At 38.3% G+C, this 115,343-nt stretch carries 124 protein-coding genes and 1 riboswitch (2 of these 125 only partly in view); of the genes, 81 read left to right on the top strand and 43 right to left on the bottom strand.

Annotated features, from left to right (window positions below; genetic code table 11):
- Together ACFX40_RS02345 and ACFX40_RS02340 are read right to left on the bottom strand one after the other, a co-directional pair.
- Positions 1-34, bottom strand: the 5' portion of a protein-coding gene (locus tag ACFX40_RS02345) for a CidA/LrgA family holin-like protein (protein ID WP_013082263.1). 335 nt of this gene lie to the left of the window's left edge; only the first 34 of its 369 coding nucleotides appear in the window; its start codon is at positions 32-34; the stop codon falls past the left edge of the window.
- Positions 35-531: 497 nt separating this feature from the next.
- Entirely contained in the window at positions 532-1,407 is an 876-nt protein-coding gene (locus ACFX40_RS02340) for a LysR family transcriptional regulator (protein WP_028407921.1), read from the bottom strand.
- A gap of 241 nt (positions 1,408-1,648) precedes the next feature.
- Between ACFX40_RS02340 and ACFX40_RS02335 the strand changes: the two genes are divergently transcribed.
- A complete protein-coding gene (locus ACFX40_RS02335; protein ID WP_034275587.1) occupies positions 1,649-2,425 on the top strand; it encodes a hypothetical protein in 777 nt (258 codons plus the stop codon).
- Between the two features lie 169 nt (positions 2,426-2,594).
- On the opposite strand, the gene ACFX40_RS02330 is transcribed toward ACFX40_RS02335, so the two are convergent.
- Positions 2,595-3,293, bottom strand: a complete 699-nt coding sequence (locus ACFX40_RS02330; protein WP_377253976.1) for a GNAT family N-acetyltransferase — start codon at positions 3,291-3,293, stop codon at positions 2,595-2,597.
- 144 nt (positions 3,294-3,437) lie between these two features.
- Here ACFX40_RS02330 and ACFX40_RS02325 point away from each other — a divergent pair, with 144 nt between their 5' ends.
- On the top strand, positions 3,438-4,223 hold the full coding sequence (locus ACFX40_RS02325) for an SDR family oxidoreductase (RefSeq protein ID WP_028407924.1): 786 nt from the start codon (positions 3,438-3,440) through the stop codon (positions 4,221-4,223).
- A gap of 36 nt (positions 4,224-4,259) precedes the next feature.
- On the opposite strand, the gene ACFX40_RS02320 is transcribed toward ACFX40_RS02325, so the two are convergent.
- From ACFX40_RS02320 to ACFX40_RS02300, 5 genes are all read right to left on the bottom strand, one after another.
- On the bottom strand, positions 4,260-4,871 hold the full coding sequence (locus ACFX40_RS02320) for a nitroreductase family protein (protein ID WP_025749407.1): 612 nt from the start codon (positions 4,869-4,871) through the stop codon (positions 4,260-4,262).
- Positions 4,872-5,023: 152 nt separating this feature from the next.
- Positions 5,024-6,187, bottom strand: coding sequence for an aminotransferase A (locus tag ACFX40_RS02315; protein ID WP_028407925.1), 1,164 nt, complete (start codon positions 6,185-6,187; stop codon positions 5,024-5,026).
- Positions 6,188-6,283: 96 nt separating this feature from the next.
- The gene (locus ACFX40_RS02310) at positions 6,284-6,505 is read right to left on the bottom strand and encodes an IDEAL domain-containing protein (RefSeq protein ID WP_028407926.1); all 222 of its coding nucleotides are present in this window, start codon (positions 6,503-6,505) and stop codon (positions 6,284-6,286) included.
- A 203-nt stretch (positions 6,506-6,708) separates the two neighbouring features.
- Positions 6,709-6,903, bottom strand: coding sequence for a hypothetical protein (locus tag ACFX40_RS02305; RefSeq protein WP_013056022.1), 195 nt, complete (start codon positions 6,901-6,903; stop codon positions 6,709-6,711).
- Between the two features lie 113 nt (positions 6,904-7,016).
- Positions 7,017-7,616, bottom strand: a complete 600-nt coding sequence (locus ACFX40_RS02300) for a TetR/AcrR family transcriptional regulator (RefSeq protein ID WP_013082269.1) — start codon at positions 7,614-7,616, stop codon at positions 7,017-7,019.
- A gap of 296 nt (positions 7,617-7,912) precedes the next feature.
- Between ACFX40_RS02300 and ACFX40_RS02295 the strand changes: the two genes are divergently transcribed.
- The gene (locus ACFX40_RS02295; protein WP_098248373.1) at positions 7,913-8,818 is read left to right on the top strand and encodes a chemotaxis protein; all 906 of its coding nucleotides are present in this window, start codon (positions 7,913-7,915) and stop codon (positions 8,816-8,818) included.
- A 50-nt stretch (positions 8,819-8,868) separates the two neighbouring features.
- Here ACFX40_RS02295 and ACFX40_RS02290 read toward each other — a convergent pair whose 3' ends face one another.
- Both ACFX40_RS02290 and ACFX40_RS02285 read right to left on the bottom strand, forming a co-directional pair.
- Complete coding sequence (locus ACFX40_RS02290) at positions 8,869-9,336, bottom strand: YkyB family protein (protein WP_013056025.1); 468 nt, start codon at positions 9,334-9,336, stop codon at positions 8,869-8,871.
- Between the two features lie 255 nt (positions 9,337-9,591).
- Positions 9,592-10,104, bottom strand: coding sequence for a L,D-transpeptidase family protein (locus ACFX40_RS02285; protein ID WP_050689400.1), 513 nt, complete (start codon positions 10,102-10,104; stop codon positions 9,592-9,594).
- 109 nt (positions 10,105-10,213) lie between these two features.
- On the opposite strand from ACFX40_RS02285, the gene ACFX40_RS02280 reads away from it, so the two are divergent.
- Together ACFX40_RS02280 and ACFX40_RS02275 are read left to right on the top strand one after the other, a co-directional pair.
- Positions 10,214-11,740, top strand: coding sequence for a Ppx/GppA family phosphatase (locus ACFX40_RS02280; protein ID WP_098333601.1), 1,527 nt, complete (start codon positions 10,214-10,216; stop codon positions 11,738-11,740).
- A 73-nt stretch (positions 11,741-11,813) separates the two neighbouring features.
- On the top strand, positions 11,814-13,937 hold the full coding sequence (locus tag ACFX40_RS02275) for an RNA degradosome polyphosphate kinase (protein WP_098248371.1): 2,124 nt from the start codon (positions 11,814-11,816) through the stop codon (positions 13,935-13,937).
- A 39-nt stretch (positions 13,938-13,976) separates the two neighbouring features.
- On the opposite strand, the gene ACFX40_RS02270 is transcribed toward ACFX40_RS02275, so the two are convergent.
- Positions 13,977-14,270, bottom strand: coding sequence for a hypothetical protein (locus ACFX40_RS02270; RefSeq protein WP_013082274.1), 294 nt, complete (start codon positions 14,268-14,270; stop codon positions 13,977-13,979).
- 145 nt (positions 14,271-14,415) lie between these two features.
- Positions 14,416-15,282 (bottom strand): metallophosphoesterase, encoded by an 867-nt coding sequence (locus ACFX40_RS02265; RefSeq protein WP_013082275.1) that lies wholly within the window; start codon positions 15,280-15,282, stop codon positions 14,416-14,418.
- Between the two features lie 171 nt (positions 15,283-15,453).
- Here ACFX40_RS02265 and fadH point away from each other — a divergent pair, with 171 nt between their 5' ends.
- From fadH to ACFX40_RS02250, 3 genes are all read left to right on the top strand, one after another.
- Complete coding sequence (fadH, locus tag ACFX40_RS02260) at positions 15,454-16,218, top strand: 2,4-dienoyl-CoA reductase (RefSeq protein ID WP_028407931.1); 765 nt, start codon at positions 15,454-15,456, stop codon at positions 16,216-16,218.
- A 105-nt stretch (positions 16,219-16,323) separates the two neighbouring features.
- Positions 16,324-17,535, top strand: coding sequence for an EAL domain-containing protein (locus ACFX40_RS02255; protein WP_013056032.1), 1,212 nt, complete (start codon positions 16,324-16,326; stop codon positions 17,533-17,535).
- 156 nt (positions 17,536-17,691) lie between these two features.
- Positions 17,692-18,162, top strand: a complete 471-nt coding sequence (locus ACFX40_RS02250; RefSeq protein ID WP_060746737.1) for a DUF3993 domain-containing protein — start codon at positions 17,692-17,694, stop codon at positions 18,160-18,162.
- Between the two features lie 41 nt (positions 18,163-18,203).
- Here the strand turns inward: ACFX40_RS02250 and ACFX40_RS02245 are convergent, their stop codons facing one another.
- Positions 18,204-18,440, bottom strand: a complete 237-nt coding sequence (locus ACFX40_RS02245) for a glutaredoxin domain-containing protein (protein ID WP_013056034.1) — start codon at positions 18,438-18,440, stop codon at positions 18,204-18,206.
- A 280-nt stretch (positions 18,441-18,720) separates the two neighbouring features.
- On the opposite strand from ACFX40_RS02245, the gene ACFX40_RS02240 reads away from it, so the two are divergent.
- The 6 genes from ACFX40_RS02240 (at position 18,721) to ACFX40_RS02215 (ending at position 23,195) form a co-directional block, all read left to right on the top strand.
- Positions 18,721-18,957 carry a YkuJ family protein gene (locus tag ACFX40_RS02240; RefSeq protein WP_013056035.1) on the top strand — a complete coding sequence of 79 codons (237 nt, stop codon included), beginning with the start codon at positions 18,721-18,723 and terminating at the stop codon, positions 18,955-18,957.
- A 381-nt stretch (positions 18,958-19,338) separates the two neighbouring features.
- On the top strand, positions 19,339-19,794 hold the full coding sequence (cbpB, locus tag ACFX40_RS02235) for a cyclic-di-AMP-binding protein CbpB (protein WP_013056036.1): 456 nt from the start codon (positions 19,339-19,341) through the stop codon (positions 19,792-19,794).
- Between the two features lie 99 nt (positions 19,795-19,893).
- Positions 19,894-20,772 carry a transcriptional regulator CcpC gene (locus tag ACFX40_RS02230; RefSeq protein WP_013056037.1) on the top strand — a complete coding sequence of 293 codons (879 nt, stop codon included), beginning with the start codon at positions 19,894-19,896 and terminating at the stop codon, positions 20,770-20,772.
- A gap of 129 nt (positions 20,773-20,901) precedes the next feature.
- Positions 20,902-21,621 (top strand): 2,3,4,5-tetrahydropyridine-2,6-dicarboxylate N-acetyltransferase, encoded by a 720-nt coding sequence (dapD, locus tag ACFX40_RS02225; RefSeq protein WP_013082280.1) that lies wholly within the window; start codon positions 20,902-20,904, stop codon positions 21,619-21,621.
- 144 nt (positions 21,622-21,765) lie between these two features.
- Entirely contained in the window at positions 21,766-22,893 is a 1,128-nt protein-coding gene (locus ACFX40_RS02220; RefSeq protein WP_263034404.1) for an N-acetyldiaminopimelate deacetylase, read from the top strand.
- A 56-nt stretch (positions 22,894-22,949) separates the two neighbouring features.
- The gene (locus ACFX40_RS02215) at positions 22,950-23,195 is read left to right on the top strand and encodes a YkuS family protein (RefSeq protein WP_013056040.1); all 246 of its coding nucleotides are present in this window, start codon (positions 22,950-22,952) and stop codon (positions 23,193-23,195) included.
- Between the two features lie 35 nt (positions 23,196-23,230).
- Here ACFX40_RS02215 and ACFX40_RS02210 read toward each other — a convergent pair whose 3' ends face one another.
- A complete protein-coding gene (locus tag ACFX40_RS02210; protein ID WP_098332286.1) occupies positions 23,231-24,094 on the bottom strand; it encodes a mechanosensitive ion channel family protein in 864 nt (287 codons plus the stop codon).
- Between the two features lie 356 nt (positions 24,095-24,450).
- Between ACFX40_RS02210 and ACFX40_RS02205 the strand changes: the two genes are divergently transcribed.
- The 6 genes from ACFX40_RS02205 (at position 24,451) to ACFX40_RS02180 (ending at position 31,387) form a co-directional block, all read left to right on the top strand.
- Entirely contained in the window at positions 24,451-24,999 is a 549-nt protein-coding gene (locus tag ACFX40_RS02205) for a peroxiredoxin (RefSeq protein WP_014461006.1), read from the top strand.
- Positions 25,000-25,101: 102 nt separating this feature from the next.
- Positions 25,102-25,548: a redoxin domain-containing protein gene (locus tag ACFX40_RS02200; RefSeq protein ID WP_013056043.1), complete on the top strand. Its 447-nt coding sequence runs from the start codon at positions 25,102-25,104 to the stop codon at positions 25,546-25,548.
- A gap of 187 nt (positions 25,549-25,735) precedes the next feature.
- Complete coding sequence (gene gnd, locus ACFX40_RS02195) at positions 25,736-26,632, top strand: phosphogluconate dehydrogenase (NAD(+)-dependent, decarboxylating) (RefSeq protein WP_263034403.1); 897 nt, start codon at positions 25,736-25,738, stop codon at positions 26,630-26,632.
- Between the two features lie 380 nt (positions 26,633-27,012).
- Entirely contained in the window at positions 27,013-28,749 is a 1,737-nt protein-coding gene (locus ACFX40_RS02190; RefSeq protein WP_028407937.1) for an ABC transporter ATP-binding protein, read from the top strand.
- Positions 28,750-28,764: 15 nt separating this feature from the next.
- Positions 28,765-30,570, top strand: coding sequence for an ABC transporter ATP-binding protein (locus ACFX40_RS02185; RefSeq protein WP_028407938.1), 1,806 nt, complete (start codon positions 28,765-28,767; stop codon positions 30,568-30,570).
- 154 nt (positions 30,571-30,724) lie between these two features.
- Positions 30,725-31,387, top strand: a complete 663-nt coding sequence (locus ACFX40_RS02180) for a potassium channel family protein (RefSeq protein WP_013056047.1) — start codon at positions 30,725-30,727, stop codon at positions 31,385-31,387.
- 42 nt (positions 31,388-31,429) lie between these two features.
- Here ACFX40_RS02180 and rnjA read toward each other — a convergent pair whose 3' ends face one another.
- Both rnjA and ACFX40_RS02170 read right to left on the bottom strand, forming a co-directional pair.
- Positions 31,430-33,097, bottom strand: coding sequence for a ribonuclease J1 (gene rnjA, locus ACFX40_RS02175; RefSeq protein WP_013056048.1), 1,668 nt, complete (start codon positions 33,095-33,097; stop codon positions 31,430-31,432).
- Between the two features lie 5 nt (positions 33,098-33,102).
- Complete coding sequence (locus tag ACFX40_RS02170; RefSeq protein ID WP_013056049.1) at positions 33,103-33,312, bottom strand: DNA-dependent RNA polymerase subunit epsilon; 210 nt, start codon at positions 33,310-33,312, stop codon at positions 33,103-33,105.
- A gap of 550 nt (positions 33,313-33,862) precedes the next feature.
- On the opposite strand from ACFX40_RS02170, the gene ACFX40_RS02165 reads away from it, so the two are divergent.
- Positions 33,863-34,645 (top strand): Cof-type HAD-IIB family hydrolase, encoded by a 783-nt coding sequence (locus ACFX40_RS02165; protein ID WP_377237677.1) that lies wholly within the window; start codon positions 33,863-33,865, stop codon positions 34,643-34,645.
- 28 nt (positions 34,646-34,673) lie between these two features.
- Here ACFX40_RS02165 and def read toward each other — a convergent pair whose 3' ends face one another.
- Together def and ACFX40_RS02155 are read right to left on the bottom strand one after the other, a co-directional pair.
- A complete protein-coding gene (gene def, locus ACFX40_RS02160; RefSeq protein ID WP_098248365.1) occupies positions 34,674-35,228 on the bottom strand; it encodes a peptide deformylase in 555 nt (184 codons plus the stop codon).
- A 174-nt stretch (positions 35,229-35,402) separates the two neighbouring features.
- A complete protein-coding gene (locus tag ACFX40_RS02155; RefSeq protein ID WP_016763434.1) occupies positions 35,403-35,513 on the bottom strand; it encodes a YjcZ family sporulation protein in 111 nt (36 codons plus the stop codon).
- Between the two features lie 169 nt (positions 35,514-35,682).
- On the opposite strand from ACFX40_RS02155, the gene ACFX40_RS02150 reads away from it, so the two are divergent.
- From ACFX40_RS02150 to ACFX40_RS02125, 6 genes are all read left to right on the top strand, one after another.
- The gene (locus ACFX40_RS02150; protein ID WP_028407940.1) at positions 35,683-36,348 is read left to right on the top strand and encodes a YkyA family protein; all 666 of its coding nucleotides are present in this window, start codon (positions 35,683-35,685) and stop codon (positions 36,346-36,348) included.
- 581 nt (positions 36,349-36,929) lie between these two features.
- Positions 36,930-38,045 (top strand): pyruvate dehydrogenase (acetyl-transferring) E1 component subunit alpha, encoded by a 1,116-nt coding sequence (pdhA, locus tag ACFX40_RS02145; RefSeq protein ID WP_013056054.1) that lies wholly within the window; start codon positions 36,930-36,932, stop codon positions 38,043-38,045.
- Positions 38,046-38,048: 3 nt separating this feature from the next.
- Positions 38,049-39,026 (top strand): alpha-ketoacid dehydrogenase subunit beta, encoded by a 978-nt coding sequence (locus ACFX40_RS02140; RefSeq protein WP_013056055.1) that lies wholly within the window; start codon positions 38,049-38,051, stop codon positions 39,024-39,026.
- Positions 39,027-39,128: 102 nt separating this feature from the next.
- Entirely contained in the window at positions 39,129-40,430 is a 1,302-nt protein-coding gene (locus tag ACFX40_RS02135; protein WP_028407941.1) for a dihydrolipoamide acetyltransferase family protein, read from the top strand.
- A gap of 3 nt (positions 40,431-40,433) precedes the next feature.
- On the top strand, positions 40,434-41,846 hold the full coding sequence (gene lpdA, locus ACFX40_RS02130; RefSeq protein WP_028407942.1) for a dihydrolipoyl dehydrogenase: 1,413 nt from the start codon (positions 40,434-40,436) through the stop codon (positions 41,844-41,846).
- A gap of 249 nt (positions 41,847-42,095) precedes the next feature.
- Positions 42,096-42,338: a hypothetical protein gene (locus ACFX40_RS02125; RefSeq protein ID WP_028407943.1), complete on the top strand. Its 243-nt coding sequence runs from the start codon at positions 42,096-42,098 to the stop codon at positions 42,336-42,338.
- A 49-nt stretch (positions 42,339-42,387) separates the two neighbouring features.
- Here the strand turns inward: ACFX40_RS02125 and ACFX40_RS02120 are convergent, their stop codons facing one another.
- Entirely contained in the window at positions 42,388-43,908 is a 1,521-nt protein-coding gene (locus tag ACFX40_RS02120) for a glycine betaine uptake BCCT transporter (protein WP_028407944.1), read from the bottom strand.
- Between the two features lie 393 nt (positions 43,909-44,301).
- On the opposite strand from ACFX40_RS02120, the gene ACFX40_RS02115 reads away from it, so the two are divergent.
- Positions 44,302-44,427: a GapA-binding peptide SR1P gene (locus ACFX40_RS02115; protein ID WP_013056059.1), complete on the top strand. Its 126-nt coding sequence runs from the start codon at positions 44,302-44,304 to the stop codon at positions 44,425-44,427.
- Positions 44,428-44,465: 38 nt separating this feature from the next.
- On the opposite strand, the gene ACFX40_RS02110 is transcribed toward ACFX40_RS02115, so the two are convergent.
- Positions 44,466-45,941: an aminotransferase class I/II-fold pyridoxal phosphate-dependent enzyme gene (locus ACFX40_RS02110; RefSeq protein WP_028407945.1), complete on the bottom strand. Its 1,476-nt coding sequence runs from the start codon at positions 45,939-45,941 to the stop codon at positions 44,466-44,468.
- Between the two features lie 531 nt (positions 45,942-46,472).
- Between ACFX40_RS02110 and ACFX40_RS02105 the strand changes: the two genes are divergently transcribed.
- Positions 46,473-46,742 (top strand): UPF0223 family protein, encoded by a 270-nt coding sequence (locus ACFX40_RS02105; RefSeq protein ID WP_263034401.1) that lies wholly within the window; start codon positions 46,473-46,475, stop codon positions 46,740-46,742.
- Positions 46,743-46,791: 49 nt separating this feature from the next.
- Here ACFX40_RS02105 and ACFX40_RS02100 read toward each other — a convergent pair whose 3' ends face one another.
- Complete coding sequence (locus ACFX40_RS02100) at positions 46,792-47,427, bottom strand: YktB family protein (protein WP_050689384.1); 636 nt, start codon at positions 47,425-47,427, stop codon at positions 46,792-46,794.
- 267 nt (positions 47,428-47,694) lie between these two features.
- Here ACFX40_RS02100 and ACFX40_RS02095 point away from each other — a divergent pair, with 267 nt between their 5' ends.
- Entirely contained in the window at positions 47,695-47,880 is a 186-nt protein-coding gene (locus ACFX40_RS02095; protein WP_013056063.1) for a hypothetical protein, read from the top strand.
- 195 nt (positions 47,881-48,075) lie between these two features.
- The gene (locus tag ACFX40_RS02090) at positions 48,076-48,882 is read left to right on the top strand and encodes an inositol monophosphatase family protein (RefSeq protein WP_016763440.1); all 807 of its coding nucleotides are present in this window, start codon (positions 48,076-48,078) and stop codon (positions 48,880-48,882) included.
- A gap of 108 nt (positions 48,883-48,990) precedes the next feature.
- On the opposite strand, the gene ACFX40_RS02085 is transcribed toward ACFX40_RS02090, so the two are convergent.
- A complete protein-coding gene (locus tag ACFX40_RS02085; protein ID WP_016763441.1) occupies positions 48,991-49,176 on the bottom strand; it encodes a YlaF family protein in 186 nt (61 codons plus the stop codon).
- A 113-nt stretch (positions 49,177-49,289) separates the two neighbouring features.
- On the opposite strand from ACFX40_RS02085, the gene typA reads away from it, so the two are divergent.
- Both typA and ACFX40_RS02075 read left to right on the top strand, forming a co-directional pair.
- Positions 49,290-51,128, top strand: a complete 1,839-nt coding sequence (gene typA / locus ACFX40_RS02080) for a translational GTPase TypA (RefSeq protein ID WP_377253973.1) — start codon at positions 49,290-49,292, stop codon at positions 51,126-51,128.
- 160 nt (positions 51,129-51,288) lie between these two features.
- On the top strand, positions 51,289-51,606 hold the full coding sequence (locus tag ACFX40_RS02075; protein WP_013056067.1) for a YlaH-like family protein: 318 nt from the start codon (positions 51,289-51,291) through the stop codon (positions 51,604-51,606).
- 24 nt (positions 51,607-51,630) lie between these two features.
- On the opposite strand, the gene ACFX40_RS02070 is transcribed toward ACFX40_RS02075, so the two are convergent.
- Positions 51,631-52,065, bottom strand: coding sequence for a hypothetical protein (locus tag ACFX40_RS02070; protein WP_028407948.1), 435 nt, complete (start codon positions 52,063-52,065; stop codon positions 51,631-51,633).
- Position 52,066: 1 nt separating this feature from the next.
- Entirely contained in the window at positions 52,067-52,267 is a 201-nt protein-coding gene (locus ACFX40_RS02065) for a YlaI family protein (RefSeq protein ID WP_013056069.1), read from the bottom strand.
- Between the two features lie 185 nt (positions 52,268-52,452).
- Between ACFX40_RS02065 and ACFX40_RS02060 the strand changes: the two genes are divergently transcribed.
- A complete protein-coding gene (locus ACFX40_RS02060; RefSeq protein WP_028407949.1) occupies positions 52,453-52,908 on the top strand; it encodes a pyridoxamine 5'-phosphate oxidase family protein in 456 nt (151 codons plus the stop codon).
- Between the two features lie 26 nt (positions 52,909-52,934).
- On the opposite strand, the gene ACFX40_RS02055 is transcribed toward ACFX40_RS02060, so the two are convergent.
- Positions 52,935-53,534 carry a YhcN/YlaJ family sporulation lipoprotein gene (locus ACFX40_RS02055; protein ID WP_013056071.1) on the bottom strand — a complete coding sequence of 200 codons (600 nt, stop codon included), beginning with the start codon at positions 53,532-53,534 and terminating at the stop codon, positions 52,935-52,937.
- 216 nt (positions 53,535-53,750) lie between these two features.
- Between ACFX40_RS02055 and ACFX40_RS02050 the strand changes: the two genes are divergently transcribed.
- Positions 53,751-55,079 carry a PhoH family protein gene (locus tag ACFX40_RS02050; protein WP_013056072.1) on the top strand — a complete coding sequence of 443 codons (1,329 nt, stop codon included), beginning with the start codon at positions 53,751-53,753 and terminating at the stop codon, positions 55,077-55,079.
- 37 nt (positions 55,080-55,116) lie between these two features.
- Here ACFX40_RS02050 and ACFX40_RS02045 read toward each other — a convergent pair whose 3' ends face one another.
- Entirely contained in the window at positions 55,117-55,614 is a 498-nt protein-coding gene (locus ACFX40_RS02045) for a hypothetical protein (protein WP_028407950.1), read from the bottom strand.
- Between the two features lie 284 nt (positions 55,615-55,898).
- On the opposite strand from ACFX40_RS02045, the gene ACFX40_RS02040 reads away from it, so the two are divergent.
- The 3 genes from ACFX40_RS02040 to pyc all read left to right on the top strand — a co-directional run bounded on the left by ACFX40_RS02040 (position 55,899) and on the right by pyc (position 61,082).
- Complete coding sequence (locus ACFX40_RS02040) at positions 55,899-56,165, top strand: Fpa/YlaN family protein (protein ID WP_370506486.1); 267 nt, start codon at positions 55,899-55,901, stop codon at positions 56,163-56,165.
- A 143-nt stretch (positions 56,166-56,308) separates the two neighbouring features.
- Complete coding sequence (locus tag ACFX40_RS02035; RefSeq protein WP_028407951.1) at positions 56,309-57,499, top strand: FtsW/RodA/SpoVE family cell cycle protein; 1,191 nt, start codon at positions 56,309-56,311, stop codon at positions 57,497-57,499.
- 133 nt (positions 57,500-57,632) lie between these two features.
- Entirely contained in the window at positions 57,633-61,082 is a 3,450-nt protein-coding gene (gene pyc, locus ACFX40_RS02030) for a pyruvate carboxylase (protein WP_377253971.1), read from the top strand.
- A 39-nt stretch (positions 61,083-61,121) separates the two neighbouring features.
- On the opposite strand, the gene ACFX40_RS02025 is transcribed toward pyc, so the two are convergent.
- A complete protein-coding gene (locus tag ACFX40_RS02025) occupies positions 61,122-62,024 on the bottom strand; it encodes a COX15/CtaA family protein (protein ID WP_263034400.1) in 903 nt (300 codons plus the stop codon).
- Between the two features lie 504 nt (positions 62,025-62,528).
- Here ACFX40_RS02025 and cyoE point away from each other — a divergent pair.
- From cyoE to ctaG, 6 genes are all read left to right on the top strand, one after another.
- A complete protein-coding gene (cyoE, locus tag ACFX40_RS02020; protein WP_060745783.1) occupies positions 62,529-63,467 on the top strand; it encodes a heme o synthase in 939 nt (312 codons plus the stop codon).
- Between the two features lie 137 nt (positions 63,468-63,604).
- Positions 63,605-64,660 (top strand): cytochrome c oxidase subunit II, encoded by a 1,056-nt coding sequence (coxB, locus tag ACFX40_RS02015; protein ID WP_028407955.1) that lies wholly within the window; start codon positions 63,605-63,607, stop codon positions 64,658-64,660.
- 34 nt (positions 64,661-64,694) lie between these two features.
- Complete coding sequence (gene ctaD, locus ACFX40_RS02010) at positions 64,695-66,560, top strand: cytochrome c oxidase subunit I (RefSeq protein ID WP_013082312.1); 1,866 nt, start codon at positions 64,695-64,697, stop codon at positions 66,558-66,560.
- Positions 66,560-67,180, top strand: a complete 621-nt coding sequence (gene ctaE / locus ACFX40_RS02005; protein WP_013056081.1) for a cytochrome c oxidase subunit III — start codon at positions 66,560-66,562, stop codon at positions 67,178-67,180. The genes ctaD and ctaE overlap by 1 nt, the downstream gene beginning before the upstream one ends.
- Positions 67,181-67,184: 4 nt before the next feature.
- Positions 67,185-67,517: a cytochrome c oxidase subunit IVB gene (ctaF, locus tag ACFX40_RS02000; RefSeq protein WP_028407956.1), complete on the top strand. Its 333-nt coding sequence runs from the start codon at positions 67,185-67,187 to the stop codon at positions 67,515-67,517.
- Between the two features lie 57 nt (positions 67,518-67,574).
- Positions 67,575-68,513: a cytochrome c oxidase assembly factor CtaG gene (ctaG, locus tag ACFX40_RS01995; protein ID WP_028407957.1), complete on the top strand. Its 939-nt coding sequence runs from the start codon at positions 67,575-67,577 to the stop codon at positions 68,511-68,513.
- A gap of 36 nt (positions 68,514-68,549) precedes the next feature.
- Here ctaG and ACFX40_RS01990 read toward each other — a convergent pair whose 3' ends face one another.
- Complete coding sequence (locus ACFX40_RS01990) at positions 68,550-68,909, bottom strand: YugN family protein (RefSeq protein WP_013056084.1); 360 nt, start codon at positions 68,907-68,909, stop codon at positions 68,550-68,552.
- Between the two features lie 185 nt (positions 68,910-69,094).
- On the opposite strand from ACFX40_RS01990, the gene ACFX40_RS01985 reads away from it, so the two are divergent.
- The 4 genes from ACFX40_RS01985 (at position 69,095) to ACFX40_RS01970 (ending at position 72,324) form a co-directional block, all read left to right on the top strand.
- Positions 69,095-69,514: a CBS domain-containing protein gene (locus ACFX40_RS01985; RefSeq protein WP_013056085.1), complete on the top strand. Its 420-nt coding sequence runs from the start codon at positions 69,095-69,097 to the stop codon at positions 69,512-69,514.
- Between the two features lie 190 nt (positions 69,515-69,704).
- Positions 69,705-70,721 (top strand): CAP domain-containing protein, encoded by a 1,017-nt coding sequence (locus ACFX40_RS01980; RefSeq protein WP_263034399.1) that lies wholly within the window; start codon positions 69,705-69,707, stop codon positions 70,719-70,721.
- A gap of 84 nt (positions 70,722-70,805) precedes the next feature.
- Positions 70,806-71,582, top strand: a complete 777-nt coding sequence (locus ACFX40_RS01975) for a sporulation protein YpjB (protein ID WP_377253969.1) — start codon at positions 70,806-70,808, stop codon at positions 71,580-71,582.
- Positions 71,583-71,646: 64 nt separating this feature from the next.
- Complete coding sequence (locus ACFX40_RS01970) at positions 71,647-72,324, top strand: zinc metallopeptidase (RefSeq protein WP_013056088.1); 678 nt, start codon at positions 71,647-71,649, stop codon at positions 72,322-72,324.
- Positions 72,325-72,353: 29 nt separating this feature from the next.
- Here the strand turns inward: ACFX40_RS01970 and ACFX40_RS01965 are convergent, their stop codons facing one another.
- Positions 72,354-73,220, bottom strand: coding sequence for a YitT family protein (locus ACFX40_RS01965; protein WP_263034398.1), 867 nt, complete (start codon positions 73,218-73,220; stop codon positions 72,354-72,356).
- Positions 73,221-73,532: 312 nt separating this feature from the next.
- Here ACFX40_RS01965 and ACFX40_RS01960 point away from each other — a divergent pair, with 312 nt between their 5' ends.
- The 19 genes from ACFX40_RS01960 to ACFX40_RS01870 all read left to right on the top strand — a co-directional run bounded on the left by ACFX40_RS01960 (position 73,533) and on the right by ACFX40_RS01870 (position 91,327).
- Positions 73,533-73,862 (top strand): nucleotide pyrophosphohydrolase, encoded by a 330-nt coding sequence (locus ACFX40_RS01960; RefSeq protein WP_013056090.1) that lies wholly within the window; start codon positions 73,533-73,535, stop codon positions 73,860-73,862.
- A 13-nt stretch (positions 73,863-73,875) separates the two neighbouring features.
- A complete protein-coding gene (gene dapB, locus ACFX40_RS01955) occupies positions 73,876-74,676 on the top strand; it encodes a 4-hydroxy-tetrahydrodipicolinate reductase (RefSeq protein WP_028407959.1) in 801 nt (266 codons plus the stop codon).
- 12 nt (positions 74,677-74,688) lie between these two features.
- Positions 74,689-75,087, top strand: a complete 399-nt coding sequence (gene mgsA, locus ACFX40_RS01950; RefSeq protein WP_013056092.1) for a methylglyoxal synthase — start codon at positions 74,689-74,691, stop codon at positions 75,085-75,087.
- Between the two features lie 10 nt (positions 75,088-75,097).
- The gene (gene bshB1 / locus ACFX40_RS01945) at positions 75,098-75,808 is read left to right on the top strand and encodes a bacillithiol biosynthesis deacetylase BshB1 (RefSeq protein ID WP_098333593.1); all 711 of its coding nucleotides are present in this window, start codon (positions 75,098-75,100) and stop codon (positions 75,806-75,808) included.
- Complete coding sequence (gene bshA, locus ACFX40_RS01940; RefSeq protein ID WP_028407960.1) at positions 75,809-76,936, top strand: N-acetyl-alpha-D-glucosaminyl L-malate synthase BshA; 1,128 nt, start codon at positions 75,809-75,811, stop codon at positions 76,934-76,936. It begins immediately after the preceding gene.
- Positions 76,937-76,951: 15 nt separating this feature from the next.
- Entirely contained in the window at positions 76,952-78,145 is a 1,194-nt protein-coding gene (locus tag ACFX40_RS01935; RefSeq protein WP_028407961.1) for a CCA tRNA nucleotidyltransferase, read from the top strand.
- Positions 78,130-79,119, top strand: a complete 990-nt coding sequence (locus ACFX40_RS01930; protein WP_028407962.1) for a bifunctional biotin--[acetyl-CoA-carboxylase] synthetase/biotin operon repressor — start codon at positions 78,130-78,132, stop codon at positions 79,117-79,119. Before ACFX40_RS01935 ends, ACFX40_RS01930 begins: the two co-directional genes overlap by 16 nt.
- A gap of 271 nt (positions 79,120-79,390) precedes the next feature.
- Positions 79,391-80,224, top strand: a complete 834-nt coding sequence (gene panB, locus ACFX40_RS01925; protein WP_028407963.1) for a 3-methyl-2-oxobutanoate hydroxymethyltransferase — start codon at positions 79,391-79,393, stop codon at positions 80,222-80,224.
- A gap of 1 nt (position 80,225) precedes the next feature.
- Positions 80,226-81,083, top strand: a complete 858-nt coding sequence (panC, locus tag ACFX40_RS01920) for a pantoate--beta-alanine ligase (protein WP_098248352.1) — start codon at positions 80,226-80,228, stop codon at positions 81,081-81,083.
- On the top strand, positions 81,084-81,467 hold the full coding sequence (gene panD / locus ACFX40_RS01915; RefSeq protein ID WP_050690683.1) for an aspartate 1-decarboxylase: 384 nt from the start codon (positions 81,084-81,086) through the stop codon (positions 81,465-81,467).
- A gap of 202 nt (positions 81,468-81,669) precedes the next feature.
- Entirely contained in the window at positions 81,670-84,471 is a 2,802-nt protein-coding gene (gene dinG / locus ACFX40_RS01910; RefSeq protein ID WP_217599216.1) for an ATP-dependent DNA helicase DinG, read from the top strand.
- Between the two features lie 88 nt (positions 84,472-84,559).
- Positions 84,560-85,357 carry a ComEC/Rec2 family competence protein gene (locus tag ACFX40_RS01905; RefSeq protein ID WP_060745789.1) on the top strand — a complete coding sequence of 266 codons (798 nt, stop codon included), beginning with the start codon at positions 84,560-84,562 and terminating at the stop codon, positions 85,355-85,357.
- 188 nt (positions 85,358-85,545) lie between these two features.
- Positions 85,546-85,716, top strand: a complete 171-nt coding sequence (locus ACFX40_RS01900) for a YpmA family protein (protein WP_013056102.1) — start codon at positions 85,546-85,548, stop codon at positions 85,714-85,716.
- An 11-nt stretch (positions 85,717-85,727) separates the two neighbouring features.
- Entirely contained in the window at positions 85,728-86,216 is a 489-nt protein-coding gene (locus ACFX40_RS01895; RefSeq protein WP_025749368.1) for a cell wall elongation regulator TseB-like domain-containing protein, read from the top strand.
- 133 nt (positions 86,217-86,349) lie between these two features.
- Positions 86,350-87,534 carry a pyridoxal phosphate-dependent aminotransferase gene (locus ACFX40_RS01890; RefSeq protein WP_013082327.1) on the top strand — a complete coding sequence of 395 codons (1,185 nt, stop codon included), beginning with the start codon at positions 86,350-86,352 and terminating at the stop codon, positions 87,532-87,534.
- A gap of 157 nt (positions 87,535-87,691) precedes the next feature.
- Positions 87,692-88,984 (top strand): asparagine--tRNA ligase, encoded by a 1,293-nt coding sequence (asnS, locus tag ACFX40_RS01885; RefSeq protein ID WP_028407969.1) that lies wholly within the window; start codon positions 87,692-87,694, stop codon positions 88,982-88,984.
- 336 nt (positions 88,985-89,320) lie between these two features.
- Positions 89,321-90,028: a DnaD domain-containing protein gene (locus ACFX40_RS01880; RefSeq protein ID WP_028407970.1), complete on the top strand. Its 708-nt coding sequence runs from the start codon at positions 89,321-89,323 to the stop codon at positions 90,026-90,028.
- Between the two features lie 140 nt (positions 90,029-90,168).
- Positions 90,169-90,840, top strand: coding sequence for an endonuclease III (gene nth / locus ACFX40_RS01875; protein ID WP_028414079.1), 672 nt, complete (start codon positions 90,169-90,171; stop codon positions 90,838-90,840).
- Positions 90,827-91,327 carry a YpoC family protein gene (locus ACFX40_RS01870; protein WP_377253965.1) on the top strand — a complete coding sequence of 167 codons (501 nt, stop codon included), beginning with the start codon at positions 90,827-90,829 and terminating at the stop codon, positions 91,325-91,327. The genes nth and ACFX40_RS01870 overlap by 14 nt, the downstream gene beginning before the upstream one ends.
- 35 nt (positions 91,328-91,362) lie before the next feature.
- On the opposite strand, the gene ACFX40_RS01865 is transcribed toward ACFX40_RS01870, so the two are convergent.
- Positions 91,363-94,206, bottom strand: coding sequence for a transglycosylase domain-containing protein (locus ACFX40_RS01865; RefSeq protein ID WP_377253963.1), 2,844 nt, complete (start codon positions 94,204-94,206; stop codon positions 91,363-91,365).
- A gap of 63 nt (positions 94,207-94,269) precedes the next feature.
- On the bottom strand, positions 94,270-94,869 hold the full coding sequence (gene recU, locus ACFX40_RS01860; RefSeq protein WP_014460963.1) for a Holliday junction resolvase RecU: 600 nt from the start codon (positions 94,867-94,869) through the stop codon (positions 94,270-94,272).
- A gap of 73 nt (positions 94,870-94,942) precedes the next feature.
- Here recU and ACFX40_RS01855 point away from each other — a divergent pair, with 73 nt between their 5' ends.
- A complete protein-coding gene (locus tag ACFX40_RS01855; RefSeq protein ID WP_098333588.1) occupies positions 94,943-95,938 on the top strand; it encodes a DUF2515 family protein in 996 nt (331 codons plus the stop codon).
- 11 nt (positions 95,939-95,949) lie between these two features.
- Here the strand turns inward: ACFX40_RS01855 and ACFX40_RS01850 are convergent, their stop codons facing one another.
- A complete protein-coding gene (locus tag ACFX40_RS01850) occupies positions 95,950-96,051 on the bottom strand; it encodes a hypothetical protein (protein ID WP_016763465.1) in 102 nt (33 codons plus the stop codon).
- A 227-nt stretch (positions 96,052-96,278) separates the two neighbouring features.
- Between ACFX40_RS01850 and ACFX40_RS01845 the strand changes: the two genes are divergently transcribed.
- The gene (locus ACFX40_RS01845) at positions 96,279-96,533 is read left to right on the top strand and encodes a hypothetical protein (RefSeq protein WP_013056112.1); all 255 of its coding nucleotides are present in this window, start codon (positions 96,279-96,281) and stop codon (positions 96,531-96,533) included.
- 45 nt (positions 96,534-96,578) lie between these two features.
- The gene (locus ACFX40_RS01840) at positions 96,579-96,929 is read left to right on the top strand and encodes a YppE family protein (RefSeq protein WP_013056113.1); all 351 of its coding nucleotides are present in this window, start codon (positions 96,579-96,581) and stop codon (positions 96,927-96,929) included.
- A gap of 396 nt (positions 96,930-97,325) precedes the next feature.
- Here ACFX40_RS01840 and ACFX40_RS01835 read toward each other — a convergent pair whose 3' ends face one another.
- Both ACFX40_RS01835 and ACFX40_RS01830 read right to left on the bottom strand, forming a co-directional pair.
- Complete coding sequence (locus ACFX40_RS01835) at positions 97,326-97,496, bottom strand: hypothetical protein (RefSeq protein ID WP_013056114.1); 171 nt, start codon at positions 97,494-97,496, stop codon at positions 97,326-97,328.
- 125 nt (positions 97,497-97,621) lie between these two features.
- Positions 97,622-97,816: a YppF family protein gene (locus ACFX40_RS01830; protein WP_013056115.1), complete on the bottom strand. Its 195-nt coding sequence runs from the start codon at positions 97,814-97,816 to the stop codon at positions 97,622-97,624.
- A gap of 229 nt (positions 97,817-98,045) precedes the next feature.
- Here ACFX40_RS01830 and ACFX40_RS01825 point away from each other — a divergent pair, with 229 nt between their 5' ends.
- Positions 98,046-98,459 carry a YppG family protein gene (locus ACFX40_RS01825; protein WP_013056116.1) on the top strand — a complete coding sequence of 138 codons (414 nt, stop codon included), beginning with the start codon at positions 98,046-98,048 and terminating at the stop codon, positions 98,457-98,459.
- A gap of 31 nt (positions 98,460-98,490) precedes the next feature.
- Here the strand turns inward: ACFX40_RS01825 and ACFX40_RS01820 are convergent, their stop codons facing one another.
- Together ACFX40_RS01820 and ACFX40_RS01815 are read right to left on the bottom strand one after the other, a co-directional pair.
- Positions 98,491-98,637, bottom strand: coding sequence for a hypothetical protein (locus ACFX40_RS01820; protein ID WP_165802490.1), 147 nt, complete (start codon positions 98,635-98,637; stop codon positions 98,491-98,493).
- Between the two features lie 144 nt (positions 98,638-98,781).
- Entirely contained in the window at positions 98,782-99,225 is a 444-nt protein-coding gene (locus tag ACFX40_RS01815) for a CotG/ExsB N-terminal domain-containing protein (RefSeq protein ID WP_377253961.1), read from the bottom strand.
- A 171-nt stretch (positions 99,226-99,396) separates the two neighbouring features.
- On the opposite strand from ACFX40_RS01815, the gene ACFX40_RS01810 reads away from it, so the two are divergent.
- From ACFX40_RS01810 to ACFX40_RS01790, 5 genes are all read left to right on the top strand, one after another.
- A complete protein-coding gene (locus ACFX40_RS01810) occupies positions 99,397-100,482 on the top strand; it encodes a CotH kinase family protein (protein WP_263034392.1) in 1,086 nt (361 codons plus the stop codon).
- Between the two features lie 229 nt (positions 100,483-100,711).
- Positions 100,712-101,815 (top strand): spore coat protein, encoded by a 1,104-nt coding sequence (locus tag ACFX40_RS01805; RefSeq protein WP_405105570.1) that lies wholly within the window; start codon positions 100,712-100,714, stop codon positions 101,813-101,815.
- Positions 101,816-101,884: 69 nt separating this feature from the next.
- Positions 101,885-102,547 carry a hypothetical protein gene (locus ACFX40_RS01800; RefSeq protein WP_028407978.1) on the top strand — a complete coding sequence of 221 codons (663 nt, stop codon included), beginning with the start codon at positions 101,885-101,887 and terminating at the stop codon, positions 102,545-102,547.
- A gap of 167 nt (positions 102,548-102,714) precedes the next feature.
- Positions 102,715-102,832, top strand: a riboswitch (SAM riboswitch).
- A gap of 71 nt (positions 102,833-102,903) precedes the next feature.
- Positions 102,904-104,049, top strand: coding sequence for a trans-sulfuration enzyme family protein (locus tag ACFX40_RS01795; RefSeq protein ID WP_028407979.1), 1,146 nt, complete (start codon positions 102,904-102,906; stop codon positions 104,047-104,049).
- Positions 104,033-105,214 carry a trans-sulfuration enzyme family protein gene (locus ACFX40_RS01790; RefSeq protein ID WP_028407980.1) on the top strand — a complete coding sequence of 394 codons (1,182 nt, stop codon included), beginning with the start codon at positions 104,033-104,035 and terminating at the stop codon, positions 105,212-105,214. The genes ACFX40_RS01795 and ACFX40_RS01790 overlap by 17 nt, the downstream gene beginning before the upstream one ends.
- Before the next feature lie 37 nt (positions 105,215-105,251).
- Here ACFX40_RS01790 and ACFX40_RS01785 read toward each other — a convergent pair whose 3' ends face one another.
- The 4 genes from ACFX40_RS01785 to ACFX40_RS01770 all read right to left on the bottom strand — a co-directional run bounded on the left by ACFX40_RS01785 (position 105,252) and on the right by ACFX40_RS01770 (position 108,785).
- Positions 105,252-105,518, bottom strand: a complete 267-nt coding sequence (locus ACFX40_RS01785) for a hypothetical protein (RefSeq protein ID WP_060746058.1) — start codon at positions 105,516-105,518, stop codon at positions 105,252-105,254.
- 62 nt (positions 105,519-105,580) lie between these two features.
- On the bottom strand, positions 105,581-106,240 hold the full coding sequence (locus tag ACFX40_RS01780; protein ID WP_028407982.1) for an SIMPL domain-containing protein: 660 nt from the start codon (positions 106,238-106,240) through the stop codon (positions 105,581-105,583).
- 228 nt (positions 106,241-106,468) lie between these two features.
- A complete protein-coding gene (putP, locus tag ACFX40_RS01775) occupies positions 106,469-107,947 on the bottom strand; it encodes a sodium/proline symporter PutP (protein ID WP_028407983.1) in 1,479 nt (492 codons plus the stop codon).
- 292 nt (positions 107,948-108,239) lie between these two features.
- Positions 108,240-108,785 (bottom strand): YhcN/YlaJ family sporulation lipoprotein, encoded by a 546-nt coding sequence (locus tag ACFX40_RS01770; RefSeq protein WP_016763474.1) that lies wholly within the window; start codon positions 108,783-108,785, stop codon positions 108,240-108,242.
- 111 nt (positions 108,786-108,896) lie between these two features.
- On the opposite strand from ACFX40_RS01770, the gene ACFX40_RS01765 reads away from it, so the two are divergent.
- The 3 genes from ACFX40_RS01765 (at position 108,897) to ACFX40_RS01755 (ending at position 109,836) form a co-directional block, all read left to right on the top strand.
- Entirely contained in the window at positions 108,897-109,064 is a 168-nt protein-coding gene (locus tag ACFX40_RS01765) for a hypothetical protein (RefSeq protein WP_013056129.1), read from the top strand.
- Between the two features lie 287 nt (positions 109,065-109,351).
- The gene (locus ACFX40_RS01760) at positions 109,352-109,555 is read left to right on the top strand and encodes a cold-shock protein (RefSeq protein WP_013056130.1); all 204 of its coding nucleotides are present in this window, start codon (positions 109,352-109,354) and stop codon (positions 109,553-109,555) included.
- A 104-nt stretch (positions 109,556-109,659) separates the two neighbouring features.
- Positions 109,660-109,836 carry a hypothetical protein gene (locus ACFX40_RS01755; protein ID WP_165918628.1) on the top strand — a complete coding sequence of 59 codons (177 nt, stop codon included), beginning with the start codon at positions 109,660-109,662 and terminating at the stop codon, positions 109,834-109,836.
- 215 nt (positions 109,837-110,051) lie between these two features.
- On the opposite strand, the gene ACFX40_RS01750 is transcribed toward ACFX40_RS01755, so the two are convergent.
- From ACFX40_RS01750 to ACFX40_RS01740, 3 genes are all read right to left on the bottom strand, one after another.
- Positions 110,052-110,363, bottom strand: coding sequence for a DUF6509 family protein (locus tag ACFX40_RS01750; RefSeq protein ID WP_025749354.1), 312 nt, complete (start codon positions 110,361-110,363; stop codon positions 110,052-110,054).
- Positions 110,364-110,523: 160 nt separating this feature from the next.
- Positions 110,524-112,035, bottom strand: a complete 1,512-nt coding sequence (locus tag ACFX40_RS01745) for a sensor domain-containing diguanylate cyclase (protein WP_377253958.1) — start codon at positions 112,033-112,035, stop codon at positions 110,524-110,526.
- 149 nt (positions 112,036-112,184) lie between these two features.
- Positions 112,185-112,436, bottom strand: coding sequence for a hypothetical protein (locus tag ACFX40_RS01740; RefSeq protein WP_013056134.1), 252 nt, complete (start codon positions 112,434-112,436; stop codon positions 112,185-112,187).
- A 121-nt stretch (positions 112,437-112,557) separates the two neighbouring features.
- Between ACFX40_RS01740 and ACFX40_RS01735 the strand changes: the two genes are divergently transcribed.
- Both ACFX40_RS01735 and ACFX40_RS01730 read left to right on the top strand, forming a co-directional pair.
- Positions 112,558-114,828 carry a DEAD/DEAH box helicase gene (locus ACFX40_RS01735; RefSeq protein WP_028407986.1) on the top strand — a complete coding sequence of 757 codons (2,271 nt, stop codon included), beginning with the start codon at positions 112,558-112,560 and terminating at the stop codon, positions 114,826-114,828.
- 4 nt (positions 114,829-114,832) lie between these two features.
- Positions 114,833-115,343, top strand: the 5' portion of a protein-coding gene (locus ACFX40_RS01730) for a ribonuclease H-like domain-containing protein (protein ID WP_028407987.1). The gene runs 740 nt beyond the window's last position; 511 of the gene's 1,251 nt are visible here — the first part of the coding sequence; it begins with the start codon at positions 114,833-114,835; its stop codon lies beyond the right edge, outside the window.

Below are 115,343 nucleotides of genomic sequence, written 5' to 3'. Positions count from 1 at the left end.
ATAAAATCTGTAAAATCACCATAATCAGTTTCATGATTAGCCTCCTTTATTTATGTTTTTATTCATTCATTCCTAGTTTGTTGAGACAATAATGGAGTCGTCTATGCTGAAAAGACGACTCCATCATGGGAAAAGAGAAACTATTTGGATTTTGCAAATGGGGATACAACTTGAGTAAATGAATGCTACACACTTATCTTACAAAAAAACGACTATAATATGAAATATATAATAACTATGATAACTATTCTTTTTAGTTATAGTTGAAAGAAATCTCTTTACAAATGCGTTGGTAACCTTTTCAAAAAAGAGTTTGTGAAATATAAGGTCTAATTATTTAATAAAAGGCAATAAAAAAAAGAGATGGAGACATGCTTAAATCAATTCAATCTAAAGACGAACCAATGGGATAAATGATTTAGTATGAATGACTTGTCACACCGCCATGAAAAAAATCCGAACGAGTTTGATTTTCTATCAAGAATGAAACTCATTCGGATTTTTAATTAAACTACTTTTGTCTCAGCTTTGTTAAACTGTACTTTTAATATAATCAATAAAAGCCTGTGTAGCATAAGAGATATATCGATCTTTTTTAACGATTAAAGCAATTTCCCATGGAATAGCATTCTCGAGATTAATTACTTTCACATGCTCCAAATCAAGCTTTTCACATAGTGAATAAGGGAAAAGAGCAATGCCGAGATTAGCAGCTACCAGCTCTCCAATGAAGTCCCACTGAGAGCTTTTAAAAGCAATATTAGGTGTAAATCCATTTTTTAAACATTCGTTATAGACCATTTCATGCATGGTGAAGTCTTCATGAAAGGAAATAAGCGTTTCGTCTTTTAACTCTTTTAATGAAATCGTAGAATGCTGAGCCAACGGATGAGATTTATGAACAACAAGCTGCAGTGTTTCTCGGGCTAAAGGAGTCGTAAAAAACATGTGTTCATCAACGGGAAGTAAAACTACGCCCACATCCACTTCTCCTTGTTCCACAAATTTTTGCATTCTTTTAGCGCCATATTCCACTAATTGAATATGAATCTCAGGGTATTGCTCTCGAAATGCTTTAATAATAGTAGGAAAAAACAATGTACCAATAATAGGGGGAATGCCTATTTTGATGGTTCCTCTTTTTAAATGCATTAAATCATACAGGGAATCCGATAAATCTCGGAGAGAAGATAAAATGCTTTCAGCCTGCTCGTACACGATTATTCCTGCATCGGTAAGCTGAACTTGTTTGCCAGCGCGATCAAACAAAGGGGTGCCCAGCTCTTCTTCTAATGATTTAACCATTTTACTGAGAGAAGGTTGAGAAATATGCAGCGCTTCAGAAGCTCTTGTGAAATTTTTATGTTTAGCCACTTCTGTTAAGTAATGCAAATGGCGAACATCCATTTTGTATACCTCCGTGTTCATACATGCTAATTAATAAGATACACACATTCTACCACATTCACAATCAGCTCTATACCTTTCTTTCCTATCAAATAAAATGATCAGTAGAAGAGGCAGTGAATACAAAAGAAATTGCCAACAATATATATTTACACATTGTTTATTTTAGAAGTATAATATATAAATCAGTAGAACGGTTACATATCGATCACAGAATCAATCAATAAGGTGGTTAGAACGGTTGAGTAAAGCAGATGAAATAAGAGATATCGTTTATATTAATGGCCATGTAAATAAAAAATGCTTTATTACATATGGAATTGAATTTAAAGAGTTTTATCATTCCCTTCCTACGCCGCTTGCAAATATATTATTGTTAAAGCACGGTTTTGAAGACAGTGATTACCATTACCAAACCCATATGGACTACGTAGAAGAAGAACAAATTCATCTTTTAGCAGAAGATGATGTTTATAATTATGGTGACTTTTGTTGGATTGATTTTGAGGATATATCTTCGTTGGATTTGTTAGAACCTCAAGATATTGCAGCGCTGCTGTATTTAGGTCATTTAAAAAAACCGCTCAATTCGCCATTTAATAATAAACTCGGTAATCAATTTGTTTATTTAGCTCATGATGATGGATTTTATAACAAAATCTATTTTCGAGACGTATATGATATGAAGCATATTTTAAGCCGAATCATTCCGTTAAAAATGTCAGCAATTAAGCAAAAAAGATTTGTATTTAGAAGGAAGAAGTTAGAATATCCAATACTGCCGCTCGTGTTAGCAAATACGCTTCTTACTTTAACGAATGACGGTTTGTTTATTGATTTTGAACACATGGTGCAATCCCGTAGAGATATTAAAATTCCGTTGTATACAATCGGTGACTTTGACGACATGAATGAAATGTATAATGATCGGTTTGAGCACAAAGAGATGAGTAAATTGCAGGCGCATCTAGTTCTCACTCATAAAGAGCTAGAGTGGAGCATTGAAGAAGTTCAATAATCTAAAAAGAGGTTGAGACATAACTAAATGAATTCAACTTAAAGACGAACACATGAGATAGATGAGCTGGACTGCTAGAAGGAACGAAACAGATAAAACTATATTCACCATCACAAAAAAACGAACCGTTAATCAAATATGTTGATTAACGGTTCGTTTTTCACTTGGGCTAAAATACCTTTGTTCCAGCCTCTTTTTGAATAGCCGTATAAAATGGATTTTTCCATTCCATTAGTACGGCGTAGTTGTGTGAATCTTCATCTTCAATATAGTTTGCTGCGAGACCAATAGGCGTTCTGCCACAGCGCATTAAAAAGGTCATAACCGGATCGTAGAGAGTTCCGGCTGATACAACAAGGTTCATGTATTCAACAGGCGTGTACAAGGAAGACACTGATGCGTATCCAGGGATGCGGCACCCGCCGAGCAGCCTTTCTAACTTGTAATGAATCACGACTTCATATAAAGACTGCAAAAGCAGCTTCCCAAGCCCCATCGATCGATGCGAAGGAGTGACGCATACGTCCACTACATAAAGCGTATTACCAGAAGGATCGTGCGTATGAATATATCCGCTTCCTGTTACTTCATCCCATGTGTGAGCCTCATTTCCTTCCACTGAAACAATCGCGCTTGTGATAGATCCGCATATTGTCCCGTCTATCTCCACGCATAGCGCTCCATCCGGAAATAGGGAAACATGGTTATTTAACTGAGCTTTGCTCCATAATAATTCAAAAGGGAAAGGAGGGGGAAAACTTTCTTCTTGAATCCGAATCAGCTCATCGAAGTCATTTGATGTATATGATCGTACCGTACATGTTACAGGCTTATTTTGATGAAAGACAAAGCATTGCTTTTTATACACTGCTTTTTTGCCTCCTTTAAGAAATAATTTTCAGATAATTAAGTATACCATACGAAAAAAAGAAATTATTTCATATTTATTGAAGAATTTGACGAGAACGTGATAAAGTTAAAAAGATTCGAACTATTAGACGAGGTGAGAGAAATGGATGTTGAATTAAAAGGAAAAACAGCGCTTGTATTTGCGGCCAGCCAAGGGCTCGGTAAAGCGATTGCGGCCAGGCTCGCAGAAGAAGGCGCAAACGTTATGATTGCAAGTCGTTCAGAAGAGAAACTAATCCAAGTAGCGGAAGAGATTTCATATCTTGGAAGCGGACAAGTGTTACATAAAACGGCAGATGTCACGAAAACTCAAGACATTCAAGATGTTATTCAATATACAGTGGATACGTTTGGAACCATTGATATTTTAATTAATAATACAGGAGGTCCTAAAGCTGGGAACTTCCTTTCTTTAACAGATGATGATTGGAAGCATGCATTTGAGTTAAATCTCCTCAGCTATATTCGTATTATTCGTGAGGTAGTGCCCGTTATGAAAAAGAGCGGAGGGCGTATTGTCAATATTGCTTCTTCTTCCATTAAAGAGCCAATTGCTGGACTTATTCTGTCAAACACCTTCCGTACAGGAATCGTGGGGCTTACCAAAACACTTGCTTCAGAACTAGCAGAGGACGGTATCTTAATTAACACGGTTGCGCCAGGAAGAATTGCAACAGACCGAGTGAAAGAGCTAGATACCATTCGTGCTGAAAAAATGGGAGTAGATGTTTCAGAAATTGAAGAAGAGATGAGAAACCAAATTCCTCTTAAACGCTACGGTCAGCCTGAAGAGTTTGCTAAAGCCGTTGCTTTCTTTGTTTCGGGAGCGAATTCATATATGACAGGCCAGTCGTTTCTAATCGACGGAGGTATGGTAAAATCTATTTAGTTACATAGAAAAACCCTGCAGCTGCAGGGTTTTTTGTTAAATCCAAGTTGTAACTTGATCTAATGGTAAGCGATCGCTAGCGTGAGCTTCTTTAGCCGCTTTTCCAACTGAGATAAGCATAACCGGAATGTATCGATCCTCAATTTTAAATTCTTCTACAAATTTTTGAGCGTTAAATCCGCCCATTGAGCAAGTGTCTAATCCTTTTGCTTTTGCTGCAAGCATGAATGTCATAGATGCAAGAGAAGCATTCGTAAACGCTGCATCGCGGGCAAAAGCACCGTTTTTATAAGCACCGTTAATCTGTCCTGACAAAATATTTTTTACGTCTTCTGTCATGTGACCTGCTTCGACTAGTGGATTGTACACGTCATCTACATTTTTATTGGCTTCTAAATCACCTAAGACAGCTACTACAGCGCCTGCTTCTGTAATTTGTTTTTGGTTGTAAGCAATTGGAAGTAGACGTTCTTTCGCATCTTGGTCTGTAATAACAACGAAATGCCAGTGCTGTAAGTTCCAAGCTGATGGTGACTTCACTGTTGCTTCTAAAAGTTCCGTTAATTCTTCTTTGCTTAATTTAGCTGAAGAGTCATATTCTCGAATCGATGTACGTTCATTTACCACATCAAAAAAATCTTTTGTCATAATAAAAACCTCCGTTAAAAGTATGTATTTCTTTAGTGAATCGATGCACATTTTATAATGATACACTATTGAAGTCAATTTATATGCTTCTAGTATACCCGCTCTTATGTGCTGTCACTCACAAAAAAATGCATACACTTCTCACCATCGGCTTAACGTGATTGACGAGATGTAAGATAAGCTTCAATTCGATCACAGGCTTCACGCAGTGTGTTCATGGAATACGCATACGACAGGCGTACATATCCTTCACCGTGGGAAGAAAAAGCGCTGCCGGGTACTAGTGCAACACCTGCTTCTTTTACTAACTCCAGGGCAAAATCAAATGAATTGCTGTGGAAGTTCTGAATAGAAGGGAAGATATAAAAAGCACCAGTCGGCTTTTCTACGTCAAATCCCATGTTTACTAATCGGTCATACACATAATTCAGTCTTTGTTCGTATTCTTTTTTCATATCCACCGCATCGTTTTTACCTGCTGTCAGTGCCTCGAGTGCAGCTGCTTGAGAGACAGAAGAAGCACAGCTCACGTTGTATTGATGAACTTTTAAAATATGTTTGGCTAAATAAGAAGGAGCAAATAAAAGGCCAATTCGCCAGCCCGTCATGGAATGAGACTTTGATACTCCGTTAATAACAATTGTTTTCTCTCTCATAGAGGAAATGGAGGCAATGGACTGATGTTTTTTATCAAAAACGAGCTCACTGTATATTTCATCAGATAGTACAAAAATATTTTTATCGCTTAAAAGAGCGGCAATTTCTTCTAATTCTTCCTGTGACAACGTCACGCCTGTAGGATTAGACGGATAAGGTAAGATGACGCATCTTGTTTTAGACGTCAAATGTTGTTGAATTAAATCCGCTGTTAGTCGAAATCCTGTTTCGGTTGTATCAATATGTACAGGTTTAGCGCCGTTTAACCGGATAAGCGGTTCGTATCCTGGGTAAACAGGTCCAGGTAAAATAACTTCAGAATCTTCTTCTAAAATGGTGCGAAGAGCAATATCAATTGCTTGACTAGCTCCAATGGTCACAATCACTTCATCCGCTGGGTTATAGTGCAAGTCATATTTCTCTTTGACAAATTGAGCTGCTGCCTCGCGCAGTTCTATTGTTCCAGCATTGTGAGTATAAGAAGTTTGGTTACCATCAATTGCAGATTTTGCCGCTTCTTTTACATGTTGTGGTGTTAAGAAGTCAGGTTGTCCAATTGTGAGGGATAAAACATCTTGGTATTGTGAGACCATATTATAAAATGTACGTATTCCTGATAGTTCAATTTCTTTGACACGTTTATTGATTAAGTGCTCCATGGTTTCAAATCCTTCCGCGTATTTTCAACTCATTTTATCACAATGAAAATAGGTAAAAAACCACTATTTGCGCATTTTGCAAATAGTGGTTTTAAGTTAGGTGTTATATAGCTTATTATAAGCAGTTGTTAGTTCATAAAATTGTTCTTCGTCTCTGTTATCTAACGCATCGTCGATAAGAGATTTCAAATGCTGTTTATTAAAATTTGTACTCATAGTCGTTAAAATACGATCAGCTTCTTTCGCGTAATAGTGTTGGTAAGGTGTGTACTGAGATGAGTGGGAATAGTGATTCATATTTTTTCGATAAGAACTCATAACATAAACCTCCTTTTTTAAAATAAAACGCAGCTTCTATTACTTGAAATGTACCCTTTCTATATAGTTGTTAACCCTGTTTTTAGCTGCGAATGTGCTAAGGTATGTGTTAGGAAATCAGAGGTTCCTTGCTTCACGTTCAATTCTCGATTCAAAAAAATAAGCGCATAAAAAGACCTGCATATATATGCAGGTCTTGTATATTAGTCAGTGTGTATTTGGCCTTCACGCCAATAAACAGGGGAAACGTAGCCAAAATCAACTTCATGATCGTCCAATGTTACAACGCAGTGATCAGAGCCTTCTTGTTCTTTAATATCTTGATATACAGCTTCTTCTACGTTTTCAATAATGGTCATTTCATTATCGTCATTAAAAAGAATGACGGAGCCTTTCATATTACGAACACCTTCTTTTAAGATTATTCATTCACTTTGTGTAGTATAAACCGTTTTGGCTGTAGAGTCCACAGCTATCTTTGATTTCTTGTTAAAAATTTGTGAACAGGCTTTTAGGAATGAATAAGAAACCCTCTAAATAGAAGAGTAACCGACTTATCTATTCTTTCTTGAAGGGTAGCAGAGTCGGGTTGGTTGGTACACCAGTAGAGAAGTGTGCCAAAAAAGTTAAGTATAGCAATAGAAGCCATTTCTTCGGCAGGGATATCGACTATAAGTTCACCTCGGTCTTGTCCTGTTTGAAAAACTTTTGTAAAATGAGCACGCATTTTTTCAATTTGAAGAATTTCAGATTGTTGAAAGGAACTGTTGGTAATAGCAATATGAAACCAAGAACGGATTAGGTGAGGGTTCGCTTCTTCGTTTGATTGTGCTAATAATAAAAACAGTTGTTTAACAATGGCAGCAGTTGATTCTTCTGTTTGAAGGAGCTGTTCTAATTTATAGGAGATACGGTTTGTAAAATTAATTCCAAGGTAGTGAAGAACTTCTTCTTTCGTTTTGAAGTAATTAAAAAATGTTCCCTTTGCTACACCCGCTTCATGGGTAATTTGAGACACAGTCGTTTTTTGATATCCCTGCTGTTGGAATAAAGAGATAGCTGCTTTTTGGATGCGTTTTTTTGTTTCTTCTTTTTGTAATCCTCTGTTCATAAATTACACCTCGTTCGAATAGGAGTAGTCGTTTGACTCAAGTTCATAAGCTAGTATAGAGAAGTAAAGTAGAGCAAGTAAAAAACTGAGCAGAGGATGAGATGACAGAGACCGACGCTCATGTTTTTATATAGTATATAATATTCTGTTAATTCGTAAAACAATATTTTATGTATATGTTTTAGGGAAAAAGGATAACAAAATAAGAAAATTTTTCTTTACGGATATAAGAGGCGGTCACTATAATGGGAAATATGGACTATTAGATAAGCAGGTGAGATGAGAGGAGTAAGTATATGAATCCAGATAAAGGAATTTTGTTGGAAAGTGGTACAAACGAACTGGAAATTGTCGAATTTAAGGTAGGAAATGTTTGGTTTGGCATCAATGTAGTAAAAGTTAGAGAGATTATTAATCCCGTATCTATTACACCTGTTCCAAATGCGCATTCTTACATAGAAGGTATTATAGAGCTAAGAGGGGAAGTACTTCCTGTTGTTGACATAGCAAAAGCGTTAAAAATGGAGCCTTCAAATACACCGGAAAAAGATAAGTTAATTGTTACAGAGTTCAATCAGCAAAAAATTGTCTTTCATACCCATGCAGTGACGCAAATTCACCGTATTTCTTGGAAAGAAATTGAAAAGCCTTCAGATTTGTATCAAGGTTTGGAAACACAGATTACTGGAGTGGTAAAATTAAACGGTCAAATGATTCTGCTGTTAGACTTTGAAAAGTTGATTTCTGACGTGAACCCTGATGCGGGTATTAATCAGTCGAAAATAAAAAAGCTAGGGGCTAGGGAACGCTCTAATAAAAAGATTGTCGTGGCTGAAGACTCGCCGCTGCTGCGCCGAATGATTGAAGATACTCTTGCACAAGCAGGTTATGAGAACACGGAATTTTTTGAGAACGGTGAGGAAGCATGGAACTATCTAAGCTCGGTGATCGATGAAGGAGCGGAAATCAGTGATCAAGTCCAGCTGCTTATTACAGATATAGAAATGCCGCAAATGGATGGGCATCATTTAACTAAAAAAGTGAAAGAAAATCCTCAGCTTTCTATACTTCCAGTCATTATCTTCTCTTCTCTTATCACAGAAGATTTACGCCACAAGGGAAAGATGGTAGGAGCGGAAGGACAAGTAAGTAAGCCGGAAATCGGAGAGCTTGTTGAGTTGATCGATCTCTATATTTTGTAGGATCACAAAAAAGTGCCTGAAAGCAGATTGCTCCACTTCAGGCACTTTTTTTAAAAATAACTTTTACCCAGCGGTTTAAACACAGGTGCTTGCCGTTTTCTTGGAGTCGAAACAGGGCTTTTAGCCGGCTGTACGAGATGACCCGTATATTTAGATAATAAGCGCTTCGCATAAGATAATGACATAGTCGTTTTGGGATTTCGATACTGATGGTTTAAATGGCCGAGGTGTGATAACTCTTTGAAGTCTTCTTTCTTTGGAGGCATATGGAAAAAGTAGTCTCCAACTGATACAAGTACATCTGATTTTTGTTGACTTTTACCAGGGTTTGGCGAAAAGTGAAGTCCTTCTTTTTTTGCTTTTCCTTCTAAAATTAGTTGATCTAATGCAATTTTCTTTAACGTATATAACTGCTTAGGATCAGGAGCAGCTTTTGCGTGACGATTTACAGTGAAAATAGCTTGTGCAATCTCAGATACAGACGGGGTCAAAGAGCCTTGTCCATTTGCTTGAGACATACGTTCACTCCCTTTCTATCATATCAGCTGTTCAACCTATAAGGTGAAAGCTGATACGTTCATTATAGCGTGTCTTGTCCCATTTGAAAATAATTACACGAAGAAGTATTTTGGTAATTAATGAAATTTCCTATGTATAGGGTTTGTTTTGTTACGCTTCCTTATACAAGTAAAGTGGAACAGCACGCCATACTTTCTATTTTTAAAGAAATGCTGCTCACACAGTTAAACCATCATTGATTAGTAAATCCCGAACTATTGAGCCATTCGTCGAGAAGGTCGAATATAAACACCAGTCCCATTTGGCACAATTCGAGCTAGCTCATTTACTTGGGCATTATACATGCGAATGCATCCTTTGGATACGGCTTTTCCAATAGAACTTGGATCATTTGTTCCGTGAATGCCATATGACTTTTTAGACAAGCTTAGCCACATTGTGCCAAAAGGCCCCCCGGGGTTTGGCTCCCGGTTAACGATAACAAAGTCTCCAGTAGGGGTTGCGCTCAGCATTTTTCCTGCTGCAATGGGATAGACTTTTTGTATGATATTATTTTTTCGTAATTCAAGCTGTTTTTCAGCAATAAACACGTGGATCGTGTAAGGAATGAGCTCTTTATCAGGGAGGTTTGGAATGATGATTACTTGCCCAGGCTTCAGCGTGCTATGGCTTACAAAAGGATTAGCCATCCACAGGTCTTCAACCGGAATCCGGTAGTCACCTGAAACGCTTTGCCAGGTTTCACCGCGCTTTACTATATATCTCATTAGCTTCGCTCCTTTGATATATGACTATGTTGTAACAGTATACGATCGAAAAAAGTAAAAGTGACCTTTGTGAGCATAAAGTTATTTTGAAAAAGGTGTTGAAATTACATTGACTTATAAGCATGGACTGATTGATATAGGTTCAAATACGATACGCCTTGTTATTTATGAATACAAAAAAGGCAGAGGGTTTAAGCAAATTGAAAACGTGAAAGTAGCTGCACGGCTTCGAAATTATTTAAGTAAAGAAGGAGTGTTAACAGCTAAAGGAATATATACCTTGCTTGATACGCTTAAAACGTTTGGAGTTATTACCAAGCATCAGCAGCTCCCGCACGTTACCTGTGTGGCCACAGCTACCATCCGTCAAGCGGCTAATGCAAAAGAAGTTCTAGCGCTTGTAAAAAAAGAAACCGACTTTTCTATTCAACTATTGTCTGAATATGAAGAAGCGTACTACGGCTTTGTTGCCGTTATTCATTCCACTTCGATCGAAGAAGCCATTACAATTGACATTGGAGGGGGAAGTACGGAAGTTACGTATTTTCGCAATCGAGAGTTAGTGGAGTGCCACAGCTTTCCGTTCGGTGCCTTATCTCTGCGTCTAGAGTTCGTCAAAGGCAATATCCCCACTGCAGAAGAAAAAATGAAAATCCGCGATTTTGTAATCCGGCATTTCCATACTGTCCCGTGGCTTTTAAATCGCCAAGTTCCGATTGTAGCAATTGGAGGAAGTGCAAGAAGTATGGTGCAAGTGCATCAAGGTTTTATCCACTATCCTCTCGCCGGTCTGCATCAATATGAAATGAATTTAGCTGATATATTGCATGTGAAATCTGCTATAGGCTCATTGTCTTATCACAATCTTCAAAAGCTAGACCGCTTGTCAAAAGATCGTGCGGATACAATTTTGCCAGCGATTGAAGTATTTCAATCATTATATGAAACAGTGAACGCGACTCGCTTCATCTTAAGCCGCAAAGGCTTAAGAGAAGGGGTGTTATTTAAGGAAGCGTCTGATGCTAATATCCAGCCAATGTACCCCGATGTCATACAGCAAAGTTTTCAAGAAATAATGGAAGAGTTTGAAGTAAGTAAAGATTACGTCAAACAGCTTACGCGCACAGCTAGTATGATGTTTCAGCATCTTAAGGAGCAGGGACCGGTTGATTTAAAAGAGGACGACTTAGCGCTTCTTATAAAAGCTGCGCAAGTGTATGATATAGGAAAGTATATTGACGCGGAATCAAGCAGCCAGCATACGTTTTATGTGCTTGCTAATCGTACAATCGATGGTATTTCACATAGAGAACGTTTAAAGTTGGCACTTGTTTCTTCATATAAAGGGAAGTCTTCTTTTAGGCAATATGTTGCTCCTTTTAAAAAGTGGTTAACAAAAGAAGAACAAAAAAAAGTCCAGCTGCTCGGTGCGGTTTTAAAAATAGCTGACGGTTTACATGCAACAAAGCGAAATATTGTTCAACATATTGACATGAAAAGCGATGAAAACACAGTTGCGATTAAACTATTATGTACAAAAACCTTTCGTGCTGAACAATATCAGGCTGAAAAACAGAAAAAGCATCTAGAAAAAGTAGTGAAAAAAAATATTGTTCTTGAATTTACTAAGCTTTAGAATAACGCTGGATCGGTTAGAATATTCAGTATAGCTAACTAGATTAAATCCATTATCCTGGAAGGTGAGGCTAATGTTAGAAAGTAATCGCACTTATAAGCAAACCATACAAGTGGCTGATTCAGCTTATTACAATAATCGTGAATTGAGCTGGCTGGCTTTTAACAAGCGGGTGCTGGAAGAAGCAGTAGATACGAAAAATCCTTTGCTTGAGCGGTTTAAATTTCTAGGAATTTTCAGTTCAAATCTGGATGAGTTTTTTATGATTCGGGTAGCCGGATTAAAAGATCAAGTGAAAGCTGGATTTAGCAAACCTGAAAACAAAGCAGGCTTAACTCCTAAACAGCAGCTATTTTCTATCTCCAAACAAAACCACGATCTAGTCAAGCAGCAGTATGAGACGTATATTCACACACTTCTTCCCGAATTACAGAAATACGGCGTGGAAATCATTACGGTTGAAAAGCTGGAGAAATCAAATCTAGATAAGCTTGAACAGTATTTTGACGAGCAAATCTTTCCCGTATTAACTCCTATGGCTATTGATACCTACCGGCCGTTTCCCATGTTGATGAATAAAAGCTTGAACTTAGCAGTCGTCCTTTCAGAAAATTTAAATGATGAGCAGCAAATTGCCGAGATAAAAGGAAGGTTAGCTATCGTTCAAGTACCTTCGATGCTAACGCGCTATATTGAAATAGCCACGTCAGATTCTACCCGTCTATTTGTATTGCTAGAGGATGTAATTGCCTATTTTATTAAAAAGTTGTTTAAGGGATACCGCGTTTCTTCCGTTTCTCGATTTCGAATTACCCGCAACGCAGATATGACTATTCACGAAGAAGACGCTCAAGATTTACTAAAAGAAATTGAAGAAGAGTTACAGAAGCGAAAATGGGGAGCGGCTGTTCGGCTTGAGATTAAGAGTCCATATGACCAGGGTGTACTAGCGTATTTAAAGTCAGTACTTGAAATTGACGATGAAGATGTGTATGAGATCGAAGGACAGCTGGATTTAACCAGTTTATTTTCGTTTTATAGATTACTTAAATCTACGCATGAAGAGTTGGCTGAAAAAGCCTTTATTCCCAAGCTTACAACAGAGTTACACCCGGATCAAAATGTTTTCGACCAAATGGTTCAAAGAGATATTTTGCTTCACCATCCTTATGAATCGTTTAAGCCGGTACTTGATTTTGTCAACGGTGCAGCAGACGATGAAAATGTGCTCGCTATTAAGCAAACGTTATACAGGGTAAGCGGAGATTCTCCCGTTATTAAAGCATTAAAACGAGCGGCTGCAAAAGGTAAGCAAGTGACGGTACTAGTTGAATTAAAGGCGAGGTTTGATGAAGAGAATAATGTGCAATGGGCTAAAGAGCTAGAGCGGGCAGGGTGCCACGTGATATATGGAATGACTCATTTAAAAACGCATGGTAAAATTACGCTTGTGGTGAGAAGAGAAGGAGAGCATATTAAACGATTTGTTCATCTTGGTACTGGGAATTACAACGATGCGACGGCAAAGATCTATACGGATATAAGTCTTTTTACTGTCAACCGAAACATCGGGATAGATGCGGCCAATTTTTTTAATTACTTAAGTGGCTATACGCAAAAACCAGTATATCATCATTTATCCGTTGCACCATTTGATATAAGAAACGATTTTTTGCATCTCATTGATCAGGAAATCCATTATCACAGACGGTATGGAAACGGAAGAATCATTGGAAAAATGAACTCGTTGACGGATAAGGTTTTAATTATGAAGCTATATGAAGCTTCTATAGCTGGTGTGACAATCGAACTCATTGTTAGAGGAGCGTGCTGCTTGCGCCCTCAAATTCAAGGCGTTAGCGAGAATATAAGAGTAAGAAGCATTGTCGGACGATTTTTAGAGCATAGCCGAATCTATTATTTTCATCATAATAAACAGGAAAAGTTTTTCTTTTCATCTGCAGATATGATGACAAGAAATATGGTGAAACGAGTAGAAATTTTATTTCCTATCTTGGATACACATTTGAAAAAAAAAGTGTGGAAGTGGCTTGAAGTTATGCTTGCTGATAATGTAAAAGCACGAGAACAAGATCAAGAAGGGAATTATCATTACGTCATAAAAAAAGAACATGAGCTCTCTATTAATAGTCAAGAGATCTTTTGTCAATATGCTCTTTGCGACAATCAAGAATAACATAAAAAAAGCCGAATACTCGGCTTTTTAGTGATGTTATTATCTAGGAATGGGACCAACAGGACCGTATCCAGGTCCGTAGTATGTGTTATAAACAGGAGCACCGCCTCCATAGCCGGCACCAGGGTAGCCTCCTCCAGGAAATCCACCGCCGTAAAATGGAACTGGATAAGGATAAGGTGGTGGACAGCACCCAGGTCTGCCTCCAAAACCGCCAACAGCTAGTCCGCCAAGCAGCCCACCAGCTAAGCCAGCAACAAAAGGAAATCCAAAAAAGCGCTCGTCACCATTTGGAATATTACGATATCCTGTATAGGGATATTGATAGTACATAATTTAACCTCCTTGTCAGTTGTCTTTGTAGTGTATGGCTGAACGGAAGCTTTTGAGCCTGGTTTATTTCTTTAAGACTAGAATTAGGCGGTCATGATCAGCTAAAAAAAGACAAAAAACATAAAAACGCCCTTACGGGGCGTTTTTATGTTGATTGCAAGGTGAAAAGCGTAATTTCAGGCGTAGCTAAAAAACGAAAAGGAATGCGAGTGGTTCCTAAGCCTCTATTCACATAAAGCTTCATTTTAGAATCTCCAACTTCGTACATTCCTTCAGGGTAAACCGTCCCAAAGGGCGGTGTAATCAAAGGACCGTAAAAAGGAATTTGAATTTGGCCTCCATGACTATGGCCGGAGAGCTGAAGATCCACTGGAAAAGGAGCTGCTTTGACAGCAACGTCAGGTTCATGAATCATAGCAATAGAAAAAATGTCCGGCTGTAATTGCCCTAGCGTTCCTTCATATTGTGGGTTCCCAAGCATAATATCATCGAGTCCACAAATATGAATGTAGCTTTTATCGGGCATGGACACCGTGTCAACTTCATTTACTAAAAGTCTAAATCCTGCGTCTTCAATGGCTTGTTTGTAGATATTTGTTCCATATCCCCCGTGATCATGATTACCATATATAGCATATTTTCCAAGAGGAGCCTGAAGCCTCTGTAAAATCGGAGGAATTCTTTCTGGATGCGGGTATTCATTAGGTACATCCATTAAATCTCCGGTAAATAATATAATAGTAGGCTTCAAATTATTTATGGTCACCATAAGCTGTTCTAGTTGTAATAAATCATAAGAGAGTCCAAGATGAATATCACTAAATTGTAAAATTTTTATTCCGTTAAAGCTTTTCGGAATGTTTTTAGAAGTAATTGTATGACGAACAATTTGCAGACGTCTAGGCTCAATATATTTGGCATATGTATACCCAAAAGACGTGGTGAGCAAAGACCCTAACGAAATAGACGCTAGTCCTTTCAAAAAAGATCGTCTTGTATACGTCTTTTTCATGCAAAATCAACCTATTCCTTATAGTTTTCAAGTTTTCATTATAGCATTGTTTTTTTTATCATCACAACGAGAAGTCTGCTTTTAAGTTAAATGGATAAAAGTTTCACTTTATTCAGAAAAAATAGTAAAATGATAGTTGTAAAACACTTATGTTTTGGGGAGGAATATAAATTGAAGAACAAGGTCGTAATTGTTACTGGCGGTTCAAGCGGAATGGGAAAACATATGGCGAAGCGATTTGCAGAACAAGGTGCTCATGTGGTAATCACAGGTAGGTCAGCCGATCGATTACAAGAGACAGAAAATGAAATTAAAACGTTTGATGGACAGGTACTTTCAGTGGTAATGGATGTACGCAATCCAGAAGATGTAGAACGAATGGTTCAAGAAACGGACAAGGCATTTGGCCAAATTGATTTTTTAGTTAATAACGCTGCAGGCAATTTTATATGTGCAGCTGAAGACTTATCCATTAATGGATGGAACAGCGTAATTAATATCGTATTAAATGGTACATTTTATTGCAGTTCCGCAGTCGGGAAATATTGGATCGATAAAGGTACAAAAGGGGCCATTACAAACATTGTGGCTACATATGCATGGAATGCAGGAGCAGGTGTTATTCATTCAGCTTGTGCCAAGTCAGGAGTTTTAACCATGACGCGCACGCTCGCGGTAGAGTGGGGAAAGAAATATGGTATACGGGTAAATGCGATTGCACCGGGGCCGATCGAGCGAACAGGAGGAGCCGATAAATTATTTGAATCAGAAAAAATGAAAGCGCGTACATTGAATTCTGTACCACTAGGACGCCTTGGAACTCCTGAGGAAATAGCAGGATTAGCCAGTTTCTTATTCTCCGATGAAGCATCTTATATCAATGGGGAATGCATCACAATGGACGGGGGACAGTGGCTAAATCAGCATCCTTTTTAAGGTTGGATACGCACTAAAAAGTACAAAGCAAACCGAGAAGGGCTAGCAAAATTATGCTATTCGTATTATACTAACGTAAAGTGAACAAGGAGAGGGGAGAGTTGAGTGGACCCGTTAGATGTATTAACAAACATAGAGAAAACTCTTCCGTATTATCAAGCAATTTTTAGTGCAGATGGACATAGAGTAATTGGCTATGAAGTGTTGGCGAGGTTTCAAAATGAAGGGGAAATTGAAAGTCTCGGCCCATTCTTTCATGATGATGCGATTCCGGATGAATATCGCATAGAAGTTGATTATGCTGTTTTAACGCAAGCGCTCGAGCATATGTTGACCCAGGAAGAACAATTTTTAATTTTTATTAATCAGAACCCTAATTTATTAATGAACGATCATGGAGAATCCTTGCTAGAATTATTGCAACTTTTCGAAAATAAAGGATTATCGCTTGATCGAATTGTTCTCGAAATTACAGAACACAATTTTAGTGGAGATTTGGAATCACTTCAACACTTACTAAAGTATTATCAAACATATGGTATTAAGATTGCAATTGATAATATAGGAAAAGAAAGTAGTAATCTAGACAGGATTGGGTTGCTTTCACCAGATATCTTAAAAGTAGATTTACATATTCTGAGACAAACGGACATGGCGCAGTCGTATCAAGACGTATTGTATTCTTTATCTCTGTTAGCAAGAAAAATGGGTGCTACGCTTCTATACGAAGATATAGAAGCCTCCTATCAGCTGCAATATGCATGGAGAAACGGAGGCAGGTATTTTCAAGGTTATTATTTACATAAGCCGGCTGCTGAACTTGTCGATCCGAACATCTTAAAGGATAAACTAAAGGAACGTTTTGAAATGTATATCGCTCACGAAAAGAAAAAGCTGCTTGCTGTTTACCAGCTGACAGAACGCTTTCAAGATAAAATGCAGCAGGTAATGACAAAGTGCAGAAAGTTAGAAACGTATGACGATATGCTGCCTGTTATTGCAGAAGAACTATCCAACGTGTGTTTTCGTCTTTACATCTGCGATGAAAATGGATTTCAAAAGTCTTCTAACTATGTAAAGAAAAACGAGGATTGGATTCTTGAACCTGAATATGTAAAGAAAAATTGGAGCTGGCGCCCATATTTTCTTGAGAATATTATTCGAATGAGCTATGAAAAAAAAGGCATATTATCAGATTTGTATAATGATATTGAAACAGGTGAGAATATCCGAACTTTTTCGTATCCGATTGATAATATGCACTATATATTCCTTGATATTTCATATTCTTTTTTATACGAAAGAGACGTTTTGTAGAGAATAAATAAGTTGAAGTTAAACCGGCAACCAGCAAAAGTGGTTGCCGTTTTTTTATGTTTTTTTAGAGGAGAACGACAGTCGGTTATAGAGATATGCATAGGTAAAGAAAATTTCGGAATTCTAATAAAAAAGAAGTTAAGGAGCTGATTTAATTTGAAGAAAATATGCTTACTTGTCTTTTTGCTGATTGTCTTGTACTCAGGAAAGTCTGTTCATGCAGAAGTATCAGGAGAGATTAGGCATGAAATCTTTATAAATTTGCAGGACGCTTATCAGGCTCAGCTAAGAGCTGCGTCTGCTCATACTAATCAAGACGCTGTTCGTGAGCTGAAATTGTTTTTAGATGATGAGTATGCATCTGTGTTTTTTAATGAGGCTCTCTTACAAAAAGCTCAAGGGTATGTCGGAGAGGGACCTGAATATTTAACACACTACATCCCTTTCTTTTCTTTCGATGAACAAACGAAGGTAGCTCTTCATTCCGACCAAAACAAAGCTTATGTCTATCAATTTTTTCCGGCTGTGCATAATGAACGGGTAAAATACCAAGATCATTACGAAATGATCACGTTAGTAAAAAAACAAGGGAAATGGAAAGTGCAAAAGTTTATATATAGTAAGTAACACTCAAAATAGCCAAGAAAAGCTTATTTTGAGTGTTTCGGTTACCCGATGTTAAGAAGCTTCTCAAGCGCTTGAAGGTCAAATCCTCTGATAATTTCCTGGTCAACACGAATGGTCGGAGTGGAATAAGACTCTAACTCAGTAGTCATTCGTTTTCGAGCAGAAGCATCTTTAGATACGTCAAATTCTTTATAGGAAACGTGATGATGCTGTAAAAACTGTTTAACAATTTCGCAAGGTGGGCAAGCTGGTTGTGTGTACAACTCTATAGATCTCAATGAAAGCACCTCCCTATATTAAAATGAATGGTGTTAAAGTAGAATGAAGTTTTGTATGATACATAGTATATCGCTATGTTATTATAATAAAAAACGACATATATCGCTATAATAAGGCATTTTCTTATGAAAAATCACGTAAAGTACTTGTGTTTTTTTAGTATGTGGCATATAGTGAAATGGTGTCTTTTAAGTATTAGTTTAGATAAAGTATTTATTTGAATTGATATTGTAGAAAAGTCGAATGCGTAATGATGTAATAGGTGAAAGGAGAGATTATATGTCACAATTACAAGGTATTTTAACTCGTCTTGTGAATCTCCGTGAGCAAGCAAGTGGAAGTGAAGCGCCACAACGCTTCTTCGAAGTAGAGGGAAAAAGAATTTGCAGCGTGAAATATCATGCAAAAACTGAAACATACGAACTTGAAGTATATCAAGATGGTGAAAAGCCAGCCGTTTATCAATTTGATAACGTTGATATGATTGCAATTGAGATTTTTGAACTTATTCATTAAGGGATAAAGCAAAACGAATGCCGCAAAGGATTTTATACTTTGCGGCATTTTTTGTTACTGCGTATGGAGTTTTTGCGGTGGCTTCTGTCCTATTTTCCCGAGAAATATCGACAAAGCGATAGCGGATTTTCTGATAAAGGGAAGGAACGGGTCGAATGCTGTAAAAAAATCAAAATAAAAAATTCAGATAATTATGAACTTTCGTTGACACTTGTTTTAAAAGAATCTAGACTTAACATATAAGGGAAAACATCGAGTGTGTCTGCTTCTATTCCCTCTTAAAGGTTCGCATTTACGTAAGCAAGCTATTTTCATTTTGTAGCTTGTTCTTTTTCTCTTTACACGCGTGGAAGTTATGAGAAATGGAAGGAGAATGTATAAATGATTGATATTGATCACAATCAGTTAAATCAAATTGAACTTCGAGATTTGCTTGTCACTTCTGATAAAGTTGCTCATGTTCAAGTGGGAAACAATTTAGAACATGCTTTGCTTGTGTTAACAAAGACTGGCTATACGTCCATTCCCGTATTAAATCCAAGGTTTCAGCTGCAGGGGTTCGTGAGCATGACGCTTATTTTAGATTCGATTTTAGGATTAAAGCGCATTGAATTTGAACGATTAGAAACCATGAAAGTAGAAGAAGTTATGAATCAAAATGTCCCTCGTGTCTCCATGAAAAAATCTGTATTAAAAGTCATAAATGCCATGATTAACCATCCTTTTTTGTGCGTAGAGAATGAAGATGGTATTTTTGAAGGGATTTTAACACGAAGAAATTTGTTGAAGTCATTAAGAAGGCAGTCCATCATTCTCCCGAAAGAGTCATTTCAATAATTTTTTTAAGAAATCGTGTTTCAGCCTATCTTTCTCCGTTTTTTTCTTATATGATAAAGGTAAAATGAAAGTAAAAAGAGGCTTGAAAGGAATAACTGAATGCAATTAATAGAATGTCGAATGCTCGTTGTATTAGCTCAAGAATTAAATATGAGAAAAGCTGCAGAGAGATTATTTGTATCGCAACCAGCTTTATCACAGAGGCTGCAAACCATTGAAAAAGCATGGGATACACAAATCTTCATTCGTTCGCAAAAAGGACTGTCATTAACGCCTGCTGGAGAAAAGATTGTTCAATTTGCAAAAGAAGTGGTAGAAAAAGAAGATCGGGTTCGTGAGGACTTGCATCATTTAGATAATGAAGTATATGGTACACTCAAATTAGCGGTGGCTTCGATTATTGGACAGCACTGGCTGCCGGCGGTGTTAAAACGCTATATGGATCGCTACCCACATGCTAAAATCTCTCTTGTAACTGGCTGGAGCAGTGAAATGCTTCGCTATCTGTACGAAGATGAGGTACATATTGGAATCATACGCGGAAATCCGGATTGGAAAGGCGTCAAAGAACATTTATTTACAGATCCTCTTTACCTAGTTGATTCAGAAATTGAAAGGGCAGCGGAAGTAGTAAATACTCATCGACCATTTATTCAATTTAAAAGTGACTCAACGTATTATCAAGAAATTTTAGAATGGTGGCATCGAGAGTTTCATACTACACCGAAGCGTACGATTGTAGTGGATCAGATTGAGACGTGTAAGCAAATGGCTTTAAATGGTCTTGGCTTCGCTATTTTACCATCGATTGCTATTAAAGAAGCTGGAAGCCATATTCACCGGACGCCGCTTCTGAAAGCAAATGGAGAGCCAATTACGCGAGACACTTCTTTAGTTGGATATGAATCAGCGTTTAAACTGAAGCAAGTTCGCGCATTTGTTGATATTGTACGTGAATATGTAAGAGAAACGGTATAAAGCGAGCCTAGATGCTCGCTTTTTTTATTTGCAATCGTTATCTTTTTATTAAAACGATAATGATGCTTGTCATTGTGAAAGCATTTTGTTACATTAAATGAGACATTGCTTACTTAGGAGGAATACATAATGAAAATGATGGATGCTAATGAGATTATCTCATTTATTCAAAACAGCACAAAATCAACACCGGTAAAAGTTTACGTAAAAGGTGAAGTAGAAGGAATTGACTTTGGTTCATCTTCTAAAACATTCGTAACGGGAAACACAGGTGTAGTATTTGGTGAATGGAAAGAAATCAAAGCTGCTATTGAAGCAAACGAAGGAAAAATTGAAGACTACGTAATTGAAAACGATCGCCGCAACTCTGCGATTCCTTTATTAGATATGAAAGGAATTAAAGCTCGTATTGAGCCAGGCGCTATTATTCGCGATCAAGTTGAAATCGGCGACAACGCTGTTATTATGATGGGTGCATCTATTAACATCGGCTCTGTGATCGGTGAAGGAACAATGATCGACATGAACGTAGTACTTGGTGGTCGTGCGACAGTAGGTAAAAACTGTCACATCGGCGCAGGTTCTGTATTAGCTGGTGTTATTGAGCCACCTTCTGCAAAACCAGTTGTAGTAGAAGATGATGTAGTAATCGGTGCTAATGCTGTTGTTCTTGAAGGTGTAACAGTAGGTAAAGGTGCCGTAGTTGCTGCAGGTGCAATTGTGGTAGAAGATGTAGCTCCTTACACAGTAGTAGCAGGTACGCCGGCTCGCGTTATTAAAGAAATTGACGAAAAAACAAAGTCTAAAACAGAAATCAAGCAAGAATTGCGTCAATTAAACGAAGAATAAGAAAAACGATCAGTTTACGCTTTTTCTTTGCTGAATTAATCGGTTTTAGCGATTGGGATACTGAATCCTTGAACGTATCATATGGACAAGTTGGAAGCGTGGGCAACCACGCTTTCTTCTTTATTTCGTGAGGAGGACATACACATGGCTGAAAATGAATTTGTGAAAATAAGAAGAGAGCTACATAAAATTCCTGAATTAGGGTTTCAAGAGGTGAAAACACAGCGTTTTTTGCTTGATTATATTAACACTCTTCCGCAAGAGCGCTTAGAAGTAAAGACGTGGAAAACAGGACTCTTTGTTAAAGTACATGGTACAAATCCAACTAAAACAATAGGCTACCGAGCAGATATTGACGGTCTTCCTATCACGGAAGAAACGAATTATTCTTTTCAATCACAGCATGAAGGACTCATGCATGCCTGCGGACATGATATGCATATGGCCATTGGATTAGGCGTACTGACTTACTTTGCTCAGCATGAAATCAAAGATAATGTACTGTTTATCTTTCAACCTGCAGAAGAAGGTCCAGGAGGAGCACAGCCAATGCTCCAAAGCGACATCATGAAAGAATGGCTGCCAGATTTCATCTTCGCCCTTCACGTAGCGCCTGAATATCCGGTTGGGTCGATTGCGCTGAAGGAAGGGTTACTATTTGCTAACACGTCTGAGCTATTTATTGATTTAAAAGGAAAAGGCGGCCATGCTGCTTATCCACATACAACAAATGATATGGTAGTTGCTGCATGTCAGCTCGTTTCACAGCTTCAAACTATTGTTGCTCGCAACGTTGATCCGCTAGACAGCGCTGTAATTACAGTAGGAAAAATTCAAGGCGGGACGGTTCAAAATATTATTGCGGAGCGAGCTCGCATAGAAGGAACCATTCGCACGCTATCTCCTGAATCAATGACGCGTGTTAAAGAACGAATTGAAGCGATTGTTAAAGGAGTAGAAGTAGGGTATCAGTGTGAAACAGCCATTGATTATGGCTGTATGTATCATCAAGTATATAATCACCATGAAGTCACCCGAGAGTTCATGGAATTTGCCGAAGCGCAAACGGACGTGGATGTCATTGAGTGCAAAGAAGCAATGACAGGAGAAGATTTTGGCTATATGCTAAAAAATATTCCTGGATTTATGTTTTGGCTTGGCGTTCAGTCTGAATATGGGCTTCATCATGCAAAGCTGCAGCCTCATGAAGGCGCAATAGATATTGCGATTTCACTTATTACAAAATATTTTGAACATAAAGGCAATCAATAAATCGTATAATCATTTTTCCTTATGGCTAAATTAATACCATGAGGAGGTGGGCAACGATGGCACGAATTGGTGTAGAATACGGTTTAACAGATGTACAAGCTGCACTTCAGCAGCTCGGACATGAAGTGGTACAATTACGCAACGAAAGTGATGCACAAGGGTGCGATTGCTGTGTTGTAACAGGACAGGATTCAAACGTAATGGGGATTTCTGATGCAGTAACGCAAGGCTCAGTTATTACAGCTAGCGGATTAACGGCAGAAGAAATTTGTCAGCAAGTAGGCAACAAGGTACAAGGATAAAAGAAAGCCGAAGGAATAAATCCTTCGGCTATTTTTTATGCATGCTGAGGCTGCTTGGCATCTTCAGGCTGCTTTTTATCAATATTTACTTGGTGAGGGAACGGAATATCAATACCGTTTGCGTCAAACGCTTCTTTAAACTCTTTGCGAAGCTGACGTTCAATCCCCCACTGTTCACCGTTTTTAGCTTTGCCAACTACACGAAGCACAACGTCCGATGCGCCTAGACCCTGAACTCCTATCACGTTTGGTCCTTCTACAATGTTTTCATTTGTTGCAGCAACGCGCTCGCATACTTTTTCTAGTACGGAAATAGCTTTGTCAATATCATCATCATACGAAATGCCAATATCGATCAACGCGCGCATATTGCCTCGGGAATGATTGCTTAAGCTGGTAATTTCACGGTTAGGCACATAGTGTAGAGTTCCATCAAATCCGCGAATTTGAGTAGTACGAAGACCTACTGATTCGACAATTCCTGAAAAACTTCCGGTTGTTACATAGTCGTCAACATCAAGCTGTTTTTCAAGAAGTAAAAAGAAACCTGTTACAACGTCGCTAACCAGTCCTTGAGCACCGAACCCGATTGCTAGACCCACAACTCCGGCACCAGCTAATAGAGCTGTGGCATGGATATTTACTGCTTCAAGCAGCATAACGACAAAAATAAAAATAAGTACATATGAAAACACATTAACGGTTAAACTTTTGAGTGTGAGCATACGTCCGCGCGTAGCATTTTCGCGCTCGCTCATTTTTTCAAAGGAACGTTCAATAACTTTTTTACCAATTGCTCGTACAAGTAAAAATACAATGGTAATGGCAATGAGTTTTAACACAATAACTCCGGCATCGGTAAGAAGCTGTTCCCAGTTGATGTCTTGCATCTTAAACATTAGTTGTTCATCCTTCCTATGTTCTGTTTCAATATTAATAAGTGGGAATTTATTCTGTGGAAAAGATTTTGTAAGAGTATGAGCACATTTGTTTATTCCCGATATTAGACATGCTAAACTGAGAAGGTAAATAAATGCAACCCTTTTATAGCATTTTTTTGCTGAAGTCAGGGTTTAATTTGCCCTAAAGGCGGGCATAACAACTATGTTACCATTATAAGATGTTGTTTAAATTCATTCTTAATTAATATTGACTAAAAAAACAATATCCATTATAATGAAAACCGTTATAACAGTACATAAGTGAGAATGTTTTATACATTTTCTCATTTAATAATTATTTGGAGGGATCATGTATGCCAGAACGTATGGTAGGTAAACAAGCTCCACGCTTTGAAATGGAAGCTGTATTATCAAACAAAGAATTCGGTAAAGTTAGCTTAGAAGAAAATATTAAAAATGACAAATGGACAGTATTATTCTTCTATCCAATGGACTTTACATTTGTATGTCCAACAGAAATCACTGCACTTTCTGACCGTTATGATGAGTTTGAAGATCTTGACGCAGAAGTAATCGGTGTTTCTACAGACACAATCCATACACACTTAGCTTGGATCAACACTGATCGTAAAGATAATGGTTTAGGTGATCTTAAATATCCATTAGCAGCTGATACAAATCACGTTGTTTCTCGTGAGTACGGCGTTTTAATTGAAGAAGAAGGTGTAGCACTTCGCGGTTTATTCATCATCAGCCCAGAAGGCGAATTACAATATTCAGTTGTGAACCACAACAATATTGGCCGTGACGTTGATGAAACTTTACGTGTTCTTCAAGCGTTACAAACTGGCGGACTTTGCCCAGCTAACTGGAAACCAGGTCAAGCTACTTTAAACGCGTAAGCACAACGTTTAAAAGGTCTAACGTCCACGTTAGGCCTTTTTTTCATCGGATAATAAAGAACATATAGTTAATAATAGTGAAAATAAGGGAGGCTTTTATTCATGAAATTACGTCAGCCAATGCCTGAGTTAACGGGCGCTACAGAATGGTTAAACGGAGAGGTTACAAAAGAGCAGCTAATCGGCGAAAAGCCAACGCTTATTCATTTTTGGTCAGTAAGCTGTCATTTATGTAAAGAAGCAATGCCTCAAGTAAATGAATTTCGCGACCAATACAAGGATCAATTAAACGTAGTAGCAGTTCATATGCCGCGCTCTGAAGATGATTTAGACTTATCAAAAATTAAAGAAGTAGCAGCAGAACATGATATTACGCAGCCAATTTTTGTAGACAGTGAGCATAAATTAACGGATGCATTTGAAAATCAATATGTACCGGCATATTATGTATTTGACAAAACAGGTCAGCTACGCCACTTCCAAGCTGGTGGAAGCGGTATGAAAATGCTTGAAAAGCGCGTGAATCGTGTATTAGGCGAGAACGAATAAATACAGGCAGTTGTAACAGGTGAAAAGCATTCGATGCTTAGTAGAACTTGCATCGAATGTTTTTCTTTTTTGTGTGTAGGAAGTAACTGATAAAGGAAATATAAAAATGTGGATTTTTTCTTGTGAGTTTACACCATACTAACACTAACAACATGATACGAAACTTACTATTGGAGGTAATTTACATATGAAATTAGGTATGATTGGCTTAGGGAAAATGGGAGCAAACTTAGTATTGAATTTACTAGATCATAACCATTCTGTAGTAGCATTCGATGTGAACAACGAAGCCGTACAGAAAGTATCAGAAAAGGGAGCAGAAGGCGCTTCTTCCATTAAAGAATTAGTGAGGAAATTAGAAAAACCACGCATTGCTTGGGTCATGGTTCCGGCTGGAGAGCTCACAGAAAAAGTAATTTCTGAGCTCCAAGAACTACTTGAAGAAGGAGATATGATTATTGAAGGCGGTAATTCCAAGTATAAAGATTCTGTACGACGTGCTGCAGCTTCTGCTGAAAAAGGAATTCACTACTTTGATGTCGGAACAAGCGGCGGAATGGAAGGTGCCCGAAACGGTGCTTGTATGATGATTGGGGGAGATAAAGAAGCATTTGCTACAATCGAACCTATTTTCCGCGACATCAACGTAGAAAACGGCTATCTTTATTCAGGTGCAGCAGGAAGCGGCCACTTCTTGAAAATGGTTCATAACGGAATTGAGTACGGCATGATGCAAGCAATTGCTGAAGGTTTTGATGTGTTAGAGAAAAGTGAATTTGACTATGACTATGAAGCTGTAGCCCGCGTATGGAATAATGGCTCTGTTATTCGCTCATGGTTAATCGAATTAATGGAACGTGCATTTTCAAAAGATGCAAAACTTGACAGTATTAAAGGAGTTATGCATTCTTCCGGTGAAGGAAAATGGACGGTTGAATCAGCTTTAGATTTACAAGTGCCAACGCCAGTTATTGCTTTATCGTTAATGATGCGCTATCGCTCACTTGAAGACGATACGTTTACAGGTAAAGTAGTTGCCGCTCTTCGCAATGAGTTCGGCGGACATGCAGTAGAAAAACAATAAAAAAAGACGCTGGGACAAACGTATTTTAGACGAAGTGAAAAACGAACCATTGATCAACATTTTTGATTAGTGGTTCGTTTTTTTGTTACAGTGAATAGTTTCGTCTGTTTAAATCTTTCTAGCAGTTGATAGGAGTACAAGTGGGGCGCCCGCGGAAAGCAAAGTCTTGCAGGGAAATCAACTGCGGTATCACAAGCAGCTCAACTAACGTATTCCATTTGTTCGTCTTTAGATTGAATTCATTTAGTTATATCCCATCCTCTTTTTTATGACTATTTACCTTTTTTTGAAAAAATATCTAAAAATTATGGTAATTTATTTCGGGAACCGATATATTTAAATATGTGTGCCACATTTTAGCTAAAGGAAGGAAGGGGTATATGGAAACGTTTAAAAAACTAAAAGATTTTTATTTGCCGTACCGAATGTACTTTTTTTATTCTGCTATTTGCTTGTTGTTGGTAACCTCCATCACTGTGATTTACCCTATTGTGCTGCAATATACGATTGATCATATTGTGTTAGGAAAACAATATCAGCTAGTCGATAATGTAGCATTTATTTTTATTGGGCTGATGATTGTCAAAGGAATCTTTACATATATTCAGCAATATTACGGCGACTTATTTGGAATTAAGTCCGTGTATACTCTTCGCAATAAACTTTACCGCAAACTTCAGTATTTACCGTTTTCTTACTATGACAATGCTAAAACAGGGGACTTGATGTCTAGGTTGACAGCTGATGTAGAAGGATTTCGTTTTTTTCTATCTTTTGGCTTCTCAGAATTAATTCGCTTCGTTATTTTACTTACTGCCAGCTTTTCCGTTATGTTCTACTACTCTATTTCACTCACTCTTGTCACAATCTGCCTGCTGCCTTTTTTGGGAGTAGCTGTTTATCGTTTTGATAAACGCGTTCATCCAGCGTTTCGCTTAATTCGCCAATCGTTTGGGGAACTTAATACAAATGTTCAGGAAAATATAAGCGGCATACAAACGGTCAAGTCACTATCAAGAGAAAAATTTCAAACCTCTAAATTTAACGACTCCAACGGAGTTTATAAAAATCGAAACATTGAAACCGCGAATGTGTGGGCAACTTATTTCCCTTTAATGGAGTTTATAGGAAACTTATCCATTGTTGGTCTCCTTGCGTACGGAGGAGCGCTTGTTATGAACGGAAGCGTACGTCCGGGGGAGCTTGTTGCTTTCTTTAGCTTAACCTCTTATTTAATGTGGCCTATTATGAATCTAGGGTTTGTTATCAATATGTTTTCACAGTCTAAAGCTTCAGGTGAAAGGCTGCTAGAAATTTTAGAAGAAGAAGAAAAAGTCCATGAGCATGCCGGGAGTTTCTCTATTAATGGAACGGTCGAGTTTCAACATGTTAGCTTATCCTATCCAAACGAAGAAAAAAAGTCGCTTGAGAACATATCATTTTCTGCTTCTAAAGGAAAAGTAGTAGGTTTAATCGGAGCAACTGGAGCAGGAAAAACAAGCTTAACACAGCTGCTTACGAGGTTTTACGAACCGACTTCAGGACAAATCTTAGTTAATCATCTTCCGATTAAAGAGTATCCGCTCTCTGTTCTTCGGAAAGAAATTGGCTTTGTACTTCAAGAAACGTTTTTGTTCTCAAGCAGCATAGGAACCAACATTTCCTATGGAGTGCCAGGGATTTCTAGAGAAGACATTGTTGATGCTGCAAAACGAGCGCAGGCACACGACTTTATTATGGAGCTTCCTGATGGGTATGACACGATGCTGGGAGAGAGAGGACTGGGGTTATCAGGAGGACAAAAGCAGCGCATTGCGATTGCACGAGCGCTTATCTTAAACCCGAGCATCTTAGTATTAGATGATGCGACGAGTGCCGTTGATATGAAAACAGAAAGAGAAATTCAATTGGCTTTAAAAGAAGTGATGAAAAATCGTACTACGTTTATTATCGCACACCGCCTTTCTTCTTTGCGACATGCCGATGAAATTTTGGTTTTACATGAGGGTCAAATAAAAGAGAGAGGAAGCCATGAAACGCTCATTCAAAAGCAAGGGATTTATAAAAATATTTATGACATTCAATATGAAAGCAATACGTCGGTAATGAACGTATAACAAGGGAGGAATAGAATGGAAGCTCAAAAAAATAAAGTTGTGCGAGAGCGCTTTTATTATCAAACAGATCAAATCATTGATAAGATGTTTAACTGGAAGCAAATGGCCCGCTTGTTTCGTTATCTTCATCCATATCGAAAAAACTTGCTTCCTTTCTCGTTTCTTATGGTCATTATCACGACGGTCATTAGACTCGCTATTCCTATTTTGATAGGTGTCTATACGCTTGATCACGCTGTAAAAGATAAGAATAGCACGCTGCTCATGCAGTTAGTTTTCATAATCTTTAGCTTGTATGTCCTCTCTTATATTTCGAATGTTTTTCGAATTAAATGGATGAACCAACTCGGGCAGCACGTTATATATGATTTAAGAAAACATTTATTTACGCATGTTCAAGGGCTGTCGCACCGGTTTTTTGATACGCGTTCAGGAGGCTCTATTCTTGTAAGGATTATGAATGATATTAACTCTCTTCAAGATTTATTTACCAACGGGGTAGTTAACCTGTTTATGGACCTCTTATTGTTAGTTGGGATTGTAGTTATCTTATTTTCTCTCAGTCCTGCTTTGACATGTGCTGTTTTAGTCATTTTACCGATTATGTTCTTGATTTCCACAAAGCTGAGAAGAAGAATTCGTCGGTCATGGCAAGTTGTTCGTATGAAGCAGTCAGTATTAAATTCACATTTAAATGAGAGTATTCAAGGCATTCGCGTCACTCAATCATTTGCTCAAGAACAAGAAAATATGCTGTTTTTCGAGCGCATAAACAGTGAAAATTACGAGAGCTGGAGGCAAGCTACTCGAAAAAATGCCATGTTTCGACCGTTTGTAGAACTCACAAATGCTGTCGGAACGGCTATTTTAATTTGGTTCGGTGCCGCACTTATTCAAGATGAACGGCTAACAATTGGTATTTTTGTATCATTTGCTTTTTATCTTGGAATGTTTTGGGAACCGATTTCTCGTTTAGGGCAAGTGTATAATCAATTATTAATGGGAATGGCTTCATCCGAGCGTATTTTTGAATTTCTAGATGAAAAACCTCTCGTCACAGATTTGGAAACCGCTACGTCTTTAGACGGTATGAAGGGAAAAGTCGAGTTCAAGCACGTCTCATTTTCTTATGATGGGAAGCGGAAAGCTCTCAACAACGTATCAATTGACATAAAAGAAGGCCAGACGGTTGCTTTAGTGGGGCATACTGGATCTGGAAAAACGTCCATTGCTAATTTAATCACCCGTTTTTATGATGTGAACGAAGGGCAGATTTTAATTGATAATATGCCTATTCAAGATATTACGTTAACAAGTTTACGGGCGCAAATTAGTATTGTGCTGCAAGAAACCTTTATCTTTTCAGGAACCATTATGGAAAACATACGGTTTGGAAAACCGGATGCTACTGATGATGAAGTGATTAAGGCCGCAAAAGCGGTAGGAGCTGCAGATTTTATAAAGCGTCTGAAAAAAGGCTATGATACGGAAGTAGAAGAACGAGGAAACGTCTTATCCGTGGGAGAGCGTCAACTGATTTCATTTGCTCGAACGCTGTTGGCTGATCCTCGTATTATCATTTTAGATGAAGCGACAGCAAGCATCGATACGGAAACAGAAGTGAAGATTCAACAGGCGCTTAAAACGCTGTTAAAAGATAGAACTGCCATCATGATTGCTCATCGGTTATCTACTATACGAGAGGCAGATAACATCATTGTATTAGATCACGGAAGCATTATTGAAACAGGGAATCACGGGGAACTAATGCAGCAAAAAGGCGTATATTATTACCTTGTTCAAACCCATGCTACAGCTTAAAAAAAACAGGGGGAGCTAATCCTTCTGTTTTTCTATGAGTGTGAGAAATGGTAAAGAGGTATAAGTGTTAAAGGGAAAATGAGGTTGATGCAAAAGAATTGTGGTAAAATAACGGTAGTTCAGATTTTTTCCTGTACATAATGGAGGAATTCAAATGAAAAAAGAATTTGCAGTCATCGGATTAGGTAGATTTGGAGGAAGCATTTGTAAAACATTAAGCGATCAAGGAATGGAAGTTCTGGCGATTGATATTGATGAAGAAAAGGTAAATGAGTATGCTAACGTTGCTTCGCATGCAGTAGTAGGCGATTCAATGGATGAAGGGGTTCTAAAAAGTTTAGGAATTCGTAATTTTGATCACGTTATCGTAGCTATTGGTGACAATATTCAGGCAAGTATTTTGACGACCCTTATTTTAAAAGAGCTGGGCGTTGAAAAAATAACGGTAAAAGCGCAAAATGACTATCATGCCAAAGTATTATCAAAAATTGGCGCCAATTTTATCGTGCATCCCGAACGAGATATGGGACGAAGAATTGCCAATAACATGATTTCAAACAGCGTGCTGGATTATTTAGAGCTATCTGAAGAACACAGTATTGTCGAATTAGTAGCGAGTAAAAGAATGGCTGGCAATACGCTGATTGAGTTAGACATTCGTGCGAAATATGGCATTAACATTGTAGCCATTAAGCGTGATCGAGATATCATCGTTTCTCCTCAGGCGTCCGAAACGATTCAAGAAGGGGACGTGTTGATTGTTATTGGAGCAGATGCAGATATCAACCGCTTCGAAAATAAATTTGCCAGTGCTTAATAAAAAAGAGCAGATGCAATTGCATCTGCTCTTTTTCTTTTATTAAACCTCCATAATGATTGGTAAAATCATTGGACGGCGCTTTGTTTTTTCGTAAAGGAATGGAGCCAATGTGTCTGTGATTTCATTTTTAATCTCAGACCATTGTGACGTACGACGTTCCATCACTTTGTTCAAGTGTTTTGTGATAAGAGATTGTGCATCATTGATTAAGTCACCAGATTCGCGCATATAAACAAAACCACGAGAGATAATGTCTGGACCAGCAGCGATCTTGAAGTCTTTCATATTGATGCTTACAACGACAATAACAAGACCTTCTTCAGATAAAATGCGGCGGTCACGAAGTACGATATTTCCAATGTCACCAATTCCGCTTCCGTCAATATATACAGAGCCTGAAGGGATTTTGCCGGCTACTGAAGCTTCGCTGTCGCTTAAAGCTAGCACCTCTCCATTATCCATAATGAAGCAGTTTTCTTCAGGAACTCCACAGTCTGTTGCAAGTTTGATGTGCATTTTCTGCATGCGATACTCACCGTGAATTGGCATAAAGTATTTTGGTTTCATCAAACGAAGCATTAATTTTTGCTCTTCCTGTCCACCGTGTCCAGAAGTATGGATATCGTTTAGAGCACCATGAATAACCTCTGCTCCTGCACGGAATAGCATATCAATTGTTTTGCTAACACTTACTGTATTTCCTGGAATAGGTGAAGATGAGAATACAACCGTATCTCCAGGGATAATTTGAATTTGGCGGTGAGTACCATTTGCAATTCTAGATAGCGCTGCCATCGGTTCACCTTGGCTGCCTGTACATAAAATAGTCACGCGGTTAGCTGGAATTCGGTTAATTTGAGAAGGCTCAATGAACGTATCTTTTGGACATGAAATATATCCAAGCTGTTGGCCAATCTCAATAGCTGCTTCCATACTGCGTCCAAATACAGCAACTTTACGGTTATGCAATACGGCTGCTTCCACTACTTGCTGTAAGCGGTGAATATTTGAAGCAAACGTTGCAAAAATAATACGGCCGTCTACTTTACGGAAAATGTCATGAATGCTGTCACCTACGCGTCGCTCAGACATCGTAAAGTTAGGAATTTCACTGTTTGTACTGTCTGAAAGCAAGCATAGAACGCCTTCTTTACCGATTTCAGCCATTTTTGTTAAGTTAGCCGGTTCGCCCACTGGTGTAAAATCAAACTTGAAATCTCCTGTATGTACGATTTGTCCGTTTGGTGTTTTTACCACAATTCCGTAAGAATCAGGAATACTGTGAGTTGTACGGAAGAACGTTACCGATGTTTTACGGAATTTAATTACGTCATCTTCAGTAATTTCATGAAGCTGAGCTGTACGAAGCAACCCATGCTCGTCTAATTTGTTGCGAAGAAGCCCAAGGGCTAATTTCCCTGCATAAATAGGAATGTTTAATTCTCTTAATAAGTAAGGAATTCCGCCGATGTGATCTTCATGACCATGTGTAACGAAAAGGCCACGGATTTTATCTGCATTTTTTACTAAATAACTGTAGTCAGGAATAACGTAGTCAATTCCTAAAAGCTCGTCTTCAGGGAATTTAATTCCTGCATCAATAAGAATAATTTCATCTTGAAACTGTACGGCATACGTATTTTTACCGATTTCGCCTAGTCCACCCAGGGCGAAAACTGCCGTTTGATTATTTTTTACAAATTTCATTTTCATCATATCTCCAATACTTTAAAATCTTCATGCTGTTGTTCATATTCTAGATAGTCTCCAGTCACTGCTTGAACAAACTCAATATTAATTGAACGCGCTTTTAGCTTTTTACGAACGTCACGCTCAGAATCTGCGTTCACATACACTGTTTTTGTATTTTCACGTACAGCTACTTCACTCATTTTTTCTTGAAAATAAACTTTAAAAATCATAACAAAAATCTCTCCTTAATTCCGAAATTCAAATAACTTATTTTATTATATTATAAAATGTGTATGTATTTCATGTATTTTCTAAAGAAACTTGCTTTCACTACATTTTAGTCATCTAAATATAACAAGTCAATTAATTATAGAATAATATTAATAGGAAACGGATACAAGACTATATTTTCCGGGCGTATAAAAAATAAGGGCTATTCCATTGTACGATGCAGACACACACTCTGCAAATTTTACAACAGAAAGCCCTAAAAAAATCGATTATGCCATCGTTTTTTTACGCAATAATTCATTCCAGCGTTTTAGCAGCCTTTTTCGAAAATCTTTTAACATGATTTTTCAGCTCCTTTGTTTTTTTTGCGATACCTGCCTGTCTCTCTCTGTACTTTTATTATATGATGAAAAGGGAGAGGTTTCTCGTGGTTAAATATGGAAAAGTTGTAAATAGGACCGTCCATTTATAGAGAAACTAGTGCTCGTTTGATATAATTGGAAAGGCTTAACAAAGAGATAAAAAATTATAAAAAATAAGGTGATAAACGTGGAACGAAAGATTATTTTTTTTGATATTGATGGAACGTTATTGGATCATGATAAAAAACTGCCTGCTTCTACAAAAAAAGCTGTCCAGCTGTTAAAAGAGCAGGGGCATGAAGTGGCAATTGCAACTGGAAGGGCTCCTTTTATGTTTAAAGATCTGCGTGAAGAGTTGGATATTCAAACATATATTAGCTTTAATGGTCAGTACATTGTTTTAAATGGAGAAGTTCTTTACAAAAACCCGTTAAATAAAGAAGAGCTTCAAGATTTAACAGCTTTTGCTGTTGAGCATGATCACCCTGTCGTATACATGGATCATGAAGATATGAAATCAAACATTGAATTTCATGATTATATCGAATCCAGCATCAGCACGCTGAAAATTGGATTTACCCACCCTCACCACGATCCTACTTATTTCAAAGGGCGTGAAATTTATCAATCCCTCTTATTCTGTACAGCGGGAGAAGAAGCTCCTTATGAAGAAAAATTTAAGAAATTTGACTTTATTCGCTGGCATGAATTTTCAACTGATGTTCTGCCAAAAGGTGGATCAAAAGCACGAGGAATTGAGACCATGATTGAAAAGCTTGGCTTTGACAAAAAAGATGTATATGCATTCGGAGACGGCTTAAACGATATCGAAATGCTGGAATTTGTCGGAAATGGCGTAGCGATGGGGAATGCGGAAGAAGTCGTGAAAGAAGTTGCTAATTTTGTTACAAAAGATGTAGCAGAAGATGGTATTCTTCACGGATTAGAGCTAGTAGGATTATTAAAGTAAGAAAAACGCGAGCTCTAGCTCGCGTTTTTTAGCGTTCATATGGAAAAGCATTTTCAGGTTCTTGAAATGGATTTTCTTTATTAATGTAATCATAAAACATAATTCCGTCTAAATGATCAATTTCGTGCTGAAATACGACAGCAGGAAGGCCTTTCAAACGAATTTTCACTTCTTCGCCTTCAAGCGTTGTGCCTTTTACTGTGATACGTGCATATCGAGGAACAAATCCTGGGATATCTTGATCGACAGACAAGCAGCCTTCACCGCCTGTAAGGTATGTCTTTTCTACTGAGTGGCTAACGATCTTAGGGTTAAATAATGCATAGCTGTATAGCTTGCCTTTTTCATCCGTAACGTGTACCCCAATCATTCGTTTTGATACATTAATTTGAGGAGCGGCAAGCCCGATACCAGATCGCAGTCCATATTTAGCAGCAATTTCAGGATCTTGGCTGTTTTTTACATATTCTAATAAGCTATGTAAAATCTTTTTATCTTCTTCAGAAGCAGGTAACGGTACTTCTTTTGCTACTTCTCGCAGCGTTGGGTGTCCGTCTTGAATAATATCGTTCATTGTAATCAACTTTCACATCTCCCTAGGCTATTTTATAGGTATAAAGTGTACCAAATCCGTATAAAAAAGTCATTACCTCGACCTTGACCACATAAATGTTTCTACTAATTATATGTATCACACATATGGAAAAACATGCATAAGAAAAAATAAAAGCGACCGTTAGCCGCTTTTATTGTATAATTACCAGCCGCCACAGCTGCAGCCGATAATAACTAATAAAATGAACAGTACGATTAATAACACAAAACCTTTATTAGAACCGCCACAGCCATATCCACCATAACCCAACATAATGTAACCTCCCGTAGTTATCAATCCCAAGGTAAAAAGTAATAAACTCCCTTTTTTTCACGATTGGGTTAGTATAATATATTAAAAGGTGGTAAAAGGGTGTAGATAAATTGCTAATTTCCTACAAAAATTGTATAATGACCCATGAATAAGGGAGGATTTACCAGATATGAAATGCGTCGGAAGATATATAGTTATCGGCATTGCTGCTATGTCACTAGCAGGCTGTGCAGAGGGCTCATCGCCTGAGCTTGAGGTATACAATGGATTAGAAAAAGTGGTAGCGCAAGAAAAGCAATTTGCCGATCAGCAAAAACCGTTAGCTGATTTAGAACAGCAAGAAAATGCGATATACGACCAAATTATTGAGCTAGGGATTAAAGATAAAAAGAAAATAAAAAATAAAGCACAAAAAGCGCAGCAGTTATTAGATGAGCGTGAAAATAAATTACAAAAAGAAGAAAAAAGCATCAGCGCTTCGCAAAAACAGTTTGAAGCGACAGAGCCAAAGATCCAAAAGCTAGAAGATGGCAAAGCAAAAGAAGAGGCGCTTGAACTATCTTCGTTAATGAAGAAGCGTTATAAGGCCTACCAGTCCTTACATGATGCCTATCTTCATTCCATTGAATTAGATCGTCAGCTATATACGCTCTTTGAAAAAGACAATGTGAAATTAGAGAATCTTGAAACACAAATCGCTTCGATCAACGCTACTTATAAAGAAGTTGAAAAGAAAAAAGAAACGTTTAACACATTAACAGCTGACTATAACAAAGCCAAAGAGGATTTTTATAATAAAACAAAGTTAAAGGTGAAAAATAGCGAGGATAAATAAGAAGGCCTGTGAAGTTTACAGGTCTTTTTTTTTGGCTGAAAAGGAAGGTTTTCTGAAATAAAGAAAGAGTTTCGACATGATTCAAGTAAAAATTACAAAAGGTTATTGTTTTAAAAATTCGTTTATTTGTGGCAAGATAGGAGATGTGCAGACGTAAAAAAAGAGAAGGTTATTATAAAACATATAATACAGTTTGTGTCTGTGTAATAGTACAGCATGTCTTTTTTATGTGTTTTATTTCACAAACTAAAAAAGCGTAATTTCTTGATGTAAATGCATTGACGAACTGTTTTAGTGTATTGTAAACTAGGTAGCGTAGTAAGTGTTGTATTAATCATTTTTGCAAAATAATTAATACAGTTTAACGAAACGCTCGTTTCGCTTAAACTTTCCTTTTACGTAAATGTTTGCACAGAATTCGCTGGGGAATACATAGAAATGTTAAGGATTAGCGAATTCAAAAAGCTACTCGACAAAATATGACTTTTACTTGTCCATTTGGGACATTCTAAAAGCGTGTATGTTTGTTTGATTAGTAAAATGAATTTATACGGCTTAAATGAAAGGAAGAGGTGACTTAGATGGCTGCTAAAACTAAAAAAGCTATTATTGATGTATCAAAGCAACTTGATAAAATCGCTGAGCAGTACCAAACGTTCCAAATTCTTAATGAAGAGGGCGAAGTAGTAAATAAATCAGCGTTGCCAGATTTATCTGACGAAAAATTAAAAGAGTTAATGACTCGCATGGTATACACTCGTATTCTTGATCAACGTTCAATTTCATTGAACCGTCAAGGTCGTTTAGGTTTCTATGCACCAACTGCTGGGCAAGAAGCTTCTCAAATCGCTTCACATTTCGCATTAGAAAAAGAAGATTTCATTTTACCTGGGTACCGTGATGTGCCTCAGTTAATTTGGCATGGTCTTCCACTATATCAAGCGTTCTTATTCTCTCGTGGTCATTTCCACGGTAACCAAGCGCCAGAAGGTGTAGATGTACTTTCTCCACAAATCATCATCGGTGCACAAATCGTGCAAACTGCTGGTGTGGCACTAGGTCTTAAAAAACGCGGTAAAAAAGCAGTAGCGATCACTTATACAGGTGACGGCGGAGCTTCACAAGGTGACTTCTACGAAGGTATGAACTTCGCAGGTGCATTCAAAGCTCCAGCAATCTTTGTTGTACAAAACAACCGCTTTGCAATTTCAACACCAGTTGAAAAGCAATCTGCAGCACGTACAATCGCTCAAAAAGCAGCGGCTGTTGGTATCCCAGGCGTTCAGGTAGACGGTATGGATGCACTAGCAGTATACGTTGCAGTAAGCGAAGCTCGTGAGCGTGCAGTAAACGGTGAAGGTCCAACTTTAATTGAAACATTAACTTACCGTTATGGTCCACATACAATGGCTGGTGACGATCCAACTCGTTATCGTACAGCTGAGCTTGACACTGAGTGGGAAAAGAAAGATCCACTTGTTCGCTTCCGTAAATTCTTAGAAGCTAAAGGCATCTGGAATGAAGAAGAAGAAAACAAAGTAATCGAGCAAGCTAAAGAAGATATCAAACAAGCTATTAAGAAGGCTGACGATTATCCAAAACAAAAAGTTACAGATTTAATGGAAATCATGTACGAAACTATGCCTTCAAACTTACAAGAGCAATATGAAATCTACAAAGAGAAGGAGTCGAAGTAAGCCATGGCGCAAATGACAATGATTCAAGCGATTACTGATGCGTTACGCACAGAAATGAAAAACGACGAAAACGTATTAGTTTTTGGTGAAGACGTTGGCGTAAACGGTGGAGTATTCCGTGCGACTGAAGGTCTTCAACAAGAATTCGGCGAAGATCGCGTATTCGATACGCCATTAGCTGAATCTGGTATCGGTGGTCTTGCTGTAGGTCTATCGACTCAAGGTTTCCGTCCGGTTCCTGAAATTCAATTCTTTGGTTTCGTATACGAAGTACTTGATTCTGTATCAGGTCAAGCTGCACGTATGCGCTACCGTTCTGGCGGTCGCTGGAATGCACCAATCACATTCCGTTCACCATTTGGTGGAGGCGTTCATACACCAGAACTTCACGCTGATAGCTTAGAAGGTATCGTAGCATCTCAACCTGGTTTAAAAGTTGTAATTCCTTCAACTCCATACGATGCAAAAGGTCTTTTAATTTCATCAATTCGTGATAACGATCCGGTTGTATACTTAGAGCACATGAAGCTTTACCGTTCATTCCGTCAAGAAGTGCCTGAAGAATCATATACAATTGATTTAGGTACAGCTGATGTGAAACGTGAAGGTACAGACGTAACGCTTATCGCTTACGGTGCAATGGTACACTCATCATTAAAAGCAGCTGAAGAACTAGAAAAAGAAGGTATCTCTGCTGAAGTAGTGGACTTACGTACAGTTCAACCTTTAGATATCGATACAATTCTTGCATCAGTTGAAAAAACTGGTCGCGTAGTAGTAGTTCAAGAAGCTCAAAAACAAGCTGGTATCGCAGCTAACGTTGTAGCTGAAATTAACGATCGTGCAATCTTAAGCTTAGAAGCACCAGTATTACGTGTAACAGCACCGGATACTGTGTTCCCATTCTCTCAAGCTGAGGGCGTATGGTTACCAGACCACAAAGATATCGTTGAAACAGCTAAGAAAGTACTTGAATTTTAATTAGCATTTTACTGTGATAGAAATCAGCTTTGTGCTGATTTCTGTCTTAGATAAAATAAACACTAACAAATTGAACGCAACTAACTAGGAGGGTGAAGACACGTGGCATTTGAATTTAAACTGCCGGATATCGGTGAAGGTATCCACGAAGGTGAAATTGTAAAATGGTTCGTAAAAGCTGGAGATGAAATTGATGAGGATGATGTACTAGCAGAAGTACAAAATGACAAAGCTGTTGTTGAAATCCCATCTCCTGTAAAAGGTAAAGTATTAGAAGTAAAAGTTGACGAAGGTACAGTAGCTACTGTAGGACAAGTTATCGTTACTTTTGATGCTCCTGGATACGAAGACTTAAAATTCAAAGGTGACGATCATGATGATGCACCAGCAGAAGAAGCTAAAGAAGAAGCTTCAACTGAAGAAGTGACTGAAGAAGCAACAGCTCCTGCAGCACAAGCTGATGTTGATCCTAACCGTAAAGTAATTGCTATGCCTTCAGTGCGCAAATATGCTCGTGAAAAAGGTGTAGACATTAAAGCTGTTCCTGGTTCAGGTAAAAACGGACGTATTGTTAAAGATGACATCGATAGCTTCCTATCTGGTGGTTCTACAGCTACAGCAACTGCTGAAGCTCCAGCTAAAGAGGAAACTGCTTCAGCTGAACCAAAAGCAGCAGCAGCACAAGCTATTCCTGAAGGCGACCTACCAGAAACTCGCGAGAAAATGAGCGGTATCCGCCGTGCAATCGCAAAAGCTATGGTTAACTCTAAACACACTGCTCCACACGTAACATTAATGGATGAAATCGATGTAACAGCTCTTGTTGCTCATCGTAAAAAATTCAAAACAGTTGCAGCAGATCAAGGTATTAAATTAACATTCTTACCTTACGTGGTAAAAGCGTTAACTTCAGCACTTAAGAAGTTCCCAGCTCTTAACACTTCAATCGATGACTCTACAGATGAAGTAATTCAAAAACATTACTACAACATCGGTATCGCTGCTGACACTGAAAAAGGTCTTTTAGTACCAGTTGTGAAAAATGCTGATCGTAAATCTGTGTTCGAAATTTCTGATCAAATTAACGACCTTGCTGGAAAAGCACGTGATGGTAAATTAGCTCCTGCTGAAATGAAAGGCGCTTCTTGTACAATCACAAATATCGGCTCTGCTGGTGGACAATGGTTTACTCCTGTTATCAACCACCCAGAAGTTGCAATTCTAGGTATCGGACGTATCGCTGAAAAACCAGTTGTACGCGACGGTGAAATTGTAATTGCTCCAGTATTAGCATTATCACTAAGCTTTGACCACCGTATTATCGATGGTGCAACAGCTCAAAACGCTCTTAACCAAATCAAGCGTTTATTAAATGATCCAGAATTATTATTAATGGAGGCGTAATAAATGGTAGTAGGAGATTTCCCAATCGAAACTGATACTCTTGTCATTGGTGCTGGCCCTGGTGGCTACGTTGCAGCAATTCGTGCAGCTCAATTAGGTCAAAAAGTTACAATCGTAGAAAAAGGTACTCTTGGAGGCGTATGCTTAAACGTTGGTTGTATTCCTTCAAAAGCATTAATCGCTGCAGGTCACCGTTTTGAACATGCTAAACATTCTGAAGACATGGGGATTATCGCTGAGAACGTAACAGTTGATTTCTCTAAAGTTCAAGAATTCAAAAACGGCGTTGTAAACAAACTTACTGGCGGTGTTGAAGGCCTTCTTAAAGGTAACAAAGTTGACATCGTAAAAGGTGAAGCTTACTTCGTTGACAGCGAAACTGTACGTGTAATGGATGAAAATTCAGCACAAACGTACAAATTCAAAAATGCAATCCTTGCAACTGGTTCTCGTCCAATCGAGATCCCTGGATTCAAATTCTCTGAGCGCGTAATCAACTCTACAGGTGCATTAGCGCTTAAAGAAGTTCCTAAAAAATTAGTTGTAATCGGCGGAGGTTACATCGGTACTGAGCTTGGTACTGCTTTTGCTAACTTCGGTACAGAAGTTACATTTGTAGAAGCTGCTGATGAAATCTTAGCTGGTTTTGAAAAACAAATGAGTTCACTTGTTAAACGTAACCTTAAGAAAAAAGGAAACGTTGAAATCTATACAAAAGCAATGGCTAAAGGTGTTGAAGAAACTGCTGACGGCGTACAAGTTACGTTTGAAGTAGGCGGAGAGTCAAAAGTAATCGATGCTGACTACGTATTAGTTACTGTAGGTCGTCGTCCTAACACTGATGAGCTTGGTCTTGAGCAAGTTGGCGTTAAAATGACTGACCGTGGTCTTATCGAAATCGATAACCAAACTCGTACATCTGTAAGCAACATCTTTGCAATTGGTGATATCGTAACTGGACCACCACTTGCACACAAAGCTTCTTACGAAGGTAAAATCGCAGCTGAAGTAATTGCTGGCGAACCTGCTGAAATTGACTACTTAGGAATTCCAGCAGTTGTATTCTCTGAGCCTGAGCTTGCATCTGTAGGTTATACTGAAGCACAAGCGAAAGAAGAAGGGTTAGCTGTTAAAGCTTCTAAATTCCCATTTGCTGCTAACGGACGTGCACTTGCACTTAACGCTGCAGAAGGCTTCTTGAAGCTTATCACTCGTAAAGAAGACGGAGTAGTTGTTGGTGCTCAAATCGCTGGACCTAGCGCATCTGATATGATTGCTGAGCTTGGTCTTGCTATCGAAGCTGGCGTAACAGCTGAAGATATCGCATTAACAATTCACGCTCACCCAACATTAGGTGAAATCACAATGGAAGCTGCTGAAGTAGCTATTGGAAGCCCAATTCACATTGTAAAATAATGTTTTTAAAAAGCTGATGCGTATGCATCAGCTTTTTTTTTGAAGAAAACGGTTTTCATAAAGTATCAGATGCTTGTCAGACAGTTTTTGTTGATGATGAGTAACTCCTTTAGAGGAAACGTGTAAAAAGCGCTGAGGCAGTCTTAAATGAGCTCTAGATGCATACATATGAAGTGGGACGTGCTTTCCTTATAGGTAGATAAAAAAATTGCTCTTTTGGATAACGAATGAAAAGGCGGCGAAGGAGCTATGAAGACGTATTTCGTTTGGAGCTTACACATTGTTATTTGGGTGGGTTATTCACTGGTTGAATTGCTATCAAAACGTGATCAGTTGACATCTAAAATTATTTTATTTTTAGTATTTGCTTATTTAGCTTACGGCATAGCAGAAATGAACGTCAAATCTAAAAGACTGGCGCTTATGATGACGGGTATGACTTCAGCTGTCTGCTTGACATGTTATCAACTAATTTTATTTTGCACAGCGTAAGATTGCATAAAAAAAGCGTTAGCTTATATAAGCTAACGCTTTTTTTGTCTTACACAGATTTCTTTTCTCTTTTTAATGCGCCTTCTTCTTTAAATGCTTTCATTAATGAGAAGACGGTTAGCACCAGCACAATTGAGAATGGAAGTGCTGCTATAATCGCAGCTGTTTGGAGCGCGTCCAAACCACCTGTCCAAAGCAGAATGATTGCTGTTAACGATTGAATTAATCCCCACGTAAGTTTAATAGAGCCTGAAGGATTTAGATCACCATTTGTTGTCTGCATTCCTAAAACAAATGTAGCTGAGTCAGCTGATGTAATAAAGAACGTAGCAATTAAGCAAATAGCGACAATGGACATAAACGTACCAAATGGAAACTGTTCAAGTACATAGAATAAAGCAACTTCTGTTCCTTTATTGTTGATAACATCCATAACAGGAAGATCCTTAAAAAAGTCTAAGTAGACCCCAGAACCTCCGAATACAGCAAACCATAATCCACCAAATACGGTCGGAACAGCTAGTACACCAATTAAAAATTCTCGAATGGTTCTGCCTCGTGAAATACGAGCAATGAACGTACCAACGAACGGTGCCCAAGCGATCCACCATGCCCAGTAGAAAATTGTCCAATCTTGAACCCAGGTGCTGTCATCAAACGGGCTCAATCGAAAACTCATTGACGGCAAGTTTTGAATGTAGCTGCCAATGGTTGTAACGAATAAGTCCATAATAAAGTTGGTTGGACCTGCAAATAACAAGAACAGCATTAGCAGAATAGCTAAAACAATATTAATGTTACTCAAATACTTAATACCTTTGTTCAGCCCCGTCTGTGCTGACAGCATGAACAAGAACGTCACGATAATAATAACAATTAATTGAGTCGTGAAATTATTATCAATACTTGGCGACAAGTAAGAGGCTCCACCGGTAATTTGAATAGCACCCAGTCCTAGAGATGTTGCTACCCCAAAAACAGTTGCAAATACGGCGATGACGTTTATGATCGTTCCAAGAGGTCCATCAACACGTTTGCCTAATAGTGGACGTAAAATATTACTGATGATGAACGGGTAACCTTTTCTAAATTGAAAATATGCAAGGGCCAGTGCAAGAACGGAATAAATAGCCCAAGGATGTAAGCCCCAGTGGAAAAACGAATAACGTAGAGCAGCGCGAGCTGATTCTGCTGTACCGCCTTCACCAGAAGGTGGAGTATGAAAATGATTGATTGGTTCTGAAACACCCCAGAATACAAGTCCAATCCCCATACCAGCACTAAATAACATGGCAAACCACGAGATATAACCATACTGAGGTTTTTCGTCAGGTTTACCTAGTTTAATATTTCCGTACTTTGAAAAAATTAAGTACAGCGTAAAAACTAAGAATAATGTAGCTGCTAATAAGTAGTACCAGCCAAATTTCTCGATGATAAAACTATGTATTGCCGATGTGACAGGTGTAAGCGCTGCGCTTCCTAGCACAGATTCTGGAATAACACCCCATACGATAAATACTGCAGCAATAATAACCGAAATGATAAAAACAGGAGTCAGTTTTTTCATCGATTATCGCTCCTTTCCTATTCTATTTTACATAACATAGTTTCTCATATAACCTTTTTAGGTATACATGAAACCATATGGTTATACATTCTAGTAAAGTTTGCATGAAATGTCTACCCTATTAGTAAGAAAAAACGGCAAGAGCTCAAATTCTTATTTTTCGTAATTATTTTAAAGTGCGGAAATAGATGTGAAAGTAGACATTGTTTTTTCATATAAATAGAGATGATGCTAAGCATTCAGATTTTTGAAAACAAATATAACATTTATGAGAAAAATATTTTTAATGTGACATACTAATTAGTTGTTGACATATTTAATGTGACATAATAATATAATATCAAGAGTTGTAAAACGCTTACAAAAAAAGACGGTTAAAGGGGAGTTTACAAAATGGGAACAATCGTATGTCAAACATGTAACTGCACAATTGATCATTTCGAAGATGAGAAAGTGACGCGATTATACTCAACATGTAAAAGCGGAGAATGTCAAAAAGCAGATGAAGATTTAGATTAATTCAATAAAAAAAAGGTGCGGAACTTCGCACCTTTTTTTTATTGAATTGCTTTATGCTCTTTAATGACACGAAATGTTTTTAATTCAAAGTCTTCCGGACCCTGCACGGGTAAACCTGCCTCTAAGTTCGTTTCAATGTAGGTTAAATTTTCCTCAGTGATGATTTCCCCAGGAATAAAAATAGGAATACCAGGAGGGTAGACCATCACAAATTCCGCAATAATACGGCCTGCCGATTCATGAAAAGGTACCACTTCGGTTTCAGCGTAAAAAGCATCGCGAGGTGTTAAAGCCAATACAGGAATATCAGGCAATAAAATAGCGGGTTTTGCCGTTGTCTCAGAAAGATTATGGAATTTTGCAGATAACTCACGCAGAGCTGTGACCAGACGTGACAGATCTTCTTCTGTATCTCCAGGCGTGATAATACATAAGATATTATAAAGGTCAGACATTTCAACTTCGATATTATGAGCTTCACGCATCCATTTTTCTACGTCATAGCCCGTAATTCCTAAATCTGAAACAGAAATAATTAGCTTAGTAGGGTCTAAATCATACGTAGCTTTTGTCCCTAAAATTTCTCTGCCTATACATCGGATATGCTCAATTGTATTAATTTCTTTTCGTGCTTTTTCAGCAAGAGAAATTGCACGTTCAGCCAGCTCTTTCCCTTCTGTAGCTAAACGTTTTCGTGCAACATCTAAAGAAGCCAGCAGCAGATAAGATGTTGATGTTGTTGTCAGCATGCTTAAAATAGACTGTACACGTTTTGGAGAAATTAAGCCTTCGCGTATGTTTAGAATTGAACTTTGCGTCATAGAGCCACCTAATTTATGCACGCTTGTTGCTGCCATATCTGCACCGGCCTGCATAGCAGACAGAGGCAAATCATCATGGAAGTGAATATGAACGCCGTGAGCTTCATCAACAAGTACAGGTACTTGATACGAGTGGGCAATTTCTACGATTTTACGAAGGTCTCCCGAAATTCCAAAGTAAGTTGGATTGATAACAAGCACTGCTTTTGCTTCAGGGTGCTGCTTCAAGGCTTTTTCTACAGAGTCCGATGTGATACCGTGAGAAATGCCAAGCTTTTCGTCAATTTCAGGATGAATAAAAATAGGCGTAGCTCCTGAAAAAACAATCGCACTCATAACAGATTTATGCACGTTTCTAGGAACGATAATTTTATCTCCAGGCCCACATGTCGCCATAACCATTGCCATAATTGCTCCGCTCGTTCCTTGAACAGAGAAAAAAGTATGGTCAGCACCAAATGCTTCTGCAGCTAAATCCTGCGCTTGTTTGATAATGCCTTTTGGCTGGTGAAGGTCATCAAGAGGACCGATATTAATTAAATCAATGGATAAAGCATCATCGCCAATAAATGAGCGGAATTCAGGATCCATTCCATTTCCTTTTTTATGTCCAGGGATATGGAATTGTGTTGGATTTTTCTTAGCGTGATTAACCAATCCAGTAAATAATGGAGTTGAAAATTGAGAAGACAACTTTGCTATACACCTCTTTTATCATAAATTGTCAGTCCCTCTAAGCAAAGCTTAGAGGGACTTTGATTGTTTTTTTATCAAATTACAGCATTCAATTTTATATACCCAAAACTAGTGGCTGTTGAATTCTACATATTAAAATATCGGATCTTTTTTCTATAAAAGAAATTCAACAGAAATTCTACTCGGCAGTTTTCTTGATTTTAACCATTATATAAATGAATGAAACGTGTATGTTTACTACTGTTTGATAATATAAATACAATTTTTAGTTAAAAAAATACAAGTAATTGTAAACTGCTTATTACTCATTATTTTATAGTTCTTTATGTTTTGAAAATCCCCATAAAACAAAAGAATTATAGCACTTATTAACCCATTTGCAAAGATATTTTAAAGAGAAAATAAAAAGAAAAAAAAGGAGAAATTCTTTTGTGTGAAAAGAGAATAAATTTTGTGTACATTATAGATTGTGATAGAGTTAAGAATATAGATATACATAGATTGAAGAAATAAATGGAGTGATGAGAAGTGGAATATCAATACCCTATCTCCCTTGATTGGAGTACAGAAGAAATTATTGATGTAGTGAAGTTTTTTGAAAGCATTGAACGCGCTTATGAAAAAGGTATTGAGCGTGATCATCTAATGGCAGTCTATCGCCGATTTAAAGAAATTGTGCCAAGTAAAGCAGAAGAAAAAACAATCTGTAACGATTTTGAAGACCAAAGCGAATACTCTTCTTATCGAACGATTCAAAAAGCAAAGGCTGCTTCTTCTGGAGACATCATAAAAATGTAAAAAATGGAGCCAAGCTTGGCTCCATTTTTTTTATATCAATTCGTTAAAATTATGCATATGCTTTTTTAGTTAGTTCATATAATGGAGTTACCGTATGAAATGTTTGTTCAATACGAGCTATCCATTCTTCGCCGTTCATTGCAATCGCTTCTTCTTTTGGAATCGTAATGCCGCATAGGATCTCAGCTTTTTTAACCGTCTCTAGACGTTCAAACAAACTCTCTAAGTCTTCGGAAGATAAGTCGCCCATTTTTTCACTATCAGGTTTTGTATGATCTTTCGACCAAACAAACGAGGCTGGGATGTGTTGACGAATCTCCTCAATGTTTTGTTTTAGCAGCTTTCCAAATTGTTCTTTAATAGGTGATTCGTAAATGACGGCGAACCACACAAAGACGTGTGTTTCCCAAAGGCCAACTTGAAAATGAGGGAGCTTTTTATACCCGCGTTTACTATTAGCAAAGGCTACCCACGTATCTGCTGGCGGGTTAACTGTTCTTCGTGCATGTTTGGCAATGTGTATGAACATTTCATCTCCACAAAGTGAAGAAAGAGTAGGAGCAAAATGATTGCTCAATTGTTCGAATTTTGGGCGTATCGTTGTCTTGATGGCTTCCATACGTGCATCAAGTCCCTCGATACGGAATACGTTAAAGTCATCTTGTGAAAATCCTGAGAATGCCATGTGAAACCTCCGTTTTTTAGTGAATATGTATAGCTGCTGTGCATCTATGCAAGTAAGTATGATTTACGCGAAGATTCTACCACATGAAAAGCATAAACACCAATTAATTCGCATATGCTTGTCAAAACGTGTCTATCATTTTTTTATAGGTAATCACACAATTTAGTTACATGAGATTAGGTTTCGACATAGACTATATCAATCAAAATATCTGAAAATTTAGTTTTCTATAAGCGGGTTCAATAATTTGAGAGGGGTGTTTGAAGAATGAAACAAGTGGTGAATATGTATAAGAAGAATGATGGACAAAAAAGATTAGGTGTAATTCGTTTGGAGTTAGATTACGAGTTAGCGACATTATATGAAGCCATGATGGAGAATAATGAGGAACAAAAACAAAAATGTAAGCGAAAGCTCGAGAAACTTCGTGAAGAAATGATATCTCTTCAGTAGCAGATACGGGAATAAAATAGAACAAATAAGGGTAAACTGTAAAAAAGGATTAAACTGAATGAGCAGATTCATAAGTGGTAACAGAGCACGTGGGAGAAGAAGCGGCAGTTCTTCTCCCACGTGCTCTGTTAATTGACATCTTGCAGAGGTTTTTTTAAGCTTAAATAAGAGACGTATTTTTGAGGGGGAATTGAGATGACGCAACGCTGGAAAGAAATCGATACATACGTTAAAGAGTGGCTAAAAGAAGCTGGACAAAAAATTCAACAGTCGTTTAGTAAAGAACTTCTCATTCAAACGAAATCGAATCCAAATGATTTAGTAACAAATATGGATAAAGAAATTGAACAGTTTTTTATCTCAAAAATCAATGAAACCTTTCCGGAACATCATATTCTCGGAGAAGAAGGATATGGAGAAGAGCTTGAATCAGAAGAAGGAACGATTTGGATTATCGATCCAATCGACGGTACGATGAACTTTGTTCATCAGCAGCGAAATTTTGCTATTTCCATCGGTATATTTGAAAATGGTGTAGGACAAGCAGGTTATATTTATGATGTTATTCATAATGAGTTGTATCATGCTTTAAAAGGACAGGGCGCGTTTATGAATGATATCCAATTGCCGAAACTTGAACCTGTACCAGTTGAACAAGCTATTATTAGCCTAAATGCAACATGGGTGACGGAGAACCGCCGTATTGATCCTTCCGTATTAAGTCCGCTTGTGCGTAAAGTAAGAGGGACCCGTTCATATGGATCCGCAGCTATTGAGCTTGCTTACGTAGCGGCTGGACGCTTGGATGGATACATTACTTTACGTTTGGCTCCATGGGACTTTGCTGCCGGTAAAGTATTGATTGAAGAAGTTGGAGGAGTTATGACGGATTTAGAAGGAAAGCCGTTAGAGATTCTTGAAAAAAGCAGTGTATTTGTAAGCAAACCAACATTACATGACGAAATCTTTCGTACGTACCTTGAAGGAAAGTGGAATAAATAAAATAGAAGTGAAGACTTACGTGTAGTCAAAGAATTTTGTGATGAAAAAACGTCATGAACCATTTTGATGTTGCAAATGGCCATGACGCTTTCAATCATCGCAAAAAAATTACAGCTGCCCTTTTTCTCGCATTTTTTTCTTAGTCGTAAAGCCAAGGCCCATTACAACAATTAAAGCTGCGATAGCTAAAATGACCCCGAGAGCGCTTCCTTCTCCGATAAATATGCCGATTGACATAATTGCCGCAGTTGCGATAAATGCATATAAAACAAATACCCACTTAATGTTTCTCATGTTGATTCCTCCCATTTATAACGGATATTTATAGTGTACAACAAAATCATTCTGCAATTCTAGAGTTAGTGTGATATAATAGCTTAGTTATTACAAGCATAGGAGTGAAATGCGTGAACATTCGTAAAGATTTACGTAATATTGCCATTATTGCCCATGTAGACCATGGGAAAACAACGTTAGTAGATAAATTATTACATCAGTCCGGAACATTCCGTACTAATGAGCATGTTGAAGAACGTGCGATGGATTCAAATGACCTTGAGCGTGAGCGTGGAATTACAATTTTAGCGAAAAACACAGCTATTAATTATAAAGATACGCGTATCAACATTATGGATACGCCGGGACATGCTGACTTCGGTGGAGAAGTTGAGCGTATTATGAAAATGGTAGACGGTGTTCTACTTGTAGTAGATGCATACGAAGGATGTATGCCTCAAACTCGCTTTGTATTGAAAAAAGCATTAGAGCAAAACTTAACGCCGATTGTTGTTGTTAACAAAATTGACCGTGACTTTGCTCGTCCAACTGAAGTAGTTGATGAAGTAATTGACTTATTTATTGAACTAGGTGCAAGCGAGGAACAAATTGAGTTCCCTGTTGTTTATGCTTCAGCAATCAACGGAACAGCTAGCACGAATCCTGAAAAGCAAGATGAGAACATGTCATCTCTATTTGACTCAATCATCGAGCACATTCCAGCACCAGTAGACAACAGCGATGAACCACTTCAATTCCAAGTGGCAATGCTTGACTACAATGACTATCTTGGTCGTATCGGTGTAGGCCGCGTATTCCGCGGAACAATGAAAGTAGGCCAGCAAGTTGCATTAATGAAGCTTGACGGTACGGTAAAACAATTCCGTGTAACAAAATTATTCGGTTTCCTAGGCTTAAAGCGTGTTGAAATCGAAGAAGCAAAAGCAGGAGACCTGATCGCTGTATCAGGAATGGAAGACATCAACGTAGGTGAAACAGTATGTCCGTTTGACCACCAAGATGCACTGCCAATTTTACGTATTGATGAACCTACTTTACAAATGACGTTCTTAGTAAACAATTCACCGTTTGCTGGTCGTGAAGGTAAATTTGTTACATCTCGTAAAATTGAAGAGCGCTTAATGTCTGAACTTGAGACGGATGTAAGTTTACGCGTGGAAAATACTGATTCACCGGATGTATGGGTTGTTTCAGGACGTGGAGAACTTCATTTATCTATTTTAATTGAAAACATGCGTCGTGAAGGATATGAGATTCAAGTATCAAAACCTGAAGTAATCGTTCGTGAAATTGATGGCGTTCGCTGTGAGCCAGTTGAACGTGTGCAAATCGACGTGCCTGAAGAACATACGGGTTCTATTATGGAATCAATGGGTGCTCGTAAAGGTGAAATGGTTGATATGATTAACAACGGCAGCGGTCAAGTTCGTCTGATCTTTATGGTTCCTGCACGTGGTTTAATCGGTTATACAACTGAGTTCTTATCGTTAACTCGTGGATTCGGTATCATTAACCATTCATTTGATAGCTACCAACAAATGCAGCAAGGTCAAGTTGGAGGTCGCCGTCAAGGTGTGCTTGTTTCTATGGAAAGCGGTAAATCATCTACTTATGGAATCCAAGGCGTAGAAGACCGCGGTACAATTTTCGTTGAGCCAGGTACAGAAGTATACGAAGGTATGATCGTAGGAGAACACACTCGTGAAAATGATATCGTTGTTAACATCTGTAAAATGAAGCAAATGACGAATATGCGTTCTGCTAATAAAGATCAAACAACAGGTATGAAAAAACCTCGTATTATGTCTTTAGAGCAATCACTTGAATATTTAAACGAAGATGAATATTGTGAAATCACACCAGAATCTATTCGTCTACGTAAAAAAGTTCTTGATAAAAATGAACGTGAAAAAGCAGCGAAAAAGAAAAAATACGCTGACACGAAATAATAAAAAAAGTAAGTCGTTAGCTCTATTTGCTAGCGGCTTGTTTTTTATCTATTATATCAGAATTTTCTATTTTTTGAAAGCGTTTTATAAAGAAGGAGTTTGGAAAGGAAAAAGGTGGCTTATATCGAATAATGTAAAGTAAGGAATAGGGGGAAGAAATATGGATGTAAAAGAACACCTTTCATTTTTTGCAGCTTTGTATCAAGTAGATGAACATGCAAAAATAGGAATGTGGCTGTTATACTTTACCATTTTAGGGCTATCTGTTCTCGTGTACAAACTCGGGTTTGCAAAGAAGCTGCCGCTTTTAAAATCTGTGGTTATTTATCTGTTTTTAGCTTTTGGATGTACGATCTTAACGTTTTTAGGCATTTTTTTACCTGTAGCTGAAGGGCTTGTGGTTGCAGCGCTTGTGTTGATTATTTATAAAATACGGCTGTATCAGGCTAAGAAGCAAAACTCCACGTTGGGTTCATAAAACTACATAAAAAGACGCTTGTAGCTACAAGCGTCTTTTTAGTATGATATAGCCGAAGACAAGAGCGGCTGCGAAAATTAAATGGCCAGCTGTCCAATAAAAAATCGCTACTGCATCATCCACCGCAGGCGTAGGCTTGAGCGCAAGCAGCGTCAACGGAAAATACAAAGGAATGGTTGGAAGTGTTAATAAAAAGGAACACAATACGATTTTTCGAATAGACATATTATTTAATTTACCTACTATGTAAACAAAAACGATCCCAATTGCAGCGGCAATGAGTAAATGAAAAACAAACTCTACCCATTCAGGCCATTGAATAGGGCCAATCATAGGAATAAAATCAACATTTAATAAAAGGGTATAAACTTGTTTGCCGGTTAGCCACTCTATCCATTTTAAACATAACCCAAGGATAATCCCGCTTAACATGCCAATACTTATTCCTAATCGGAGCACCTTACCAATCCTCCTCTGTCTTTTTCGACTCATATAGTTTAAAGTTACCAGTAGCTATGCGTTCTTTTGTTCGTTTTTCAATCCGTTCAGAACATTCATTGCACATATATGTATGGATAGGACGGTTGCGCAGTCGTTTTGCCACAAGCGTTTCATCCTCAATTGTTTCAATTTTATCGCACATGACACATTGTACTCTCATTTCTATCACCTCAACTTCTCTATACATCATTCTAGCCGAAAATTCTTGTTTTATAAAGTTTTTTTGCGGTGCTGTCTTTCAGTAGAAAAGAAACGATAGGAAAACATTCCTAAAGAAGCAGGTAATTTTGCTTGTTAGCTCGAAGATAGTAACTAGTAAGTACATAAACAGTAGGAGGGATGAAAATGGCCAACGAAGTCGAGACTCAACTAGTAGATGCATTATACGATGAGCTACAGACAGAGAGATTTGCAACCATTTCAACTATTGATTTTGAAACAAACGGTCCAAATGTTAGCGCCATTTCGTGGTTAGTAGCTCCGACTAAACAAAAAATTCGATTTGCCGTAGATGTCAAATCGAGGATTGTAGAAAACATTAAACATACGAATAAAGCAGTGGTAAATATTCTTGCTAATGAATCATGCTACTCAATCAGCGGAATAGCTGAGGTAGTGCAAGAAAAGTTAGAAGGAGTAGCTTTAAAGCTGACGCTAATTGAACTAGATATTAATGAAGTAAGAGACGTCATGTTCTATGGTTCTAAGATTTCAGTAAACCCTTCATATGAAAAGACCTATGATCCAGTAGCAGCTGCTAAACTCGATAGGCAAGTAATTGAAGCGATAAAAAAAGCTTAGCAGCAGCCTGCCGCTAAGCGACTTTCTTATTCGTTTTTTTGAAGATGATTATTAGATTGTTTTTCCTGCTCATTCTTTAAATTTTGCTCTTGTTTATTATTTAATTTTTGATTATTTGTATCTGTTGAGCTAGGATTTCGGCGGATTTCTTCTGCAAATTCAGGCATCACTCGGTTTACAATGGCTGCTAATTCATCTAAAAACCCTGTAACCGGACGACCTTTGCGAATTTCATTTCCAATTTGTTTTAGTCGAGCGACCGTATCAGGATCTGCAATAACAACAGAATTAGCGCCGTACGGATCAGCTTTCAGACCTTCGGCAACTGTATATTTGATGGAACTTACTTCTGAACGATCAATATCTTTGCCGACGTCAATGCCTACGATTGCATACTTACCGAGCACAATGGCAGTAGCATCATTTACATTCGGAACGCTTGAAGCCAGTTCAACTAAATGAGCTGATATTTCATTAGCAGTACGCTTGTGAGAGCGTTCAGGAGATGAATTTTTAACCTGTACAATTCGATCTGTTTTTTGCCCTTCTTCAACGTCTGCTTGGTTATTGTTGCAGCCGGTTAGTGTAATAAAACATAAGCTAATGGATAGAAAAAATTTGTTCATGTGGGAGACTCCTCCTTATGAATGACTCATTTTTTGTAGTAATTTGTATTTAGTTTCTAATAGTTCTTCTATCTTTATACACGTGTTCATATATTTAAAGAAAATGGTCCGTCCATTTAAGGTCACTTCACACATGTGCGTTACATAGTATATAAATGGATGGGTGCCTTGTTTCACTCCTTACAGGAAAAACAATCGGAGTAGGAGGCTGAATTATTGGGAAAAATTTATGTATTAGATACGAATGTTTTATTACAAGATCCGCATTCAATTTTTTCATTTGATGATAACGAAGTAGTGATTCCGGCCGTTGTGCTAGAAGAAGTTGATTCGAAAAAAAGAAATATGGATGAAGTCGGACGAAATGCAAGGCAGGTATCCAAACTCATTGATAACTTGAGACAACATGGAAAGTTATATGAGAAAATCCCTTTAGAAAATGGGGGCCATTTGCGAATTGAACTCAATCATCGCTCTTTTCAACAGCTTCAAGAAATCTTTGTGGAAAAAACAAATGATAATCGAATTTTAGCTGTTGCTAAAAATCTATCTCTTGAAGAGGAAACAAAAGAAGATGGACGTGAAGTGATACTAGTGAGTAAAGATGTGTTGGTACGTGTGAAGGCTGACGCAATCGGCTTAAGAGCAGAAGATTTTTTAAGTGATCGAGTAGTGGAGTTCAATAGTATTTATACAGGCTTTTCGGAAGTCTATATTGCAAAAGAACTGCTGAGTCAATTTTACGAAAAAGGAGAACTGCTAACGTCTCAAATTGCGAACCACTCCTTTTTTGCAAATCAATTCTTAGTGATGAAAGATGCATTTGGGGGATCCGGATCAGCAATCGGCATTGTCGATCAAACAACAACAAAAGTAAAAAAGCTTTTATTTGAATATGATCATATCTGGGGAATCAAACCTCGAAATGTTCAGCAAATTATGGCTTTAGAACTTCTTCTTAGAGACGACGTTCAACTGGTCACGTTAATTGGAAAGGCAGGTACGGGTAAAACGCTGCTTGCTTTAGCTTCAGGACTTATGCAGACGGAAGATCTAGGATGTTTTAAAAAGCTACTTGTAGCTCGTCCAATTGTTCCTTTAGGGAAAGATATTGGATTCTTGCCAGGAGAAAAGCAGGAGAAGCTTCGTCCATGGATGCAGCCAATTTACGATAACCTAGAGTACTTATTCAACACTAAAAAGCCTGGAGAACTGGATGCGATTCTAGCGGGGCTCAGTTCAATAGAAGTGGAAGCCTTGACGTATATAAGAGGCCGAAGCATTCCGGAACAGTTCATTATTATTGATGAAGCGCAAAATTTAACGAAGCATGAAATTAAAACAATTTTAACAAGGGTAGGGGAAAAGAGTAAAATTGTCCTTATGGGAGATCCAGCTCAAATTGATCATCCTTATTTAGATGAGTATAACAACGGATTAACGTACGTAGTCGAAAAGTTTAAAGAGCAAAAAGTATCGGGCCACGTTCGGTTAATCAAAGGAGAGCGCTCAGGACTGGCACAATTAGCAGCTGATATTCTTTAAAAGAAGCGGGGTTCCTTTTGGAACCCCGCTTCTTTTATTATGTAACGATGATTTCTTCCACATATTTAATAGGGTTATTTCGGTTAGATCCGTCAGGCAAATAGACATAGATAGGCCCATCTTCTCTAAGAGGCTTTCCATCTTGGCTGAAACCAAAGATTAGTTTTTGCGCTTCTTCTAATGAAAAAGAAATCAGCGCGTCTTTTGTTTTAAATGAAACGTTGGTAGCTTCTTCAGTAGGTGAAGCGTTAGCTAGAAAAGGTGCAAATAAAATGCCGAATGTCCCATTTACTAGCTCCTGTTTTTTGAATTTCTTTTCAGTTTTTAACGTAGGAGGAAAGACGGCTCCCTCTTGAATTTCACGGTCCCAATGCTTGGAAACAGCCTTTGTGTACGCTTCTGTCTCGTCTTTTTGCTCCGGTGGATGTTCAAAGAAAACGTCCATATCGAGCTTGCGGTCATCGAAAATCCACACGCTTGGGTCGAGTGTCAGCGTATATTTTACTTTTCCTTTTAACATAATAATTGAATTCATTATAAATGCCCCCTTGCTAAAAGTATAAGCGCTTTCTACTTATTTGTCACTTTGATGAAAAAATTTAGTTGAGAGTGATTCTCGTATGATATAATGTAAGGGTCAACGAAAGTGCGAAATTTCCTACATCTATGGTAACGGTTTTGAGAAAGTAACAGTATAAAAAAGACGGCCAGCCTCACGGACATGTTTATCCTTGCTTTTTTGGAGCATAGCCTTTAAAATTGAGAGATAGATTAGGTAATCGCTCGCGAACGGAGGGATTGAGTTTGACGCCTGAGACAATGATAGATCATCGTGAAAAAGCGTATGCGTTGTTAAAAGCTGATGCAGATAAGATTTTGCAATTAATTCAAGTTCAAATGGATAACTTAACAATGCCACAATGTCCTCTTTATGAAGAGGTTTTAGATACACAAATGTTTGGTTTATCAAGAGAAATTGATTTTGCAGTTCGTCTTGGTTTAATTGATGAACGTGTTGGAAAAACATTGCTAGACCGCCTCGAGCGTGAACTTTCTGCACTGCATGAAGCGTTTACAAAAAAATAAAAATCACGCGATCGAAACTCAAACTATATATAAACGTAGTTTGAGTTTTTTATTACAGGTGGTTGAAATTTCCTAATTTACTCAAATTTGTACATAAAAGATGAAACGAAACAGAAACACGTCATTTTTAAAGGAAGAGGGTTATGGTAAAAAAAATATTTAGGCATTTTGACTATTCAATTGTAATTCCAGTGCTGCTTCTTTGTGCGGTTGGACTAGTTATGGTTTACAGTTCAAGTATGATTGTAAGTATTACAAGATATCATACGTCAAGCGATTTCTTTTACAACAGACAAAAAATGTGGCTTGCTTTTACGCTTGTATTGTTCATTTTAACAATGCTAACACCTTACAAGCTGTATCCTAAAATACTGCCTTATGCGATTCTGGGCATTTTTGTACTGCTTTTGCTTGTGTTTGTAATGGGGCATACGAGTAACAATGCCCAAAGTTGGCTGCAGCTTGGCGGCGCAAACATGCAGCCGGCTGAGTATGCCAAGCTTGTTGTCATTTTATACTTATCGTATGTTTTGTCTAAAAGGCAAGAGTATATTGACAACATCAAAAAAGCTTTTTTTGGACCTATGGGTCTTGTATTTCTAATATTAGGCTTTGTAGCTATTCAGCCTGACCTTGGAACGGGATCAATTATTTTTGCTATTGCCGTTACCATTATGCTGTGTTCGGGAATCTCTAAAAAAACCTTTTTCCGCATGCTAGCACTAGGTCTCATTTTGCTTACGGTAATTATTACAATTGGGTTTTTTACAGGTCAGTTTACTGCCAATCGAATTGGCCGTTTTACCGGTGCATCAGATCCATTTGCCAATGCTCAAGGAACTGGTTATCAGCTGGTTAATTCATATTTAGCAATAGGTACAGGAGGCTTAAAAGGCCTTGGTTTAGGAGAAAGTGTACAAAAGTATGGTTACCTTCCGGAGCCCCATACCGATTTCATTATGGCTATTATTGCAGAAGAATTAGGGTTCTTTGGAGTTATGCTCGTGCTGGGTCTTTTAGGCTTCTTAATTTTCAGGATTTTAATGCTGGCTAAAAAATCTCAGGATCCGTTTGCTAGCATGATTTGTATTGGAGTAGCCAGTATGATAGGTATTCAAACAGGCATTAACCTTGGAGGGCTTACGGGACTCATTCCGATTACCGGCGTCACGCTTCCGTTTATCAGTTACGGGGGGTCTTCGCTGCTAACGCTGATGGTATCTATGGGAATTATTGTAAATATTTCGTTTTTCGTAAATTATCAAAATAAAAAACAGAAAAATACGGAAAATATTGTGCTACATCCGAACAATACATCAACAACAAGCGATTGATTTTCGTGAAAAAATTGTGTAAAAAAAGCAAAAATTTATTGGAATTTTATCATTTTCCATTGATTTTTGCTTTTCTTTTATCTAATTTTGCTATATATTGAAGTTTATACGAAATTGAGAGGAGATTAGCAACATGAGTTTTGTAACTAAAAAAATCAAAAAAGTATTAGTAGCAAACCGAGGAGAAATTGCGATTCGTGTATTTCGAGCATGTACTGAACTGAATATTCGGACTGTTGGGATTTATTCTAAGGAAGACGCAGGTTCTTATCACCGTTACAAAGCGGATGAAGCCTATTTAGTAGGAGCGGAGAAAAAACCGATTGATGCTTATTTGGATATAGAAGGCATCATCGACATTGCTAAGTCTCATGATGTAGATGCTATTCACCCTGGCTATGGTTTTTTGTCAGAAAATATCCAATTTGCGAAACGTTGCGAAGAAGAAGGCATTATTTTTATTGGTCCAAAATCCAAGCATCTTGATATGTTTGGAGATAAAGTAAAAGCACGTCACCAGGCTATTCAAGCAGATATTCCCGTTATTCCTGGTACGGATGGTCCTATTGATTCAATTGACGAAGCAAAAGAATTTGCTAATCAGCATGGATATCCTCTAATGATCAAAGCTGCTTTGGGCGGAGGCGGTCGAGGCATGCGTATCGTTCGCGATGCAGACAGCCTAAGTGAATCTTATGACCGTGCCAAATCAGAAGCAAAAGCGGCTTTTGGTAATGATGAAGTGTATGTCGAGAAACTAGTTGAAAATCCAAAACATATTGAAGTGCAAATTTTAGGTGATGAACAAGGAAATGTTGTGCATCTTTATGAACGCGACTGTTCTGTGCAGCGTCGTCACCAAAAAGTGGTAGAAGTAGCACCAAGTGTTTCTATAGATGAAGACTTACGTCTCCGCATTTGTGAAGCAGCTGTGCAGCTGATGGAAAAAGTGCAGTACATAAATGCTGGTACAGTAGAATTTTTAGTATCAGGAAACGATTTTTATTTTATTGAAGTAAATCCACGTGTTCAAGTAGAGCACACAATTACTGAAATGATTACAGGTATCGATATCGTTCAATCGCAAATTTTAATTGCAGACGGCTACGCGCTTCACAGCAAGGAAGTATCCATTCCTGCACAAGATCAAATTCACGTACATGGATATGCGATTCAATCTCGTGTAACGACAGAAGATCCGTTAAACAATTTTATGCCGGATACGGGTAAGATTATGGCTTATCGTTCTGGTGGCGGTTTTGGCGTACGCTTAGATACGGGAAACAGCTTCCAAGGTGCTGTAATTACGCCTTATTATGATTCACTGTTAGTAAAAGTAACAACATGGGCATTAACATTCGATCAAGCCGCATCAAAAATGGTGCGGAATTTAAAAGAATTTCGTATTCGTGGAATTAAAACAAATATTCCGTTTCTTGAAAATGTAGTGAAGCATGATAAGTTCTTAACAGGTGCTTATGATACATCATTTATTGACACAACGCCTGAACTTTTTGTTTTTCCGAAGCGAAAAGACCGCGGAACTAAAATGCTTACATACATTGGGAATGTTACGGTAAACGGATTCCCAGGTGTATCGGAAAAGAAAAAGCCGATCTTTACGAAACCGCGCGTTCCTAGTGTGGATATAAGCAAACCAATTCAAAACGGAACAAAGCAGATTTTAGATGAAAAAGGCGCTGAAGGGCTAGTAAATTGGGTGAAAGAACGCAAGGAAGTACTATTAACGGATACAACCTTCCGTGATGGCCATCAGTCTCTTTTAGCAACGCGTATTCGTACAAACGACTTAAGACAAGTAGCTAACCCAACTGCACGCTTGCTTCCAGATTTATTTTCTATGGAAATGTGGGGGGGAGCAACGTTTGATGTTGCTTATCGATTCTTAAAAGAAGATCCGTGGGATCGCTTGCTTACTTTACGTCAACAAGCGCCAAACGTTCTTTTCCAAATGCTTCTTCGCGCGTCAAATGCGGTTGGATATAAAAACTATCCTGATAATGTAATTAAGGAATTTGTTGAAAAATCAGCTTATGCAGGTATTGATGTTTTCCGTATCTTTGACAGCTTAAACTGGGTGCAAGGAATGACTCTTGCAATTGACTCTGTTCGTCAAACAGGAAAGATTGCAGAAGCAGCGATGTGTTATACAGGTGATATTTTAGATCCGACGCGCCGTAAGTATGATTTGGATTACTACAAGAACTTAGCAAAAGAGCTTGAGCAGTCTGGAGCACATATTCTGGGTATTAAAGATATGGCGGGTCTTTTAAAACCACAGGCAGCTTATGATTTAGTATCGGCTCTAAAAGAAACGGTTGATATTCCAATCCACCTTCATACGCATGATACAAGCGGAAACGGTGTATACACGTATGCAAAAGCAATTGAAGCAGGCGTAGACATTGTAGACGTAGCCGTAAGCTCAATGGCAGGCTTAACGTCTCAGCCAAGTGCTAACTCTCTTTATTACGCATTAGAAGGTGCGGACCGCAGACCAAATCTGGATATTAAAAATCTAGAACAGCTTTCGTACTATTGGGAAGACGTGCGAAAATATTACCAAGACTTCGAAAGCGGCATGAACGCTCCTCATACGGAAGTGTACGAGCATGAAATGCCAGGCGGTCAATATAGCAACTTACAGCAACAAGCAAAAGCAGTTGGTTTAGGAAACCGCTGGGATGAAGTAAAAGATATGTATTCACGCGTGAATTTGTTATTTGGTGATATTGTAAAAGTTACGCCATCATCAAAAGTAGTTGGAGATATGGCATTGTTTATGGTCCAAAACAACTTGACAGAAGAAACGCTGTTTGAGCGCGGTGAAACGCTTGACTTCCCGGATTCAGTTATTGAATTGTTTGAAGGGTATTTAGGACAGCCTCACGGGGGATTCCCTAAAGAGCTTCAGCGCATCATTCTAAAAGGCAGAAAACCTATTACAGTTCGCCCTGGAGAACTGTTAGAAGATGTGGACTTCGATGCAGTGAAAGAAAAGCTGTTTAAAGACTTAAATCGTCAAGTAACGAGTTTTGATGCCATTGCTTATGCGCTGTATCCAAAAGTATTTATGGATTATCACAAAGCAGTCGAACAATACGGGGACATTTCTGTTCTTGATACCCCGACTTTCCTATACGGCATGCGTTTAGGAGAAGAGGTTGAAATTGAGATTGAAAAAGGAAAAACCTTAATTGTCCGCCTTGTATCCATTGGAGAACCGCAGGCAGACGGTACGCGAGCGGTATACTTTGAATTGAACGGTCAGCCTCGTGAAGTCGTGATTAAAGACGAAAGTGTCAAAACAACCGTTACGGCAAAACAAAAAGCCGACCAAGCAAATCCGGCCCACATCGGCGCTTCAATGCCTGGAACCGTTATTCGAGTAGTAGTAGAAAAAGGCGATAAAGTCTCAAAAGGTGATCACTTAATGATCACAGAAGCAATGAAAATGGAAACAACCGTGCAAGCACCATTTGACGGCGTGATTAAACAAGTACATGTGTCGAATGGAGATGGCATCCAGCCGGGAGATTTATTAATTGAATTAGAAAGCTAATCAAAAAAGGTACGAGCTCTGAGCTCGTACCTTTTTTGATCAATTATGTGTATGACGCGTTGCAAGTAAGGTTAAGTAGCTTAATACACCGAATAGGAAAGAGATAATTAAAGAATGAGCAAGCGCGAGCTCTAGCTGCAGACGTGTGACAACAACAAGCATACCGGAAACCGCCTGAAAAATAACTAGAACGAGAGCGGCTAACCATCCGTAAAAAATATTTTTTTGATGGCGATAATATTTAACTGCATGGATAAAGGCAGCTAATATCCATACAAACGTTAAAACAGCAGCGAATCGATGTCCCATTTGAATCCACTGATTCAAATCAACAGGTAGCCAACCGTTTCCGTTTGAACAAAATGGAACGTCTGGACAAGCCAAGCTAGCTTCTTTATGGCGAACAAGCGCGCCCGTGTACACAACGGCATACGTGTATAAGATAACCCCGTAAATGTGTTTTTTCATTTTAGAGCCTAGCTGTATATTAGTTGAGTCGAGCTTTTGATCCACTTCAAAGATAATAAGTGTTAACAGCAGCACAGAAGCAAACGAAATAAGGGAAATACCAAAATGAAGAGCAAGCACTGCCTCTGATTGCCCCCACATAACAGCGGCAGCTCCAATTAATGCTTGCAGTACTAGGAAGAAAAAAGAGATAAACGCTAAAGGTCTAACTTCTTTTATATGTCCTAGTGAAATCCATGCCCATACGCATAAAGCGAGCACAAGAAAGCCCGACACGCCAGAAACTAAGCGGTGGCTTAGTTCAACAACGGTTTCAAATGTTAAAGGGTCGGGAATGAGCTGTCCATTACACAGAGGCCAAGAATCTCCGCACCCGTCTGCTGAACCAGTTTTCGTGACAAGGGCACCGCCAAGCAGAATAAGTAACATGGCCATGCTCGTCACAACGGATAAAAATTTTAATCCAAGTCGCACAATAATCACCATCCTAAAAGCAAAGTAAGTAATATAACGAGCTAAACAATTTATCCTAATCTTTTTGTATATTAAACATAAATTTCATTTATTCTCCATAAACTTGATTGAATTTGTTATAATGGTAGAAAGTGTAAGGTTTGTTCATGAGTTTGACTTTGCAGATATGTAAAAGGTACCGTACAGAAAACTATTTTACTTGCACAAATATCTTTTAACAAGTGACAGGGACATGCATTTAGCTCATGACAAAAAAAATCCATATTTTTTTCATGAATTCTTCACAAAGTAACGGCAAAATATGGTTTAATAAACATGAGAAATAGATATTTCTCTACTATTTTATCGTTTACATGTGAAGCTTTTAAGTAGCTTTGGTGAGAGGAATATGACTTCTTTGTGAACAAAGAGGAGATTTTTGTAAAATTATGTTGAAAACGCCTTCATTGATAGACTCTTTATTTACTAGATAAAAGTCTGTGGATGAGTAAAGGAGGAAGCGCCATGGAAGATTCAAAAATGGTGGAAGATTCAACGCTTTCTGCATCGCCTAACACAGCTCATGTAAGCGAAAATAGTTCCGTTTGGTCAGATTTTTTAGCTACGATTAAAATTGGAATAGTCAACTCAAATTTCATCACCACCTTTACTGGTTTTTGGCTAGCTCTTTTCTTCAACGAACAACACTTCTTAGAAAACCTGGATAAAGCATTTTTTACTTTAATAGGTTCTTCACTTATCATCGCCGGTTCATGCAGTTTGAACAATTACATAGATCGTGACATTGACCCTCTAATGGAACGAACAAAGGGACGACCTACAGTGACAGGGAGTTTTGCACCTTTGACGGTCCTTGGGATTGGAATCGGTTTTACGTTAACCGGCTTGCTTATGCTACTAGTTGTTTCTTCCGTAGCCGCTCTCATCGGATTAGCAGGAATACTTACATATGTAGTTCTTTACACCATGTGGTCCAAAAGACTATACACAATTAATACAGTAATCGGAAGTATATCAGGCGCTGTTCCGCCTTTAATTGGATGGGCCGCTATCGATCCCAATTTACATGTAGTAGCTTGGGTATTATTTCTAATCATGTTTATTTGGCAGCCGCCTCATTTTCTAGCTCTTGCTATGCGAAGATGTGAAGAATACCGGGCAGCGGGAATCCCTATGTTGCCTGTTGTACACGGGTTTGAGCTGACAAAACGACAGATTCTCATTTGGATTGCTTGTTTGTTGCCATTACCTCTTTATTTATACGAATTAGGCACTCCATTTCTAATTTTGGCCACTGTTTTAAACATAGGATGGCTATTTTTAGGATTTGCTCAATACAATAAACAAGAAGACACAAAGTGGGCTAGCATGATGTTTGTCTACTCACTAAACTATTTAACTATTTTATTTGTCTCAATGATTGTCGCAACGCTTTTTGCCTAGATAAAATCTTTCACTGAATGCGACACTGCACAAGGGGGATTTCTTCTACATGTAGAATTCATTATAGAAGGAATAAGTTTTATGCTCAAGAGGGCATAGATGAAATCACGTCAATGAAAGAGAGGTTGGGGAATGGTATGAAAAAATGGCGATTGAACTTTCGTGTTTTGTCGTTATTTACGCTGCTTGCATTCGTGTTATCGGCCTGTGGAAAACCGTTTTTGTCAACACTTAAGCCTGCAGGTGAGGTAGCTGAAGAACAATATTCGCTTATGCTGCTTAGTACAGCCATCATGGTTTTAGTTATTATTGTTGTCACCATTATCTTTATATTTGTTATTCTGCGCTTTCGTCGTCGCAAAGGCGAAGAAAATGTGATTCCAAAGCAAGTAGAGGGGAGCAGAAAGTTAGAAATTATATGGACAGTGATTCCTATCTTGCTGCTGATTATTTTGACTGTTCCAACGGTCATCTCAACATTTAAGCTAGCGGATGTAAAAGGAATGAAGGACAAAGATGCTGTCGTAGTAAATGTGCGAGCTAACTTGTACTGGTGGGAATTTGAGTATCCTAATCAAAAAATTATTACATCGCAAGATCTAGTTGTTCCAACGGATAAAAAAGTCTACTTTAATATTAAAGCTTCCGACGTCAAGCACTCATTCTGGATTCCTTCAGTTGGAGGAAAGCTCGATGCTAACACAGAAAATGATAATAAATTCTGGCTAGTGTTTGATTCTGAAAAATCGAAGGAAGCTAACGGGGTTTTCTACGGAAAATGTGCTGAGCTTTGCGGTCCATCTCATTCTCTTATGGACTTTAAAGTACGGGCTGTATCAAGCGGTGAATTTGATACGTGGGCAAAAGATTTGAAAAAAGCAAAGCCTGATGTAGAAACAGCATCCGCAAAAGCTGGTCAAGAGGTCTTTAATGAAAGCTGTATCGGATGTCATGCTGTTGACGTTAAAGATAATCGTCCAGAGCAAGCCCGTCAAGCACCAAACTTAGCCGGTTTTTCTGAACGTGAGCGTGTAGCTGGAGTGCTTCCTCACAACAAGGAAAATATCAAAAAATGGTTAAAAGACCCTGAAAAAGTTAAGCCGGGTAATAAGATGAGTGGTACATATCCTGACTTAACAGATGAACAAGTGAATGAGCTAGCAGACTATTTAATGAGTTTAAAAGAAAAATAAACGTCCAGTCGTTTTTAAAAGGGGAGGTTTAGCGATGAGTACACTCAGTCAAAAGAAGGGTGTAGGTGGAACAATTTGGGACTTTATGACAACCGTTGACCATAAGAAAATCGCCATTCTTTATTTAATTGCCGGCGGTATCTTTTTTCTAGTCGGAGGAGTGGAAGCGCTATTTATACGTATTCAGCTGGCTATACCAAGCAATGACTTTGTCAGTGCAGGAACGTATAACGAAATTTTAACAATGCATGGAACAACAATGATTTTCTTAGCCGCAATGCCGCTTCTTTTTGCCATGATGAATGCAGTTGTTCCACTGCAAATTGGAGCTCGAGATGTAGCATTTCCATTTTTAAATTTGTTAGGTTTTTGGTTGTTTGCCTTTGGGGGACTCTTTTTAAATCTAAGCTGGTTTTTAGGAGGAGCACCTGATGCAGGTTGGACATCATATGCTTCGCTGTCTATTGCATCACCTGGTCACGGAATTGATTTTTATGCGATAGGTTTGCAGATTTCCGGAGCCGGGACATTGATTTCAGGTATCAACTTTCTCGTGACCATCATTAACATGAGGGCGCCAGGTATGACTTATATGCGTATGCCGCTGTTTACGTGGACGACGTTTGTTGCATCAGCTCTTATTTTGTTTGCGTTTCCAGCACTAACGGTTGGATTGTTTTTAATGATTTTTGACCGCTTATTCGGGGGAAACTTTTTTGACGCCACAATGGGTGGGAACACCATTATCTGGGAACATCTTTTCTGGATATTCGGTCATCCGGAAGTATATATTTTAATTCTTCCAGCGTTTGGTGTTTTCTCTGAAATTTTACCTACTTTTTCAAGAAAGAGATTATTCGGGTACTCGTCGATGGTTTTTGCTACCGTATTAATCGGATTTTTAGGGTTCATGGTGTGGGCTCACCACATGTTCACAACCGGACTTGGTCCAATTGCAAATGCCATTTTTGCTGTCGCTACGATGGCTATAGCCGTTCCAACTGGAATTAAAATTTTCAACTGGCTGTTTACGCTTTGGGGAGGAAGTATTGAGTTTACTTCTCCAATGCTGTATGCTGTCGCCTTTATTCCATCATTTGTTATCGGGGGAGTAACAGGAGTTATGGCAGCTGTAGCACCTGCAGATTATCAATTTCAAGATTCTTATTTTATCGTTGCTCACTTCCATTACGTTATCGTAGGCGGTGTCGTATACGCTATATTAGCAGGTGTCACATACTGGTGGCCAAAAATGTTTGGGAAGATGTTAGATGAAAAGTTAAGCAAAGCAACGTTTTGGCTCTTTTTGATTGGTTTCCATTTAACGTTCTTTATTCAGCATTTCTTAGGCCTAATGGGGATGCCTCGCCGCGTATGGACGTTCTTGCCTAATCAAGGTCTCGACCTTGGGAATGCAATCAGTTCATCAGGAGCTGCTTTCATGGCGGTTGCTACGCTCATTTTACTGGTTAATATTATAAAAACAACTGCCAAAGGACAAAAGGTAGGAGGAGACCCTTGGGGAGACGGACGTACATTAGAATGGGCTATTTCATCTCCGCCTCCAGAGTATAACTTTAAACAAACACCGCTTGTACGCGGGTTAGATGCATATTGGATTGAAAAAATGGCAGGAAATAAAGAAATGACGCCAGCCGAACCTCTTGGTGATATTCATATGCCAAACTCGTCGTTTATTCCATTTATGATATCGCTTGGAATGTTTATTGCAGGGATTGGCTTTTTGTATCGAAATGATCATGCGTGGGGAGATATTGTAGGGATTATCGGAATGATCGTCATGTTTTTATCGATGTTCTTCCGTTCATGGATTGATGATCACGGCTTTCATATTCACAAAGAAGACTTAGTTGATGATGACAAGGAGGCGAAGATGTAATGGAGACTGAACAAAAGCTAACTGCTGAAACTTTCCCTGCTTCGCCTGAAAAAGCAACGCTTGAAGGGAAAAATAAATTTACTGGCTTTTGGCTCTTTTTAGGCGGAGAGACGGTTTTGTTTGCTTCACTTTTTGCTACTTATTTAGCTTTACGTAATTCAACGATGTCAGGACCTAAGCCAGAAGAATTGTTTGATATTAAGCTTGTTTTTGCAGCCACCATGATTTTATTAACAAGTTCACTAACAAGCGTATATGCTATGTATCATATGAAAAATTTTGAATTTAAAAAGATGCAGCTATGGTTAGGCGTTACGTGGCTTTTAGGTTTAGCGTTTTTAGGGCTAGAAATTTATGAGTTCAGGCATTATGTTCATGAAGGCCATACGTTTACAAGCAGCGCATTCGGTTCTTCTTTCTACGCGCTGGTTGGGACACACGGAGCTCACGTAACGTTCGGATTGCTTTGGATTGGTTCTTTGATGATTCGAAATGCGAAGCGGGGGTTAAACTTATATAACGCTCCTAAATATTATGTCGCAAGTTTATACTGGCACTTTATCGATGTTGTGTGGGTCTTTATTTTCACGGTTGTATATTTAATGGGAATGGTGGGATAAGCTGATGACGACAAATCAATCAAACTCAGATAACCCAAGGCTCAATTTAGATTATCGTAAAAAAAGAAACGCAGAAGATATGAAGATGCAAGTTATTTCTTTTGCGATGATGTTATTTCTAACGCTAATTGCTTTTTTTGCGGTTTATCAAGAGTTTAGCGGATGGTACATTATGCCGGTGATTGTGCTCTTGGCCGTTGTTCAAGTCATCTTTCAACTTTATTATTTCATGCATATGAACCACAAAGGACATACCATACCAGCATTTTTCTTGTATTCAGGCGTATTGGTAGCTCTTTTAACCATTTTAGCTTTTGTAACCATTATTTGGTGGTAAAGAGAAGGGCTGGCATGCGCCAGTCCTTTTCATCATCTGTAGAAGGAGGAATAGACGTTGATTAACAATTTGCAGATGTTTGGTTTTGAAGCACTTTGGAGTCCTTATTATTTTTTAACCATTTGTCTGGTGACCGTATTGTATTTTTTCATCGTTGGGAGATGGAGAGAGAATTTTATAGGAGCGGTGGCCGTAAACAGAAAAACAAAAGCGTATTTTGTTATTAGCATGGTTCTTTTATATATATGTAAAGGAGGACCTGTAGATTTACTGGGGCACTTTATGTTTAGTGCTCATATGACGCAAATGGCAATCGTTTACTTGGTGATTCCTCCGCTTTTTATTTTAGGAATTCCGCCGTGGTTAGCTCGTTCTGTTATTTATGTAAGAGGGGTTAAACCTATTTTTAAATTCTTTACAAAGCCCTTAATTGCGCTACTGTTATTCAATGGGTTATTTTCTTTGTATCATATTCCGCTGCTTTTTGATTTTATTAAAACGGATATGATGCTCCACGGAATTGTGAGTGTTGTATTATTTATCGCTGCATTTTGCATGTGGTGGCCACTCGTTAATCAGCTAGAAGAAGAACAAACGCTAAGTTCTTTAAAAAAGCTTGGCTATATTTTTGCAGATGGCGTACTCCTTACTCCAGCGTGCGCGTTAATTATTTTTGCAAATCATTCTTTATATGCAACGTATACAGACTCAAGCGCTTGGGTACAAGCTCTTTCCCTTTGTGTACCGCCTTCTATGATTGCAAGTTTAGGACAGCTTGCTCCCGAGATGTTTAATACGCTGCCGCCCGTGGAAGATCAGCAGCTAGGCGGCGTTATTATGAAGATCATTCAAGAAATTGTGTATGGAACGGTTTTAGGCTTTATTTTTTTTCAGTGGGCTCGAAAAGAGCGAGAGAAAGATACGTACATGCCTGATTTTAGTGAACGTCAAGATATAAAAGCAAAGGAGATTCCATCTACTCCTCCTTTGAATTAAAAAAAGCGCAGTGTAATTACTGCGCTTTTTCTAATTCTATAGCTGAACGGTTTCAAGCTGTGATTTGATTTGTGTTAATATCTTTTCACACTGTTCTACAAGGGATGGCGGAAAATATTCGCCGTCTCCATATTCTACACCGTGAGGATAATAATGTTTGCCTAGTAGAGGTGTCATAAGATGAATAACAGCATGCCTGCCCCCTACGTCGCCTGAAATAGCATGTCCTTGGACTCGCAAATAGAAGGTATCTCGCTGAAACTCGAATTTTCGATCGTACGTGACGCGTTCATAATCCCATTGTCCGGCGCGGACCAGACCAAATTGATGCATAATCTCATCTAATAAATCTAAATCAACCTTTAATGAATCAAATTTTGCATATTCAAATTTCATATGAACTCCCTCCCAAAACAGATATACCCCAATTAAATCATAAGCCGAATGGATAAAACTTGCAATATCTAATAAAGAAAAATGTAAACGTTATCTATTTTTATTTAAACGTTTTAAATACGAAAGTTTACTAAAAAGTTGGTCACACTATAAAACGAGCACACGATGTAAAGGAGGATAAAACAATGAAAACTGTACAAGAGGTAATGACAGCTGATACGGAAACATGCACCACGCTTGATAACGTATATGAAGTAGCAGTGAAAATGAAGGAATGGAATGTAGGAGCAATTCCAATTGTCGATAGAGATCAGCTAGTAGGAATGATTACAGATCGAGACTTAGTTATAAAAGGCATTGCAGAAAAGAAGCCGAATTCAAGTAAAGTAACGGATGTTATGAGTGAAGAGCTTATAACTATTACAGCGGAAGCCTCTGTAGAAGAAGCTTCTAAGCTTATGGCTCAACATCAAATCCGTCGTCTTCCCGTTGTGGAAAATCAAAAGCTAGTAGGGATTGTATCGCTAGGTGATTTATCAACGTTTCGCTATGCAAATGAACGTGCAGGAGAAGCGCTCTCAGACATTTCACAACAAACGCATTAAAAAGCGAAAGTCAACTGTTTGCAGTATACTCGTAAATAGTTGGCTTTTTCTTTTGTTTCCTTCATACCGATAGCTATTTTTTTTTGAATGCATGTATAATAGAGATAAAAATAAGTTAAACAGGTAAAGAAAACAGGTGTAAGGAGAGGAAGAAAAGCTGAAAAAAGTTATTTTTATTCTCGTATTAATAGTGGCATTTGTATACGCGGAGGATTATTTACCTCAGCTAGAAAAATATCTAACGGGTCAAAATATTGAGCAAAACCAAACGGATTCCAAAAGTCAGCCCACACAAGAAGTGGCTTCTTATGAAAAACAAAGTGAAAATATGATGAGACTCATTGGAGATCATTCAGAACAGTTAATTGGAATGCTTGGAGAGCCGGATCGTATTGATTCTTCTGCATATGGCTATGACTGGTGGATTTACAAAAAGAATCGTCAAACGTATGCGCAGGTAGGAGTAGAAAATAATCAAGTCGTATCTGTATACGTCATTGGCTCAAAAACAAATACAGATCCTTTTGAGATTGGTGAGAAGCGAGAGGAAGTAGAAAAAAGAGTTTCACTTTCATCCGAACTCACGCTTCAAAAAGACGGAAATGAATACCGATTTCGTCTGAGTGAAGAGGATATGAAAATGCGTCCCATTATTAAATATGGAGATGTATACGTCCAACTATATTTTGATCAGTTCCTTAATACAATCTCAAGTATTCGAATTATGGACATGGACACGCTATTAAAACAGCGTCCATACGAAATTGTTTATCGCGGCGAGCTTCCCACAGCTCCGTCATTGACATCGGAGGAGTGGCAAAGTGTCCAAGAAGGAGAAGAGCAGCAAATTATCGATATTACAAATGTAATTCGAGACCGGTTTCAGCTGTCACCTTTAGCTTGGGACGAAGCCACTGCCGGAGTAGCTTATTTACACAGCAAAGAAATGAGCGACTTAAACTATTTCTCTCACGTTTCACCAGCACAAGGTGATTTAGGCAACCGTCTGCAAAAAGGTGATGTAGTATACCGTATCGCGGGCGAAAATATTGCCTCGAATTATCAGGATGGAATCGCTGCTGTTGAAGGGTGGCTTAATAGTGAGGGACATCGTAAGGCTTTACTCAATAAAGAGTTTACGCGTCTTGGTGTAGGTGTATATGAGAAATATTATACGCAAAACTTTATCACTCCCATGAATGAATAGTAAGTTTAAAACTTCCTTTTGAAAATAGGTCTACTCTTGTCCTCTTTCTCATAAGTTTTAGTAGAGGTTAGAGGAGGGACGAGAATGAAAGGAAGAATAGTAGGAATATTGCTCGTACTTTTCTTTGCATATACGACTACTGTACATGCAGCTGAAGGGCAGTGGGAAAAGCTTGATAACTTATCTGATCAAACGCTATCGCTTGTAGAGCAAAAGGAGTATAAAGCAGCCCAACATTTGTTCAGAAACTTTTCGAATGAATTTACCAGTCTCAATACAGCTTCTTTGGGCGTATCGGCCGAAGATATACGTATTTTAACTCTTTGTTATGAACAGGTAGAAAGGTCTCTTTTATCTTCTGATTCCAGTGATGAAGAACGTCTTCAAAAAGCTACTCAATTTCGATTATTAGTCGATGCGCTGCACAGCAAGCATCAGCCTATGTGGACTGAGCTTGAAGGCAGTATGCTAGCAACATTTAAAGAGATGCGAAATGAAGCGGTAAAAGGAGAACAAGCGGCTTATGAAGCGCAGCTTAAGCAATTTTTGAAGGAATATGATATGATCTTACCGAGCGCGCAGGTAGACGTGTCGTTTCCCTACGTACAGCGTGTGAGCGCGGACGTTCACTTTTTACAAACTGAAGGAACGCTAAGTGAGATTAACGATGAGCAGTTTAACCAAATGGAACAAAACTTGAAAGATTTTTTTGAACAAGTAAAAGAAAATCGTACAGACCCGTCTTTTATTTGGGTTACAATTACCACCGGAAGTATTATTATTGCTACACTTTTTTATGTAGGAGCGCGAAAATATTTCGCTGATCAGAAAAGAAAGTCAGCTAGAGGGCGTAATGATTGACGTAAAAGCGCAGAATTGTCTAAAATAAAAGAGTAGTCAAACACATAATGAAAGGTGTGGGTAAATGAGCTTTTTGATTTATTTTCTCATTATTATCCTTGTGCCAATTTGGGCACAGTTTAAGGTGAGAAGTGCTTACAAAAAATATTCACAAGTAAGCAACTCATCAGGAATGACAGGCGCAGAAGTAGCAAGAAAAATTTTGGATGAAAACGGGTTGTACAACGTTCACGTAGAGCCTGTAGGCGGATTTTTATCAGATCACTATGATCCTCGTTCAAAAGTCATTCGTTTGTCAGAAGACAACTATTACGGAACGTCTGTCGCAGGCGCTGCCGTTGCGGCTCACGAAGTGGGACACGCGATTCAAGACAAAGAAAACTATTCGTTTTTACGTCTTCGCCACTCGCTTGTGCCGGTGGCAAGCCTTGGATCAAACGCTTCTTGGATTTTAATTATGATTGGAATTATCGCGTCGATTAAGCCGTTGCTATTGTTAGGTATTATCTTCATGGCAGCAGCGGTCGTATTCCAAGTTGTAACACTGCCTGTTGAATTTAACGCTTCAAGCCGAGCGATGACGCAAATCGTCTCAGTCGGAGCGATTCGAAATGACGAAGAGCGCGAGACGCGCAAAGTGCTTAACGCAGCGGCTTTAACATACGTAGCAGCTGCAGCAGTAGCAGTTCTTGAGTTGGTTCGTTTAATCATGATTTATACAGGAATGAATAACGACGACTAATAAAAAAATACCGCATTAGCGGTATTTTTTTATCTTTCAAGCGGTTTTTTATTTTCATCAAGGGTAAAGCCTTCGCCTAAGACATCATGAACATCCGTAACTGCAACGAATGCGTGTGGATCTACAGAAGTAATAACTTGCTTTAAACGGAAAATTTCATTTTTACTAACCACGCAGTATAGCACGTTAGTATCTTGCTTAGAAAAAGAACCTTGGCCTTTTAAAATCGTCACGCCTCGATCCATTTCTTTCATAATTTTATCCGATATGGCTTCGTTATGATTTGAAATGATCGTTGCTCCTTTAGCGGCATACGCGCCGTCTTGCATAAAGTCAATAACCCGTGCAGCGACAAAGACTGCAACAAGTGTGTACATAGCTTCTCGGTAGGATAAATAAATGAGAGATGCACTAATCACAATAAAGTCAAAAAGAAACATCGTTTTCCCCATATTCCACCCGATATATTTTTGAACAACACGTGCGATGATATCGACTCCTCCAGTTGTTCCTCCAAACCTGAAAATAATGCCAAGGCCCACTCCAATAAAAACACCGGCAAAAAGAGCTGCTAGAGTCATATCATGACGCAGGGGCATATTCACCGGGAAGCGCTGGAATATCCATAAAAATAGCGATAAGCTGACGACTCCGAGCATGGTATAAATAAATGCTGTTCTCCCTAATAGTTTCCACCCTACAAAAAACAAAGGAATATTTAACACTAAGTTAGAATAAGAGGGATCAATGTTAAATAAGAAAAATAAAAGCAGGGTAATGCCTGTGAATCCACCTTCAGCTAAATTGTTTTGCATGTTAAAATTAACAAGTCCAAACGCAAATATGGCAGCACCAAGCATTATAAAAATAATATTTTTAAATCTGAGACCTTTCATACTTACAAACCTCCTATGACCGTTTTTGCACTACCTTATCATAAAGGAATATATTTCATTTCGTAAATAACTATCGAAAAGATTTTTGAAAATAGTAAAAAGTGATGATGTTTCTTCTAGTGCTATGTATTAGTAGTATCCTCAATTCGTAAAATATAGACAGATTTTTGAGAATTAAGGGAAACGTGAGGAATATTGTGAAAGAGCATCTGACAAAGGCTTGGTAAGAAGAAGTAATTACACTAAATAATTTGAAGTAAAGATGTTATAATAGTAAGCTGAGTGTACTTCTAAAAGAGGTGAAATAAAAAGATGTCAAAAAAAACGATGGAGCAAATGCAGCAAGAAGTTGATGCATATATTAGCCAATTTAAAGAAGGATATTTTAGTCCTCTTGCTATGCTTGCGCGAATGTCGGAAGAAGTGGGCGAATTATCGCGCGAAATTAACCACTATTATGGTGAAAAGCCGAAGAAAACGACTGAAGCAGAACGTACGGTCGAAGAAGAAATGGGCGACATTTTATTTGTATTAATTTGCTTTGCAAATTCATTAAATATTGATTTACAAGAAGCGCATGATCGCGTTATGAATAAATTTAATACGCGTGACAAAGATCGCTGGACGAAAAAAGAAGACTAAGGAGAGAAAAAGAATGGACAAAATTCGAATTGTACTTGCAGGACCAAGAGGTCGTATGGGAAAAGAAGCTGTATTATTAATAGAAGAAACAGAGCATTTTGAATTAGTAGCAGCGGTAGATCGTATCAATGAAGGAAAATACATAAGTGATATTGAAGGAATGCCAAATGTACAAGCGCCAATCTACACGGATATTGAAAAATGTTTTGAAGACGTTAAGGCAGATGTTTTAGTTGATTTGACAACACCTGAAATTGGGCGCGTTCATACTAAAACAGCCCTAACATATGGAGTAAGACCTGTTGTAGGAACAACTGGCTTTTCAGAAGAAGATTTAAAAGAATTAAAGCAGCTTGCTGAAGAGAAGGAACTTGGCTGTATCATTGCACCTAATTTTGCGATTGGCGCTATTTTAATGATGAAGTTTTCACAAATGGCAGCTAAATACTTTGATGATGTTGAAATTATTGAAATGCATCACGATCAAAAGTTAGATGCACCATCAGGAACAGGCTTAAAAACAGCGGAGCTTATCAGTGAAGTTCGTGAAGCAAAAAAACAAGGTCATCCTGAAGAAAAAGAATTGCTAGAGGGCGCACGCGGTGCAGATTATGAAGGAATCCGCCTACATAGCGTACGTTTGCCAGGACTGATTGCTCACCAAGAAGTGATGTTCGGAGGATTTGGACAAACATTAAAAATCCGTCATGATTCATACAACCGTGCTTCTTTTATGTCAGGTGTGAAGCTAGCTGTTGACACAGTTATGAACGTAGACACACTTGTATATGGGTTAGAAAATATTATTGACTAAGGAGCGAGAAAAATGAAAATCGCCTTAATTGCACATGATAAAAAGAAAAATGATATGGTACAATTCACAACAGCCTATCAAGCGATTTTACAGGAACATTCGCTGTTCGCAACAGGAACAACAGGAACGCGTATTTCAGAAGCAACAGGTTTGAAGGTTCACCGCTTTCAATCAGGACCCCTTGGAGGAGATCAGGAGATAGGAGCTTTAATTGCTCAAAATGAAATGGATATGGTTATTTTTTTCCGCGATCCATTAACAGCTCAGCCTCATGAACCTGATATTTCAGCTCTGATGCGTCTCTGTGACGTCTATGCGGTTCCTCTTGCAACGAATATGGGAACAGCAGAGATTTTAATTCATGGACTTGAACGAGGCGATTTGCATTGGCGTTCAATTATAAAAAAATAGGGTGAAGATAATGAAAGAAACAATAGATATCCTTGCCTTTGGTGCTCATGCCGATGATGTAGAAATCGGCATGGGTGGAACCATTGCAAGAATGAGTGAACAAGGTTTGAAGGTAGTTATTTGCGATTTGACGCAAGCTGAACTTTCTTCAAATGGAACGGTTGAAATTCGAAAGCAAGAAGCGTCCAAAGCTGCTGATGTCTTAGGTGTTCATGAGCGAATTCATCTGCATTTGCCAGACAGAGGTTTGGTTTTAAAGGCAGAGTATATAGCTGAAATTGCATCAGTTATTCGCACGTATCAACCAAGGATTATATTTGCTCCTTACTTCGAAGATCGTCATCCTGATCATGGAAATTGTGCAAAGCTTGTAGAAGAGGCTATGTTTTCCGCTGGCGTTAAAAATTATATCGATTATAAAAAGCAAAAAGCTCATCGTGCTGAGTCTCTTTATTTCTATATGATAAATGGATTTCATAAGCCAGATTTTATTATAGATGTATCAAGCACGTTTCAAAAGAAAGTAGCTAGTCTAGAGGCTTATGAAAGTCAATTTATAAAAACAGCAGATACGTTTGATACGCCGCTGGTAAACGGATATATTGAAACGGTAGAGAGCAGAGAGCGATTATTTGGCAAAGAAGTCGGGGTAGCATACGGTGAAGGTTTTTTATCTAAAAAACCGATTTTGATGTACGACGATTTAGTAGGTGGAAAATAAATGAAGTTAAAAATTGGTATTACATGTTATGCTTCCGTTGGAGGTTCAGGAGTGGTAGCAACGGAGCTAGGGAAGCTGCTGGCTGAAAAGGGGCACGAAATTCATTTTATTTCCTCTAGCATGCCTTTTAGATTGACGAAAGTATATCCAAATATTTATTTTCACGAAGTAGATGTAAATCAGTACTCCGTCTTTAAATACCCTCCGTATGATCTTGCTTTATCCAGTAAAATGGCTGAAGTGGCTAAAAGAGAAAAGCTTGACATTATTCATACGCACTATGCAATTCCCCACGCCGTTTGCGGGATTTTAGCTAAACAAATGGTGGAGCACGAAGTGAAAATTGTGACGACTCTTCATGGGACAGATATTACGGTTCTAGGAGAGGATCCATCGTTAAAAGATTTAATTAAATTTGGAATTGAGAAATCAGATGCAGTGACGGCTGTATCTCAGTCACTTGTTGATCAAACTCACCATTTAATTAGTCCAGATAAAGAAATTGAAACGATGTATAATTTTATTGATGAACGAGTTTATCATAAAAAAGAAGTTCAGTATTTAAAAGCGGAGTATGGCATATTAGAAAATGAAAAAGTCGTTATTCATATTTCAAACTTTCGTCAAGTCAAACGAGTTACAGATATAGTCAAAACATTTGCTATTATTAATAAAAAGCTTCAGTCTAAGCTGCTGCTTGTAGGAGACGGCCCTGAAATGACGGTTGTGTCTCAATTAGTAAGAGAGCTAAATCTTCAAGATTCTGTGTTATTTCTTGGGAAACAAGAAAATGTAGCAGAATTATATTCGATTAGCGATTTAAAATTGTTATTATCTGAAAAAGAAAGCTTTGGGCTTGTACTTTTAGAAGCTATGGCTTGCGGTGTTCCATGCATCGGAACAAATACAGGCGGAATTCCTGAAGTAATTGAACACGAAAAAACAGGATATATTTGCGAAGTGGGAGACGTCGAAGAGGCAGCGAGCAAAGCAATTCAGCTACTTGAAAATGAACAGCTGCATCACCAAATGAGGGAAGCGTCTCTAAGCGCAGTTAATCATAAATTTCATTCAACAGAGATTGTGAGTCAATATGAAAAACTTTATTATAAATTGGTACAGGGTTGAAGAATGGAGGACGTTATGAAAGAACCGTTCATTCATCCGCTTTATATTATTGAAAAACTGGAGACAGCCGGTTACGAAGCGTATTTTGTTGGAGGAGCGGTCCGGGATCTCATTTTAAATCGGACGATTGGAGATATTGATATCGCTACGTCAGCTAGGCCTGAACAAGTGATGGAACTCTTTCCTAAGACGATTCATGTAGGAATCGAGCATGGTACGGTTGTCGTTGTCCATGAGAACGAGACCTATGAGGTAACCACTTTTCGCTCTGAGGGAGAATATGATGATTTTCGTCGCCCCTCGTCCGTTACGTTTATTTCGTCTCTGATAGAAGATTTGCAGCGTCGCGATTTTACAATCAATGCAATGGCTATGAATGCAAAGGGAGAAATCATTGATCCATTTAATGGAAGAGAAGATTTGCGAAATCAGTTAATTCGCACTGTCGGAAATGCTAAAGAACGCTTTCATGAAGATGCTCTTCGTATGATGAGAGCCGTTCGCTTTGTCAGTCAGCTGGCGTTTTCGCTGTCTGATCAAACTAAAAGAGCCATTCAGCAATACGGTGAACTGCTGAGGCATGTTTCTATTGAGCGCATTACAGTTGAATTCGAAAAAATGCTGAGTGGAAAGCGTCCGTCTTTAGCATTAGCACTTGTAGCAGATACGGAGCTGTATCGCTACTTGCCCCAATTGAATGTAGATCCGCAAAAATTCCGATCTGTTTGTGCACACGATTGGATGATGCTTCAGCGAGTATCGGAGTCATGGACACTTCTGGTACATCTACTCGACATTCAAGACAAGCAGGCATTTTTTAAAAGCTGGAAATTATCTAATAAGCAAATTAAAGATATTCAGCTTCAGTCTATTGGTCTTCGAGACGTTTTGGAAAATGGATGGTCAAAACGCATCATGTATACAATTGGAGAGCAGGCCAGCGTAAGCGTGAATCGTATTTTACAACTTCTTCGAAGCAATGAGCATATGAATGAACATGAGCTTCTTTACATCTATAGCGAGCTGCCTATTCATTCTTTAAAAGATTTAGATATAAATGGTCAAGATCTTTTAGTGTGGACAGGTAAAAAGGGTGGTCCATGGGTGTCTCAACTGTTAAAAGAAATTGAGGAGAAAGTTCTATACAATGAGTTAATGAACACGAAATCTTCAATAAGAAAGTGGGTGCAGTCTTGCAGTCAGATATAAGAAGAACGCTGCTTGAAATGTTTACGAACGCAGATGGGGACTATGTGTCCGGCCAAAAGATCAGCGATTTATTAGGCTGTTCAAGAACAGCTGTATGGAAGCATATCGAAGAGCTGCGAAAAGACGGCTATGAACTTGAAGCTGTTCGTAAAAAAGGCTATCGCATTGTAGGGAAGCCGAACAAAGTAAGCAGCAACGAGCTTTTATTAGGGCTCCAAACAACAAAAATCGGTCAGTATATTCATTATGAGGAAAGCGTACATTCTACTCAAAAAATTGCTCATCGAATTGCTCAAGAAGGAGCAAAAGAAGGAACGGTTGTAGTTGCTGAAGAGCAAACGGCAGGGAGAGGAAGACTTGATAGAGCGTGGTATTCCCCAAAATATACTGGTGCCTGGATGAGTATTATACTGCGTCCTTCTATCCCTCCGCAGCAGGCTCCTCAGCTGACTCTACTATCAGCAGTGGCTGTTGTACAGGCCATTCAAGAAGTGACGAACCTTTCTCCAGACATTAAATGGCCTAATGATGTTTTATTAAATGGGAAGAAGCTAGTTGGGATTTTAACAGAAATGCAGGCTGATTTTGACCGGATTCATTCGGTCATCATTGGAATCGGCATCAATGTGAATCAGCAGGAAACGGATTTTAATGAACAAATCAAACACATTGCCACATCTTTACGTATTGAAAAAGGTGAAGAAATTAATCGTGCAGCTTTGATGCAAGCGTTTTTCTTAAAGTTAGAAACCCTTTACGAAGAATACTTAAAAAATGGCTTTGGTTTAATTAAAGTTCTTTGGGAAACATATGCGATCAGTATTGGCAAGCGAATTATAGCACGCACGATGACAGCCAACATTGAAGGCTTTGCAAAAGGTATAACAGATGAAGGTGTTTTATTGATTGAAGATGATAAAGGAGTTATACACCGAATTCATTCTGCAGATATTGAGCTCTCTGCTAAAAAATAGTAGAAAAATAAAGAAATTTTTATTATAATACGAGTATCAAGGTAGTATCGCAAGAACTTCACTTGATACTCGTTTTTTATTTTTAATACGACAATAAATCTGCCTTGATCCATTAAGGACTAGGACAGAGGGATGACGCGTAGGTAAGCACATTAGGTAAAGTGTGCTTTTTATAGATGAAGTCTGTCAAAGTCCTTCTTCCTTTTATAGGTAGAAGGACTTTTTGTGTGCAGACGTGCGCTCATCTCCTCTGAGAAGGAGGAGAAAGTTAGTGAAAACAAAATTAGATTTTTTACGTATGAAACAGAACAATGAACCAATTGTGATGCTGACTGCGTACGATTATCCGTCAGCTAAGTACGCTGAGGAAGCAGGCGTAGACATGATTTTAGTAGGCGATTCTCTCGGAATGGTCGTTTTAGGATATGACTCTACGATTCCTGTAACGGTAGATGATATGATTCATCATACAAAAGCAGTTAAAAGAGGAGCTGCTGATACATTTATCGTTACCGACATGCCATTTATGTCCTATCACGTGTCGAAAGAAGACACGATGAAAAATGCTGCTCGCATTATGCAGGAAAGCGGAGCTCATGCTTTAAAAGTAGAAGGTGCAAAGGATGTTCTTTATACAATTTCAGAATTGACGCAAGCTGGTATTCCGGTTGTTGCACATCTCGGGTTAACACCTCAGTCTGTCGGTGTCCTGGGCGGTTATAAAGTGCAGGGAAAAGAAGCAAAAGAAGCCAAACAGCTAATCCAAGACGCGATCAAGTGTGAGCAAGCGGGAGCTATTGCTGTTGTATTAGAATGTGTTCCTAAACAAGTAGCAAAACAAGTAGCTGAACGCTTGAGCATTCCAACAATCGGAATTGGAGCAGGAGCTGATACGGATGGTCAAGTACTTGTATACCACGATGTATTAACGTACGGAGTAGAGCGTGTGCCAAAATTCGTTCAGTCATTTGCGAAAATAAATGAGCCTATTTTACAGGGGCTTTCTCAGTATGTAAGTGAAGTGAAAAAAAGAGAGTTTCCGAAAGAAGCACATACTTTTTCAATGAAAGAAGAGCAGTTAACGGCACTGTACGGAGGAAAATAAGATGAAAGTCATTACAACAATTAAAGACATGCAGCAGGAGATGAAAAAAGAAAAGCAGCTTGGACGTTCAATTGGATTTGTCCCGACGATGGGCTATTTGCATGAAGGCCATGCTACTTTGCTTGGAGCAGCCCGCACAGAAAATGAAGTAGTAGCGCTAAGTATTTTTGTGAACCCGACTCAATTTGGGCCGAATGAAGATTTTGATACGTATCCAAGAGATTTTGAACGCGATGAGCGCGTGGCAAAAGAAGCTAACGTCGACTATTTATTTTATCCTTCAGTAGAGGAAATGTATAAGTCAAGCCGTTCAGTTGCTATAACCGTGACCGATCGTGTAGACGTATTGTGTGGACAGAAGCGCCCTGGACATTTTGACGGAGTAGCCACGGTACTAACAAAGCTTTTTCACATTGTAACACCGGATCGTGCATACTTTGGTAAAAAAGATGCACAGCAAGTTGCTGTGGTAGATGGCTTAATTGAAGACTTTAATTTTCCTGTGGAGCTTAGAGCAGTAGATACGGTGAGAGAAGCAGATGGATTAGCTAAAAGTTCTCGCAACGTATATTTAACAGATAAAGAAAGAGAAGAGGCACCTGTTTTATTTAAGAGTTTACAAAGCGCTCTGCAGCTTCTTGAAAGCGGAGAGAAGCAAGTAGAAATCCTTAAAGAGACCATTCGAAAAGAAATTGAGCAATATACGAGCGGTAAAGTGGATTATATCGAGGTTTATACGTATCCAGAGCTAAAAACGATTAAGCAAACCGCTGGAAAAATCATTATTGCTTTAGCTGTTCAATTCTCTAAAGCCCGTTTAATTGATAATGTAATTGTAGACGTACAGGGGGATAACTAAATGTTTCGCACGATGATGAATGCTAAAATACACAGAGCTCATGTAACTGAAGCCAACTTAAATTATGTTGGTAGTATCACCATTGATGAAGATATCATCGACGCAGTAGGAATCGCAGCAAACGAAAAAGTCCAAATTGTAAACAATAATAACGGAGCGCGCTTGGAAACGTACGTGATTCCCGGCGAACGCGGGAGCGGGGTAGTTTGTTTAAATGGAGCTGCTGCAAGACTCGTGCAGCCTGGAGATATCATCATCATTATCTCTTATGCGTTCGTAGCCAATGAAGAAGTAGCTCATCATCATCCAACCGTAGCGATTATGAATGAGCAGAATAAAATCCAACAATTGCTTAAACAAGAACCAGCTGGTACAATTCTATAAGAACAGTCCCCCTTTATGAGGGGGATTTTTATTTGAATACATACGCTAGTAAGTGAACGGTATAAACCTCTATACACACTAAAGTAAAACTTCTATGTATGAAAGCCTCTCTGTTTTTCACGAGAAGGAGTTGCGCTTTTAAAGCATATAGAGCAGGCTTTCACTTTATACTATAAAAAGACAGACTTGCGAGGTGTTGACCGTGAATAAACGCTTTGTTGTGGTAGATCTTGAAACGACGGGACATTCTCCAAAACAAGGAGATAAAATGATTCAATTTGCTGCTGTCATAGTAGAAGACGGCAAAATTGTTGAACGTTTTTCTAGTTTTTTAAATCCTGGTATGGATATTCCGCCTTTTATTACACAACTAACTAACATTCAAAATGATATGGTGAAAGATGCGCCTTTATTTGAAGAAATTTCACCTAAAATTATAGAATTGCTAGATGATGCTTATTTTGTTGCACATAATGTGGCATTTGATTTAACTTTTTTACAAGAAGAACTCTATCAGTGCGGAGAGGAGACGCTTTATAATTCAACCGTAGACACCGTCGAACTGGCTCGGATTCTGCTGCCTACAGTTGATGGGTACAAACTTAGCCAATTAGCTGAGTATTTACATATTGAACATGAAAACCCTCATCAAGCAGATAGTGATGCAGAAGTAACAGCACGTATTTTACTGTTACTAATTGAAAAATTGAAGAAGCTACCTCTAACAACCTTAAAGCAGCTGTATGCGCTAAGCTTGCACTTTAAAAGTGAAATTGGAGAACTGATTCAACAAGTTATAGATGATAAAAGCTATGCTGAGGATGATTCTTATGAATTTATACATGGGATTGCGCTAAACAAATATCAGCCGCATTCAGCTAATGAAAAGCAGAACTCTCATACTTACGAAATATTTGAAACTGAAAAGCAAAAGCTGTTCCATCAGGCTCTGCCATTGTTTGAAGAACGAAAAGGGCAGTGGGAGATGATGAACTTTGTACAAGAGTGCTTTGCAGGTAATGAGCATGCTTTAATTGAAGCCGGGACCGGTATTGGTAAAACCTACGCTTATTTAGTTCCTGCCGTGTTTTATGCTTCTGTTCATCATCACCCAGTCATTATCTCAACTAACACGGTAACGCTTCAGCAGCAAATCATCGAAAAAGATGTGCCTATTCTAGAAAAGATTGTTCCGTTTCCTGTTACAGCAGCTGTTTTAAAAGGAAGAGAACACTACATTAGTATAAGAAAATTTATTCAGCTCTTAAAAGAGCGCAATAATAATTACGATGCGATCCTAACAAAAGCGAAGCTGCTTATCTGGCTGACGGAAACGGAAACGGGCGACAGCGATGAAATAAACCTGCCTTCTGGCGGCAAACTTTTTTGGGAACAGCTAAATGAAAGCAATCCGTCTCCAAGTGACTTTAAGCATCCTTGGAAACTTTATTCTTTTTATGAACGAGCGCAGAACAGAGCGCAAAATGCCCACATAGTAGTGACAAATCATCGCTTGCTGTTGATGGATGTGATGAGTAATCATGAGCTGCTGCCTGAGTATGAACAGATTATTATTGACGAGGCTCATCACTTAGAAGACATTGCCGGAGAAGAGCTGGGGGAGCGCTTAGATTATTTTGCGGTTCATGCGCTATTAAACCGAATCGGAACTATTCAAGACAAAGGGCTGTTAAAAAAAGTTCATCATACCTTTGTAAAATATAGCATCGAGCTTAACACTGAACTGCTTCAAAACCTGTTTGTGCAGCTTCATTCTGAGTGCGATGACTTATTTCGTTTGATTCATTCTTTTGTCCAAAAAAGAATCGGCAATCAGCAGGGCGAGATTGGAAGAAGCAGCTATCGATATAAAGTGGAAAAAGAGCATGGGCATTACTGGACGGCTATTCAAGAAGCAGCGTCGCGCATTCGTTTTTTAATTCACGATCTTTTTACATGGAATGATGGGGCAAGACATTCCTTTGACGAACTATATGACAAAGTCACAAAAAATGAACAGTCGTCTCTTCATGAATTTCAAACGGCTGTTAAAGGATTTGAGCACATATCTCAGCAAATAGAAAAGCTTCTGTTCAAACAGCAGAGTCATCACGTAACGTGGTTTGAGATTGAACCAAAAGGAGCAGCGAATGCTACGTATATCTATAGTCAGCCTACTTCCATTGCCGATACGCTGGCTGATGAATTTTTCGCTAAGAAACAAAGCGTTATTTTAACATCGGCTACATTGACGGTGAATGGAACATTTGATTATTTAATTCAAGAGCTAGGGTTATATGACTTTCAGCCTGCTCAACTCATTCTACCTTCCGAGTTTGATTATGAGAAGCAAGCTAGAGTCTATATTCCTCAAGATATGCCTGCTGTTAACGAAGTATCATTATATGAGTATAGCGCTATGATGGCAGAAAGTATTCTTGACGTAGCTAAAGTAACAAATGGTCGTATGCTGGTGCTTTTTACTTCATATGACATGTTGAAAGCTACGTATGGTTATTTAAAAGAGTTAAACGATCTTGAAGAGTTTGTACTGCTCGGTCAAGGAGTCACAACTAGAAATCGTAATAGACTGCTAAAGGACTTCAGCCAGTTTGAGCATTCCATTCTATTAGGTACAAATAGCCTGTGGGAAGGAATTGATCTGCCAGGAGATTTATTATCATGTCTCGTAATTGTCAGACTTCCTTTTTCATCGCCTAATCAACCTCTGCTGACAGCTAAATTTGAGCAGATGAAAAAAGAAGGAAAAAGTCCTTTTATGAATTATTCACTTCCTCAGGCCGTTATCCGTTTTAAACAAGGATTTGGACGGTTAATTCGTTCCAAAAGTGACCGAGGAGCTATATTTATTTTTGATAATCGCATTACGCGAACAGCATATGGATACCATTTTCTTCATTCACTTCCAAAAGTCCAGGTTGTTCAAAAAACGTTTTCGAATATCTTACTGGACTACAAAGAATGGTGGAATGAAAAGACTTGAGCATACGCTTAAGTCTTTTTTTATGCATACTGTTTCTTCACTTGAGAGACGATAGTAATATACTATGATAAGCAAATGAGGGCAGTGTATGATTAAAATATTGCTAAGTGCTGTACTGTTTTTTAGTTTTATGAACTGTTCGGCTTCAGCAGCCGTCATTAAAAACGTAGATTTTGGTTTGCAAGCTGATGAAGTAGTGATTACCTTTCTACCTCTTTCAGCTGGAGAAGCGAGTCTGATTCAAGACGGAAGCGGTGAGACTATTTTGATAAATACCGGTAATGCATCTTCCTATCTCGAGCTAAAGAAGTGGTTGAAGCGATATAAAGTAAAAAAAATCAACCAATTAGTGATTACAAAACAGCAAAAATACTATGATTCAAATGTTCAGCGTGCTGTGAATGATTATCATATAAAGCGCATTATTGTCCCGGCTCAGTACCAGGCGGAATTTCAAACAGAGAAGTGGAAAGAAAATGATTTATTTCAGTTAACAGATAATATACACGTTGATGTCTTGCATGCATCGAAACAAAAAACAGCGGCTATGGATCTATTATTTACGATTGGAGAACATCGGATTCTATATGCAATGAGCAGCTCAGATGAAGTAGAAGAAAAGTTTTTACGCATTCCTCTTACCCATGTAGATGTATTAAAAATTCCTAATTTTGGAGAGGGAACGTTTTTTTCGAATACATTTTTGAAGCAATTAGATACACAGCTTGCCGTTATGTTTACGAAACCAGGCCGTTCCTATTCCCCTCGACTGCTTTCAAATTTAACAGCTGAATGGATTGAATTATATGACGTAAGAGAAGGGAGCGCTTACTCTATTAAAATGTCGCTAAAATCCTATGATGTGATGAAATTTTCTGCAAAATAAACAAATTTCCTTTTGCAAAAAGAGGTAAATTCCTTATAATATTATATATGTTTACTTATTTATTCGGTTTTTACGCAAAACGTACAGATGGGATTGATGAGTGAAAAAGATGACGATGGTTTTTGATACCTGTTATAATACGGATATCGTCATTTTTGCGTCGTGATAGACGAGCTAGGAGGTTTACAATGGAAAGCAGGATTGAAGTATTATCAACTGTCCGCGTGGAAAATTCCTCGGATTTATATAAAATTGTTGATAGTTTGAATCGCACGTTGAAAAAGCAAGATTTGATGTTCGGATTAGCGTTAGATGAAGAAGATCAAAGCAAAGCTGTATTTACAATTTATCGTACATAAGTAGGGGTTTTATGAAAAAGTTAATTATTGTAGCGGTAGCTGCTGTGCTTTTAATTATCGGGGGCATTTCTTTTAGCATTTATCACTCGTCCGTGAAGGATGTGCAGTCTGCTGAGGAAAAAGCAGCATCTCAAGCAAAAAAAGAATTTAATTTGAAATCTGTCACAAGCACCCAGCCATATTTCGGCAATCATGCATTTTATGTAGTAGAAGGTACAAACCGAAGCAATCAAAAGGTAATTGCTTGGATGCCTAAAAGCAAAAAACAAACAGCAGTTTTAAAGAAAGCAAGCAGCGGGATCACAAAAGAAAAAGCCATTTCCATTGTGAAAAATGATAAAAACCCGCAGGAAATTAAGTCGGTGCGCCTAGGCATTGAAAAGAAAAAGCCGCTGTGGGAAGTAACATATGTGGATAAAGATAAGAAACATTTAACATACTATTATCTTGATTTCTCTAGCGGTGAATTTATAAAACGATACAGCTTATCTCAATCATAAATCGTTTATACCATATGAAATGCCATATGTGTCATAATATAAGATTTCAGCGCTTTATGAAAATGAAGCCAATTTTTTATCTATAATCAGCCCGCGGGCTGATTATAGCTTTAGTTCATAGGGGGAGATTTTAGTGAAGTTAGCAAAACGTGTATCAGCATTAACGCCATCATCAACATTAGCGATTACAGCAAAAGCGAAAGAATTGAAAGCGGCTGGTCATGATGTGATTGGACTTGGAGCAGGGGAACCTGATTTTAATACGCCGCAGCACATTTTAGAAGCGGCTGTCACAGCAATGAATGATGGTCAGACAAAATATACGCCAGCAGGCGGCCTTGCACCATTAAAAGAAGCGGTAATTGAAAAATTCAAACGCGACCAAGGCCTGACGTATTCACCTTCTGAAATTATTGTTTGTACAGGTGCTAAGCACGCACTGTATACGTTATTTCAAGTTCTGTTAGACGAAGGTGACGAAGTGATTATCCCAACTCCTTACTGGGTAAGTTATCCTGAGCAAGTAAAGTTAGCAGAAGGTACACCAGTATTCGTTGAAGGTTCTGAAAATAACGAATTTAAAATCACACCTGAACAATTAGAAGCGGCTATTACTGCTAAAACCAAAGCTGTTATTATCAATTCACCAAGCAACCCAACAGGTATGATTTACACAAGAGAAGAGCTTCAAGCTTTAGGGGAAGTTTGCTTGAAACACGATATTTTTATCGTATCAGATGAAATTTATGAAAAGCTTGTATACGGTCAAAATGAACATGTATCGATTGCACAGCTTTCACCAGCGTTAAAAGAAAAAACAATTATCATTAACGGTGTTTCTAAGTCACATTCCATGACGGGCTGGCGCATTGGATATGCAGCTGGTGATGCTACAGTTATTAAAGCGATGACAAACCTAGCGAGTCACAGCACGTCAAATCCAACATCTATTGCTCAATATGCAACAATTGCTGCGTATAACGGCACTCAAGAACCGGTGGAAATGATGCGACAAGCTTTTGAAGAGCGTCTAAACGTGATTCATGAAAAGCTGATTAACATTCCAGGGTTCTCATGCTTAAAGCCACAGGGTGCTTTCTACTTATTCCCTAACGCAATTGAAGCTGCAAAGTTAACTGGCTTTGATACAGTTGATGCTTGGGTAGAAGCTATTTTAGAAGAAGAGAAGGTAGCCCTAGTTCCTGGATCAGGATTCGGTTCACCTGAAAACGTACGTCTTTCTTATGCTACATCACTAGATCTGCTAGAAAAGGCATTAGAACGAATTCAATCATTCATGACTCGTCACATGAAATAAAAAAGTAACAATAGGTAGAAACAAAAGAGCTTTTTAGCACAAATCACACGTGTTAGAAGGCTCTTTTTGTTTGTTACTTGTTATTATGTTTGTCGAAATGTATAATAGGATGGCATACATAATTACGAAATGTAAGTTTTTTGGAGGGATATTAATCGTGAAAATTACGATTTCAGAAGCAAGCAAGCATGTAGGAAAAGAAGTAACAATTGGTGCTTGGTTAGCGAATAAACGTTCAAGTGGTAAAATTGCCTTTTTACAGCTGCGCGATGGATCAGGATTCATGCAAGGGGTAGTTGTAAAAGCTGAAGTAGAAGAAGAAACTTTTAAATTAGCTAAATCTATGACGCAAGAATCATCACTATATGTAACAGGTGTAGTACGTGAAGATGAGCGCTCACCGTTTGGCTATGAGTTAACAGTTACAAGCCTTGAAGTTATTCATGAAGCTGTTGATTATCCAATTACGCCAAAAGAACATGGAACAGAGTTCTTAATGGATAACCGTCATTTATGGCTGCGTTCTAAACGTCAACATGCTGTTATGAAGGTTCGTAACGAAATTATTCGTGCAACGTATGAATTCTTTAACGAAAACGGGTTTACAAAAGTAGATCCGCCAATCCTAACAGGAAGTGCTCCTGAAGGAACAACAGAATTATTCCACACGAAATATTTTGACGAAGATGCATATCTTTCTCAAAGTGGACAGCTTTATATGGAAGCAGCGGCAATGGCGCTTGGAAAAGTATTTTCATTCGGTCCAACGTTCCGTGCTGAAAAATCTAAAACACGCCGTCATTTAATTGAGTTTTGGATGATTGAACCAGAGATGGCTTTCTACCAATTCGAAGATAACTTGAAAGTACAGGAAGAGTATGTGTCTCATGTTGTACAGTCTGTTTTAACAAACTGTAAGTTAGAGTTAAACGTACTAGGCCGTGATACATCTAAGTTAGAACAAATTAAAGCGCCATTCCCTCGTATTTCGTACGATGACGCTCTTAAATTCTTACATGAAAAAGGATTTACAGACATTCAGTGGGGAGATGACTTTGGAGCACCGCATGAAACGGCTATCGCAGAAAGCTATGACAAGCCGGTATTCATTACACACTATCCAACGTCATTAAAACCATTTTATATGCAGCCAGATCCAACAAATGAAGACGTAGTATTATGTGCAGACTTAATCGCACCAGAAGGCTACGGAGAAATCATTGGAGGCTCTGAACGTATTCATGATCAAGAGCTTTTAGCTCAGCGTGTAGAAGAGCATAAATTAGATACTGAAACGTATAAGTGGTATTTAGAGCTTCGCAAGTATGGCTCAGTTCCACATTCAGGATTTGGTTTAGGCCTTGAGCGTACGGTAGCATGGATTAGCGGCGTAGAACACGTTCGTGAAACGATTCCATTCCCACGCTTATTAAACCGTTTATACCCGTAAGGAAGTGAAAAAAGTATTCTGACTCTTGTAGTCAGGATACTTTTTTAGCTTTTTTTATGAATCATAAAAAGAAAAGATAAACGAGGCTTTTACTTATATCATAAGGAAACAAAGGCAAACATAGAAAAGAGTCTAACTTAAAAGGGAGTTGCAATTCTCGAAAAAATAAGTTAGTGTAATATTCTTGGAAGGAAGTCATCGTTCGTATATATTTTATATGTGCAGAGCAATGGTACGGTTTCAGCGGAAAGTTTTACATAGAAGCTTTTTTAGCTTCGAATAATTATTACTTTGACTATAAACTTCATGATATACTAACTACTGAGGTGTTCGGATATGAAAAAAGAAACGTTAATTGAATGGTTTGAACAAGGCACAGTTTCAATTCCGAAGCTGCTGTTTAATCACTATAGCGATTTGGGAATGAACGAAACGGAATTCATGACGTTAATGCATATTTATGTTTCCATTGAAGGCGGTGAAGGTTTCCCGACACCTAACGAATTGGCGGCAAAAATGAGTATTTCAAGTGCTGTCTGCATGGATACGCTGCGAGCATTAATTCAGCGCGGCTTTTTATCTATTGAGCAAGATCAACAGCAAAACGCCCTTATTTGTGAACGTTATTCATTAAAACCGCTTTGGGAAAAGCTTATTCATCATATGATGCAAGAAACAAGAGAAGTAGAAAAAAACGAAGAAGAACAAGAAGAGCTTAATTTATATACAATGTTTGAAAAAGAGTTCGGCAGAGCATTGTCTCCGTTTGAATGCGAAACACTAGCGATGTGGATTGATCAAGATCATCATGATCCCATTATTATTAAAGCGGCACTAAGAGAGTCGGTGATGTCTGGAAAATTAAACTTCCGGTATATTGATCGTATTTTATTTGAATGGAAGAAAAATGGTATTCGGACCATTGATCAAGCCCGCAAGCATAGCCAAAAATTTCGTCAAAATCAACAGCCCAAAAAACTATCTTCTGTTAACCCTTCTCAGTCTACATCAGCCATTCCTTTTTTTAATTGGCTAGAGCAATGACAGGATAAAAAGCTGCTTCAAGATCCAAGTAATTGAATCTTGAAGCAGCTTTTTTAAAAGAATACGGACAAGAGTAGCATTTGACAGGAACCCTATTGTAAAATAGGAGGGAACTACCTGTAAGAAGAAGGAGAACTAGTATGTTAACGTTAAAACAAATCAGACAGTGTCTAGATGCTATGGCAGAAATGTTTCCTGACGCTCACTGTGAGTTAAATCATCGGAATCCCTTTGATTTAGTCATTGCTGTGGCGCTATCTGCTCAGTGCACAGATGCTTTAGTCAACCGCGTAACAGCGGATTTATTCAAGAAATATCAAACGCCTGAAGACTATTTAGCCGTTTCGTTAGAAGAGCTGCAGCAAGATATTAGATCAATCGGCTTATATAGAAATAAAGCTAAAAACATTCAAAAGCTCTGCCGTATGCTCATTGATGAATACGGAGGAGAAGTTCCGAAAGATCGTGATGAGCTGACCAATCTTCCGGGAGTAGGGCGTAAGACGGCTAATGTTGTTGTATCCGTAGCTTTTGGAGTACCGTCAATAGCCGTAGACACGCATGTAGAACGTGTAAGTAAACGCCTTGGGATTTGCAGGTGGAAAGATTCAGTTTTAGAAGTAGAAAAAACGCTGATGAGAAAAATTCCGAAAGATGAATGGTCCGTTACGCATCATCGACTTATCTTTTTTGGACGCTATCACTGTAAAGCACAGTCTCCTCAATGTCATGTCTGCCCGCTTCTTGATCTTTGCCGAGAAGGAAAGAAACGAATGAAAGGAAAAGAGAAGAAGACAGATGTTACCGATTGAAGTGCCGTCACATTTCATATGCGAACCATTCTATTCAAAAGAAGATCGGGTTCTTGAATTAGATACAAAAAATGGAAGAAATTATTTTACTTATGATATTTTATACGATGTACATAAAGAAACGAAAACACCTTGGAGGGATGTTCAAAAGAACATACGGCCATTTTTTGAAAAGTGGGAAACTCAAAGGGAAGAACTGCATACGCTTTTTTCTCAGCGGAAAGCAAAAGAAGCAGCGCCTTGTATGAAACAAGCTGCTGCTATGTATATTAGTTTACTGTTTTGGATTAATGGACAGCCCGTTCGGCGTTTAAATCAGCTGCAAGAAGATATAGCAGACCTAACCTATAAGCCTATTAACTGTGCTGAGAGACTTATGTTTTTGCTGCAGCGAGTTTCTTCTTATCAAGCGTATATTCAGCTGACAGAATTATTTAATGAGCTGCGTAAGCAATATGCAAAAATGCTTATTCTTCACAAGCAATAAAGCCCCTACACGTGTAGGGGCTTTTTACTGCTACGTTAATTTTCAGTTGTTGGCTCTTGCTGCGGTGTAGCAGGTGTTGACGGCGTCGATGGTGTAGCAGGTGTTGTTGGTGGTGTTTGGCTTCCTGAGTCACTTCCACCGTTGTCTGCTGGAGGAGTTGTTGTGCCTCCGTTATTATTGTTGTTGCCGCTATTACCATCGTTACCATTGCCGCTATCATTATTGTTATTATCGGTGTTGCCGCTATTGCCGCTATTGCCGCTATTGTTACCGCCGCTATTGCTGCCATTATTACTGTTTTGGTTATCATCCGGCTGAGTAGATGAATCGTCACCTTGATCAGAGCCGTTGTTTTGATCAGTGTTGCTATTGTCTTCATTTTGATTATCGTCCGTTGTTCCGTCATCTTCAGGCTTAGTAGAATCATCTTCCGTAGCTTGATCTGATGAACCAGGGACTTTTACAGAAGAACTAGCGCTTTCGCCCGTATTTGTTGTTACGGTGAAACTATACGTTGCGCCTGGTGCTGGGTTGGAAATTGTTTTTCCACCGGCTCCTGCGCCAGATGCGAGTTGTTCAGAACCGTTAGGAGATGACATTGTGACTGTAAAGGTCGTATCGCTGGCTACGTTTGACGCTGACCAGTTAACTGAAATTGCTCCTCCGCTATACGAAGCAGTAATTTTTGGCTTCACATCTTTATTGTCTTTTTTCTCTTTTTTGTCCTCTTTTTTATCTTCTTTCTTTTCTTCTTTTTCTTTCTTCACAAACGTTTGAGATACTTTTGTCGGTGCAGTACCGCGCACAAAGTATTCTTTAGTAATTAAGCTCGAAGGAGTAGAGCCGCTTGGACGTTTTAAGTCTTTGCCCGTTGGTTTTTCCACGGAACGTTCAACTACGCTGTCCGGCTGCTTGAAACTTCCTTTAGGTTTGCCTTCAGAAATATGAGTAATAACATGCTTAAAGATATTTTTTGCCATGCCTGTTTCATTAGCACTTAAAATATAGCCGTCTTTAGCAGTTTCATAGCCTGTCCATACGGAAATCGTATAGTTTGGCGTAAACCCATTAAACCAAACGTCTTTTTCACCAGCGTCTGGAATATTATATCGTTGCTTTTCTGCAGCACTAAAGTTCGAAGTTCCTGTTTTACCCGCAATTTCTAATCCTGGTGTACGAACAGCACGAGCTGTACCATATGATTCGTTTACAACAGATTTCATCATGTCCGTCATCATAAATGCCGTGTAATCTTGCATTGCGCGTTTTGGTTTTGGCGTTAAATCAATTTCTGTTCCATCAGGGAATTTTACCTTTGTCACTGTATGCGGTGCATTGTACATACCTTCATTTGCAAAAGCACTATAGGCTCCAGCCATTTGTAGAGGTGTAACACCTGTACGGAAGCCTCCGATAGAATAAGATTCAGAATAAGCTTCGCCGTCTTCTTCATCTAATTTTAGCCCAAGGCCTGTAGCGAACTCTTTTGCTTTGTCCGCACCGGTTGCTTGAAACGCTTTTAAAGCAGGGATGTTCAGTGAACGTCCTAAAGCTTCACGAGCTGAAACCCAGCCTTTATAGTTGCGTCCAAAATTTCGGATTGGCGTGCCGTTTGAATAATGATATTCTTCATCTTTTAACGGTTGTCCAGTAGACCACTTTAAGTTCTCAATCGCTGGACCGTAATCTAAGATCGGCTTAATTGTTGAGCCGGGCTGACGTCTCATATTTGTTGCAAAGTTTAAGCCGCCTGATACACGATTACGTCCGCCTCCAATTGCTTGAATACCGCCTGTTTCATTATCTACAACGACAAGACCTGCTTGGAATTTATCGTTCGGGAAGTTGACTACTTTGTTGTTCATCACATCATCCACATAGTCCTGAGCATTAGTGTCAAGCGTTGTATAAATTTCTAAGCCCGCAGAAAATGGATCCGCGTCTGTTTTCTTTTTTACTTCCTCGATTACTTGATCAATAAATACATCGTACTTAGATGTTGATTCAGTTTGTTTAGCTAAATGAGCCTGTACATCTACTTGTTTTGCTTTGTCGGCCTCGGCTTGTGTAATGAAGCCGTTTTTAGCCATTAAGTTTAATACTGTGTTACGGCGTTTAGTAGCATTCTCTGGGTTTGTAACTGGGTTATAAGTAGTTGGCGCTTTTGGTAAGCCTGCCAACATAGCAGCTTCATCAAGAGTTAAATCTTTTACGCTTTTAACTCCGTAAAATTTCTCAGCTGCTCGTTCAATACCGTATACTTCACCTGATGCGAAATATATTTTGTTTAAATACATTTCAAGAATTTGTTGCTTCGAATATTTACGCTCAAGCTGGTAAGCTAACCACATTTCTTGTACTTTACGTTTAACCGTCTTCTTTGGTGATAAGAACGAATTCTTTACCACTTGCTGAGTAATCGTACTACCGCCCTCAGCACCGAAACCGTTTTTAAAGTTCGCCATTAATGCTCCGCCAATTCGGTAAAAGTCGACGCCGTGATGCTTATAAAAACGAACGTCTTCCGTAGCGATAAATGCGTTTTTGACGACTTGAGGGATTTCATCGTATTGCACATATGTACGTTTTTGAGCTCCAATTTCTTTTACAACTGTCTTTCCATCGTTTGCATATACTTTAGATGAAAAAGAGTTTTTTAATACCGAGTCATCAACTTTTGGAGCATCGCTTATCATAGCAAAAAAAGTTCCCACTCCGGCAATGAGCCCGATGATTCCTATCAGTAAAACTGCGGCAACAATTTTACGAAATAGGCCTCCTTTTTTCTTCTTTTTCGGTTTTCCTTGAGATTTACCTTCTGGTTTGTTGTCATTCATAGCTCTTCGTCGTTCTTCACGAGAGCGATAATTATCTGACATAAAAACTCCTACCTTTCAACGCATTGTAAGAGAATGATTTCCGTAAACATATATATCATACTCTTAAAAGTATAATTTATCTATAGTTTTTATGTAATCGATTCTCGGATGGTAACCAAGTTCGATGAAATGTCCTTTTTTTTCAATATCTGCCTTAGGGATTGATTTTCGTCCATCTTTTTTCATGGCATCCCAATAAGGAAAAAGGAACTGTGCTTCGAACAAGTATATTTCTTGTAAAGTAGAGAACATTAATATAACGAAACAAATCCCGTTTTGTTTCACAATTTGCTTCATATGTTCAATTTGATGTTCATGAAAATTACGCAGCGGAAATGAGGTTTTATTTCTCGTTTCTTTTGCTTCAAAGTCAAGGTGTTTTCCTTTATAGACTCCATTATAGTCTGTAGTAGAAGCCTGTTTAAAATAAGCTTCTTTGATAACAGCGGCACTTCTCTTCGGATAGTCTACTTTTACAATTTGAACAGGGGTTGGTTTTTTGTGAACAATGGCTATTCCTTTTGAAACATAGTATTCGTTTGTTTCGTTTAAATCGTCCTCCAGCGTCATACCACGATTGCTATAGCTAGCTTCTAGCTTTTTAGGGGAAGGACTGCTGGTATTCAATGGCTTATAGGCCTTTCCGTTAGGATAGCGAATCATAACCATCACTCCTTTAGTGTAAATCTATTAAACAAACAAATTCTATTATACCAAATCCTACAAATAAAAATAGATGAAAGAAGATGAAGAGATGTCACTCAATAGTTCGGAACAAGCGCTGTTGACGGCGATTAAAAAAACCACAGACAAGCTGAATATTGATAATATATCAAGAACCCAGGCTTATGCAACTTTTTATCATAGATATCCTGAAGTAAAGTGGGCATTTCTCGCAAGTATGGTATCACGAAATGCAGGATGGAATATGTGTGATTTGCAAGGGAAAAACATGAAAAAAGCGTTATCAAAGCAAACGCGCGATTTATTATTTTTGACGTATGAAAGAGCAAATTGGCTTATTTTTAAAGATGCCTTCCCACAATTACTATTGTATGCTGTTTCGCGTAAAAAACATGTCTCTTACGCTCATTTACTTCCCTATTTAAATGTTTCATCTTTTATCGAAGAGAAGTGGAGACAATTTATGCAGAGACCTTGTGAACTGCAGCTTATTCATGCGTTAATTGTGAATGAGCAGCATGTTATTCAACAGCCCGTTATTGAACAGCCTTTTTATCAAGATAGAGTATTTAAAAGTGCGCTGTTTTTTTTTCAAGATATATTCCACTTTAGTTCCGTCCTTTTTCCTACTACAAAAGGGGAATTATACGGTTGTTCTGTTCATGATTTTACAAAAGTAAATAATCGGATTGATTTGGGCAAGGAATTAGCGGCTTTATTATTTCATGAAAAGTATTATCCCTTGTTTTATGAATTTTCTTTGAAAACAAAGCATACGGGTTCAAGATACGACTATGAACAGTATTTTGTGAATGAAACTAGTTGCCGTACACCTGCTCTTCGAAAGGTGTATCCGGCTATTAGACATCATGAAAAGAAGAGAGAAGAGTGGTTTTTAACGAAAAAAGAGGAGCAAAAGCTCATGAAAAAGCCGTCTTTTCCAAAGAAAGTTCATTTTACAAAGTGGTATCTTCAAAAGCAAAAGCAGCTGTATATATTAATGAAAGTAGCGCAAGTATTTAATATAAATAAAAACGGTCACTTGTGACCGTTTTGTTCTTAAGTAGAAGGCTGGTTAGGACCGTTTAACTTTTTAGGATCACCGTAGGTTTTTGTTTCAGGCTTATTTTTAGGCTGTGATTTTTGCTGTTTGTTGGCCATATCTAGGCACCTCCTATCATGTCGTAATAAACGTTCAGCAGCGGAATGTATCTGCTTAGCTGAAATGTCTATACTAGTGTTTTCAATATGTTCACTTTCGATTCATCATAAATGAAAATGTCGAAAACATCTTTCTTTGACGAATAGAAACTAGTTTTGTCATGTGTGAAGGGACAATGAAGAAAAGAGAGAATACGTTATGCAAAGGAAAATTTGGAGGGATGGCGATGAAACAAAGTATGGTTAAAACAAGCGAAATGATGACTTTATTAGATAGCTTACTAGAGCAAGTAGATTTAGTGGATAAAACGATGTCTACATCTATAAATGAAGCATTTACACATTGTGAAGAAACATATATGGAACAAGTTCATCGCATTGACCAATCACTGCAAGAAATTGAAGTAGCTGTGTACGAAAGCATGCCTTCCGAAACAGAATGGAATAGAAGCCGAAGAGAAATGGTTCTTCATACAGTATAAAGACTGTTTATGTTACAATAGTCATCGTAGAGGTGACGAATAACGATGAATGAAGATGTGAAAAAAAGTACGGAGATCATGTTTCAATATAATGAAGTAGCTGTAGAACGATTAGCGTCTATTCAACAGGAAGAAAATTATGAAGTGAAATTTTTTGAAGAAGTAAAGCCTTATGGAGATATTTTCTTCAAAGAACTTGATGAATGGGCTAGTCTCGTAACGGAATGGCTGAAGAAAGAGCGACCAAAATATATTCATGTTAATCAAGTAGAGACGTTAAAAGAAAATTTACAAAACGTTGTACTACAGTCATTTTATCCCGAGACGCGAGAAAAGCGATTTAAAAAGATGTATCACTCAAATAAGTATGTGCTCGAGTCGATATTGAATAATTAATCCCGGCCTTCCGTTGAGACTTATAAGGTGGGGATTTTCTATGCATGAGATTGTGACAAGCGTATTTTACACGAAGTGAAAAACGAACTATCGATCAAAATTTTTGATTCGTAGTTCGTTTTTTTGATGAGAAGCATAGGTTTCATTTGCTTTGTTCCTTCTAGCAGTTGATTGGAGGGCAAGGCGAAGACTCCTTCGGGAAAAGCGGAACAGATGAGACCCCGCAGGAGCGCAAGCGACGAGGAGGCTCAGCGGCCCCCGCGGAAAGCGAAGCCTTGCATGGAGATATCAACTGCGGTGTCATAAGCAGTTCAGCTCATGTATCCCATTTGTTCCTCTCTAGATTGGAATCATTTTGTTATGTCCCAGCCTCTTTTTATCATATCAATTAAAAAGTTAATCAAAATCTTTTTGAGATTGGATAGAAACAGCTGGGTGATCTTGTGAAGCGACTGTATCGATATGATAATCAACTTTTTCAGTATGTTTAGAAGCAACAGCGTTATTTGTTTTAGTTACTGCACTTTGGCCTTGCTTTTTATGATCAAAATGTTTTCCACGACTCATGAGATAGACCTCCTTTATTGAATACTGCGTTAAAGCTTTTATAGTATAAACAAGTCAAAAAAGAAGTATGTGTCCACTTTATAAGAAACAAAGAAACCACCGATTTCTCGGTGGTAGTAAAAAAATTAATCATCTTGTGCACTAAAATCGGGCTTAGTAGCTCCAATTTGTTCGAGTTCACGTACAGCGGCTTTGTAATTCATAGGAGTTAAAAAACCTTTTAAATACTGCTGCTGAGCAAAATCGAGTAATTCATTACTTGACTGCGGCTCATACTGTTTCACCGCAATAAAAGCTTCTTGAAGTTCGTTCACATACATGTAAATTCCCTCCTAATCCCCGTTTGTGCCACTACGTATCGTAGTATCACTTGTTCTTATCGTACCATATATTTAAATAATCTCGTTTTTTTGAAAAATTTAAACTTTCGACAGAAACCTACATATTTTTGAATGTGTTTTCCAAAAGTACAAGTAGACGAACGTCACCTCTTATTTCTGCATACATACTATATATTATGTAATATTAAAAAGGAGGTATTGATTTTGCATGTATACAAGTAAGCATTATCCGTATTATGAGCAACATCAACCAGAACGTTTTGATTTAAGCCAGGTACATCCATTTCCGCAGTATCATCAGCAGCCATGGACGGAAGCTTATATGCCGCAACATCCGTACGCTCAGCAACAAATGCCTTTTGGTCCTCAGCAAATTCCCTATATGAACGGAATGTACCAGCAGCCCATGTACAATAATGCAGGTGCGCCTTTTAATCCATACCCTAAAGCTCAGCAACAAAAGCCTCAGCCTTCTCAATTTCAGTCATTAATGTCTCAGTTTAAATCGAGTGATGGCAATTACGATATGAACAAGATGATGAATACTGCGGGGCAGATGATGGGAGCCATGAACCAATTAACATCCCTAGTAAAAGGGTTTTCCGGGATTTTCAAAGTATAAGGACTAGAAGGTGTTTTCTAGTCCCTGCTTATTATTTTTTCTTTTGATTTTTCAAATAGCTTTCTCCAAGAAGTGTAAATACTTCATTGTAAGTTAATCCGGACTGAGCATTTAAACGTTTGACTTCTTCGACATCTGTTGTTGATGAAGTTGAAATTTGATGCTTGCTTTTTTTCATAAAACCTCTCCTTCTCTATGTAAAATGAATAACATCCCATCTTAGTATATTTCCAAATGTGCCCTACTATAAGTGGAAAAAAACGCCGAAGACACTCATGGTTCTTCGGCGTTTTTTTGCAATAAAGATGAGTGTTTAGAAAAATTAAGAGCGGCGTGAACGGCGAGCACGACGTGAACGACGAGTAGAACGACGTGAACGACGAGTAGAACGACGAGAGCGGCGAGTAGAACGGCGTGAACGACGAGTAGAACGACGAGAGCGGCGAGTAGAACGACGTGAACGACGAGTAGAACGACGTGAACGACGAGTAGAACGACGAGAGCGGCGAGTAGAACGACGTGAACGACGAGTAGAACGACGTGAACGACGAGTAGAACGACGAGAACGACGAGAAGAACGACGAGTAGAACGACGAGAACGACGAGAAGAACGGCGAGTAGAACGACGTGAACGGCCAGTGCTACGAGAAGAGCGACCCGGCTTTGTTAGTGGACCGGCAGTTGGCTCTTGAAACATAAAAGATTTCAGTTCTGTACATTCCAAGGCTTCAGCAGCCTCTTTAATTTTTTCAGGTGTAATATGCAATACAAAAACCTCCTTGTCAATTGGACTAGGTCTTGCATTAATAGAATACGCACTGATGCTTGTCCTTGATATGAGTCAAAAGTGGAGTTTGCGCAAATAGTTGATGAGGTGGGGTATCATGGAGAATTTACCCTTCATATACTTTAATAATTGAAGAAAGGTGGTCGAATAATGAAGCAAAAAGAAATCCCTCAATACGCTCTGTTTGTGAATGTAAAAGATTTAAAGGAAATACAAAGAGATATTTGGTCAGAAGAAGCGGTTCAGGCAACGATGAAGTTTAACAAAAAACGCTACGATATTGATTTGCTGCTAAGAGGCTCCCACATTCGGAAGATGAAAAAAAAGTCATATTATATTGAATTTTATTCTCCAAAAATATTTCAGCGAGCCAAAGAAATACACCTAAACGCTGAATACAAAGATCCATCGCTTATGCGCAACAAATTGTCCCTCGATTTTTTCTCCTCTTTAGACGTTTTATCTCCTCATTCTCAGTTTGTCACTCTTAAGATTAATGGGAAAAATGAAGGAATATATCTTCAGCTCGAATCGGTAGATGAACTATTTTTGAAAAAAAGAAATTTAGCGGATGGATCCATATTTTATGCAGTGGACGGAGATGCTAATTTTTCTTTGATGAGCGATTTGGATAAAAGGCCGAAAACAACTTTGTTATCTGGATATGAAGATAAAGCAGTGAGAGAAGGGGATGAGGAAAAATTAGAAAAGTTTATATTTAATCTTAATACGTGGACAAATACGGAATTCGAACAGAATATTGAGAAGTATCTGAACGTCGACCGCTACTTATCTTGGTTAGTCGGTATTATTTGTATGCAGAATTACGACGGTTTTGTCCATAACTATGCCCTCTATCTAAATCATGAAAGCGGTCGCTTTGAACTGATTCCATGGGATTATGATGCAACTTGGGGAAGAGATGTAAATGGGAAAGTAATGGAAGGAGACTATGTCCGCGCACAAGGATTTAATACGCTTACAGCTCGCTTACTGGCGGTAAACAGCATTAAAAAGCGATATATTCAAAAAATGAACAATGTTCTAAATAATCAATTTACAATAGAATGCATGAAACCAATCATTTATCAACTGCATGATTATATTGCTCCTTATGTATTAAAAGATCCTTACGTAAAAGATAACTTGGAGCAATTTTATAAAGAACCCGAATTTATGCTGTCTTTTATAAAAGAACGAACAGCGTATATTGAAAATAACCTTTTGACTCTTTAAAAAGAGATAGATTTATAGGCACTTTATAGGCAACAGTGGATTTTGCTAATAATAGGCAAATGCAGGAAATCAATAGCTGTACATGATACGTATATATACAGTATGAATGACCAATAAGGATAACTAATAAGGAGGAAAAACAATGAGTAACTATTACTATGGCCAAGAACAAGGGCAAAATCAAAACCCGCGCCAAAAATCAAGCCAAAAACGCAGCCGAAATATACAAATGCCTGATAAAGGCTATTCTTCTCACTTCAAACCCCTAAAAGGAAGAGTGGTGACCGTTTATCGTGGAGGACCTGAATCTAAAACAGGTTATTTGGTTGACGTGCAATCAGATTATTTAATCTTAGCAGTGGAAAGCAACAATAACAATAATAACAATGATGGTGAAAATAACAACCAAAATAATCAAAACAATCAAAATAATAATCAACAAGAATATACACTTGTATATTATCACTTAGCGCATGTAAAAAGTATAACTGAAGATACTATGTCAAATTCGGCACAAACGTTTACTGGAATTAGCGCAGAATTAGAATTATATCGAGGAAAAACTTTTGCTACAACTTTATCATTAATGAAAACTAAATATGTGCAGGTTAACCAAGGTGGACCTGAGAAAAAAGCAGGTCAGCTTCTTGATGTCTTAGGTTCATTTGAATCTGCTTATATAGTATTACTCACAGAGGACGACGGTGTCATCTATATTAATACTGAACACGTTAAGAGTGTGAGTGAATATCAAAACAACAATGGAGATCAAGCTAGTCAATCTGCAAATGAACTCGTAGTGAGCCAAGAACCAGAATATATGAAATCCAAAAGCTTTAACGATCTTTTTGCCCACCTTTCTCATAAATGGGTATCAATCAATAATGGAGGACCTGAAGCTGTAGAGGGCGTGTTAGTACAAAGCCGAAATGGTACATTTACACTTGTGCAGAATAATCAAGTATTACGCTTACAGCCAAGACACGTTAAAACCATTTGTGTAGGAGCAAAAGGGGCTTTTAAGCAAAACGATAACAATCAAAATAATGAAGAAACAGAAGAAAATGGAGAGACTGAAGCTGCAAAGTCTACAGAAGAGCGTACAGGAAGCCGTACGGGAGAACGTACAGGAAGCCGCACAGGCGGACGTACGGGAAGCCGGACAGGTGGGCGTACAGGACGCCGCACGGGTGGACGCACAGACGATCGTTCTCGAGGACGCCGCACGGGAGGACGCACAGGTGATCGCTCGGGAAGACGCCGTACGGGTTCACGCTCTTCAACACCGGCTGAGAAAGTTATTAAAACGAAAAATTATCGTTGGAAAGCATGATGAAATGGAACATAAAAGGTGCTTATAAAGCACCTTTTCTATCATATGGGAAAAAGGAGGAGAATGAGAATGAGTATGAATCATTATATCAATAAAATTGTGGAGTTAGATATTTCAGGTAAAACGACATTTGTTGGCAGGCTTATTGATCTTGGATTAGATATTATGGTTTTGTATAATGGACATGATTATTTGTATATTCCTCTTTTACACATGCATGGTTTGCGGGAAGTATCTGAAGAAGACTATACGGTTTTACGTGAAATAGAAGAGAATTTAATAGAAGAAAGTCAGCGGATTTCTTATCGTAATATTTTACAGCAGGCAAAAGGGAAATTTATTGAAATTTATGTAACAGGAGGGAAATCATTGCATGGCTATATCACAAGCGTGCTGAATGATTATCTTGTGTTTTATTCTCCAGTGTATAAAAATGTCTTTGTTTCTCTGCATCATTTGAAATGGCTCACTCCTTACAGCAATGAGTTAACCCCTTATTCTTTAAGCGACAAAGAGCTCCCAGTAAGGCCCGCCTCTGCACCTTTTGTCAGAAACTTTGAAGAGCAGCTTAAAAAATATGAAAATCAACTGGTCGTATTAGATTTAGGGGATCAATCAGAAAAAATTGGCGTACTTAAAGAAGTTTCTAATAATATTGTTGAACTAATTACGGCAAATGGAGAAAGTATGTATTGGAAGTTAGCTCACGTAAAATCTGTACACTTGCCTTAGAAAAAGAGACCTCGCTTTCGTCTCTTTTTTTTATGTGCTTATCAGGACAGGTATATTGAATAAACAAATGAGATGATTTAAATTTTTTAGAAAATTATGTTGACAATAAAGAAAATCTTTATTAAAGTTATTAACAACAAACGTTAACCACCAACAATTATATAGAACTCTTATCAAGAGTGGCGGAGGGACTGGCCCTGCGATGCCCGGCAACCATCAAATGAAACATTCATTTGAACGGTGCTAATTCCTGTGGAACATCAGTATTGTTCTAACAGATGAGAGAAATCGTGTATAAACGAACACTCTTCCATCTGTGAAGAGTGTTTTTTATTTTGAGTTAAGGAGAGAAATAGATGAAAATTGAAACTTTATTAGTTCGTTCAGGAGTAGGTCGTGATCCTTCAACAGGTTCTATTACAACACCCATTTACCAAGCATCAACATTTGCTCATCCTGCTTTAGGGCAAAGTACAGGATTTGACTATGCACGTACGGCAAACCCTACTCGTACAGCATTGGAAGAAGCAATTGCTGCTTTGGAAAAAGGAGAAGTAGGAGTAGCATTCGCTTCAGGAATGGCGGGTGTAATGGCAGTTTTAGCACTATTTAAAAACGGAGATCATTTAATTGTATCAGAGGATTTATACGGAGGAACGTACCGAGTACTAAATGAAATTTTTTCAGAGCAAGGAATTACTGTTTCGTACGTCAACACAGCCCATCTCGAGCAAGTAAAAGATGCGCTTCGTCCCAACACAAAAGCTTTATTTATTGAAACACCTACGAATCCAATGATGCACGTGACTGATTTGCCAGAAGCAATTTCGTTAGCTAAACAGCATGATTTGCTTACTATCGTTGACAATACCTTCATGTCCCCTTATTATCAGCGTCCTTTAGAGCTTGGAGCAGATATTGTGATACATAGTGCAAGCAAATACATTGGGGGTCATAATGATGTAGTTGCTGGTCTTGTAGTGGCTCGATGTAGTAGCTTAGGAGAGAAAATTCGTTTTTATCAAAATGCAGCTGGGGCAATCTTAGGTCCACAGGATAGCTGGCTGTTATTACGCGGTGTTAAAACGCTAGCCCTTCGTATGGAAAAGCATAATGAAAACGCACTGAAAATTGCAAATTGGCTTACTGCTCATGATCTCGTGGAAAAAGTGTATTACCCTGGTCTTGAAACACATCCAGGCTATGAAATCATGAAGAAACAAGCAACTGGATTTGGAGGCATGATTTCTTTTGCTGTCTCACACCCTGACATCGTGTCAGTACTTTTAGAAAATGTCAAAGTTATTACATTTGCAGAAAGCTTAGGAGGCGTGGAAAGTTTAATGACATTCCCAGCTCGTCAAACACATGCTGATATTCCGGAAGAAATTCGAAATCGTGTCGGAGTAACAAACTGTTTACTGCGATTATCAGTTGGAATTGAGCACGCAGATGATTTAATTAAAGATTTGAAGGAGGCATTTGATGCATACCAACAATAATAAACATAGATTTGGTACGAACTTAATCCATGCAAATACAGGAATTGACGGTCATTTTGGAGCGGTTAACGTACCTATTTATCAGGTATCTACATTTAACCAAGAAGATGAGACGAACAACGGCCGCTATGACTATTCTCGTTCAGGAAATCCAACTCGTGAGGCTTTAGAAAACACCATTGCTCAGCTAGAAAATGGATACGCTGGTTTTGCTTTTTCATCAGGTATGGCTGCTATCTCATCGGTGTTATCTATTTTTGAATCGGGGGATGAAATTTTAGTTTCACATGATACGTACGGCGGGACATATCGTGTATTAACACGATTATTTTCAAAGTTTGGTATCAAAACAACTTTTGTTGATACAACGAAGGTTGAGAAAGTTGAAGAAGCTATCACAAAGGATACGAAGGCTATTTATATCGAAAGCCCTTCAAATCCATTTTTACAGGTAACGGATATTAAAGCAGTAGCAAGTTTGGCGAAGGAGCGCAATCTCCTTACAATTGTGGATAACACGTTTTTAACACCTTATCTACAGCAGCCGATTGACCTTGGTGTAAACATTGTGATTCATAGTGCTACAAAATATATCAGCGGTCACAGTGACGTCATTGGCGGTTTAGTTGTAGTAAGCGATGAAAAGCTAGCAGAAGAAGTAAAGTTTGTACAAAATGCTTTTGGTGCTATCTTGGGACCGCAGGATTGTTTTTTACTGCTTCGAGGAATTAAGACATTAAAAGTTCGTTTAGATCAGCAGTTAAAAACAGCGCTGCAGTTTGCAAAGTGGCTTGAAGAACAATCTCTAGTAAGCCATGTATATTATCCAGGCTTAAAAAGTCATCCAGACCACAAACTGATTTCAGAACAAGCAAATGGATACGGAGCTATGATTTCTTTCCAAGTACAGGATGAAAAGGTAGCACGACATATTTTACAAGGAGTAAAATTGGCTTCAATTGGCGTTAGTCTAGGTGCAGTTGAATCCATTTTAACGCATCCTGCAACAATGTCTCATGCAAGTATCCCAAAAGAAGTGCGTGAAGAAAAAGGAATTACTGATTCACTTCTTCGTCTTTCAGTAGGGTTAGAGGAATTCGAAGATTTAAAGCAAGACTTTAAGGCGGTTTTTCAAAGCTTAGAAGAAAAAGCGTTAATTAAATAAAGAAAAGGACTTCCATCAAGGAAGTCCTTTTTTATCGTTATATACAGCTATCTAAAAGGTTTGTGTATAGGGACGCAAGCGCAACTTTTTCATCAGAGGAAAGACTGCTGTTTAGAATTCTTTTTATGCCAAGGTGATATTTTACATACGGTGTTTGCCGGACGCGTGGATGAGTCATTTCATCTTTTAAATCTTTCATAATGGCTTCGTGAAGCTGATCTTCACTTGTCATGGCTTGTTTAGAAGCGAACGAACGGTTCAACCATAGGGTTTGATAAGCTGCTAGTAAATGTTCAGAAGTCATTGTGCAAAGAGCTCCTTTAGATTAGTTTCTTCATTATAATAATCTATAGTTTACCACAAGTATTAATACGTGTACGTAACTTTTACAGAAGCAGATACAATCAAGGACTGAGCTTGAATAGGGGGAGAGGCTGCTAATAACTTAGGCGAGGAGCCAGATGACTGATAGACAGGTCCTTCTTCGATTAAAATAGGAATTTGGTTAATAGGGAGCTGCAGCGTGTTGGCAATGGTAAAGGCCTTTTCTTTAGCGTTAAGCAAAGCTTTGCTTATCGCTTCTTGTTCATATTTATCATCATTTGTAACGTGGAATTGAAGATCTTGCGCTACGTTGGCTCCGCTTGAAAAAGTAGCGTTATAGACATCGCCAGCTTGTTTTACATCTTGTACTCTTACTCTAAATAAGTGCTGTACTTCGTATCCTGTAAGAGTCGATTTTCCATCGCTGTAATCATATTTAGGATTTATGGTGAACGAAGCTGTTTCAATTTGCTGGTCATTGATTCCAAGTTTTTTTATTTCTTGCAGCAAAGTATTTGAAACAGCTGAATTTTCTTTTAAGGCTTCTTGAACGTCTCGGTTTTCCGTGCGGGTTCCAATCGTCATGGAAATTTCATTTGGAACTGCTGAAACACTTCCTTCACCAATTACTTTAATTTCTCTATTTTGTGTATCTACGCGCAGTTGCTGTGTAGGTTCATAAGGGAAATAAGAATGTTGCATACCAAAAACCTCCTTTATTGATCTTTAGTATATATATGATAAGAAAAGGAGATTAAAAACAAAAAGAGATTGAGACATAACTAAATCAACCGCTAGAAGCACCTACATACATGAAATCTACATTCACCATACCAATAAAAAAATCCGAACGAATTTGATTCTTCATCAAGAATCAAATTCGTTCGGATCTTCCTTCAACTAACATACTTTTCTTCAGCTTCTTTTTGTTTATTTCGATTCTTTAATTAAGATTTCTTTCATTTCAATGAATTGATTTTGAACATCGTTTGACGGTTTCTTTGTTAGTAAACTTACAATAATAACAGCTAATAAGCTTAAAAAGAACCCAGGAATCATTTCGTAAAGAGCATCCTTCAATGGAGTATTTACCCAAATTAATACTGTAGCAGCACCTACAATCATCCCTGCAAGGGCTCCCCATCGAGTCATACGCTTCCAGTAAAGACTTAGTAAAATAGCAGGACCAAAAGCTGAACCAAATCCAGCCCAAGCGTATCCAACCAGCCCTAAAATCGTATCACTAGGTTTTAAAGAAAGCAAAATGCCAATAATTGCAACACCTAAAACCGCAGCTCTTCCAACCGTCACAAGCTCTTTGTCAGAGGCCTTGCGTCGGAAAAATGTTTTATAAAAGTCTTCTGTAACAGAGCTTGCCGTTACAAGCAGCTGAGAAGAAATGGTACTCATAATTGCCGCTAGTAAAGCTGCATATAAGAATCCAGTAATTAACGGATTGAAGAGTATATCCGCAAATTTAATAAAAATAGTTTCAGGATCTGCTAGTTTCATACCTGTTTTTTCTACATATGCAATCCCAACAAGTCCTGTCAGCATAGCACCAATAATAGAAATAATCATCCAGCTCATTCCAATACGACGTGCGGGTTTTAACTCCTTAACAGAAGAGATAGCCATAAAGCGAACGATAATATGAGGCTGTCCGAAATAGCCGAGTCCCCAGGCTAAGAAAGATATAATACCTAAAACGGTCGTACCTTTAAAAATGTCAAGATATGCTGGATTAATGTCCTGCACAATATCTATTGTTGTGTTAACGCCTCCAACATTGGTGAAAGCTACAATAGGTACTAAAACTAAGGCAAGAAACATAATAACACCTTGAACAAAATCTGTTAAACTAACGGCTAAAAATCCACCGAAAAGGGTGTAGGCAATAACAACAGATGCTGTTACAAATAAGCCAATTTGATAATTCACACCAAATGCCGATTCGAACAGTCGTCCGCCTGATACCATACCAGCTGAAGTGTAAAGAGTGAAGAAAATAAAGATAACAATCGCTGATACTGTTCGAAGAACCTTGGCATGGTCGCCAAAGCGATTTTCAAAAAAGTCCGGAATTGTAATGGAGTCATTCGCTACTTCCGTATAAGTGCGAAGACGCGGAGCGAGGATTAAATAATTTAAATACGCACCAATAGATAAACCTACTGCAAGCCATAAACTCGAAAGACCTGTCACATACATGGATCCCGGAAGACCCATTAACATCCATCCACTCATATCTGAAGCACCTGCTGAAAGCGCAGTAACAGCCGGACCTAGTCCGCGTCCGCCTAGCATGTAACCCGATACGTCTTGAGTTGTTTTTGTGTAGGCATACCATCCTATTCCAAGCATTCCTACAAAATAAATGCCCAGTGAAATATAAACACCAATATCCACGAAATCTCCCCTTTATGCATTTTTTATGCATGAAACGAGCACTACTCGCCATGCAAACATCTTATGGTTTCTAAAACTAACAAACTTTTCCCTTACTATCAACCCACAAAACCGTAAAATACATGAGGCGAAAATCCCCTATCCCTTTATAATAAAGAAATGAAAGCGATTTCAAAATTAAATAAAATAAAAATATTCAGAAACTTATAAGCGCATTTTTTATGCAATATTTTATGCAATAGGTAAAATGAAAAGAGCATTTTATAAAATGCTCTTTTGACATTCATGTATATTAGCGTGAATTCGGGAACACGCGTCGAACAACTTCTGAAAACTCGTCAAACAGCCCAGAAACTGGTTTACCTGTTTGGAGCTTGTCCACATATCCGTTCATACGGTTTACAAAGTCAGGGTTTGTTGAAACAAATACTCGATGAACACTACCGTCTGCTTTTCTTACTTCGTGTGCGATTTTATGCTCCATATCTTTTGTAAGATTACCTTCTTTGTTGTCGTCTAATACAGCGGCCACATAAGCTGTATGATCGGTTACGATGACATTAGCATCTTTTACGTTTTTTAACGCTACGATACGATCAGCCGCCACATCGGCTACTCTCATTCCGCCGGACTGATTATACTGTTCTTTTTCGTTACGCTGTACGTCTTGCGTATCGTTTACGTCATTCATTTTCGTTTTATTGTTCCCATTTTCATATGTGACGTTGCGGACTGTATCATCATCAATGACGCCATCTTTACCTTGATCTGCTGTGCTGCAGCCGAATAAAGAAAGGGTCGTCATGCAGCCTACAACAAACAAAAACGATTTCTTCATGATAGTATCACTCCTTATAAGTTTTAACCTTTCTTATAATTTGTTAAAAACGTGTGAAGCATACATGAAAAATATAAAAAAGCCTATACTATCGAAAAAGGAGGAATATGTATGAGTGGAATTCAACAAAGCATATTTGTGCTTCATACAAAAGAAGAAAACCATGAAGAAACAACAACGTTTGCACTAACTTCAGAAGAAGCTAAGCTATTATTTGAGACCCTGCAAAATAAACGAAAAGAAATTATCGACGCCCATATTGATAACATGTTGACGTAAGGAAGATAAATATTTTGCAAAACGGATGAGCCATATGTTAAGAATGGCCCAATATTTGCATTCTACATATAGGTATAGTATAATGTAAACGCAACCAAATTTAATAAATGTGATGAATACTACATTTGACCATACACTCGAATTAGATTTAGTGAAAATTCACTTGTTATAAAGGAGATCTACTTCGCGTAGGTCTCTTTTATAATATGTGAATTTTTTATTTACGGTATAAATGTAAATATAGAGTAACATATTAAAATTTTTACATTTTTTGGAGGTTTTTTTACATGGCTACTACAGGTACAGTAAAATGGTTTAACAGTGAAAAAGGCTTCGGTTTTATCGAAGTACCAGGCGAAAATGACGTATTTGTTCATTTTTCAGCTATCCAATCTGAAGGCTTCAAAACATTAGAAGAAGGTCAAAAAGTTGAATTTGAAATCGTTGAAGGCCAACGTGGACCACAAGCGGAGAATGTTGTAAAATTATAATTCAACGCTACATATGAAAGCTGCCGATAGGCAGCTTTTTTTGTACAAATTTGTTTTATTTGTATGATTAAGAAAATAGATTAAAGTAGGGGAGAAGGGAAGGCATGAGTTCATTTCATTGCTGTGCCACATGTGAACATTTTCAAAGCATTAAATTGGATAAGGGAATGAAGTATCGATGCAAAAGACTAGGCTATGAAACCCGTCCTTCATATCAGTTTACATGCTGGGAGCCAAAAGAAGTAGTTAAAAAGTTAATGGAAAAACGAAATCAAAAATGAGGCTGGGACATAACGAAGTCAATTCAATCTACAGACGAACAAATGAGCTGGTAGGGCTCGTTTGTTACACAACAGCTAGAAGCAGTTACATACATAAAACCTACGTTCACTCTCCCAATGAAAAAATCCGAACGAGTTTGATTCTCCACCAAAAACCTCGATTCATCGTTCGGATTTTCCTTAAACTAAAATACGTGTGTTCCAGTCTCTTTTAATTATTCCTCGTTATTTGTACCTTCCTCTGAAGGTAAATGCTTCCCGCAAAATTCTTTTACAGCTTCTTCTTCCTCTTCTTCAAGGTCGAAGTCTAATACTTTATTTGTTGAAACTTCGTAGAAATGAGTTTGGGCAATAGAAGTGTTATCTTCGCTTTTAATATATACTACGCGTAGTGCTAGGTCGTTGCCCGTATATAATTCATCATCTTCTTCTACCTCAATGTATAAATGAAATTCATAGCGTTCACCTAGAAGGAGACCAAATGGATCCTGTAATTGTTCAGCTGTATATTCTTTAATTGTAAACATATGTACGTCCTTTCCATATATCAGTAAAATACTTGCATCATCTATTATAGTTTTTCTTTGCAAAGAAAGAAAGTGCATGCGTAATTCATGCACGGATTTATTCCTTGATCGTTCTATTTAGCAAACCTACCCGATGCGATGGCGCAAGAACTTCGATGATTTACTTAAATGTGGAAGAAACGCGCGTATGTTTCTGCTTATACATGGCAGCATCTGCTTTTTGAATTAATGTATCTAGGTTGGTGTCGTCTGAAGGCGCACATATAATAAATCCGTAACTCGCAGACAGTGCATACGGCTTATTAAATTCTTTCTTTTTATCTTCTAGCTGTTCATTAATATTTTGCCACAGCTCTTGTACGTATTCTTCCGTTTGTTCAGGAGCAATTAATAAAAACTCATCTCCTCCGTAGCGAAAGAGCGTATCATCGTTGCCAACATAACCACTAATTGATTCTGCTATTGTTTTAATAAGCCAGTCGCCTTCTCTATGACCATATTGATCATTTACTAGTTTTAAAGAATTAATATCGATAAAACATAATAGGAAAGATGTATGATTGGTTTTAGCTCTCAGCAGTTCCAGCTGCAGTTTTTCCATTCCGCTTCTTCGATTTAAAATTCCGGTTAGCATATCAGTTGAAGCGTGCAAGTTCAATTCATGCTCAACCGCTTTTAAATCGGTTATATCGGTAATACCTGCGAGTATACAGCTTTCGCTTTGATACTCTAGTAATTCATAATTGATCATAACCCACTTTGAATCTCCATGTTCACGTGCTTCTAGGATGTAGTTTTTTACATATTTCTCTTGTTGAAGACGTTTTAAAATCTTCTCTCGATCTTCATCAGTATGATAGATTATAAATCCGTCTATTTGATCAAGATCTTGAGAAACAAGATTGTAAAAGTGAATAGCTTTATTGTTAATGAGCAGCACTTTGTGGTCGGATAATCTCGTTAATAGCAAAGGATAGGGATTAATTTTGAACAGCGTAAAAAAATTACGTTCGCTTTCTTTTAGCTGTAAATGATTCATATATTCTTTGTGACGGTATGTATAAAGAATGTATGAAATAAGCAAAGCGATAGCAACTGCTGCAGTTGTATTGATCTGCTTTGAAATAAGGGAAAAAGAATCCGGTACATATCGTGATAAGCCGTATAGTAAAAAAAGATGGTTAGGAATAAAAATGATGCACAGATGTTTTAATTTCATAGGACATAAAACAGCTGTGGAAATCAAAAGCATCATATACACGTCTACGCGACCTGTGAAAAGCTGACTGTTAATAGTAGAAAGTGCTGCAGCAAATACGTAATAAAATATATAGCCATATACAATGGTGCTCAAGTAGTTAGCAAACCGTTCTTTTCTCTTACTAACATAATAGAAAAATAAATAAAGAGAGGAGAGAGCAAAACTAGTGAAATGAATACCAATTAGTGTATGTCTAAACTGAGATGTCCCCGCATGTTGAAGTAAAGAAAACCCTATATAAATATAAATAGGATAGGAAACTACAAGAGCAAGTGAAACTAGCTTGACTCTCTGTTGAAGCATCTCTACATTCGTTTTATCGAACATTTTATCTTCATTAACTTCTCTTCCAGAAGGAAAACGAAATTTCTTCAAAAAGGAGAAAGGTAAAAGCGAAAGAAGAAATGACATGACCATCATCTCCATATCTTTTTTAGGTATTTTAGCATGTTTCTATAAGAAAAGACATGAATTTTTCAGATGAAAATGTCTGCTTTTTGATTAAGAAAAAGCATAGAGATTTATATGATTAAAGGTGAGGACAAAGAGCCTCACCTTTTTTATTGAAGTTTATTGGATTCAGCATGCCGTACAAACATGGTTTCATCTTCTACTAATCCGCAAGCTCCGCACTGAATGCGTTTTTGCGGTCCGTTATAAGCAGCGTGAAAGGCATCGAGCGTATCGTTTGTGTATTCTTCTACAACGTCTCCGCTTCTTGGATCCATTTTTACAGGTTTTGCATTTTGTTCAATGATATTAAAACGCGTTCGATTTGTTTTGCAGCTAGGGCAAAGATAAGGGCTTCCCATTTTTAACATCTCCTTGAAAAATTTACTGTATTAATACCATGTCCGAATCCACCAAAAACATACAAAAACTTATGGTTTTCTATCGAACGTTCATTCGTTAAAATAGAAGCAGGTGATGAAAATGAGAATACGAAAAAACTTACAAGAAGTAATGGATGTCTTGCAAACGAATCCATCGTATCAGAAAAATATTGTTCATTGGCATACAATCGAAGAGAAAGAAGCTAAAACTTCGCCATTTCCGGCTTCTTTGCATACGAAACTGCGGCAAGCACTTGAGAACCGAGGAATTGGTTCGCTTTATACGCATCAAAAAACAGCGTTTGATTTGGCGACAGCTAAGAAGAATGTTGTGGCTGTGACGCCTACAGCATCGGGGAAAACATTGTGTTACAACTTGCCGGTACTTCAGAGTATCATGGAGAATGATCAAGCTAGAGCTCTTTATTTGTTTCCAACAAAAGCGCTTGCCCAAGATCAAAAAAGTGAATTAAATGAAATCATTGAAGAAATGGAAGTACCAATCAATAGCTACACGTATGATGGAGATACTCCGGCAAATATCCGTCAAAAGGTAAGAAAAGCAGGTCATATTGTTATTACGAATCCAGATATGCTTCATTCAGCTATTTTACCTCATCATACTAAATGGGTATCACTGTTTGAAAACCTGAAGTACATTGTGATCGATGAACTTCATACGTACCGCGGTGTTTTTGGAAGCCACGTAGCTAACGTTATACGCCGGTTAAAGCGAATTTGCCGCTACTATGGAAGCAATCCTATCTTTATTTGTACATCAGCGACCATCGCTAACCCAAAAGAACTTGCTGAGCATTTAACGGGAGCTCATGTTATGTTAGTAGATAACAACGGAGCGCCTAGCGGCCGCAAGCATTTTATTTTTTATAACCCGCCTATTGTTAATAAACCTTTAAACATTAGAAGAAGTGCTACCCTTGAAGTGCGAAATATTGCAGGAGAGTTTTTGAAAAATAAAATTCAAACGATTGTATTTGCACGAAGTCGAGTACGAGTGGAAATTATTTTAACGTATCTGCAGGAGCTCGTAAAAAACCAGCTTCAAAATAAGTCTATTCAAGGGTACCGCGGAGGATATTTGCCGAAGCAGCGACGCGAAATAGAAAGAGGACTTCGAGAGGGAAGTATTTACGGGGTAGTCAGTACGAATGCTTTAGAACTAGGAGTGGATATCGGGCAGCTGCAGGTGTGTGTGATGACAGGTTATCCAGGCACGGTTGCAAGCGCTTGGCAGCAAGCAGGACGAGCAGGGAGACGTCACGGAGAAGCCGTCATTGTGATGGTCGCAAGTTCAAGTCCGCTTGATCAGTATATGATTCAGCATCCCGATTACTTTTTTAGCAGAAATCCAGAAACAGCTCGAATTAATCCTGATAATCTTGTTATTTTAGTCGATCATTTAAAATGCGCGTCCTATGAGCTGCCGTTTAAGCAGGGAGAAACATTTGATGGGGTAGAAATTGAAGACGTGCTGGAGTTTTTGCAAGAAGAGCGAGTGATTCATTTTAGCGGAGACAAATGGTACTGGATGAATGATTCGTTTCCAGCTCATAATATCAGTCTGCGCTCTGCATCCCAAGAAAATGTTGTCATCATTGATCAATCGGACGTTGCAAATGTGAAAGTAATTGGAGAAATGGATCGCTTTAGTGCCATGACGCTTCTTCATGATGAGGCGATTTACTTGCATCAAGGCATTCAGTATCAAGTAGAATACTTGGACTGGGATGAGAAAAAAGCGTATGTTCGTGAAGTCGATGTAGACTATTTCACCGATGCAAACTTAGCGGTTAACTTAAAGGTTCTAGAAGCTGATAAAGAACGAGTGGAAAGGACATATTCAATCGGTTACGGTGATGTAATGGTCAGCGCTATGGCTACGATATTTAAAAAAATAAAGTTTGAGACGCATGAAAACATAGGGTCAGGTCCCATTTCACTTCCGGAAGAAGAGCTTCATACAAATGCCGTGTGGCTAAGCTTTGAAAAAGAACAGTTTTACGAATCTGAAGAACGATTGGAACAAGCACTCATTTCCGTGGCAAATGCCATTCAGTCAATTGCACCGCTTATGGTGATGTGCGATCCGGCTGATTTACATGTAGTGCCTCAGATAAAAGCGGTGCACAACGAACAGCCGACTATCTTCTTATATGATCGATACCCGGGAGGCATTGGACTAAGTGATAAAGTATACGAACAAATGAATGATGTGCTAAATCAAACCAATCAATTAATTGTAAATTGTTCTTGCGAAAGCGGCTGTCCGTCTTGTATCGGTATGGAAGCACAGGGAGAACACGCAAAAAGCGATGCGCTCGTGCTGCTACAACAACTGCAAAGTAGGTGAACTCTTGTCTTTTAAAAATAAATTAAACCGTATGAAAAAGCATCTTCACGTTACAGAAGCAAAGCCGCCGGTTGAAAGTAACCCGCAGCGGCCTAAGAGCGCATCTATTCCCTATGAGCAGGAATGGAAGGGAAATCATGCTGTGCCTTACTTTGCGGAAGACAGCTACTGTATGATCAGAGAAGTGGTGTACCCGCTCGACTACAAACATGGACATTATGAATTTAATGAGCTAAAAAAAGTAGTGCAAGTATGGAATCGGTCTACAGTTGCCCATCCGCTTTCATCAAAAGGCCACACATATTCAGATTTATTTTTCTTTGATACGGAAACGACGGGGCTTAGTACAGGTACGGGAACGACTATCTTTTTGCTAGGATATGCAAGGGTGCTAAAAGATTCCGTCGTTTTTCGTCAGCATATATTAACGGAGCCAAGTGGAGAAGTAGCATTTTACGAAAGTTTTTTAAAAGAAGTAGACTATACGACGCTTGTGACTTATAATGGGAAATCTT

The sequence above is a fragment of the Priestia sp. YIM B13552 genome, assembly GCF_042787775.1.
Taxonomy (GTDB): domain Bacteria; phylum Bacillota; class Bacilli; order Bacillales; family Bacillaceae_H; genus Priestia; species Priestia megaterium_E.
Note: the sequence above shows the minus strand (reverse complement) of the source record. Positions and strands in the feature narration are given on the sequence as shown.

Coding starts and splice junctions, on each gene's coding strand:
- ACFX40_RS01985 (WP_013056085.1), top strand. CDS start 69,095: ATGAAAACTGTACAAGAGGTAATGACAGCTGATACGGAAACATGCACC.
- ACFX40_RS02220 (WP_263034404.1), top strand. CDS start 21,766: ATGGCTGAAAATGAATTTGTGAAAATAAGAAGAGAGCTACATAAAATT.
- ACFX40_RS01935 (WP_028407961.1), top strand. CDS start 76,952: ATGAAAGAACCGTTCATTCATCCGCTTTATATTATTGAAAAACTGGAG.
- dapD (WP_013082280.1), top strand. CDS start 20,902: ATGAAAATGATGGATGCTAATGAGATTATCTCATTTATTCAAAACAGC.
- ACFX40_RS01750 (WP_025749354.1), bottom strand. CDS start 110,363: ATGTTTACAATTAAAGAATATACAGCTGAACAATTACAGGATCCATTT.
- panD (WP_050690683.1), top strand. CDS start 81,084: ATGTTTCGCACGATGATGAATGCTAAAATACACAGAGCTCATGTAACT.
- ACFX40_RS02240 (WP_013056035.1), top strand. CDS start 18,721: ATGTCACAATTACAAGGTATTTTAACTCGTCTTGTGAATCTCCGTGAG.
- ACFX40_RS02265 (WP_013082275.1), bottom strand. CDS start 15,282: ATGAAAAAGACGTATACAAGACGATCTTTTTTGAAAGGACTAGCGTCT.
- ACFX40_RS02340 (WP_028407921.1), bottom strand. CDS start 1,407: ATGGATGTTCGCCATTTGCATTACTTAACAGAAGTGGCTAAACATAAA.
- ACFX40_RS01870 (WP_377253965.1), top strand. CDS start 90,827: ATGTTACCGATTGAAGTGCCGTCACATTTCATATGCGAACCATTCTAT.
- ACFX40_RS02085 (WP_016763441.1), bottom strand. CDS start 49,176: ATGAGAAACATTAAGTGGGTATTTGTTTTATATGCATTTATCGCAACT.
- bshA (WP_028407960.1), top strand. CDS start 75,809: ATGAAGTTAAAAATTGGTATTACATGTTATGCTTCCGTTGGAGGTTCA.
- ACFX40_RS02190 (WP_028407937.1), top strand. CDS start 27,013: ATGGAAACGTTTAAAAAACTAAAAGATTTTTATTTGCCGTACCGAATG.
- ACFX40_RS02035 (WP_028407951.1), top strand. CDS start 56,309: ATGGTAAAAAAAATATTTAGGCATTTTGACTATTCAATTGTAATTCCA.
- ACFX40_RS02150 (WP_028407940.1), top strand. CDS start 35,683: ATGAAATGCGTCGGAAGATATATAGTTATCGGCATTGCTGCTATGTCA.
- ACFX40_RS01785 (WP_060746058.1), bottom strand. CDS start 105,518: ATGACTTCTGAACATTTACTAGCAGCTTATCAAACCCTATGGTTGAAC.
- ACFX40_RS01800 (WP_028407978.1), top strand. CDS start 101,885: ATGAGTATGAATCATTATATCAATAAAATTGTGGAGTTAGATATTTCA.
- ACFX40_RS02055 (WP_013056071.1), bottom strand. CDS start 53,534: ATGAACAAATTTTTTCTATCCATTAGCTTATGTTTTATTACACTAACC.
- ACFX40_RS02325 (WP_028407924.1), top strand. CDS start 3,438: ATGGATGTTGAATTAAAAGGAAAAACAGCGCTTGTATTTGCGGCCAGC.
- mgsA (WP_013056092.1), top strand. CDS start 74,689: ATGAAAATCGCCTTAATTGCACATGATAAAAAGAAAAATGATATGGTA.
- dapB (WP_028407959.1), top strand. CDS start 73,876: ATGGACAAAATTCGAATTGTACTTGCAGGACCAAGAGGTCGTATGGGA.
- ctaE (WP_013056081.1), top strand. CDS start 66,560: ATGGAGACTGAACAAAAGCTAACTGCTGAAACTTTCCCTGCTTCGCCT.
- ACFX40_RS01745 (WP_377253958.1), bottom strand. CDS start 112,035: ATGTCATTTCTTCTTTCGCTTTTACCTTTCTCCTTTTTGAAGAAATTT.
- ACFX40_RS02045 (WP_028407950.1), bottom strand. CDS start 55,614: ATGAATTCAATTATTATGTTAAAAGGAAAAGTAAAATATACGCTGACA.
- ACFX40_RS02275 (WP_098248371.1), top strand. CDS start 11,814: ATGTTAGAAAGTAATCGCACTTATAAGCAAACCATACAAGTGGCTGAT.
- ACFX40_RS01795 (WP_028407979.1), top strand. CDS start 102,904: ATGAAAATTGAAACTTTATTAGTTCGTTCAGGAGTAGGTCGTGATCCT.
- ACFX40_RS01740 (WP_013056134.1), bottom strand. CDS start 112,436: ATGGGAAGCCCTTATCTTTGCCCTAGCTGCAAAACAAATCGAACGCGT.
- ACFX40_RS01965 (WP_263034398.1), bottom strand. CDS start 73,220: ATGAAAGGTCTCAGATTTAAAAATATTATTTTTATAATGCTTGGTGCT.
- ACFX40_RS02100 (WP_050689384.1), bottom strand. CDS start 47,427: ATGGCATTCTCAGGATTTTCACAAGATGACTTTAACGTATTCCGTATC.
- ACFX40_RS01805 (WP_405105570.1), top strand. CDS start 100,712: ATGCCTGATAAAGGCTATTCTTCTCACTTCAAACCCCTAAAAGGAAGA.
- ACFX40_RS01760 (WP_013056130.1), top strand. CDS start 109,352: ATGGCTACTACAGGTACAGTAAAATGGTTTAACAGTGAAAAAGGCTTC.
- pyc (WP_377253971.1), top strand. CDS start 57,633: ATGAGTTTTGTAACTAAAAAAATCAAAAAAGTATTAGTAGCAAACCGA.
- bshB1 (WP_098333593.1), top strand. CDS start 75,098: ATGAAAGAAACAATAGATATCCTTGCCTTTGGTGCTCATGCCGATGAT.
- ACFX40_RS02075 (WP_013056067.1), top strand. CDS start 51,289: ATGGATGTAAAAGAACACCTTTCATTTTTTGCAGCTTTGTATCAAGTA.
- ACFX40_RS01975 (WP_377253969.1), top strand. CDS start 70,806: ATGAAAGGAAGAATAGTAGGAATATTGCTCGTACTTTTCTTTGCATAT.
- ACFX40_RS01850 (WP_016763465.1), bottom strand. CDS start 96,051: ATGGCCAACAAACAGCAAAAATCACAGCCTAAAAATAAGCCTGAAACA.
- ACFX40_RS02185 (WP_028407938.1), top strand. CDS start 28,765: ATGGAAGCTCAAAAAAATAAAGTTGTGCGAGAGCGCTTTTATTATCAA.
- ACFX40_RS02065 (WP_013056069.1), bottom strand. CDS start 52,267: ATGAGAGTACAATGTGTCATGTGCGATAAAATTGAAACAATTGAGGAT.
- ACFX40_RS01865 (WP_377253963.1), bottom strand. CDS start 94,206: ATGTCAGATAATTATCGCTCTCGTGAAGAACGACGAAGAGCTATGAAT.
- ACFX40_RS02040 (WP_370506486.1), top strand. CDS start 55,899: ATGATAGATCATCGTGAAAAAGCGTATGCGTTGTTAAAAGCTGATGCA.
- cbpB (WP_013056036.1), top strand. CDS start 19,339: ATGATTGATATTGATCACAATCAGTTAAATCAAATTGAACTTCGAGAT.
- ACFX40_RS02295 (WP_098248373.1), top strand. CDS start 7,913: ATGAATCCAGATAAAGGAATTTTGTTGGAAAGTGGTACAAACGAACTG.
- ctaF (WP_028407956.1), top strand. CDS start 67,185: ATGACGACAAATCAATCAAACTCAGATAACCCAAGGCTCAATTTAGAT.
- ACFX40_RS02290 (WP_013056025.1), bottom strand. CDS start 9,336: ATGTCTCAAGCAAATGGACAAGGCTCTTTGACCCCGTCTGTATCTGAG.
- ACFX40_RS01820 (WP_165802490.1), bottom strand. CDS start 98,637: ATGAAAAAAAGCAAGCATCAAATTTCAACTTCATCAACAACAGATGTC.
- ACFX40_RS02090 (WP_016763440.1), top strand. CDS start 48,076: ATGACGCAACGCTGGAAAGAAATCGATACATACGTTAAAGAGTGGCTA.
- ACFX40_RS01845 (WP_013056112.1), top strand. CDS start 96,279: ATGAAACAAAGTATGGTTAAAACAAGCGAAATGATGACTTTATTAGAT.
- ACFX40_RS02305 (WP_013056022.1), bottom strand. CDS start 6,903: ATGAAAGGCTCCGTCATTCTTTTTAATGACGATAATGAAATGACCATT.
- ACFX40_RS01895 (WP_025749368.1), top strand. CDS start 85,728: ATGAAAAAGTTAATTATTGTAGCGGTAGCTGCTGTGCTTTTAATTATC.
- panC (WP_098248352.1), top strand. CDS start 80,226: ATGAAAGTCATTACAACAATTAAAGACATGCAGCAGGAGATGAAAAAA.
- ACFX40_RS02230 (WP_013056037.1), top strand. CDS start 19,894: ATGCAATTAATAGAATGTCGAATGCTCGTTGTATTAGCTCAAGAATTA.
- ACFX40_RS01840 (WP_013056113.1), top strand. CDS start 96,579: ATGAATGAAGATGTGAAAAAAAGTACGGAGATCATGTTTCAATATAAT.
- ACFX40_RS02180 (WP_013056047.1), top strand. CDS start 30,725: ATGAAAAAAGAATTTGCAGTCATCGGATTAGGTAGATTTGGAGGAAGC.
- recU (WP_014460963.1), bottom strand. CDS start 94,869: ATGATTCGCTATCCTAACGGAAAGGCCTATAAGCCATTGAATACCAGC.
- lpdA (WP_028407942.1), top strand. CDS start 40,434: ATGGTAGTAGGAGATTTCCCAATCGAAACTGATACTCTTGTCATTGGT.
- ACFX40_RS02200 (WP_013056043.1), top strand. CDS start 25,102: ATGAAATTACGTCAGCCAATGCCTGAGTTAACGGGCGCTACAGAATGG.
- ACFX40_RS02210 (WP_098332286.1), bottom strand. CDS start 24,094: ATGTTTAAGATGCAAGACATCAACTGGGAACAGCTTCTTACCGATGCC.
- ACFX40_RS01825 (WP_013056116.1), top strand. CDS start 98,046: ATGTATACAAGTAAGCATTATCCGTATTATGAGCAACATCAACCAGAA.
- ACFX40_RS02155 (WP_016763434.1), bottom strand. CDS start 35,513: ATGTTGGGTTATGGTGGATATGGCTGTGGCGGTTCTAATAAAGGTTTT.
- ctaD (WP_013082312.1), top strand. CDS start 64,695: ATGAGTACACTCAGTCAAAAGAAGGGTGTAGGTGGAACAATTTGGGAC.
- ACFX40_RS02140 (WP_013056055.1), top strand. CDS start 38,049: ATGGCGCAAATGACAATGATTCAAGCGATTACTGATGCGTTACGCACA.
- pdhA (WP_013056054.1), top strand. CDS start 36,930: ATGGCTGCTAAAACTAAAAAAGCTATTATTGATGTATCAAAGCAACTT.
- ACFX40_RS01765 (WP_013056129.1), top strand. CDS start 108,897: ATGAGTGGAATTCAACAAAGCATATTTGTGCTTCATACAAAAGAAGAA.
- rnjA (WP_013056048.1), bottom strand. CDS start 33,097: ATGAAATTTGTAAAAAATAATCAAACGGCAGTTTTCGCCCTGGGTGGA.
- ACFX40_RS01900 (WP_013056102.1), top strand. CDS start 85,546: ATGGAAAGCAGGATTGAAGTATTATCAACTGTCCGCGTGGAAAATTCC.
- ACFX40_RS02125 (WP_028407943.1), top strand. CDS start 42,096: ATGAAGACGTATTTCGTTTGGAGCTTACACATTGTTATTTGGGTGGGT.
- ACFX40_RS01735 (WP_028407986.1), top strand. CDS start 112,558: ATGAGAATACGAAAAAACTTACAAGAAGTAATGGATGTCTTGCAAACG.
- ACFX40_RS01990 (WP_013056084.1), bottom strand. CDS start 68,909: ATGAAATTTGAATATGCAAAATTTGATTCATTAAAGGTTGATTTAGAT.
- ACFX40_RS01960 (WP_013056090.1), top strand. CDS start 73,533: ATGTCAAAAAAAACGATGGAGCAAATGCAGCAAGAAGTTGATGCATAT.
- ACFX40_RS02205 (WP_014461006.1), top strand. CDS start 24,451: ATGCCAGAACGTATGGTAGGTAAACAAGCTCCACGCTTTGAAATGGAA.
- ACFX40_RS01835 (WP_013056114.1), bottom strand. CDS start 97,496: ATGAGTCGTGGAAAACATTTTGATCATAAAAAGCAAGGCCAAAGTGCA.
- gnd (WP_263034403.1), top strand. CDS start 25,736: ATGAAATTAGGTATGATTGGCTTAGGGAAAATGGGAGCAAACTTAGTA.
- ACFX40_RS01905 (WP_060745789.1), top strand. CDS start 84,560: ATGATTAAAATATTGCTAAGTGCTGTACTGTTTTTTAGTTTTATGAAC.
- ACFX40_RS01810 (WP_263034392.1), top strand. CDS start 99,397: ATGAAGCAAAAAGAAATCCCTCAATACGCTCTGTTTGTGAATGTAAAA.
- ACFX40_RS01855 (WP_098333588.1), top strand. CDS start 94,943: ATGAAAGAAGATGAAGAGATGTCACTCAATAGTTCGGAACAAGCGCTG.
- ACFX40_RS02315 (WP_028407925.1), bottom strand. CDS start 6,187: ATGGAGCACTTAATCAATAAACGTGTCAAAGAAATTGAACTATCAGGA.
- ACFX40_RS01790 (WP_028407980.1), top strand. CDS start 104,033: ATGCATACCAACAATAATAAACATAGATTTGGTACGAACTTAATCCAT.
- ACFX40_RS02270 (WP_013082274.1), bottom strand. CDS start 14,270: ATGTACTATCAATATCCCTATACAGGATATCGTAATATTCCAAATGGT.
- ACFX40_RS02095 (WP_013056063.1), top strand. CDS start 47,695: ATGAAACAAGTGGTGAATATGTATAAGAAGAATGATGGACAAAAAAGA.
- ACFX40_RS02120 (WP_028407944.1), bottom strand. CDS start 43,908: ATGAAAAAACTGACTCCTGTTTTTATCATTTCGGTTATTATTGCTGCA.
- ACFX40_RS02285 (WP_050689400.1), bottom strand. CDS start 10,104: ATGAGATATATAGTAAAGCGCGGTGAAACCTGGCAAAGCGTTTCAGGT.
- ACFX40_RS01780 (WP_028407982.1), bottom strand. CDS start 106,240: ATGCAACATTCTTATTTCCCTTATGAACCTACACAGCAACTGCGCGTA.
- ACFX40_RS01880 (WP_028407970.1), top strand. CDS start 89,321: ATGAAAAAAGAAACGTTAATTGAATGGTTTGAACAAGGCACAGTTTCA.
- ACFX40_RS01770 (WP_016763474.1), bottom strand. CDS start 108,785: ATGAAGAAATCGTTTTTGTTTGTTGTAGGCTGCATGACGACCCTTTCT.
- ACFX40_RS02060 (WP_028407949.1), top strand. CDS start 52,453: ATGGCCAACGAAGTCGAGACTCAACTAGTAGATGCATTATACGATGAG.
- ACFX40_RS02310 (WP_028407926.1), bottom strand. CDS start 6,505: ATGAGTTCTTATCGAAAAAATATGAATCACTATTCCCACTCATCTCAG.
- ACFX40_RS02300 (WP_013082269.1), bottom strand. CDS start 7,616: ATGAACAGAGGATTACAAAAAGAAGAAACAAAAAAACGCATCCAAAAA.
- ACFX40_RS01830 (WP_013056115.1), bottom strand. CDS start 97,816: ATGTATGTGAACGAACTTCAAGAAGCTTTTATTGCGGTGAAACAGTAT.
- cyoE (WP_060745783.1), top strand. CDS start 62,529: ATGGAAGATTCAAAAATGGTGGAAGATTCAACGCTTTCTGCATCGCCT.
- ACFX40_RS01755 (WP_165918628.1), top strand. CDS start 109,660: ATGAGTTCATTTCATTGCTGTGCCACATGTGAACATTTTCAAAGCATT.
- ACFX40_RS02115 (WP_013056059.1), top strand. CDS start 44,302: ATGGGAACAATCGTATGTCAAACATGTAACTGCACAATTGATCATTTC.
- ACFX40_RS02170 (WP_013056049.1), bottom strand. CDS start 33,312: ATGATTTTTAAAGTTTATTTTCAAGAAAAAATGAGTGAAGTAGCTGTA.
- ACFX40_RS01970 (WP_013056088.1), top strand. CDS start 71,647: ATGAGCTTTTTGATTTATTTTCTCATTATTATCCTTGTGCCAATTTGG.
- ACFX40_RS02320 (WP_025749407.1), bottom strand. CDS start 4,871: ATGACAAAAGATTTTTTTGATGTGGTAAATGAACGTACATCGATTCGA.
- nth (WP_028414079.1), top strand. CDS start 90,169: ATGTTAACGTTAAAACAAATCAGACAGTGTCTAGATGCTATGGCAGAA.
- coxB (WP_028407955.1), top strand. CDS start 63,605: ATGAAAAAATGGCGATTGAACTTTCGTGTTTTGTCGTTATTTACGCTG.
- ACFX40_RS02215 (WP_013056040.1), top strand. CDS start 22,950: ATGGCACGAATTGGTGTAGAATACGGTTTAACAGATGTACAAGCTGCA.